At 38.5% G+C, this 81,843-nt stretch carries 70 protein-coding genes; 31 read left to right on the forward strand and 39 right to left on the reverse strand.

Annotated elements, in window-relative coordinates; genetic code table 11:
* The first annotated feature begins 52 nt into the window (after window positions 1-52).
* A complete protein-coding gene (locus EGI31_RS05635) occupies window positions 53-364 on the forward strand; it encodes a transposase (RefSeq protein WP_255036201.1) in 312 nt (103 codons plus the stop codon).
* A gap of 113 nt (window positions 365-477) precedes the next feature.
* A complete protein-coding gene (locus tag EGI31_RS05640; protein WP_255036203.1) occupies window positions 478-1,458 on the forward strand; it encodes an integrase core domain-containing protein in 981 nt (326 codons plus the stop codon).
* 47 nt (window positions 1,459-1,505) lie between these two features.
* Here EGI31_RS05640 and EGI31_RS05645 read toward each other — a convergent pair whose 3' ends face one another.
* The 6 genes from EGI31_RS05645 to EGI31_RS05670 form a co-directional block, all read right to left on the reverse strand.
* Entirely contained in the window at window positions 1,506-2,024 is a 519-nt protein-coding gene (locus tag EGI31_RS05645) for a DinB family protein (RefSeq protein ID WP_255036204.1), read from the reverse strand.
* A gap of 251 nt (window positions 2,025-2,275) precedes the next feature.
* Window positions 2,276-3,283 carry a hypothetical protein gene (locus tag EGI31_RS05650; protein WP_255036205.1) on the reverse strand — a complete coding sequence of 336 codons (1,008 nt, stop codon included), beginning with the start codon at window positions 3,281-3,283 and terminating at the stop codon, window positions 2,276-2,278.
* A 279-nt stretch (window positions 3,284-3,562) separates the two neighbouring features.
* Complete coding sequence (locus tag EGI31_RS05655) at window positions 3,563-4,015, reverse strand: hypothetical protein (protein WP_255036206.1); 453 nt, start codon at window positions 4,013-4,015, stop codon at window positions 3,563-3,565.
* Between the two features lie 184 nt (window positions 4,016-4,199).
* Complete coding sequence (locus tag EGI31_RS05660) at window positions 4,200-4,805, reverse strand: DUF6915 family protein (protein ID WP_255036208.1); 606 nt, start codon at window positions 4,803-4,805, stop codon at window positions 4,200-4,202.
* Between the two features lie 5 nt (window positions 4,806-4,810).
* The gene (locus tag EGI31_RS05665; RefSeq protein ID WP_255036209.1) at window positions 4,811-5,287 is read right to left on the reverse strand and encodes a hypothetical protein; all 477 of its coding nucleotides are present in this window, start codon (window positions 5,285-5,287) and stop codon (window positions 4,811-4,813) included.
* Window positions 5,288-5,635: 348 nt separating this feature from the next.
* Complete coding sequence (locus EGI31_RS05670; protein WP_255036210.1) at window positions 5,636-5,992, reverse strand: DUF1801 domain-containing protein; 357 nt, start codon at window positions 5,990-5,992, stop codon at window positions 5,636-5,638.
* 211 nt (window positions 5,993-6,203) lie between these two features.
* Between EGI31_RS05670 and EGI31_RS05675 the strand changes: the two genes are divergently transcribed.
* The 3 genes from EGI31_RS05675 to EGI31_RS05685 all read left to right on the forward strand — a co-directional run bounded on the left by EGI31_RS05675 (window position 6,204) and on the right by EGI31_RS05685 (window position 13,240).
* Entirely contained in the window at window positions 6,204-9,605 is a 3,402-nt protein-coding gene (locus EGI31_RS05675) for a transglutaminase family protein (protein ID WP_255036211.1), read from the forward strand.
* 217 nt (window positions 9,606-9,822) lie between these two features.
* On the forward strand, window positions 9,823-12,384 hold the full coding sequence (locus EGI31_RS05680; protein ID WP_255036212.1) for a circularly permuted type 2 ATP-grasp protein: 2,562 nt from the start codon (window positions 9,823-9,825) through the stop codon (window positions 12,382-12,384).
* A complete protein-coding gene (locus EGI31_RS05685; RefSeq protein WP_255036213.1) occupies window positions 12,374-13,240 on the forward strand; it encodes a transglutaminase family protein in 867 nt (288 codons plus the stop codon). Before EGI31_RS05680 ends, EGI31_RS05685 begins: the two co-directional genes overlap by 11 nt.
* A 120-nt stretch (window positions 13,241-13,360) precedes the next feature.
* On the opposite strand, the gene EGI31_RS05690 is transcribed toward EGI31_RS05685, so the two are convergent.
* From EGI31_RS05690 to EGI31_RS05735, 10 genes are all read right to left on the reverse strand, one after another.
* A complete protein-coding gene (locus tag EGI31_RS05690) occupies window positions 13,361-14,191 on the reverse strand; it encodes a helix-turn-helix domain-containing protein (RefSeq protein ID WP_310586171.1) in 831 nt (276 codons plus the stop codon).
* A gap of 195 nt (window positions 14,192-14,386) precedes the next feature.
* Window positions 14,387-14,935 (reverse strand): cupin domain-containing protein, encoded by a 549-nt coding sequence (locus EGI31_RS05695; protein ID WP_255036216.1) that lies wholly within the window; start codon window positions 14,933-14,935, stop codon window positions 14,387-14,389.
* A 297-nt stretch (window positions 14,936-15,232) separates the two neighbouring features.
* Window positions 15,233-16,759 (reverse strand): tail fiber domain-containing protein, encoded by a 1,527-nt coding sequence (locus EGI31_RS05700; protein WP_255036217.1) that lies wholly within the window; start codon window positions 16,757-16,759, stop codon window positions 15,233-15,235.
* A gap of 83 nt (window positions 16,760-16,842) precedes the next feature.
* On the reverse strand, window positions 16,843-18,333 hold the full coding sequence (locus tag EGI31_RS05705; protein WP_255036218.1) for an FMN-binding glutamate synthase family protein: 1,491 nt from the start codon (window positions 18,331-18,333) through the stop codon (window positions 16,843-16,845).
* Window positions 18,330-19,454 carry a glycoside hydrolase family 130 protein gene (locus EGI31_RS05710; protein WP_255036219.1) on the reverse strand — a complete coding sequence of 375 codons (1,125 nt, stop codon included), beginning with the start codon at window positions 19,452-19,454 and terminating at the stop codon, window positions 18,330-18,332. The genes EGI31_RS05705 and EGI31_RS05710 overlap by 4 nt, the downstream gene beginning before the upstream one ends.
* A gap of 80 nt (window positions 19,455-19,534) precedes the next feature.
* Window positions 19,535-22,474, reverse strand: coding sequence for a protein translocase subunit SecDF (gene secDF, locus EGI31_RS05715; protein ID WP_255036220.1), 2,940 nt, complete (start codon window positions 22,472-22,474; stop codon window positions 19,535-19,537).
* Window positions 22,475-22,588: 114 nt separating this feature from the next.
* Window positions 22,589-22,930 carry a hypothetical protein gene (locus EGI31_RS05720; protein ID WP_255036221.1) on the reverse strand — a complete coding sequence of 114 codons (342 nt, stop codon included), beginning with the start codon at window positions 22,928-22,930 and terminating at the stop codon, window positions 22,589-22,591.
* A gap of 76 nt (window positions 22,931-23,006) precedes the next feature.
* Complete coding sequence (locus EGI31_RS05725) at window positions 23,007-23,492, reverse strand: hypothetical protein (RefSeq protein ID WP_255036222.1); 486 nt, start codon at window positions 23,490-23,492, stop codon at window positions 23,007-23,009.
* 4 nt (window positions 23,493-23,496) lie between these two features.
* Window positions 23,497-24,693 (reverse strand): S-adenosylmethionine:tRNA ribosyltransferase-isomerase, encoded by a 1,197-nt coding sequence (locus tag EGI31_RS05730; protein WP_255036223.1) that lies wholly within the window; start codon window positions 24,691-24,693, stop codon window positions 23,497-23,499.
* Window positions 24,693-25,193 carry a hypothetical protein gene (locus tag EGI31_RS05735; protein ID WP_255036224.1) on the reverse strand — a complete coding sequence of 167 codons (501 nt, stop codon included), beginning with the start codon at window positions 25,191-25,193 and terminating at the stop codon, window positions 24,693-24,695. The genes EGI31_RS05730 and EGI31_RS05735 overlap by 1 nt, the downstream gene beginning before the upstream one ends.
* Window positions 25,194-25,313: 120 nt before the next feature.
* On the opposite strand from EGI31_RS05735, the gene EGI31_RS05740 reads away from it, so the two are divergent.
* Complete coding sequence (locus tag EGI31_RS05740) at window positions 25,314-25,862, forward strand: cob(I)yrinic acid a,c-diamide adenosyltransferase (protein WP_255036225.1); 549 nt, start codon at window positions 25,314-25,316, stop codon at window positions 25,860-25,862.
* Window positions 25,863-26,059: 197 nt separating this feature from the next.
* Here EGI31_RS05740 and EGI31_RS05745 read toward each other — a convergent pair whose 3' ends face one another.
* From EGI31_RS05745 to EGI31_RS05755, 3 genes are all read right to left on the reverse strand, one after another.
* Window positions 26,060-26,695 carry a carbohydrate-binding family 9-like protein gene (locus EGI31_RS05745; protein WP_255036226.1) on the reverse strand — a complete coding sequence of 212 codons (636 nt, stop codon included), beginning with the start codon at window positions 26,693-26,695 and terminating at the stop codon, window positions 26,060-26,062.
* Between the two features lie 97 nt (window positions 26,696-26,792).
* On the reverse strand, window positions 26,793-26,945 hold the full coding sequence (locus EGI31_RS05750) for a hypothetical protein (RefSeq protein WP_255036227.1): 153 nt from the start codon (window positions 26,943-26,945) through the stop codon (window positions 26,793-26,795).
* A gap of 75 nt (window positions 26,946-27,020) precedes the next feature.
* The gene (locus EGI31_RS05755; RefSeq protein ID WP_255036228.1) at window positions 27,021-27,653 is read right to left on the reverse strand and encodes a hypothetical protein; all 633 of its coding nucleotides are present in this window, start codon (window positions 27,651-27,653) and stop codon (window positions 27,021-27,023) included.
* A 254-nt stretch (window positions 27,654-27,907) separates the two neighbouring features.
* Between EGI31_RS05755 and EGI31_RS05760 the strand changes: the two genes are divergently transcribed.
* The 4 genes from EGI31_RS05760 (at window position 27,908) to tyrS (ending at window position 31,977) form a co-directional block, all read left to right on the forward strand.
* Complete coding sequence (locus tag EGI31_RS05760; protein ID WP_255036229.1) at window positions 27,908-28,486, forward strand: RNA polymerase sigma factor; 579 nt, start codon at window positions 27,908-27,910, stop codon at window positions 28,484-28,486.
* Complete coding sequence (locus tag EGI31_RS05765; RefSeq protein WP_255036230.1) at window positions 28,479-29,873, forward strand: hypothetical protein; 1,395 nt, start codon at window positions 28,479-28,481, stop codon at window positions 29,871-29,873. The genes EGI31_RS05760 and EGI31_RS05765 overlap by 8 nt, the downstream gene beginning before the upstream one ends.
* A gap of 145 nt (window positions 29,874-30,018) precedes the next feature.
* Complete coding sequence (locus EGI31_RS05770; RefSeq protein WP_255036231.1) at window positions 30,019-30,657, forward strand: porin family protein; 639 nt, start codon at window positions 30,019-30,021, stop codon at window positions 30,655-30,657.
* A gap of 6 nt (window positions 30,658-30,663) precedes the next feature.
* Complete coding sequence (gene tyrS / locus EGI31_RS05775; protein WP_255036232.1) at window positions 30,664-31,977, forward strand: tyrosine--tRNA ligase; 1,314 nt, start codon at window positions 30,664-30,666, stop codon at window positions 31,975-31,977.
* Between the two features lie 97 nt (window positions 31,978-32,074).
* On the opposite strand, the gene EGI31_RS05780 is transcribed toward tyrS, so the two are convergent.
* From EGI31_RS05780 to EGI31_RS05810, 7 genes are all read right to left on the reverse strand, one after another.
* Window positions 32,075-32,872 (reverse strand): AAA family ATPase, encoded by a 798-nt coding sequence (locus EGI31_RS05780; RefSeq protein ID WP_255036233.1) that lies wholly within the window; start codon window positions 32,870-32,872, stop codon window positions 32,075-32,077.
* Window positions 32,869-34,797: a 1-deoxy-D-xylulose-5-phosphate synthase gene (gene dxs / locus EGI31_RS05785; RefSeq protein WP_255036234.1), complete on the reverse strand. Its 1,929-nt coding sequence runs from the start codon at window positions 34,795-34,797 to the stop codon at window positions 32,869-32,871. Before dxs ends, EGI31_RS05780 begins: the two co-directional genes overlap by 4 nt.
* A 63-nt stretch (window positions 34,798-34,860) precedes the next feature.
* Window positions 34,861-35,760: a rhomboid family intramembrane serine protease gene (locus EGI31_RS05790; RefSeq protein ID WP_255036235.1), complete on the reverse strand. Its 900-nt coding sequence runs from the start codon at window positions 35,758-35,760 to the stop codon at window positions 34,861-34,863.
* A 33-nt stretch (window positions 35,761-35,793) separates the two neighbouring features.
* A complete protein-coding gene (locus tag EGI31_RS05795; RefSeq protein WP_255036236.1) occupies window positions 35,794-36,453 on the reverse strand; it encodes a rhomboid family intramembrane serine protease in 660 nt (219 codons plus the stop codon).
* A 54-nt stretch (window positions 36,454-36,507) separates the two neighbouring features.
* Window positions 36,508-38,364 carry a DNA mismatch repair endonuclease MutL gene (gene mutL / locus EGI31_RS05800; RefSeq protein WP_255036237.1) on the reverse strand — a complete coding sequence of 619 codons (1,857 nt, stop codon included), beginning with the start codon at window positions 38,362-38,364 and terminating at the stop codon, window positions 36,508-36,510.
* A gap of 105 nt (window positions 38,365-38,469) precedes the next feature.
* Window positions 38,470-38,934 carry a hypothetical protein gene (locus EGI31_RS05805; protein WP_255036238.1) on the reverse strand — a complete coding sequence of 155 codons (465 nt, stop codon included), beginning with the start codon at window positions 38,932-38,934 and terminating at the stop codon, window positions 38,470-38,472.
* 79 nt (window positions 38,935-39,013) lie between these two features.
* On the reverse strand, window positions 39,014-40,405 hold the full coding sequence (locus tag EGI31_RS05810) for a POTRA domain-containing protein (protein WP_255036239.1): 1,392 nt from the start codon (window positions 40,403-40,405) through the stop codon (window positions 39,014-39,016).
* 134 nt (window positions 40,406-40,539) lie between these two features.
* Here EGI31_RS05810 and EGI31_RS05815 point away from each other — a divergent pair, with 134 nt between their 5' ends.
* The 6 genes from EGI31_RS05815 to EGI31_RS05840 all read left to right on the forward strand — a co-directional run bounded on the left by EGI31_RS05815 (window position 40,540) and on the right by EGI31_RS05840 (window position 45,454).
* The gene (locus tag EGI31_RS05815) at window positions 40,540-41,874 is read left to right on the forward strand and encodes an MFS transporter (RefSeq protein ID WP_255036240.1); all 1,335 of its coding nucleotides are present in this window, start codon (window positions 40,540-40,542) and stop codon (window positions 41,872-41,874) included.
* Between the two features lie 153 nt (window positions 41,875-42,027).
* Complete coding sequence (locus tag EGI31_RS05820; protein WP_255036241.1) at window positions 42,028-42,852, forward strand: phosphosulfolactate synthase; 825 nt, start codon at window positions 42,028-42,030, stop codon at window positions 42,850-42,852.
* Between the two features lie 3 nt (window positions 42,853-42,855).
* Entirely contained in the window at window positions 42,856-43,503 is a 648-nt protein-coding gene (locus EGI31_RS05825; protein ID WP_255036242.1) for a VTT domain-containing protein, read from the forward strand.
* Window positions 43,500-44,237: a shikimate dehydrogenase family protein gene (locus EGI31_RS05830; protein ID WP_255036243.1), complete on the forward strand. Its 738-nt coding sequence runs from the start codon at window positions 43,500-43,502 to the stop codon at window positions 44,235-44,237. Before EGI31_RS05825 ends, EGI31_RS05830 begins: the two co-directional genes overlap by 4 nt.
* 149 nt (window positions 44,238-44,386) lie before the next feature.
* Window positions 44,387-44,689: a (2Fe-2S) ferredoxin domain-containing protein gene (locus EGI31_RS05835; RefSeq protein ID WP_255036244.1), complete on the forward strand. Its 303-nt coding sequence runs from the start codon at window positions 44,387-44,389 to the stop codon at window positions 44,687-44,689.
* A 75-nt stretch (window positions 44,690-44,764) separates the two neighbouring features.
* A complete protein-coding gene (locus EGI31_RS05840; protein ID WP_255036245.1) occupies window positions 44,765-45,454 on the forward strand; it encodes a YjjG family noncanonical pyrimidine nucleotidase in 690 nt (229 codons plus the stop codon).
* 7 nt (window positions 45,455-45,461) lie between these two features.
* Here the strand turns inward: EGI31_RS05840 and EGI31_RS05845 are convergent, their stop codons facing one another.
* Both EGI31_RS05845 and EGI31_RS05850 read right to left on the reverse strand, forming a co-directional pair.
* Complete coding sequence (locus tag EGI31_RS05845) at window positions 45,462-46,157, reverse strand: acetolactate decarboxylase (RefSeq protein ID WP_255036246.1); 696 nt, start codon at window positions 46,155-46,157, stop codon at window positions 45,462-45,464.
* Between the two features lie 4 nt (window positions 46,158-46,161).
* Window positions 46,162-46,620 carry a DinB family protein gene (locus tag EGI31_RS05850; RefSeq protein ID WP_255036247.1) on the reverse strand — a complete coding sequence of 153 codons (459 nt, stop codon included), beginning with the start codon at window positions 46,618-46,620 and terminating at the stop codon, window positions 46,162-46,164.
* Between the two features lie 270 nt (window positions 46,621-46,890).
* Between EGI31_RS05850 and EGI31_RS05855 the strand changes: the two genes are divergently transcribed.
* From EGI31_RS05855 to arsB, 4 genes are read left to right on the forward strand one after another with little or no spacing between them, the layout of a single operon-like run.
* The gene (locus EGI31_RS05855) at window positions 46,891-47,538 is read left to right on the forward strand and encodes a low molecular weight phosphatase family protein (protein ID WP_255036248.1); all 648 of its coding nucleotides are present in this window, start codon (window positions 46,891-46,893) and stop codon (window positions 47,536-47,538) included.
* Window positions 47,538-47,870: an ArsR/SmtB family transcription factor gene (locus EGI31_RS05860; RefSeq protein WP_255036249.1), complete on the forward strand. Its 333-nt coding sequence runs from the start codon at window positions 47,538-47,540 to the stop codon at window positions 47,868-47,870. Before EGI31_RS05855 ends, EGI31_RS05860 begins: the two co-directional genes overlap by 1 nt.
* An 18-nt stretch (window positions 47,871-47,888) precedes the next feature.
* The gene (locus EGI31_RS05865) at window positions 47,889-48,362 is read left to right on the forward strand and encodes a DUF6428 family protein (protein WP_255036250.1); all 474 of its coding nucleotides are present in this window, start codon (window positions 47,889-47,891) and stop codon (window positions 48,360-48,362) included.
* A 16-nt stretch (window positions 48,363-48,378) separates the two neighbouring features.
* A complete protein-coding gene (gene arsB, locus EGI31_RS05870) occupies window positions 48,379-49,440 on the forward strand; it encodes an ACR3 family arsenite efflux transporter (protein WP_255036251.1) in 1,062 nt (353 codons plus the stop codon).
* A gap of 3 nt (window positions 49,441-49,443) precedes the next feature.
* Here arsB and EGI31_RS05875 read toward each other — a convergent pair whose 3' ends face one another.
* The 5 genes from EGI31_RS05875 to EGI31_RS05895 all read right to left on the reverse strand — a co-directional run bounded on the left by EGI31_RS05875 (window position 49,444) and on the right by EGI31_RS05895 (window position 59,532).
* A complete protein-coding gene (locus EGI31_RS05875) occupies window positions 49,444-52,419 on the reverse strand; it encodes a PVC-type heme-binding CxxCH protein (protein ID WP_255036252.1) in 2,976 nt (991 codons plus the stop codon).
* A 107-nt stretch (window positions 52,420-52,526) separates the two neighbouring features.
* Entirely contained in the window at window positions 52,527-53,588 is a 1,062-nt protein-coding gene (locus EGI31_RS05880; RefSeq protein WP_255036253.1) for a phosphotransferase enzyme family protein, read from the reverse strand.
* A gap of 44 nt (window positions 53,589-53,632) precedes the next feature.
* Window positions 53,633-55,741, reverse strand: coding sequence for an FN3 associated domain-containing protein (locus tag EGI31_RS05885; RefSeq protein ID WP_255036254.1), 2,109 nt, complete (start codon window positions 55,739-55,741; stop codon window positions 53,633-53,635).
* A gap of 8 nt (window positions 55,742-55,749) precedes the next feature.
* Window positions 55,750-57,201: a DUF1501 domain-containing protein gene (locus tag EGI31_RS05890; protein WP_255036255.1), complete on the reverse strand. Its 1,452-nt coding sequence runs from the start codon at window positions 57,199-57,201 to the stop codon at window positions 55,750-55,752.
* A 3-nt stretch (window positions 57,202-57,204) separates the two neighbouring features.
* Complete coding sequence (locus tag EGI31_RS05895; protein WP_255036256.1) at window positions 57,205-59,532, reverse strand: PSD1 and planctomycete cytochrome C domain-containing protein; 2,328 nt, start codon at window positions 59,530-59,532, stop codon at window positions 57,205-57,207.
* A 381-nt stretch (window positions 59,533-59,913) separates the two neighbouring features.
* Here EGI31_RS05895 and EGI31_RS05900 point away from each other — a divergent pair, with 381 nt between their 5' ends.
* From EGI31_RS05900 to EGI31_RS05930, 7 genes are all read left to right on the forward strand, one after another.
* Window positions 59,914-60,393 carry a biotin/lipoyl-containing protein gene (locus EGI31_RS05900; protein ID WP_255036257.1) on the forward strand — a complete coding sequence of 160 codons (480 nt, stop codon included), beginning with the start codon at window positions 59,914-59,916 and terminating at the stop codon, window positions 60,391-60,393.
* Window position 60,394: 1 nt separating this feature from the next.
* Window positions 60,395-61,399 carry a methylmalonyl-CoA mutase family protein gene (locus tag EGI31_RS05905; protein WP_255036258.1) on the forward strand — a complete coding sequence of 335 codons (1,005 nt, stop codon included), beginning with the start codon at window positions 60,395-60,397 and terminating at the stop codon, window positions 61,397-61,399.
* Window positions 61,396-62,862 carry an acetyl-CoA carboxylase biotin carboxylase subunit gene (gene accC, locus EGI31_RS05910; RefSeq protein WP_255036259.1) on the forward strand — a complete coding sequence of 489 codons (1,467 nt, stop codon included), beginning with the start codon at window positions 61,396-61,398 and terminating at the stop codon, window positions 62,860-62,862. Before EGI31_RS05905 ends, accC begins: the two co-directional genes overlap by 4 nt.
* Window positions 62,859-64,976, forward strand: coding sequence for a methylmalonyl-CoA mutase (gene scpA, locus EGI31_RS05915; protein WP_255036260.1), 2,118 nt, complete (start codon window positions 62,859-62,861; stop codon window positions 64,974-64,976). The genes accC and scpA overlap by 4 nt, the downstream gene beginning before the upstream one ends.
* A 113-nt stretch (window positions 64,977-65,089) precedes the next feature.
* A complete protein-coding gene (locus tag EGI31_RS05920; RefSeq protein WP_255036262.1) occupies window positions 65,090-66,631 on the forward strand; it encodes an acyl-CoA carboxylase subunit beta in 1,542 nt (513 codons plus the stop codon).
* A gap of 669 nt (window positions 66,632-67,300) precedes the next feature.
* Entirely contained in the window at window positions 67,301-70,441 is a 3,141-nt protein-coding gene (locus EGI31_RS05925; RefSeq protein WP_255036263.1) for a SusC/RagA family TonB-linked outer membrane protein, read from the forward strand.
* Window positions 70,442-70,461: 20 nt separating this feature from the next.
* Window positions 70,462-71,946 carry a RagB/SusD family nutrient uptake outer membrane protein gene (locus tag EGI31_RS05930; RefSeq protein ID WP_255036264.1) on the forward strand — a complete coding sequence of 495 codons (1,485 nt, stop codon included), beginning with the start codon at window positions 70,462-70,464 and terminating at the stop codon, window positions 71,944-71,946.
* 228 nt (window positions 71,947-72,174) lie between these two features.
* Here the strand turns inward: EGI31_RS05930 and EGI31_RS05935 are convergent, their stop codons facing one another.
* Window positions 72,175-73,416, reverse strand: coding sequence for an MFS transporter (locus EGI31_RS05935; protein WP_255036265.1), 1,242 nt, complete (start codon window positions 73,414-73,416; stop codon window positions 72,175-72,177).
* Window positions 73,417-73,501: 85 nt separating this feature from the next.
* Window positions 73,502-74,653, reverse strand: a complete 1,152-nt coding sequence (locus EGI31_RS05940) for an FAD-dependent oxidoreductase (protein ID WP_255036266.1) — start codon at window positions 74,651-74,653, stop codon at window positions 73,502-73,504.
* 139 nt (window positions 74,654-74,792) lie between these two features.
* Between EGI31_RS05940 and EGI31_RS05945 the strand changes: the two genes are divergently transcribed.
* Complete coding sequence (locus EGI31_RS05945) at window positions 74,793-75,287, forward strand: RidA family protein (protein ID WP_255036268.1); 495 nt, start codon at window positions 74,793-74,795, stop codon at window positions 75,285-75,287.
* A 9-nt stretch (window positions 75,288-75,296) separates the two neighbouring features.
* Here the strand turns inward: EGI31_RS05945 and EGI31_RS05950 are convergent, their stop codons facing one another.
* From EGI31_RS05950 to EGI31_RS05965, 4 genes are all read right to left on the reverse strand, one after another.
* On the reverse strand, window positions 75,297-76,382 hold the full coding sequence (locus tag EGI31_RS05950) for an SO2930 family diheme c-type cytochrome (RefSeq protein WP_255036269.1): 1,086 nt from the start codon (window positions 76,380-76,382) through the stop codon (window positions 75,297-75,299).
* A gap of 5 nt (window positions 76,383-76,387) precedes the next feature.
* On the reverse strand, window positions 76,388-77,659 hold the full coding sequence (locus EGI31_RS05955; RefSeq protein ID WP_255036270.1) for a parallel beta-helix domain-containing protein: 1,272 nt from the start codon (window positions 77,657-77,659) through the stop codon (window positions 76,388-76,390).
* A 74-nt stretch (window positions 77,660-77,733) separates the two neighbouring features.
* Window positions 77,734-78,315 carry a Crp/Fnr family transcriptional regulator gene (locus tag EGI31_RS05960; protein ID WP_310586174.1) on the reverse strand — a complete coding sequence of 194 codons (582 nt, stop codon included), beginning with the start codon at window positions 78,313-78,315 and terminating at the stop codon, window positions 77,734-77,736.
* 57 nt (window positions 78,316-78,372) lie between these two features.
* Complete coding sequence (locus EGI31_RS05965; protein WP_255036271.1) at window positions 78,373-79,392, reverse strand: patatin-like phospholipase family protein; 1,020 nt, start codon at window positions 79,390-79,392, stop codon at window positions 78,373-78,375.
* A 124-nt stretch (window positions 79,393-79,516) separates the two neighbouring features.
* Between EGI31_RS05965 and EGI31_RS05970 the strand changes: the two genes are divergently transcribed.
* The 3 genes from EGI31_RS05970 to EGI31_RS05980 all read left to right on the forward strand — a co-directional run.
* Window positions 79,517-80,266 carry a glycosyltransferase family 2 protein gene (locus tag EGI31_RS05970; RefSeq protein WP_255036272.1) on the forward strand — a complete coding sequence of 250 codons (750 nt, stop codon included), beginning with the start codon at window positions 79,517-79,519 and terminating at the stop codon, window positions 80,264-80,266.
* 39 nt (window positions 80,267-80,305) lie between these two features.
* Complete coding sequence (locus EGI31_RS05975) at window positions 80,306-81,070, forward strand: methionyl-tRNA formyltransferase (RefSeq protein ID WP_255036273.1); 765 nt, start codon at window positions 80,306-80,308, stop codon at window positions 81,068-81,070.
* Window positions 81,071-81,161: 91 nt separating this feature from the next.
* Window positions 81,162-81,843 (forward strand): transposase (locus EGI31_RS05980; protein ID WP_255036274.1); only part of this gene is annotated, 682 nt, incomplete at its 3' end.

Consider the following 81,843-nt stretch of genomic DNA (forward strand, 5'->3'; position numbering starts at 1 on the left):
TGTAACGCACCCCAAATAACTCGGACATAAATTCAAAAATAATTTTGTAATTATGTCTATGAAAAAGAAGAATTATTCTCAGCAAGAGAAGCTAAAGATCCTGAAGGAATGCGAAGAAAAGGGTATGAAACCAATTTTGGAAAAGTATGGTATTTATCCAACGACCTATTATTACTGGAAGCGTAAGTATTATGTGTCAGGGGAATCTGGGTTAAGCCATGGCAATAACAAAGCATCTCAGGGTCGGATTAAAGAACTTGAAAAAGAGCTCAGGGTATACAAGGAAATGTTGGCCGAGCGAGAGTTGGAAATACGATTAAAGGATGAACTGCTAAAAAAGAAGTATCCCCAGACGAAAAAATAGATTTGGCCAGGAAGTACATTGGTCTGGGGTTAAGCAAATGTCTGGTATTTAGCTTATTAAGAATCACCAAGCATCAGTATTATTATAAGTCAAAGTTAACTGATAACCGAGGTTTGAAACCAACAGAAACTACCCTCAGGATAGATTCAAAGGGTAAGTTACAGCCTATTTCGAATCAAATTGTAGTAGAAATGATGATTAACACCTTATTCTTGCCAGAGACCAGCTATGGTTACAGAGCTATGACTGCCAGCCTGCAACATGATGGCCTTATCATCAATCATAAGAAAGTTTATCGACTTATGCGGGAGTACCAAATACTTAATGACCGCAACCAAAGACCTGCCAAAAACTATGTCAAGTATCGAAGAGTGTATCCCAATCAACCTCTGGAGGTATTAGAGATGGATATTAAGTTTCAGTGGGTGAGTGAACAGGCACGTTATGCATTCATTTTGACGGTTATCGACTGTTTTACCAGAAAAGTGCTGTATTGGGAGGTTGCGTTTTCAATTAAGTCAGCCCAAGTAAAAAAGGCTTGGGAAGAGATAATTCTCAACTATCTGCAACCCTATCAAATGCTTAAAAATGATATCACCGTCGAAATAAGAAATGATAATGACACCCGATTTGCTGCCAAAGAGATTCAGACGTTTTTTAAGGAAAACTACCTTAATCAGGTATTTACTCACCCCTACACTCCACAAGAAAACGGACATATCGAAAGCTTCCATTCCATACTGGCAAGGTCGTTAAATGCCAAAGCTTTCAAAACATTAAACGAGCTAGAAAAACACCTGATGAATTTTTATAAAATATACAATAACAGCAGATTACATGGAAGCCTCGATCACCTCTCGCCAGTAATTTTCTGGAAATTGTGGAATCAAAACTTAATAGAAATGATAGAAGAACAGAACAAGCCAAAAAGATTTAATCTAAAAATTCCCCACTACCTGCTATCGGGGAATGGAAGCCTGAGGGAAGTTTCTCCCGAGCTCGAAAAGCTCACTATCAAAATGCACGGGCCCGATACACTTGATCTACTTTCGGTGCAAAGGTCACCGTCGGTCGTTTCTCCATCACAAAATTAGTATATTGCAGTACACATTAAATTAACATTTAAAAAATAGTCCGAATTTCAGGGGGCTAAACCACTAGTTTTTATCACATTAATGTGGTGCAAAATATGTCCCATCATAATTAAACCCAAAGCCCTCGCACTGAAATTGTGCGTTACGCCATTGCCTAAAAATTTACTTTGTTCTTCTGTTACGTTTTGAAATAGTAGACTTGAATTATTTCTCACCGCCTTAAATTCACCTATCAGACTTTCCATAGTTCGGTGCGTAACATCAACGTTTGATGCATACAACATGTCATCCATACTTTGCAGTGGCGTTATGTTGTCGCCTCTTAAACAAACGAGCGTGCGGTAAGCAAAAACCCGTTCTGTATCAATGATATGCATCAATACTTCTTTAATCGTCCACTTATCTATTCCATATTTGTAATCATGTTTGTCGGCTGGAATATTCTCAAAAAATTCAATTGTGTTTTCAGTATTCTTTAGAAATGTTTGTTGAAAATCTCCAAGAGGTACTAAGTCTATATAGTCTTGAAAATACGGATTATACTCTATTTTTTCTGGTTTGTCCATTTTTTGTTTTTTTGGATTTTCTTTGGGGTTTATTTTTTTATTCCTCGTCGGTCAGTTCGTTTAGTTGTTTTTCTTGCATGATTTCTCTGTGATTTATTCGAAACCAAATTAGGGATTATTTGGGAAAATTGGAAGTTTTTTGTTTAAGCAGAGTCTCCGCAGGGACTCTGTACGTTGCTTATACATTGTGCGTTTGGCTTTTCGGTGTAGTTCAGTGTTCCCTAAATGGAAGCTCTGACCTGACAAATGAGTTATTCTTTAAGCATGAGTTCGCTATTTGATGTCCATAAACTGAAATATGGATTTTTAGCATCAGTTCGTTTTAATATTAGCAAAAATGGTTTATCAAATTTCATTACTTTAGGTTTTGGCCTTTCTTCACCTCCCAATGCTGCAGCAGCAGCTTCAAATTCCGCCTCAGTTTCAATCCTTGATCCATATTCATCCAGATGAAACGCAATTCTTTGCCATGCTTTTTCAATATAAAAAGGTTCTTTGTTTGCGATGATAGTTTTACCAGTAATTGTTTTGAAGTCGTGTTCAATATTGAAGTCGAATTTTGGAATGACAATTAAATCTTCATCACTTATTGCATATTTCCATTTTTGCTTTTCATCTTTTTCTTCTTCCATGCCCAATTTTGTAAGCCTTATTAATTCATAATACATTTCAGACATAGTATTATAGTTATTACTAGACTTAAAAAGTAAAATTTCGTGTTCCTTATTTTTAGGTTGTAATTTCACTATGAAGTTGTCATCGTTCTTATAGTAACTTATGTTGATAACCTTCCACAACATATAATCAAGTCCTTTTGTTCCAAAAGAAGCTACCTTTGTATTTTCAAAAACAAGGCTGTCTTTGAAACTATTTAATTCGTGTTCAAAATTTAAGTTATTCTTAAATTCAGCTTGTACTTTAATTTTATCACCGTCAACTTGCCCGCTTGAGGAGTACTCATTTTGTTTTAATACTCCAATAAAGGATTTAGAATTATTAAGTAATGTCAAATCATCAAATTCATTTTTTACAATAATAGGTTCGTTTATAATCTTTCTTATTTCGTTCCAAGCATTCAATAATGAGACGCAATAGATTGCATTTTTATCCTTGCTGATTTTATTCTCGAGTGTTGGAATAAAGTCTGTTTTTTTATATGCAGACAAATCTTTACTACTTGAAAAATTTTTCTCAGGTAGAGAACAACTTTGTATTATTATTAAAATGCTTGCAAAAAATGCAATGTTAAGTTTATTCATAATTATCGTCATCGGAACGTTATTTGCGATGTGGCTGGTTTTGAAACTGTTCTGTCCGTAAAAAATGTTCAATAAATGTACCAAAGGTGAAGTTAAACTGCTTTGTTTAATTGATTTCAGCAGAATCTCTGCAGGGACTCTGTACGTTGCTTATTGCTAATGCCTTGTTTTTCCAGTCAAGTTCAGAGTCCCCTGATGGGAGACTCTGAAGGGACGGGAAACTTTGAAGCAACCATCTAATCCTCCAATATTTTATATATTATATTGTGCACAGGTTTTCTATTTTATTTCAATTTCAGAGATGATATTATCTTTCCATGTAAATAAAATATAGCTATTATCATTAGGATTTGTCGATTCATATTCAACTTCAAAACTACTTTCTCCTATGTCAATTGGTGTAATCGCTGATAAATAGAAATCTTTTGTCCAATCTCCGCAAAACTTGGTTTTATCTAAATTCAAACTTTTTGATTCCAGATGAATTCGTTCTGCTATTTCTTTTATATTATCAACAATTATATAGGCGGAATCAAATTGTTCTCTAAAAGGTCCGTACGAATTTCCTTCTAAAATTATTACAGTTTCCTGTAATTGTCCCGAAAGTCTAATTTCACTTGCCCAAACATAACTAATTGATGGATGTGTTTTTCTAATTCTGGATTTTAGATAACCTAATTTCGTATCCGCTATAGTTTTTTCCTTTCCGAACAAAAAGTCTTTAAATCCCATATTTGCAGATTGTAAATCTATGTTTATTTTTTCTAAACTTGTGCATAACGTTCAGGGCTTTTGGCAGGTGGGGAAATGGAATTCCTTCTGCTCAGTCTTGGTACAAATGTAGAATAAAGCTCCTAATGTACAATTAATTCCGCCGGCTCCACTTGCCACATGGACATGATTGGTGGCAGTTTGTTTATCCGACTACCTTTCCTACTGTCAATTTGCAACTCTCTGGATATGAACTTCCATTGTCCATCCAAAGTCTAAAATTCATATTATCGAATATGTCGCTCGGAATAATTTCAAAGTCTCTAATTTCAACTTCTCGTTTTAAAATACGTGGTACAATTTCGTTAATGAACCAAGAATTATGAGTTATAATTAATGATGTTTTACGACCTGTATTAGCTAATGGTGACAAAAGCAAATCGTATAACTCTTTATCATGTTTATATGACTCTGAAAAACTGTCAAAATCTAAATTATTAACCACTGAATTATCTAATGCACTTACAAAATCTCCAAGTGTGGGAATAAATTTATTTTGATAATCAGGAAGAATATGGTCTTGTTCACAAAGGTCTTTAACATTAACCGTTTTGTTGTCACCGTTTATTATTGAGTGTCCAAATATTGGAACAATCACCCTTCTAATTCCCCACATTGTATGAAGAAGTCGGTGTCGATTATCACTACAAAGTTCTTTTGTACTATCAATGAAATCATGAATTGGCAAATAGTCTTCTATTTTACCGCCTCTTCGTCTAACCGAAATTTGAGAATGGAGAATGGAATTCATAGGTATTAAAACTCTTGCAATTCGTCTTCTTCATAATCTCTTTCATCTTCTACTGATGACATTTCAGCATCATCTTGATTTTTTGGAGAAGGGGCTTCTTCATCACAATATTCTACGATGTCGTGAAAAGAAAATCCAAGAATATTCAAAAATACTTTAGCTTGTTCAGAATTAATTTCATTTGGAAAATTAAAAGAATTTTTTTTTGTAATCGTCAAATCAAATTCGGTTTTATAATAATTTTCCATTTGCTCAAACTTCTCATCATAATTTTTTGTATCAAAATTATTATCATAAAAAAAGAAATCTCTTGCATCCCAACCCTTCAAGTTTTGCATAGAAATAATATCTTGATTTATTTTTTCGGCTTTGGCTTCTTCTAATGTGTTAAAAATACTAACTACTGTACCGTTTGCATTTACATCTTCCCATGATTCATCTGTGTAGAAAAAACCTTTTTTGTGAATTACGAATTTTGCCATTTTGTTATAATTAAATTGTTCTTTTACAAATCTTGAATAGTTGATACTCAAATTGGCACCAACGAATATATTTAAGCAATACTTTTTTTGAATTCCGTAGATTTCTCAATTGACTTTGAATGAATTATTTGAATAATAGAAAAGTTCTTGCATTTAAATGGGAAGCTGCGTAAATATTTTTTTCATTATAGAGGTGTTTTTTATTTTCGCCTTTTCAAAGGTAATTTATTTTCTGTTTTTGTCAAATTATTATTTCAGTTATCACAATCCTTAATCGGACTCTTCTTTTGGTCAAATCCTTTGGTGTTTATTTGGGTGTAAATTTCAACGGTTTTTGCAGACCAATTCCTAATTTCCTTTTTTATCCAATCGCAAAGCTTCTTGCAAAACCTCCAAAATAGTACCCATAGGCAAATCCAAATTAGGATTAACTCTGAGTATCTTCATTTTGGCTCGATCGCCTTGTTCCAGTTCGGGGTGGTGGAGGCGGTTTCCTTCTACCATCAGTATATAGGGTTCTTGGGTCTTTTTGTCTACCCAAACATAACAGAATCTTTTTCCTTTGTACAAAAAGCAGGGCATTCCGTACTTAATGGTTTCAGTAATTTCGGTATTTTGAGCCAAAATAATACTCCTTAAAGCCAAAAGACAGCTTTTGTTAGGTTCATTTTGCCCCAAATAATATTTTTGTAAATCTTCAATCATAGTTTTCTAATTGAACCAATAACCACTTTGACTCTGCACAGTGTACCAACAACCAGTAACAAATAAACCAATCAACCCCCTTTATTGCACTTAACAAGTCAAAAATAATATTATTCTAGGTTTTTAAATGGATTTTCTAACCCATTTTGTTGCCTATTGAGTTTTTTGGGCTTAAATTACATTTGTTGATTAATAAGCCAAAGAATAGTACATGTCCATTAAAGTAGCCATTTCGCATAAAACTGCGTATAAGTTTGACAGGAGCGTAAAGCTGTCGCCCCATATTTTTAGATTGAGACCCGCCGCTCACTCTCGCACGCAGATTGAAGGCTATTCGTTTAAGATTTTTCCTGAGAATCATTTTATCAACTGGCAACAGGATCCGTTTGGCAATTATCAAGCCCGTGTGGTTTTTCCTGAGCCTTCCACCGAGTTACGCATTGAGGTAGAGGTGATTGCCAAGCTGCAAGTCATCAATCCCTTCGATTTTTTTGTAGAGGAATACGCCGCAAAGTTTCCTTTCAATTACGAAACCATTTTACAAAAAGAACTGACGCCTTACTTAGAAACCAAAGACGTAGGAGAGCTTACTAAGCATTTTATAGAGCAGATGTCGGTTAAAAAAGACATCAATACAGTGGATTTTTTGGTATATGCCAACCAGCAAGTTTACAATGCCCTCAAGTACAATATTCGTCTCGAAACAGGTGTTCAGACCTGTGAAGAAACACTGACGATAGGTAGCGGTTCTTGTCGTGACTTTGCCTGGCTTTTGGTGCAGGTATTGCGTAGTTTCGGACTCGCAACTCGCTTTGTGTCAGGTTATTTGGTACAGTTGACTTCAGATGTAAAATCACTCGATGGCCCATCTGGTCCAGAAGCCGACTTTACAGATTTACACGCTTGGGTAGAGGCTTATGTGCCAGGTGCAGGTTGGATTGGTTTAGATCCTACGTCTGGACTTTTCGCCAGCGAAGGCCATATTCCGCTTTGCTGCACACCCGATTATGCCAGTGCATCGCCTATAACAGGTGCGACTGATGTTTGCAATGTGTCGTTTGAGTTTGACAACAGCGTTTTCAGGATTCACGAAGACCCACGTGTAACCAAGCCTTACACCGAAGCCCAGTGGAACAAAGTGATGGAAGTGGGAGAGGTGGTAGAAAAAGACCTTATAGCAGGCGACGTAAGACTGACCATGGGCGGCGAGCCTACTTTCGTGTCGATTGACGATTTTGAATCTGCCGAATGGAATACCACTGCCGATGGCCCATTGAAACGCAAATTGGCCTATGACCTTTCTTTAAGACTAAAAAAACGCTTCGCCCATGGCGGATTGCTGCATTTTGGGCAGGGGAAATGGTATCCAGGGGAGTTGTTTCCACGTTGGCAGTATGCACTTTACTGGAGAAAAGACGGTCAGCCGATTTGGAAAAACGACGATTTGGTAGCCAAAGAGGGCGAAACCAAGTTTACGTTTCATGACGCCGAGCGGTTTGCGATAGAACTCACTAAACATTTGGGCATAGACCCCAAAAATATTTCACCTACTTACGAAGATCCCATTTATTGGGCGTTGGAAGAGGGCAAACTACCCGTGAATCTGGATCCAATGGCTGTGAATTTGAAGGATTCTGTGCAAAGGCACACACTGGCAAAACTTCTCGAAAAAGGCCTAAACAACCCATCAGGCTTTGTTTTGCCTTTGAAATGGGTACATGAAACAGGCAATTGGACGAGCTGTGTTTGGGAATTTCGACGTCAACAATGCTTTTTGATTCCCGGGAATTCACCCATTGGTTTACGTTTGCCCTTAGAATCTTTGCCCAAAAGCTCGAAAAACAAACGTGAGCAACCTGTAGAGAGGAGTCCGTTTGAGGAATTGCCTCCATTGGGTGATTTTCATACTTCACTTGCTGAAAGGTACGGCCTGGTATCACCGCCCTACAAAGCTCCCGAAACGAAAGTAAAAGACGAAGAAGAGGACGAAAAGGAGAATCTATTGTTTGAGGTAGACACCTTTACCACGGCTTTGTGTGTGGAAGAACGAGAAGGCATTATTTACGTATTTTTGCCACCGACAGACTATCTGGAGACCTATCTGGACTTGATAGCTTCGGTAGAAAATACGGCAGAAAAATTACAAATTCCTGTTAGAATAGAAGGTTACCAGCCTAAGTCTGACTACAGAATAGAGAAACTCATGGTAACGCCTGACCCAGGTGTGATAGAGGTCAATGTGCATCCGGCCAAGTCGTGGCAGGAGATTGTGGACAATACCACGGCACTTTATGAGGAGGCGTTTTTTGCTCGCTTAGGAACAGACAAATTTATGGTAGACGGCCGCCATACAGGCACGGGTGGAGGAAATCACGTGACCCTAGGAGCCTCAAAACCAGAGGATAGTCCTCTTCTGAGAAGGCCCGATTTGTTGCGGAGTTTGATAACCTACTGGCAACACCATCCGGCTTTAAGTTATCTTTTTGCTGGGCCGTTTATTGGCCCCACCAGCCAGGCTCCAAGGATTGACGAAGGCCGTGACGACCGTCTATATGAAATGGAGATAGCTTTTGAACAAATTCCTGAAGACAAAGAGGTGCCGTTTTGGATGGTAGACAGGATTTTTAGGAATCTACTGACCGACATTACAGGAAACACCCACCGCTCGGAGTTTTGTATTGATAAATTATATTCGCCAGATTCTTCAACTGGCCGATTGGGTATTTTGGAATTGCGGGCCTTTGATATGCCGCCACATAAACACATGAACTTGGTGCAAACCTTGTTGGTGCGTGCTTTGGTGGCTAAATTCTGGAAAAATCCGTATAAGAAAAAGCTGATTCGTTGGGGAACCGAACTGCATGATAGGTTCTTATTGCCGCACTTTGCCTATCTGGATATGATTGACGTGGTAAACGACCTCAAAGATGCGGGTTATGACTTCGATATATCGTGGTTTAATCCGTTTTTTGAGTTCAGGTTTCCGCACCATGGCAGCATAACGGTGGACAATATTCAGCTCGAAATCAGACTTGGAATAGAACCTTGGCACGTTTTGGGAGAAGAACTTTCGAATGCTGGAACATCAAGATTTGTGGATTCTTCGCTCGAAAGATTACAAGTGAAAGTATCTGGAATTGTGCCAGAACGCCATATTTTGCTCTGTAAAGGCTGTAGAATTCCTTTGAGAAGCACCGGCACAAAAGGCGAATATGTGGCAGGAATACGCTACAAAGCGTGGAGTCCGCCGTCTGCCTTACATCCAAATATTGGCGAAGATGTCCCTTTAGTTTTTGACATTGTAGATACCTGGAATAACCGCGTTTTAGGTGGTTGCACCTATTTTGTGACACACCCTGGCGGAAGGAGTTTTGACACTTATCCAGTAAATAGTTTTGAGGCAGAATCGAGAAAAATTAGTCGTTTCTGGGACTTTGGACATACGCCGTCGAGCACGGTAGAACAAACGGCTCCGGTGATCAATACGGCCACGGTTTCGAGATTTGTAGCTCAAAACAAAACCGATCTTTTACCCGATACGCCTATAGAATTGATCAACCCAGAGTATCCAAGTACACTGGATTTGAGGCATTATTGGAAGGCTAAGGTGTAGTTTTTTTCACCGCAAGGTCGCAAAGAAGATGAAGAAATAGAAACTTTGTGAAACTCTTTTGAGACAAAGAATTTAAACTTTGTGTCCTTCAGTGGTAAAAATGAAAACAGGCATACTAAAAATTGCAAAGCAATCCCTTTTTCAGGCTTTAAACCCGAATTTATTGGTTTTTAAACTAAAAAGGCATTAATTTGTAGAAGAACACCTATCCGATTAAATGATAAAAGATTTGTCTTTGAGCCTGCTCAATTCTTATAAAAGTGCCATAAACTCTTATGATGAGGTACTTGACCCCAAAGGTCAGGTAAAACCTTATTGGAAGAGTCTCTTTGATACATTAGAAACTGTTGGATTGGATGGTTTGGAGCTTCGAAATAAAGAAATTATTGAAAAACTTAAGGAAAACGGTGTTACCTATAATGTTTATAACTCCGAAAATGGTGCCAATAGAGCCTGGAAACTCGATCCGATTCCTTTTTTAATCCATGAAACTGAATGGAAAACGATAGAAAAAGGCATCAAACAAAGAGCTCAATTACTCGATTTGATTCTAAAAGATATTTATGGTCCTCAGAATCTAATCAAAAATGCCATTATACCAGCAGAGCTGGTTTTTGACAATACGGGCTTCATGCTGCCTTGCTTTGATTTGAAGCAAAAGTTTCAAAATCAGCTTATTATGTATGCATGCGACATGGCTCGTGGGCCGGATGGCAAGATGTGGTTGCTCGATAACCGCACACAATCGCCTTCGGGCTCGGGTTACGCTCTTGAGAACCGCACAGTGATGGCCAAGGTTTTTCCTGAGCTCAATAAAAATATTTACAGAAACAGACTCTCGCCTTATTTTAATCACCTCCAGCAAACGGTGGCTACCTTAGGCAATATTTCAAACGAAAACCCCAATGTAGTTTTTCTGACCCCCGGCCCAGGAAATGAAACCTATTTTGAGCATGTGTATTTGTCCTCTTATTTGGGATATACGCTTGTACAAGGCAGTGACCTCTTGGTTAGAGACGGATTTGTTTGGCTGAAATCGCTAGAAGGACTGGAACGCGTGGATGTAATCATTCGCCGTGTGGATGACGAATGGTGCGATCCTTTAGAACTGAGACAAAACTCACTTTTGGGAGTTCCTGGATTACTTCAAGTGATGCGAATGGGCAATGTGGCCGTTATAAATCCTCCAGGTGCCAGTGTGGTAGAAAATTACGGTTTGATGGCTTTCATGGAAAATGCCTGTAGGTTCTTGATGAATGAATCTCTCTTGATGAATTCTGTGGCAACTTGGTGGTGCGGACAACCCAAAGAATTGAACTTCGTTTTGAGCAATTTGCCGAGGTTAATCATAAAAAAAGCCAATAGAAAACAAGGTTTCAGAACTCGATATTGTCGTTTGCTTAGCAGTGCTGAATTGGAGGAGCTTCGTCAAATGATTATTCAAAATCCGAAGGAATTTGTTGCCCAAGAAGAAGTAAGCCTTTCTACAACGCCATCATTTATTGACGGTAAGTTGGAGCCGCGTTTTGCAGCTATTCGTGCATTTATGGTGTCTGATGGCTCAGACTATAAGGTTCTGCAGGGCGGGTTAACTAGAAGTTCGTCGGTAAAAGATAAGTTTGTGATTTCGAATCAACTGGGTGGGATTTCAAAAGACACTTGGATTGTAACCGACAACCCAACAGAGCATTACGAAAGGTTTGTGGTTAAGAAAAGTACCAATAGCCATCAGAACAATTCGTTGACGAGTCGCAATGCGGAGAACTTGTTTTGGGTAGGGCGTTTGTATGAGCGAACCATGTCATTGACGAGTTTTTTGAAAATAGTCTTGGACCGTCTCAACGAAAACGTAAATGACAAGGGTCAAAAACAACAGGCCTATTTGGTGGTTTTACTGAAGTCTCTAACGCATTTGACCCAAACTTATCCGGGTTTTGCTGAAGAAAATGATGATGCTATATTTGAAAATCCTGAACCTGAATTATTTAGTCTAATAAATGATACAAAGAAAGCAGGCTCAATTGCTTACAACATACAGTCGCTTCTCAATACTGCTAATCAAGTCAGCGAAAGGTGGACATCCGACACACGAAGAATCTTAAATTTGTTGGAAGATAGCCTACAGTCATTAAAAAACACGCACAGTATCAATCAGTTGAGTCACCGACTTGATAAATTATATACCAGGCTTTTTGGTTTTTATGGCAATGTTTTCGAGACCTTACCCCGCGACAATGGCTTTTATTTGTTTGAAGCAGGTAAAAATATTGAGCGGATTCTTTCCTTGATTTCCGTGCTGAGGTCTTCTTTTAGCTTTAAAAACAACGAAGAAGTAGAGTCCGTGATATTGGAAGCCGTTTTAGAAAATCACCATTTGCTTACCCAATATCGCCACATTTACAAGTCGCAGTGGAGTTTGGTGGCTGGTTTGGATATGGTTTTGTTGGAGAAAAACCTTCCTTATACCCTTTCTTCTCTCTTAGATAGGTTGAGTGATTGTCTTTCTCATTTGCCGAAATCTACGAATGCAAACAGATTAGGAATAGACGAAAAAATAGTTTTGGAGGCCAGTACCATCATAAAATTAATAGATGCTGAAAACCTAGTAAAAGTAGATAATGAAACCCAATATAGGACCGAGTTAGACAAAACATTGGAACAAGTCTATGACTTGATTTCGAAAGTAACAGGCAGTCTATCAAGTCTTTACTTTAGTCACTCTGTACTTCAGCATTCGCTATTAGATACAATAGAAAAAATAAATTCTGATGAGATATAAGCTAAGACATAAAACGGTCTATACTTATGAAGAACCTGTAGACAATTATCAAAGCGTGTTGTGTTTGCAGCCTCGTACCAAAGATTCCCAGATTTGTCACAGTTTCAACTTAGAAGTTTCGCCGAGTCCTGCAAAAATTCATACACGGACAGATTTTTTTGGAAACTCCCTAGCTTATTTTTCTTTGCACGAGCCACATCTTGAATTAAAGGTGATTTCCAATAGCGATGTAGAGGTTTTGCCGAAAATCATGCCTATAATTAGTCCTCTAACTTGTGCGGAGGTAAGACAAATGTTTGTAAATAATCGTCCGCTCAAAGTGGAGCTTTTGCAATATCAACTGCCGTCTAATTTTATTAAATGGGACGATGACATCAAAGCGTTTGGTGCCTCATGTTTACAGCCTGAAAATCAGTACTATGAAGGTGTTAGGCTACTTTGCGAAAAGATTTTTAAGGAATTTCAGTTTAAATCAGGGTTTACAACTGTCAATACTCCACTCAAAATAGTTTTGAAAGAGCGAAAGGGTGTCTGCCAAGATTTCTCGCATTTGGCCATTGCATGTTTGAGAAGTTTGGGTTTTGCAGCAAGATATGTGAGCGGATATTTGGAAACCTTGCCACCCAAAGGCAGGCCCAAACTGCAAGGGTCAGACGCATCGCATGCTTGGATTTCTGTCTATGTGCCTGACATGGGTTGGTGTGAGTTTGATCCCACCAATAACATTATTCCGGGTGAAAGACATATCGTAACCGCCTACGGAAGAGATTATGCTGACGTGGCTCCAATGAAAGGCATTGTCTTCAGTTCAGGAAGCCATAAAGTGAAGGTGGAGGTAGATGTGATTCCGGTGTGATTTAAACACATAGGCATATAGATTGCAAAGATTTTTTTTGACTTTACTTTTTGAGTGTCAGTACTTGCTTATTTTTTTACCACGGAGGGTACGGAGTTTTTCACGGAGTTTTTTTTTCTTTCAAACTTCCACTATTCCAAACTTTCGCTCTGGCGATTGGGTGTCTTGTAGGTAGAAATTTGCTGGTGTCATTCCAGTGAATTCTTTGTAATCTCTCACCAAGTGTTGGTAGTCGTAATAGCCGCATTCGAGGGCAATGCTCAGCCAATCTTTATTTGGGAAAGCATTTTTCATTCTAAATGCCTTGTCGAAGCGTATTATTCGAGCAAAATATTTTGGGTTGATGCCAATTCGTTCATTGAAATTTCTTTCAAATTGTTTTGAACTCAAACAAGATTCCTTGGCCAGCCAATCTAGTGAATAATGGCTTTTACTTTCAAGCATGGCTATGCCAACTTTATCTATGGGTCGGATGTCATAAGAAGATTTCCTGACCATATTCATCAGGAAATCTTCTACCAACGGAATCATTTTGGGATAATCCTCTATATTACTCAGCCTTTGATTAAGGTTTCTTACTTCATTGCCTAAAACCGCCTCTGCATCGAAATATTGATTGTTCAAATCAATAGTTGGAATGCCCGTCAAGCGATACAAGCCACCTGGTTGAAATACAACTTGGACCATCAAAAACTCTTTGCCAACCAATCTATGACTGACCACATTTTGTTGACCAATGAGGGCAGAACGCACAGATGATGGCTGTCTACCATCTTCGTAGCTGACTTTTTCGGAGTCTCTCGGATAAAAGCTCAGCGTAACTTCGGGCCGAGGAGGATAGGCTTTAGCCGGAGGCAAAGTACTGTCAGTGAACAGTAAATGCATAAACCTATATAGCCTAACATATGGTTTCAAAGCTAAACTTGGCTGTAAATCATAAAAAAATGGCATAAGCTATATTTTTTTGATAGTCAAATTTAACCCAAAAAGCTCAGTTTAGAATCTGGCGAAATAATATTTGGTAAAATAGCTATGACGAGCCTCGAAAAACCTATCGTGATAAGTTTGCAGAGGCTCGGAAATAGATATAAAACCAAATTTTATTGTAGCCGATTTTCAAATGAGTTTTTTGGGTTTATAGTTTTTTTATATAGAAATGGGTGGGCCGACCACTTTCATTCCATGGGCATGATGAATTTCTTGAATGAGGGCTTCGGTTGGCGGTCCTTTTAGTTCATTCATTTTCTTGAAAAATTCTTCCATTTGACCCGAAGGTTGTAGGAAATACACCAATTTGCCTTTGTCTGAAGTTTGAACCCAGGTATGCGGTACTGCCCTAGGGAGAAAAATAGTATCTCCAGCTTTAAGGGTCATTCTTTCGGTGTCTAATTGAAAAATGTATTCTCCTTCAACTACATAGAATATTTCGTCTTGCTCATAATGTACGTGAAGCGGCGGGCCAATTTTCTCAAAACCCACATATTCCAAAACTGTCAGTTGTCCGTCGGTATCTTTGGAGGAGATTTTTACGTCGTTGGGATTTACACCTCGGTATTTTATTGGCTGGTTAAATCTATCCTTCCCAGCTTCTACTTTAAAACCCTTTTTGTTTCGAATTTTGGCGTTTACCTTACTGGCTGCCAGCACTATGGGCAAGGAAACCAAAGTGTTTTGAATAAAATTTCTGCGTTTCATGTCTTTGTAAATTAAATTGGTTTAAATAATTCTTCTTTACAAAGTTTGGATTTTGGCGGATATGTTTAGTGGTAAAAAATGGACATGTTTTGGGTGGGGTTGTTTTTTTCTGAAACACATAGGCACATAAATATATAGAGTATTTGCGGATTGATGAGGCTTTTTAAGATAATCCCGTATAGAGATTATGATTAATAATTACACACGCATATTTTAGTAAAGCTTTTTTTACAATCTGTGCCAATGTTAAATTTTTTAAAATTAGAACTCGCAATCTAATTTTTTCTCAAATAAAACCTAAAATTCCTTATTAAGGCTACTTATTAGAAGTTTTTTTAAGTCTAATAACTCTTCTTTTATCAAGGAAAGATCATTTTTTAATTGTACATTCTCTTTTGATAGTATGTTCGTTTTTTCTTCTAAAGCCTTTAATGCGGCGAAAGTTACGCCATCAAAATCAGCAGAAGCTATTAGTGTATCACATCCTATAAAACCATATTTATCTTGACCAAAATACTTGTAAAAGTCTTGAGCCATAATTCCCCAATGACGATTATTTTTTCTTTCATTGTCTCCTTTATAATTCCATGTCCCTACTTTTATTTTCCGAACACTTTCAAGAATATGTTCACCATTAGAAGCTAGAAAAAGTTCTTTTTTTGTACTATCAGATATGGTACTCCAAGAATTTGATTTATTAGATAGAAACACGCCGTACTTCACAGGGTCTGATAAATTATTGTCAGTTAATAAATAATACCCGTTTTCAAACCGAGCTAGAAATCTGTTGCTAGTATCAGCTAAAAGCATGTTACTATTTGGATTTTCTGGGTTATCTCCAACTAAAAAACTACCATTTTTTTGGTTGCTATTTAAGTGATTTCCCAAAGTAAATGATCGAACACCTGAAGCTCTATTTTCATTTCCAATTGCAAAAGAAGCAATTCCAGTGGCTTGATTTTTATAGCCTAAAGATAATGAGAAATAATTTGACGAAATATTTTCAGAACCTATAGCAAACGAATAATCATTTTCTACAAGATTATTAAAACCAATGGATAAAGAAGAATTCCCTGATGAGAAATTTCTAAAGCCGATACTAGTTGAGGATTCTCCTTTTGATTCATTTTGATACCCCATGGCAATAGAATAATTTCCTTTGGCAATATTTCCGAAACCCATAGCCATGGAAATTCTGCCGTTAGCAACTGAATTAGACCCGGTAACAAATGAATTGTCTCCAATTGCCTTGCTTGCTTCGCCAAATGCATAAGAACCAAACCCTTTTGCTAATGAATTATACCCAAAAGATACCGAATACGGGCCAATAGCTTTCGTGTTATAGCCTGAAGAAAATGAGAATTTACCAATACTATCTGCATCCCAAGCTCTAGAGTTATTAAACACTGACCCAACTCTAAATGCAGCTCTAGATGGAATCCACATTAGTCTTGTGCCATTTCCCGATATCGGTGCAGTTGGAGGATTATTTGAATCATTTGTAGTAATTTCAGAACTTTTAGACCAGAATCCGTTGTTTGTCGTATTTCTGATTTCATCTCCTATAATCCCATCTTTCAACCATAAAGTTTCAGCTTGGCTAATATTTGTTGTAATTTCATTCCATTGGTTATTTTTCCAAATCCAGATACTTTGAGTATCATTGTCGAAAACCATTTCACCTTCAGATAGAGTTGTAAGAGAAAGTCTTTGAGATGTACTCATTTTTAACCTGACGGTACCAGGTTTAATTTCAATGCTTTGAGAAAAGCAATTAAAACTAAAAACGAATATAATTAATATTAGTAAATTTACTTTTTTCATTTTTCTATGGAATTTATGTTTGAAATGTAACTAATAATGTCCTCTATGTTCCCTATGCCTCTATGTGTTTTAAATAACTACCCTCAAAATCCCCCAAAAACCACCTCCGTTTTCTGATACCCATAAGCTTGGCTAAGCGGAATAGTTCGGTTATTGTCGCCCATCGATATTTCAATGTCTTCCATCGTAAACTGTGAGGGGTGCTCGTATCCACAGGCGTGCGAGAGTTCTAGTATTTCTTTGTTGATGGTCTTGAGGTAATTATAAAAACGCACACTTTTCAGTTCGGGATTTAGGCCTGACTCCAGCCATTTGTTGTTGGTGGCAATACCCACTGGGCAAGTATTCGTATGGCATTTTTGTGCTTGAATACAGCCTATACTCATCATGGCTTCTCTGGCCACATTAATCATATCAACACCCATCGCAAAGGCCATGATGGCTTTTTCTGGCAGTCCGAGTTTGCCCGAGCCTATGAAAACTATCTTTTTTTCTAAGCCGTATTTCTGAAAAATCTTATAAATACTTGAAAAGGCATACACCCATGGCAAGGAAACATGGTCTGCAAATGCCCTCGGAGCAGCTCCTGTGCCACCTTCGCCACCGTCTATGGTTATGAAATCTGGGCCTTTGCCTGTTTCTTTCATTTTTTGAGCGAGTGTTTCCCACATATCTAGTTTTCCTACAGCTGACTTCAATCCAACTGGCAAGCCAGTTGCATTCGCCATGGTTTCTATGAAATCTATCATTTGTGGAATATCCACAAAAGCGGTGTGATAAGCTGGTGAAACAACATCTTTACCCACGGCCACCCCTCTAATATCAGCTATTTCTTGGGTCACTTTTTTGCCGGGCAACATGCCGCCTTTGCCAGGTTTTGCACCTTGCGAAAGCTTTAGTTCCAGCATTTTTATGCACGGATTTTTACTTGTGAGTGTCTTTAGCTTTTCAAGGCTGAAATTCCCATTTTCATCTCTTACCCCAAAATAACCTGTGCCTATATTCAACACTACATCACCGCCTTTGGCATGATACGACGAGAATCCACCTTCGCCTGTATTGTGGTAGCAGCCGGCCATTTGTGCTCCTAAATTGAGTGAAGTGATGGCTGCACCTGACAATGAACCATAGCTCATGGCACTGATGTTGACCACCGACTGTGGATGATAGGGCTTTTGTCTGTGCGGACCCACTATTTTGGCAGATGGGCAATAGGATGTCTTTTTGAAAGACGGATGCTTTTCGTCCAGCCTAAATGGCATCATGGCGGGTTTGATAAAAACATATCCTGGCTCATGAATATCTTGGTCAGTACCAAAGCCTTGCATGTTGTTTTCGGTCTTGGAAGAAGCATAAATCCAAGTGCGTTGCTGGCGATTAAAAGGTAATTCTTCTCGGTTGTTGGCTACTATGTACTGTCGCAATTCCGGGCCAAAACTCTCCAAAAAGTATCGAATATGCCCTACCAGAGGGAAATTATGTTGTATTGTGTGTTTTTTTTGAAAAATATCTCGAAGGAAAATCAAGAATAAAACTACCAAAACATAGCCCCACCAAGGAAAATCGAAATTCATTGTTTTTTGTTTTTTTGTGATGAAATAGCCAAACCTACGAAGGAATCAGCTGTGCCGTAATAAAGATACCACTTGTTTTTATAGAAAACCAAACCCTCGGCAAAAGTAGTTCCCGCTTTGTATTGTCCTGTAACCTCATGGGGCAAACTAGGGACTAAAAACGGTTTATCTGATCGTTTGAGTACGGTTTTTAAGTCTTTTGGGTCAAAAACAACTCTCCCAACGGTATAAGTTCCGAGTGGAAATTCAGACGATGCATTTTCTGCAAAATCACTATTTTTTCCATTGTAAATCAATACCACACCCTCGTCGGTTATCATGGCTGGCGGACCGCATTCAGTCAGATTACTGTCAAAAAAGCCTTTTCTTGTTTGAATTACAAAGCTCAATTTCCCAGAATTATCTAATTCAGGGTACCAATCATAAAGATTTTCCGACCACGCCAGGTTTACACCATGTTCTCCCCAATACATCCAATATTTACCGTTTATTTTGGCTGCTACATAATTTTTACCTTCTAATTTGGTTAAAATAGAACCTGATTTAGAAGCCATGTTTTTGAATTTTCCTTCATAAGCTTTTGCAAATGCAGGCCCTTTTTTCTCCCAAGTGATTAAATCTTTGGAGAAGGCAATCGAAAGTCTTGGGGTGTCATAATTCCAAGCGGTGTAGGCCATTACATATGATCCATCGGTGGTTTGTACTACTCGTGGGTCTTCACAACCACCTGGCGAATCGTAAATAGAAAAATCGTCGTTTGCAGGATATAGAACAGGTTTTGGATATTTTTTGAAATTTATGCCATCACTACTTTCGGCTAAGCCAATTCTTGACGTTCTGCCACCCAAATGTGCCTTTGGATTATCTTCAGCTCTATAGAGAAGCATTACTTTACCATCTTTCACAACCGCTGCTGGGTTAAAAACATCGGCTCTCTGCCATTTTACGGTTGTTTTTTTCATCGGGCAATCAAATACGAAAGTAGAATCGGCTTTTAATATTGGATTAATTTCTGTTTTTTTGAAAGCATCAAAATCAATTTGCGAAATGCCCGTTTGCGAAGTCTTGCATGACCAAGTTGTGAAAAACAAGGCCAAAAGCACGAAGTTTTTGAGTTTCATAAGGTTGTTATTTGAAACCTCTAAAAAACAAAAAAAGCTCGGCATAACCGAGCTTTTCCTGAAAAAACAAAATATTATTCTTATTTCTTAACTTCTACAGCTGGAACTACTTTCATAGCATCACCGTCTTTTTCAAGACGTCTTTGCATAGCATCAACAACTATCGGAGCAGCAATAAATAATGATGAGTAAGTACCTACAATTACACCAATAAACATGGCGAATATAAAGCCTCTGATGGTTTCACCACCGAAAATCAATAATATCAACAATACCAACAAGGTAGCCACACCCGTTACGGCTGTTCTACTCAAAGTACTGTTCAAGGCGTTATTGATAGTGGTTTCGATTGGCTCTTTGCTCGATCCTTTCTCTCTGAGGTATTCACGAATACGGTCAAAAATTACGACAGTATCACTCATTGAGTAACCCATCAAGGTCAATACCGCACCCACAAATGCTTGGTCAATGTCTAAAGAGAATGGCAAAATACCGTTAAGGATAGAGAAGATACCCAAGATAACCAATACGTCATGGAATAAGGCCACAACCGCACCAAAACCAAAGGCTACGCTTCTAAATCTGATATAGATGTAAATAAATGTCAATATCAAAGCATAAAGAATCGCTTTCAATGATGACCAGATCGTATCGTTAGCGATGGTTGCACCTACTTTAGAGAAGGACATCACTTTACCTTTGTTGCCATTTACCGAAGCCACTGCTTTACCTAATTCTGCTGTGATTTGTTTCTCTACTTCTGGCTCAGTGTTATCTATTTTGTAGGCTGAGGTTACCATTACTTGGTCAAATCCGCCGTAAGTTTTCACCTCCGCGTTTGAGCCAGGAAACACACCTTCAACTACAGTTCTTACTTCTTCAGTGTTTACGGTTTTTTCAAACTTCACCACGAAAGTTCTACCACCTTTAAAGTCAACACCCAATCCAAATCCTCTAATACCAATAGAAATAGCTCCAGCTAAAATGATGGCAGAAGATATGATGTAGAACAATTTTCTTTTCTTGATAAAATCAATGTTAGAATCTTTGAAAAGTTTCTCTGTCCAAGCAGTTTTGAAGTTGATTGTCTTTCCTTTTTTGATATTATAATCAAACAACAATCTCGACACAAAAACCGCACAGAACAACGAAGTAAATATACCTATCAATAAAGTAGTCGCAAATCCTTTTACAAGACCAGTTCCGAAAATCATCAAAATAACGGCTGTTATTAAGTTGGTTACGTTAGAGTCAATAATAGAAGGCATAGCGTTTTTAAAACCATCACCCACAGCGGTAATGAAGCTTTTACCTGCAGTTAGTTCTTCTTTGATACGCTCATAAATTAGTACGTTGGCATCCACCGACATACCCACCGAAAGTACCAAACCAGCAATACCTGGCAAAGTCATGGTTGCACCAAAAGATGCCATAACTCCAAGAAGCAATACCAAGTTGACCAGTAAGGCAGCATTAGCAATCCATCCAGCTTTGCTATAGTACACCATCACGAAAATCAATACCGCAACAAGACCCAAAATTGATGACAAAACACCCGCACTTACTGCTTTAGCACCTACAGAGGCACCTACGGTAGCTTCTTCTATGATGTTGGTCGGAGCTGGTAATTTACCGGCTTTCAATACGTTGGCTAAATCTTGAGCTTGTTCTACACTAAATCCACCAGAAATACTTGAGCTACCGCCGCTGATTTCTTGGTTCACATTTGGAGCAGAATATACATAATTGTCCAAAATAATGGCAATGCTATTTCCAACATTAGCACCTGTCATCGTTTTCCATTTTCTGGCACCTAGGGCGTTCATTTGCATGGTTACGTCTGGTTTTCCAGTCATTGGGTCATAATCTTGTTTAGCGTTTGTGATAACGTCTCCCTCAATTGGAGCATTTCCGTGGTCCTTAACAGCGTAAACAGGTACAACTTCTTCTTTTGTTACTGGATTTTCTACTGGACTAACATCATACAGGAAAGTCAAGTTAGCAGGGAAAATTCCTTGAGCATCTGGGCGTTTCAATACGGCGTTTAGTCTTGAAGTATCTTTTGATCTCACAGCCAAACCACCTGTTGGTGATGCTACGAAAATGTTAGACAATGAGTTAGCGTTAGCCAATGAATCAGTTCCAGTAGAATCGGTTTTGGTTTTCAAAGCCGAAGCCAAACTACTTTTCGAAGTATCTTTCGCAGCTATTTTGTTTTCAGCAGTCTTAATTTTTGACTCAAGGTCTATTTTGGTCAACAAAGCTGAAAATGCCTCCATAGAAGGATTGATTTCTTGTAGGCTATACACCTCACAAAACTCCAATTTTGCAGCCCCTGATAATAATTTTCTTACCCTTTCTGGGTTATCAATACCTGGCAATTCAACTTGAATACGGTTAGTACCTGGTATTTTAGAAAGGTTAGGGTTGGCTACACCAAATTTATCTACCCTTGTTTGAATAACTTTATATGAACGGTCAAAAGCCCCATCAACTTCCGCCTTTACATATCTAATAACCTCTGCATCAGATGAGTTGAGGTTTAGAACGTCTCTGTTTGAAGTATTAGAGAAAATTGAGGCCAATTTAGTGTCTTTGGCTAATTTTCTATACTCAGCAACGAACAAATCCACGAAGTTTGTGCTGCTGGTAACGGCTGCTTTTTTGGCTGCCTCTACTGCAATCGCTACTCTTGGGTCACGTGAGCCTTTGGCCAATGTTTTTATGATTTCGGTTGGAGAAACTTCCAATATCACGTGCATACCTCCTTGAAGGTCAAGTCCAAGTCCAAGTTCTTGCTTGCTTAGTTCTTCTAGAGTTGATCCCAAGAACACATCCTGTTTCCACAAGGAGTCTAAATATCTTTGTTTTTTGCTGGCATCTATCTTGCCATCTTTGCCTGTCGCGTAAGCTGCGGCTTCTTTTCTGATGTCGTTTACTTTCCATGTTCTTACCAAGTAATAAACACTGATCAGAGAGAAAACAACAAATAGTACTAATATACCTAATCTGTTTTTCATAAATAATGATTGTATCCTTTTCCCAAAAGAGGATGTTTAATTGAAAATATAGCACATAGGGACATTGTGCTTTTTATGGTTTAAAAGCTAAGAATTACGAAGAATGATGAAGTATCAGGGTGCGTTTATGGCAATATGATGCTCAAAAAGCTTGTCGAAATAAGAATTTCTAAAAAAATCGAAGAATGGCTTTACAAACGGAGCATTTTGTTCGTAGCCAAATATAAAGTTTTGGTCAAATACCAGCTGGAATTCTTCGAAAGAGAAATCATAAGAAGGAACTACGGATTCGTGGCTGATTTGCTGAACTACAGGAGTTTCTTTCTCTTTTTTGTCCTTTTCGGAAGATTCGGATTGTGGTTGAGGAACATAACTAGCCGAAGCCACGTGTGCTGAAAACACGCTTACGAGCATTAATAGCCCGATAATCTTCGATATGATGTTGTTTTTTCTCATTTTGGAAGCACAAAAGTACAAAACCTTCAAAGAAAAAGTCAAGAAATGTGCCAAAAATTAATATTTCCCGGAATTCTTACTTTTTTACGGACTTCACCAATGCCTTTTTGGACATCATAATGAAACCTAAATCTTTCTTGCAGTTTTTATAAACCAGTGAATTTGTGTTGATAGGAAAACTGTATAAATAAAGTGTATCGTTGACTTTCTGGATATTATCACCGATTAACTGTTTTTGCTCCTTACTGAATTTGTATGCCTCAAGTATTTCGCCGATTTTTCCATTTTTCAAGGCTTCTGCTGTTACCAAACTCAAATCTATCAATTCAACTTCAGTGCCTTCCAAAGTGATTTTGTCAGCACATTCAATGTTGAGGTTACCATTGAATTTCTCAGAAATCGATTTTCCCAAGCTATTGGCCACGTCAACGATTTCCTCCTGGTTGACTTTTTTTATTTTATAGTCCGACATCAGCTGTTTCACCTCGGCAGTATCTACACGTTTTACTTGTCCGCAAGATATTAGGCCAAAAATCAATAATACGGTGATTGTATTTTTCATAAAACTATGGTATTAAAAGACTTGAGTCCCCAAAACTTAGGAATCTGTAATCGTTATTTAGTGCTTCTGAATATATTTTTTTCCAGTTGTGTTCTCCCACAAAGGCTGCTACCAACATCAAGAGGGTAGAAGATGGTTGATGGAAGTTGGTAATCAATCCTTTACAAATCTTGAATTTATAGCTCGGGAAAATCATGATTTCGGTTTGACCAATTATTTCTTTCAATTGATTTCTTTCGAAATATGAAAGTACGGCTTTTAAAGCGTCTAATGTCGATATTTCGGTTCTTTCTTCATAAGGAAATAGTTTTTCGATAAAGAAATGACTCATTGGGTTTTCAATCAATTTTACTCCAAACCAATATAAGCTCTCCAACGACCGCATGGAAGTTGTACCGACCGGAACCACGAACGAATGGTTTTCTAATAAAGCCTCTACAAATTCTCTCGAAAACACCAATTGCTCATTATGCATAGGGTGCTCTATGGCGTTTTCGGCTTTTACAGGCATGAATGTTCCCGCTCCCACATGCAAGGTTAGAAAACTTTTTTGTATGCCTTTATTACTAATTTTTTCAAAAACAGCATCTGTAAAATGCAAACCAGCCGTAGGAGCCGCCACTGCACCTTTGTTTTTGGAATATACGGTTTGGTAGTTTTCTATATCGGTTTCTTCTGACTCTCTATTCAGGTAGGGCGGCAGTGGAATTTTGCCAAAAGCCTCCACCAAGTCACTAAAGTTATCTTCCGAATTCCAGCTAATTTTGACTTCGTTTTGCTCTCGGTCTGCAAATGATGCATTTATTTGCACGTTCCGATGGTTTATTTCTACTTCGGCACTGAGAACCTCTTCAGTTTTCCACTTTTTTTTGTTGCCAATCACACATTCCCAAATAATCTCATACTTGGCCTCCATTGCCAGCGAAATTACGTTACTAGGGCTTATTGGATTTAGCAGAAATACCTCAATAACGGCCCCAGTTTCTCTTTTGAAGAACATCCGAGCAGGTATTACTTTGGTATTATTTAGCACCAAATGGGTGTTTTCGGGTAATAAATCTACAATGTCCGTGAAACGTTGATGTGAGATTTCTTCATGATAGTAAAACAAAAGCTTGGAACTATCCCGTGGTTCTACAGGATATTTGGCTATACGTTCGTTGTCTAGTACGTAATTATAATCTGAGATTTTGATCTGCATCAATCCTCTGGAGTTGGGTTAGAAAAAAGTAATCTAAATGGAACGAAAAATAACAGAATCATCAATACAAACACCCCAAAAATCAGTAGCCAGTTGTAATTGAAGTCTAACATTTGGCCTTTTTTTGAATTGATGTTGTTAAGACCCAGAATGACAAAGACCAAATAGGTATTTAGAAAGGCTAAAAATGCTGAAAACCAACCTGTTAATAAGGATTTCAAGGCTGTTGGCTGATTGGCCCAAACACTATTTGAGTTTAGACCTTTGAAATTTATATTGAGCAATAAGTTTTTGAGTAAATCCATAAGAATATTTATGCTAAATACTACACCAACTGTCCAATAGAAAAACTGTTGTTTGTTGATGAATCTGTTTGGATAACCTTGGTCATCGTGGCCTATGGCGATTGAATCAGGTAAGTTGGCGTAGCAAAAAAGAATAACAGCAGTGACGATAACCACAGAGGCAACCCTCCAAAACTTAAAAAATATATTTGTCATATTGAGACTTTCGAATAAATGTATCTAATTTTATTCTTTTATAATTAAACTTTTGTCTTGTCGAAATGTTTCACAAAGGTAGGGGAGAAGGCCTTGCATATTTATTAAATTGAAGAAAAAATGTCAAAAATTTATACAAAAACAGGCGATAAAGGTACTACTTCACTCATTGGCGGAACGAGATTACCCAAAGACGATATAAAAATAGAAGCTTACGGAAGTGTAGACGAACTCAATGCTTGGATTGGTGTTTTGGCAGATGCTCCTGAAAACAAAGAGCGTAATGCTTTTCTGAAAGAGATTCAGGATAGATTGTTTACTATCGGTGCTGAATTGGCCTCAGAGCCAGAGCAAAATAAGAAGAAACTCCCTGAACTTTTTGAGAGCGACATAGAAGTTCTAGAGAAAGAAATGGATGCCTACAACGAAGTTATTCCAACTCTACGAGCTTTTGTTCTACCGGGCGGACATCCTTTGGTTTCTTTTGCACATGTGGCACGAACCGTTTGCCGAAGGTCAGAACGTCAGGTGATAAGGTTGTCTCACAATGAAGAAGTGAATGTGTTGATTATTAAATACTTAAATAGATTGTCTGATTATTTGTTTGTGCTTTCTAGGAAAATCACACAAGAACAAAATGCTCCTGAGATTGCTTGGAAACCGAGGTAAGTTTGGATGGTCAATTGAACACGGATTTTATGGATGAGACACGGATTTTTTTCATTTATATTGTTTCAATCCATTAAGGTGAATTTAACTAAGTCTTACTTTAAGGCTGTTGAGTATAACTAGTCCATGATTTTAAAGTATATTCTGTGCGGCCTCTGCTGCGGTCTAATACGTGTTCTGCCGTGTGCCCAAAAAATTCAATCTACAGTCAGGAATCCAAATCTTTTTGGTCTATGAAATGCAGGCGATTCGCCTGAAAGTGTAGAACTCCAACAAATGAAGTCGCAAGTTTCGGCATCGCATGTCCAGTTGGCTTCTGGGTGTGACTGTTTAGAGCGGATTCTGTAAAAATTTATTCTGTATTGTCCTTTTGGATCTCTGCCAACCAGTTTCCAAGGTATGGACATGCGTCCGTTCCATGAACTTGAAGATTTTACGGCTTCATGTAGGATCCCAGCGTCTTTGTGAGCAATCATTCCTTCTAAAGTCTGGGTTTCTTCTCCCAAAGTAGGATTGTTTATGGTACCTACCCAAAGTGCATTGTTTGGATTGATTTCTATTTCTAGATAATGTTTAGAATCTTCGTTGCCCGGACTAATAAATACCTCAAAAACCTCCTGATTGTACAGGGGATCGTTATGAACTACCATGTTGTTTTGCTCCACGAAATCGTCCTGAAGACATTCGAAAGCAATATGAAGGAATTCGTTATCAGATTTTATGGAAACATTGGTCAGGTAATCAACAGCTTGGCCGTTAGTAGAATGTTTGAAATGTGGGTCTACTTTTACTGACTCTCCGTTGTTTTTAAGGTTTATCTCTCGGTTGGGCATTGTAGTTTTTTCTTTGCTTAAATCAATTTGTAGAAAATTGGTCTGCAAAACTATAAAAAAAATTAGGGAATGACTAAAAGCCATAAAATTCAATTCTCTAAAGGATGATTGACAGGTTTTTGTTGCCAAACTGCAGTTTCAGTACATTTCCTTTACTTATCTGAAGTTTGGTCAACTCAAATTTACCATTATTGTCAACCAATTCCCGCAAGTTTTCCTTAGTATTTTTTTCTTTAATGATTATTTTCATGAGTGGTCCGTGTTTTACTATTAGGAAAAAATAACTTCTGGAAATTTTACTTTCCAGAAGTCATAATTTTTACGCTCATTTGCCTTTACCCTTTCCTTTTCCTTTGCCACCTTTGTCTTTCATGGTGAGCTCGTTGAGGAAAACTCCCGCAGCGTCAAAACCTAACATTACCTTGGTTCCATCTGCTTTGGTTACTAATACACCATACTTTCCATCACTTGATTTTCTCGCACTGTTCACGGTAGAACCTGCATAAGTGGTAGTTATATAAGTAGTTATGCTCGCTGGAAGGGTGGCAACATCAATTTTCTCACCTCCGCGGCCTTTACCAGATACTTCCTTAATAAATACGCCAGCTGCGTCAAATAACAAACCTTTGTGGGTGCTATCTGTCAATACGATATGTACTGCATATTTGCCAGAGTCTGACTTGGCGGCACGTTTGATAGTAGAACCGACATAATTGGTTGAAATGTACGAAGTCACGTTTGCTGGTAATGCCGAAGTTTCTATTTCGGTCAAATTGTGCTTTTTGCCATGACCATGTTTGCCACCTGTACCTGAACTATCCGCCGTGGCCATAAACATGAAGTCGGCGTAAGCAGCGTCATCTGTAGTTTCTGAAGGAGATAATCCAAGGTTTTCACAAGAGGTTAAACCTGCTACAGCACAAAAAAGAGCCAGAATTAATACTTTTAAATTTTTCATAAGAAATAGATAATAATTTGATTTAAACAATGTAAGAACTTCCTACAAGTAAATTTTTTCCATGGAATACTTGTTTGATTTAAAAAAAGGCAAAAGGTTTAATGGCCTTTCTGAAATACTATACGAAACGCTTTTTTTTTATGTTGCCTTGGTTCTAAAAAATATTTTAATTGCCTTAGGCAACGATTTCTATTTACAATTACGTATACTTTTGTATAAATAAGAATTCCAGTATAATATAAAAGAAAGCCTTTGTGATATTTAAAAGAAACAAATCTTTTGACTTGGTAAAAGTGTTGGAAGGATGTAGGGCAGACAGCGGCTCAGCTCAAAAACATCTTTTCGAACATTACTACGGCTTGGCCAAAAGGATATGTTTGCGATACGCCGGGTCGAGCGACGAAGTCGACGAAATGGTGAACGATGGTTTCTTAAAGGTTTTTGCTAAAATTAAAATGTACGATGCCAATCAGTCTTTTGAGGCTTGGTTTCGGACGGTTTTGGTGAGGACTTGTATAGATTATTATCGGCGTAACAGTCCAAAAGTAAGTTTGATAGACATCCAAAATGCTCCCCAAATCGAAAGTAATGACAACTTGGTGGAGAGGATGTCGGCGGAAGATATATTGGAATTGGTCCAAAAACTTCCTCCTTCTTATCGAATGGTTTTTTCGCTCTACGTGGTTGAAGGGTACTCTCATGCCGAAATAGCCGAGATGCTCAACATCAATGAAGGTACGTCAAGGTCAAATCTTGTAAAAGCTAGACACAAAATGCAAGAATGGGTAACGCTATATTTAGATGAAAATATAAATCAAAATAATCATGTCTGAGAATAATTTTGATGATGACATAAGAAAAAAGCTCGAATCTATACGGCCAGAGTATAGTGAGGCTGCTTGGCAGAAGCTCAAACGCTCTCTGCCTATACCATGGTATATGAGTTTTCTGCGAGATTATGGCAGCTGGGTGTTTGGAGGCCTAGCAACTGTGGCTTTTTTAGGTTCACAATACAATAATCAAACCATTAGAAAAGAAAACAAATTACTGAATGATAAAATCTCTACTATAACCAGTTCGCCAGAAACAAAAATCATTACCGATACCATATATGTTCGGCAGAGTGATACTGTATTTACCACTCGGTATGTCACCCGATATGTGCGAGTAGCCGATGAGTACGTAGAAGACGAAGACTTGACTTCAAGCAACAAAAACCAAGTTTTGGCTGAAAAAACAAAAGCAAAAGTTAAAGAACAGGGAAGTGCCGAGAGTAAGGCAGTGTTGGATTCTAAATCTAAAACGGTCAAAAACAAATCTAAGAATTCAGAAACTGATCTGGCAGATAAACTAACTGCAAGTAAGGATATTATTGATAAGGAGGCGGTTTCGGATAAAGATTTGGCTCAAACTAACTTGGCTTTTCAGCCCAACCAACAAGTAGATAAGGTTGTAGCGGGGGTTTCGGATGAAAAACTGAAAGCAGCTAAGGTAGAAGATACCTCTGGGAAGGTAGACGAAGAACCTAAGAAGGAGCAAAAACAAGTTGAAGAATTAATTATTCCAGAAAATAAAGCAACACTTCCAACGGATCAAAAAAAGGCTAAGAAAATAGACCTAAGCCGAATAAATGCCAGATTTGGAATAACTGGTGACTATATGGGCAGGAATTTTAATAGCCTTGGGCCGGCTGTCGAAGTATTTCTGGGTGAAAGATTTGCTCTTAATACTGGTCTTCTGATTACAGGTAAAAAGGAGTTTGAATATAAACTTTTGAGGGATTTTAACATGAATACCGGTAAAAAGTTTGAGGATAGATATAAGCCGTATATTCCTATTAAACCTGAGAAAATTCAAGATATCGAGATAGAAACCTCGAGTATAAAGTTGCCAATATTCTTTAGCTATTATGTTCCGGTGCGTAACAATTTGGCTTTTATGCTCAGTACGGGTACTAAACTTGACCTTTCGGTAATAGAAACGGTCAAATTTAAAGGACAGAACTTCGATGGTTCATTAGACTACAATAAATTCGAAAATCAGTATAAGCCGAAGATTTTCAGTAATTTATTCTACGGCATGGGTATGCAATACCAATATAAGCGTTTTGTCGGACAGATGAATCCATATTTTGAGTTTCCGTTTAGACAGGCTTCCTATTTAGTACCTCCAAAGAAATTCGGAATAAATGCCTCATTGAAGTTTTCTTTGAAAAAATAATACCTATCAGAAACCTTAAAATCCTGCTTTTCGAATTTCAAAAAGCAGGATTTTTTTATTCTAAACTCAAATACCGCCTTAAAATTTAGTAGATTTGCAGACTTTTTGGCGTTGTTGAGACGTTTCAAACATAAACAAAACAAAAATGCACTCCATTCGTATACTTATTCTTTCTTTTTTGTGTCTTCCGGTTTTAGGGCAAATCAAACCTCGTTTGTTTGAGTTCGGCCCCAAGGCAGGTTTATTGGTGAACGGTATAGCCACTTTGGACACCGTAACATTCAAAAAGAAATTATCGGTAGGTTATCAAGGAGGTATCTTTACGAGATTTAACTTTGGTCGATTGAGTTTTCAACCTGAGTTGGTATATCAGGTTAAAGGAGGTAGCACAACTGCTCCTACACAGGCCAAATATTCTTATAAATACATTTCTACACCTCTTATTGTAGGTTTTACACCTATAAAAGGCATTTATTTTGAGGGTGGTTATGAGCCAAGCTGGGCTTTAAACAAAGGCTACAAAAAAGATGGACTGACTATTTACGGTCCAGACGTAGCCACCGACAAAAGCTTGATAGTAGGTACAAGAATCAACATGTTAGACATGTTTTCCTTGTTCAGTTTAAACATTCGTTATACCCACGGTCTTCAAAATGTGAGTACCTCTAATTATCTCAAAACTCCGCTCGACTTTAGAAACAGGAGTGTTCAGGTGTCTGCAACTTATACGTTTTCAGAGTATTACCTCTGGAAAAAGAAATACGGCGTAAAGAAAAAGAATTAATAAGTAATGAGTTTTATAGAAGAATTACAGTGGCGTGGCATGCTTCATCAGATGATGCCCGGCACTGCGGAGCAATTAGACAAAGAAATGACCTCGGCCTACATAGGTTTCGATCCTACGGCTAAATCTCTCCATATCGGCAACTTGGCCACCATCATGCTTTTGGTGCATTTACAAAGAGCCGGGCATAAACCTTATGCATTGGTGGGTGGAGCCACGGGTATGGTGGGTGATCCTTCGGGCAAATCTGCCGAAAGACAATTCTTAGATGAAAATATCCTTAGAGAGAACCAAGAGGGCATAAGAAAGCAATTGGAAAAATTCTTAGATTTCAACTCTGGAGCCAACAGTGCCGAAATGGTCAACAACTATGACTGGTTCAAAGATTTTGGCTTTTTGCAGTTTTTGAGAGAAGTAGGTAAGTATTTGACAGTCAATTATATGTCAAGTAAAGATTCTGTGAAAAATAGAATCACTACGGGTATTTCTTACACCGAATTTACCTACCAATTGCTACAAGGTTACGATTTTTACCATTTGTACAAACACAAAAATGTGAGGATACAAATGGGCGGGTCGGATCAGTGGGGAAACATCACGACCGGTACAGAACTTATACGCAGAAAAGAAAACAACGACGGCTCAGATGCAGACGGCGAGGTGGAATACTCGGCTTATGCCCTGACGACTCCGTTGGTGACTAAGGCCGACGGTACGAAATTCGGTAAGTCAGAAGGTGGAAATGTTTGGTTAGATCCAAACATGACCAGCCCTTACGAATTTTACCAGTTTTGGATAAATCAGGCAGATGAAGATTGTAAGAGACTCATCAGAGTTTTTACACTTTTGAGCAAAGAAGAAATAGAGAAACTGGAAGCTGAACATGCTGAAGCTCCACATTTGAGATTGGTGCAAAAGGCTATAGCAGAAGACGTAACCACGCGTGTACATGGCAAAGAGCAATATGAATTGGCTGTTAAAGCCTCTGAAGTATTGTACGGAAAGGCAACCCTAGAAACTCTACAAAGTTTGGACGAGAATACTTTCAAAAAGATATTCGACGGCGTACCACAAACAACTATCTCTAAGGCCGATTTTGATGCATGTCACTCCTTGTTGGATTTGATTTCGGTAACCACCAACGGAGAAATATATGCCTCAAAAGGTGAAGCAAAGCGAGCCTTACAAGGAAATGCTGTAAGCATTAACAAAGTAAAAACTCAGGACGAAAAAATGGCTGTTTCCGAAATTAGTCTACTCTCGGGCAAATATATTTTGATAGGAAAAGGGAAAAAGAATCATATTGTGGAGTTGGGGTGAAATACCTTTGAACGTCTTTAATAAATGAAGCCATTCTGTTTTGAGTGGCTTTTTTGTAGGGAAGAACTTGAGAATTTGCAATTTGCAAATCGCGAATTCACCCCTCTAATTCCCTCAAATACCTTTCAGGATTATCCATAAATGCTTTGGTAAGTTGATAATGAGGAGTTTCGGTGTAACTGATTTCGTTGATAGCGTTATTTTCGAAATGTAGAATTTGGGCTTCTTGCATGGCCATGATAATGGGCGAATGTGTGGCGATGATAAACTGAGAACCTTTGTTTTTTACAGCTTCTTGAATCAAAACAATCAAACTCAACTGTCGGGCAGGGGAGAGGGCGGCCTCGGGTTCGTCTATGAGGTAGAGGCCTTTGCCCGTAATACGTGTATTGAAAAACTTCAGAAAACCTTCGCCATGGCTCATGGCGTCCAAGTTTTCGGTATATCGGTCGGTTATTTCTTTTCTTTCACTCAGCAATGGACTTTGGGCCAGATTGATGTCTCCTCCCGTCCAAGTTTCTTTTATTTCCTTGATTTCTGAGTCGAGTTCTGCAATACTTCGTAAGATATTTTTCACAAAACCTATAAAATCTTCAGCTCTCGCAAAAAATCCACGGTTGGTTTTTTCGATAAATCTCAAAGAGAGCATTTTGCCCAAAGCTCGTGCAGGTTCCATCAGCGGGTCGTCGGTGATGCTAATCCCACCAGCTGTAGGTACGCCCGAGGCATACGCAATGGCCTCCAGAAGTGTTGATTTTCCAGAGCCGTTTTCGCCTATGAAAAACGTAACGGGCTTTTTAAGTGATATATAAGGAAGGTTTTTTACGAGTTCGAGATTAAAAGGGAATTCCTCCGTTTCAGGCAGATTTCTTAATCCAAAACTCTGTAAAATCATGCCAGATGACCTTGAATTTGTAAAGAACGGACGGTTTCAACTATGCCTTTGGCATCGTAGCCACATTCTGCATATAGCTGATATTGTTCACCGTGTTCAACCAATCTGTCTGGTATACCGAGGCGTTTTACTTTAGAAGAATAGCCATGATCTACCATAAACTCCAAAATAGCCGAGCCAATTCCACCTTGTAGGCAACCGTCTTCTACTGTAATGACATGGGTGAATTTCTCAAAAACCTCATGTAAGAGTGCTTCGTCCAAGGGTTTGGCAAAACGCATATCGTAATGTGCTACACTGAACTCCGGTTCAAGTGTTTCAATCGCCTTGATGACTTCATTCCCAGTTGGTCCAAAACTCAAAATTGCCAAGTCTTCACCTTCTTTTAGTTTTCGGCCTTCGCCAACTTTTATTTCAGAGAAGGGCTTTCTCCAATCTGGCATGACACCTTCGCCACGAGGATATCTGAGCGTTATGGCTTCGCCACCAGCTTGAAAACTATCTGATTGAGCTAGGAACATGAGGTTTCTTAACTCTTCTTCGTTCATAGGGGACGCTACCACCATATTAGGTATGCAACGCATAAACGCTATGTCATAAGCACCGTGGTGTGTGGGTCCGTCTGCACCTGCAAATCCAGCCCTATCCAAGCAAAATATGACAGGTAAATTTTGGATGCAAACATCGTGAATCACTTGGTCATAAGCCCTTTGCATGAACGACGAATAGATGTTGCAGTATACGGCCAAACCTCTAGTGGCCATTCCGGCAGAAAGTGTAACCGCATGTTGCTCTGCTATACCGACATCAAAAGCCCTATCTGGCATGGCTTTCATCATTATATTCAACGATGAACCCGATGGCATGGCTGGTGTGATACCTACAATTTTTGGGTTTTTCTCGGCTAACTCTACAATCGTATGCCCAAAAACATCCTGATATTTGGGTGCGGTAGGATGAGTAATGATTTTTTTCTTGATTTCGCCCGTTACTTTGTCAAAAAGTCCCGGTGCGTGCCATTTGGTTTGGTCGAGTTCGGCCGGTGCATATCCTTTGCCTTTTACTGTAAGTACATGCAAAATTTTTGGCCCAGGGATATTTTTCATATCGTTCAGAACCGCAACCAAATGGTCTATGTCATGGCCATCAATCGGCCCGAAATATCTTAAATTCAGTGCCTCAAAGAAGTTGCTTTGGCTTAGCAAGGCACCTTTCATGGCATTTTCTACTTTCGCAACAATATCTCTGGCACTTTTGCCAAACTTGCTCATCTTGCCCAGCAAATTCCAAACCTCGTCTTTTACTTTGTTATAAGTTTTAGAAGTCGTTATATCTGTCAAATATTCTTTTAAGGCACCTACATTTGGATCTATGGCCATGCAGTTGTCGTTCAGAATAATCAACAAGTTGGCGTCGTTGATAGACCCAGCATGGTTCATGCCCTCAAATGCTAAACCTGCAGTAAGTGCTCCATCTCCAATAACAGCCACGTGCTGGCGGTGTTTTTCGCCGTTGTGCAGTGAACCCATGGCCATACCTAAGGCTGCAGAGATAGAAGTGGATGAGTGTCCTACACCGAATGAATCATATTCGCTTTCTTTTCTTTTTGGAAACCCAGAAATGCCTCCATATATACGATTAGTATAGAATTTATCTTTTCGGCCTGTTAAGATTTTATGGCCGTATGCCTGATGACCCACATCCCAGATGAGCTGATCATCAGGAGTGTTTAACACATAATGCAGGGCTACTGTCAATTCTACTACCCCTAGACTGGCTCCAAAATGCCCACCATGAACCGACACCATGTCTATAATGTACTGTCTTAATTCTTGGCAAACCTGATGCATCTGGTCTGGCCTTAGTTTTTTTAAATCTTCTGGCAAATTTATGTCTTTCAGAAGATCACCCTGGGTAATTAGCATATTGCGTTTAGTTATTTCATCTTAACTTACCGAAAAGCCAAAATGTTTATTTGTTTCCACAGCTTAGTCTTTTCTCTGACTAGCTTTGTACAATCTATTTTTTTCTTCTTTGGTGAGGCTTTCATAGCCCCCACCTTTATTGATTTTATCTAAAAGATAATCCACTTCGTCTTGGTTCGGAATGTTGTTGTCGTCGAAATACTCACCTCTGCTGTATTCTCCAACTGGGCTATATTTTTTCATGACCGTTTTCTTTTTAGGTTGGCCAATTTTCGAGAACCAAACAAAGAAATTTTCAATGGGCTGCGTAATATTCAGGCCGGTTCTCAAAAATTTGATTTGCAGATAACCAAATGTTGCCGCTCCTAAATTCAGAACACCAGCATGCGGGTTAAACAACAACGAAAGTATTAAAAATGAGATAGCAACGATTCGTAATTTGATGAAAAACCTGAAAAACATCAGTTCATATTCAGGCAAAAGTGCTACTGCCGCAAACATGACGGCATAAATACCGGCCGATGCACCATAAAGTTGGGTGGGGTGAGTTTGGTTTTTGTTTAAAACATTCAAAATTGCCCACAGACCCATGTAGAAAAACACCGAAAAAATGGCACCTGTAATGTACACAATCATGGTTTTTCGTCCACCTAGAAAATCCACCAAGATGTTTCCAAACCAGAACAAAGCCAGTCCATTGAATAAGACATCGAGTATACTAGAATTGGTGAAAGGGAAAACAATAAGTGACCAAGGCCGTTGGATTAGCTCAATAAATGAAGAACTTACGTAGAAGTTTTTCTGAACAAAAGCCTGATAGATAGCTGGGTTTGCAAAAAAAGTAAGGCTAAATTTCAGTACAACCAGAAATAAGAATACAAAAATATTTAGCAGGATCAACTGTATGACCTGATTGTTGTTTTTTCTAAAAGCATTCAATATGTCCGAAAATACACTTCTCATCAGCAATGTTATTGAACGAAAACGAACACGAATTTAATAATAATTTCTTTTTGAAAAGCCAAAAAACTTTAATAAAATAAATCCAGTCAGCAATCCACCTAAATGTGCAAAATGTGCGATCCCAGATTGTAGGCCTGCGGTGCCTTGTACCAATTCATAAACGCCGTATAAAGCTACAAAGTACTTCGCCTTCAAAGGAAACGGGAAAAACAGTAGCATCATTTCAACGTTTGGAAAAAGAAATCCAAAAGCCATCAATATGCCGAAAATTGCACCTGAGGCTCCCACCATTGGGATTTGAGCTTGACGAAGATATTCCATACTGTCAACCGACATGTTAGACATTTCGTAAAAGTCTAATGCTGAGTTTAATACCGCAGCACCAACGCCACAAACCAGATAGTAGATTATAAACTTCTTGGAACCCATAAATGTTTCAAGGGCTGAGCCAAAAATAAACAAACCGAACATATTGCTGAATAAGTGACCTATGCCGCCATGTAAAAACTGATAACTAATAAACTGCCAAGGTTTGAAGAGCGGATTGAATAATTCAGGCGAGTTGGGCAAGAGCGGATTAAAAAAAGCAAAATATTGATGTATAAAATTTACGGAGTAAAGCATCGAAAAAATATGCACTCCCACATTAATTATCAAAAGGTTTTTCACCATCGGTGTTATTCTATCAAACATATTTTTTGGTTTTGATATTTAAAGAAATTTCGGGCGGAATTGGTTCAAAATTGTTCAATTCAGCAACAAGTTAGCTATTTTTTCTAAACTTAAGATGCTCATCACTGGTTTGCCATCGGGGCTCACCGAGGGCATTGATGTTTCAAAAAGTTGATTGATAAGGCTCGACATCTCCAATTTTGACAAGGATTTGCTCATTTTGGTAGCATTTCTTTTCGCCAAAGTCTTGGCCAAGGCCTCTTTTTTGTCCACTTTCTGGTTGTTTTCGTTGATTTTGTATTGTTCAATAATGCTCTTGAACAACACGCCCTCGTCCTCGTCCATAAATTGGCTCGGAACACCGTTTATGAGGTAAGTGTTCTGCCCAAACTCTTCCACATTGAAGCCGATGTTTCTGATCATGTCTATGATTTCAAAACTCATGGCATAGTCTATGGCGGTTAAAGTTACCGTTTTTGGAAACAAAAGCTGTTGGGAGGCATTTGGTTGGGTGTTGATTTCTTTGAGGTACTTTTCGTAGAAAATACGTTCGTAAGCATTTTGCTGGTCAATGAGCATAAGGCCGCTCTTCACTTGTGCTATAATGTATTGAAAGTGGACCTGTATCGCATTGATGTCAGTGCCATCTTTCGGTAACTGCACGAGGTCTTCAACCCTATTAGCCTTGCTACTAAATATAACTTGTTGGGTTTCTTCAGCTTCTTGATTTATTCTTGAACCAAAACCCTCAAATAATTTTTCCCAATTGCCACGGTTACTTTTTTGGTTTATTTCACCCAGACTTCTTGGTTCCCTGTCAAAATTTGATATAGCTGTATCGGCATCCGGTCTGATATTTTGCGGTTCCAAACTCGGCGAAGGAGATTTTTGTGTTATAAAGTTTCCGATGTTTATATCTGCTTCAAAATCAATACTTGGCGTAAGATTATACACGCCGATCGCCTGTTTGACAGCCGATCTAAGAATGGCATAAATGGCCTTTTCGTCGTCAAACTTTATCTCCGTTTTGGTTGGGTGAATGTTAATATCAATATGACTGGGGTCTATTTCTATAAAAAGTGCATAAAACGGATGCGAACCTTGCGGAATGGTGGACTCAAATGCCCCCGTAACAGCGTGATGCAAGTAGCTGCTTTTTATAAAACGTTTATTTACAAAGAAATACTGCTCGCCTCGGGCTTTTTTGGCGGTTTGTGGATTGCCCACATAGCCATTTATTTTTATAAAACTGGAGTCTATTTGGCATTGAGCCAGTTGGTCCCTGTAGCTTTTGTCGAGCACGTCCACTATTCGTTTGCTTAGTTTGGCTTCGGGTAAATTATAGATTTCTATATCGTTGTGAAAGAGTGAAAACTGAACTTCGGGATGTGCCAATGCAATTCTTTGAAACTCCTCAATGATGTGTTTCATCTCTACCGGATTGCTTTTTAGGAAGTTTCTCCGAGCCGGTACATTAAAGAATAGATTTTTTATGGCCAGATTGGTCCCTTGTGGACTTTGTACAAACTCTTGCGTTTTGATATCTGAGCCCTCTATTTTTATTAGCGTTGCGAGTTCATCTTCGGCTCTTTTGGTGCGGAGTTCTACTTGTGCTACGGCTGCAATAGAGGCCAAAGCCTCACCTCTGAAGCCCATGGTACGGATATTGAACAAATCTGCAGATTCTTTGATTTTCGAGGTGGCGTGTCTTTCAAAACACATGCGGGCATCGGTTGGAGACATGCCTTGGCCGTTGTCTATAACCTGAATAAGCTGTTTTCCGGATTCTTTGATGATAAGTTGTACAGAACTCGCTTTGGCATCAATGGAGTTCTCCATGAGTTCTTTCACCACCGAAGCAGGTCTTTGCACAACCTCACCTGCGGCTATTTGGTTGGCTATTGAGTCTGAAAGAAGTCTTATTACGTCCATTTACTTTTTGCTGAAAAAAATTAAATGGCAAAGGTCAGGAATTTGGGAGGAAATTCCGAATGGCCTACTGAAGATATTTAAGATTGCTCAAAAAATAAGCCAGCCTTATTTTTCAAAAACCAACTGGACACCTTGGTCCAATTTGTTTTTAACTTTTTTGAGCGATACATTGGGTTCAGATTCGCGGTTCCAACAGAATCCATCTTTGATTGGATTTGGGTAGCCGTTTTTTTCAAAAATCTTGAAGAAGAAAGCGTCAAAAATGTCATCGCTATCTTTTTCGGTGTTCATAAATACCTCTACCTGGATTTTTTCGAGCTTGTTAAAGACACTTCTGAAATACAGAATATCAATGGTTTCCATTTTAGAATTTGTAAAGGAAACACCTACGTATTCTTTTTCTCTTTCAAAAACCTTGAAACGTTCTTTGGCGATAATTTCGTCAAGGTCTTGACCAAAAGAAAAACCTCGGAAAATTCCATCGGCGGAATCAAAGATTTTATTGGTCAACTTATCGATTGGCGAATCAATACTCCTCTTTTTAGGGTAAGTTATGGCTAATGGGTTCAATTTTTACTTAAAGGGTTGGTTAAAAACGATACTAAAGTACTAATAAAAAGCATATTATTAATAATTCGAAAGTGTTTTTTTACATATCTCTCGATATTCCAAAGAAGAATTTCTTTTCTCCCTTTTGGTTTATCGAATAATATATTCTGACGTTGCTATTGTACCATGTGACAATATCCAGTCCCACACCACCACCGTTTAACAATTTGTTGGCTAATCGAGAATTACTGTAAACGGGAATGTAGTTTTTTATGTAGCCACTGTCGAAGTAAATGTTTGGATAGATGGCCAAAGGTAATGTGCTGAACTGGGATAGTTTGATGATATTCTTTAGATTAAACTCTTTTTTTAGGAGCTCATATTTTAAGGTATTTTTCCATAAACCATAATTTTGACCATCAATTACGTACAATTCATAACCCCGAACCAGATTGTTGGAAAACCCTAAACCTGTTATAAGTGGGTAGTACTGTTTTTGAGGAGTTGATAGCTTGGCTCTCAGGCTCGTTTCCCAAAAAAAAGATTTATTGAGTGGTTTGTAGAAAGAAAAGAGCCCAAAAATGTTGGTTTGGTTATAGCCTTTTTTTACATAAAAATTACTTAATTGGGTGTAAAGCAGCTTGCCACTTAGTGGATATTGTCGATTGTCTCGTTGGTCGAAGCGATAATCATAGGTAAAACTAAAAACCTCTTGTTTGGTGGTATTTACACCGAAATAGTTGGGGTTTAATTTGCTAATAGTGTCCGAAATGGTAGTGTTGGTATAACCCAGATTGATAGTATGAAAATGATACAGGGCATTGCGAAGCCTAAGTTCGAAAATAGCCCCTTTGCGTTCTCTCATCCTTTTTTCGCTCACAAAAAAGTCAAGCTTATCGTTCCATGTTCTGTAGGCCATCGTACGTTGGGTGGAGTAAAAAGCTCCTGCCCGAATACCAATTCTTTTACGTTTGTCTATGTAAGGTTTGGCGTAGGATAGCTCAAAATATGGCACAAAGCCACCCATTATTTTAGCTCTTAGTTGGTCATTGTTACCAGATAGATTAAAATGTTTGGCGTTGATACCGTAGGTAAGTCGGGTGAGGTCGCGGTTTCGTTCGTACCACCATTCGTTCAGACTTCTATCGGCTAGCAGCACTTCAGGTAGAACCACCAGATACCACCTTTCTTTCAGAACTATATAAATATCAGTGAATTGGTCGTTCGAATTATAGAGGATGTTAACTGTCAAGAAAAGATTGGTGTTGATGAGATTCTGCTTGCTTCTTTCTATGTATTTTTCTAGATCTACAGATGACAGACTATCCCCGACTTTAAAATTAAGTTCTCTAAGAATAATTCCCTCCTTGGTTTTCGAATTACCCGAAACTTCTATTTTGTTTATTTTTAGAAGGTTTTGGGCATATAAGTTTCCGCCATACCACACAATCAAAACTAAACTTATGACCCTTTTTATGCTCCCAATCTTCATTCTTTAAATCTATTCCGCTACCAGCCAAATCACAATATTACTCAATTATATTTTAATAAATATTCAAAAGAATCAACTAGAATATAATTTTTTTAATTTGTTTTGTAAAAATACTAACACTAAAACCTATGAATATGAATTTTAAACCCAAGCTGACCTTTGCCAATATTATCAACATGAACGTTGGTTTTTTTGGCATTCAGTACAGTTTTGGATTGCAACAAAGTGCTGTGAATCCCATTTATGACATGCTCGGAGCCAGTCCTGACCAAATCCCGATCTTAAACCTTGCAGGACCAATGACCGGCCTTTTGATTCAACCTATCATTGGTGCAATGTCTGACAAAACTTGGTCACCTAAGTTTGGAAGACGTAAACCTTACTTTTTCATTGGAGCTATTATGTGTAGTTTGGCCTTGTTTCTCTATCCATTTAGCAGTTCTCTTTGGATGGCGGCAGGCCTGCTTTGGCTTTTGGATGTAGGCAACAACACTGCAATGGAGCCCTACAGAGCATTTATTGCTGACAAGTTAGATGCTTCACAACAGCCAACGGGTTTTCAGGCACAAAGCTTTTTTACTGGTTTAGGACAAACTTTAGTCAACTTGTCTATTTTTGTTTTTCCCATGTTATTTCTAGGGACAAAAGGATCACTACCTACCTGGGTTTATGCTTCGTTTTTTTTAGGTGCGATTTGTTCGGTGGGATCTGTTTGGTGGAGTATGCGTACAACCGCTGAAATACCGCCAACTGATGACGAATTAGCCGAAATGAAATCTTCTCCCCTTAGTCTTTTGACACCATTCAAAGAAATACCAAAAGCAATTATGCAAATGCCAAAAGTGATGTGGCAGCTGGCTCTTGTGTATCTATTTCAGTGGTATGCCTTGTTTTGTTATTGGCAAAATTCGGCCAAAAGTATCGCACAATCAGTCTGGAAAACCAATGTTTATCAAGATAATCCGATTTACAATGAGGCTGTGAGTTGGTCTGGTTTAGTAAACGGTTGGTATAATATCGTGATGTTTTTGGTGGCCTTTAGTTTGGTTTATTTTGCAAAAAAATATTCTCCAAAAATGGTACATGCTTTCTGCCTGGTTCTGGCCGGAATTGGCTTTTTAGCTTTCCCGTTGATAGAGAATAAATACTTGTTATTTCCGGCCATAACAGGCTTTGGCATAGGTTGGGCAAGTATGATGGGTATTCCGTATTTGATAGTGGTGGGTGCTATTCCGAAGGAAAGATATGGGGTGTACATGGGCATAATCAACATGATGATTGTGATACCGATGCTCATTCAAACGCTTACTTTTGGCTATATTTTGAAGAATTTCCTGAATAATGATCCTGGGAAAGCAATAACCTTTGCAGGTGTCTTACTCTTAATCTCTGCAGTAGCTACTTTACTCATAAAGTCTGACAATAAAGTGGAGATTAGCAATATACCAATGGCGGGTGGTGGACACTAAAATCTAATAATATTATAGGAAAAAACCGTGATTCTATGGTGTAATCGCGGTTTTTGTGTTTAAAAGGTCATTAAATTGTCGTAAGTCATAAATACAACGGTGCATTTTTGTACTTTTGCATTTTATTTTAGAATATAAAAATATACAGAAAAAATGAATTACTCGCTTTCGCAAGTGCCCGAGCGTACGGTTCAACCTCGAAATGAGGGTCTTACCATGGTGATGGATAAAGGCTTGAGCATCAGAGAGACCGAAGACATGCTTAGCATCTCATCCAATTACATTGATATAGTAAAATTAGGCTGGGCTACTTCTTTTGTTACGCCTAACGTACACGAAAAATTAGCCGTTTATAAAGCCGCCAATATACCCGTTTATTTCGGTGGAACACTTTTTGAAGCATTCGTGGTGCGTGGTCAGTTTGAAGACTATATGCGTGTTTTGGATAAGTTTGGTTTGGAACATGCGGAGGTTTCTGACGGCTCTATAACTTTGCCGCACGACGAAAAGTGCTTTTATATCAAAGAGTTAGCTAAAAGAGGCAAGGTGCTTTCTGAGGTAGGTTCAAAAGACGCTGAGAAGATTTTTGCTCCTTACAAATGGATAGAAATGATGAAGGCCGAACTAGAAGCTGGTGCTTGGAAAGTGATAGGTGAAGCTCGTGAAGGCGGAAATATAGGTCTATACAGAAGCTCGGGTGAAGTAAGGCAAGGTTTGGTTGACGAAATAATTCACGCCATTTCTGCCGAAAATATCATTTGGGAAGCTCCGCAAAAATCCCAACAAGTGTATTTTGTGAAATTAGTTGGAACCAATGTAAACCTTGGTAACATTGCACCAAACGAAATCATCCCGTTGGAAACTATTCGTTTAGGCTTGAGAGGAGATACTTTTGCCACTTTCCTGACGGATGACGTAAAACAGAAGTACAAATTAGGCAGATATTACCAAGACGATCGCATCAGACAAGACGACTAATTTATGGAATTGATACATTTTTTGTTGGAGTTTTTAAAAGATCCACTTACTACACTTGAGGGTTTCTTGGCCGAATACGATAAACTGACCTACGCTTTACTATTTTTGGTGATTTTTGTGGAAACAGGTTTTATTGTAATGCCCTTGTTGCCAGGCGATTCATTGCTTTTTGCAGTAGGTTTGTTGGCGGCCACTACTGGCCAGTTGGATGTGGCGATTGTTATTCCCTTATTGATTCTCGCTGCTCTTTTGGGCGACAATGTCAACTATTTTGTTGGTAGACGATTCAGTGATTTTATAAAATCAAGAGACAAAATACTTTTTCTAAAGCGAGAATACATTACGCAAACAGAAGAGTTTTATGTAAAACACGGTCCTAAAGCAGTAATTATTGCCCGCTTCATGCCTATTATTCGTACTATTGCTCCTTTTGTCGCTGGTGCGGCAAGTATGAAATATTCAAGATACATTCTGTTTTGTTTGATTGGTGCGGTACTTTGGGTAATCAGCATTACCATGGTAGGTTATTTATTGGGGAATAATGTTTGGGTGAAGGAAAACTTTGAAAAAGTAGTTTTGGGTATTGTATTCGTGTCCATTATGCCGATGCTTTGGGGAATCATTAAGGTTAAATTTCTAAACAAAGCATGAAAAAATTTGGTCTCGTAGGTTTTCCTCTTTCGCATTCTTTCTCGAAAAAATATTTTAGTGAAAAGTTTCAAGAAATGGGTATTTCGGATACCCATCAGTATGATTTGTACGAAATTGAGGACATAAATGAGCTGAAAAATATCATTAAAAATACTGAGGGTTTGACGGGGCTCAATGTCACCATTCCGCACAAGCTCAATGTAAGGCCCTTCTTAAATGAAATTGATTCTACTGCCGAGCGTATTGGGGCGGTGAATGTGATCAAAGTGTCGGAAAATAAGAATTTGAAAGGTTATAATTCAGACTATTTTGGGTTTCGTAAGTCTTTAGAGGAATTTCTGGGCAATACAAAGGGAATAAAGGCCTTGGTTTTGGGTAATGGTGGTGCCGCTCGAGCGGTTTGTGTGGCTCTGGAAGATGTGGGGATTGAGTACAAACTGGTTTCTCGTAGAGCTTCTGACGATACCATCAATTACAGAAAAGCAAACGAACTTTTAGGCGAGAACAAGTTGATTATAAATTGCACGCCTTTGGGTACTTATCCGAATGTTACTAGTTTTCCAGACTTGGATTATGAAAATATTGGTCAGGGGCATTTCTGTTATGACTTGGTGTATAATCCCTCCGAAACGAAATTTCTTCAAAAAGCTAAAGCCAATGGAGCTCAAACTATCAACGGTTACGACATGTTGGTGTATCAGGCAGAGAAATCGTGGGAGATTTGGAATTCTTGAGGTGGTAATTGGTGAATTAGTTACTTGTTGACTGGTTATTGGTGGACTGGTAACTAATAGACGGGTAAATTGCCACTGAGTGAACCGAGGTGGGTTCGTCGTGAGAATAGTTAAAAAATTAAAACTTCGTTCTATAAAAAGATATAAAGATGAAATATACAAAACACGTATTTGTTTGTACAAACGACAAAGAAGCTCCGAAAAAATGCTGTGGTAGCGAGAGAGGAATGGAGTTGGTGAATGCATTTAAAGAAGGCTTAAAAGCCAAAGGGTTGGATATTGAAATAAGGGCTCAACGTGCCGGGTGTTTAGATACTTGTGGCAAAGGTCCATCAGTTGTAGTTTATCCAGAAGGCGTTTTTTACGGTTTTGTTACGCCCGAAGACGTGAACGAAATCATTGAGAAGCATTTGATAGGTAACGAACCAGTAGAACGCTTGGTGATTGCCTAATTTCGTAGATTTTATTTTGGTGCCTGATTTTTCTATTCTATTTTGCAAATCTTTAAAAATGTAAAATATAATAATTTGGAAATCAGGCATTTGTTTTTTGACCTCGATCACACACTTTGGCATTTTGAGAAAAATTCCGAGATATGCATTAAACAAATTTATGAGCATCACAGAGCTATTTTTCCGAAGGAAATAGGATTTGAGACTTTCTTTCAGAAGTTTTCGACAATCAATTCGGCCATGTGGAATCAACTCGATTTGAGCCTGATTACCCACGAATATCTCCGAACTTTTAGGTTTCAGAAAGTTCTACAAGCCTTGAATATTGAAATTGACGAATCGTTTTCCTTGGAGCTCAATAAGATGCTTTTGGATCTTCTGCCCCACCAACATCACCTGATGGATGATGCATTTGACACTTTGGAAGTTTTGGCTCAAAGAGGTTACAAAATGAATATCATCAGCAATGGCTACCAAGATATTCAGATAAAAAAAATGAAAAGCGGTGGCATTTATCATTTTTTTGACCAAATCATCACCAACGATATTGCTGGAGCCAGAAAACCCGAAAAGGCGATTTTTGATTTTGCACTTTACAAGGCTAATGCAGATGTTACCAGCAGCATAATGATAGGAGATAACCTCATCGCCGACATTGAGGGAGCGAAAAATGCAGGATTACGGACCATTTATTTTAATCCAGAAAATGATGGTAACGACACTGAAAATATTTCAGAATTGAAGTATTTGTTGGAAATACTTTAGGCTTAGGTTACTCCATAGAAAAGCTCATCTCCACTATTCCATTCGATTTTATTTTGTCAATATGTCCCATCGTTTTCTTGTCTTTACTCAAAAAATGGGCATGAATAAAACTATCCTTATGGGTGTATATTCCTTGATGTTTTTGAGAGTAGAAAACCAGAATTTCGCCTTCTATTTGTTCAAAATTATAATCGGCTTGCTTTTTATTTGCTTGATAACCTAGTACATCCGAGGAGCGAGGCATTACAATATGCGTGGTTAGGTGATCAAATTTGCCTTTTATTTTTATCACAAAAGGCTTCTCAGAGTTGTATTCTTTTTCTTTAGCAATGTTCTCAATATTTTTTTGAAGCTCCTGTAGGTTTTGGCAATCTAGATTTACTTTATGTTTTTGCCATTTCGCCACATTGGCATAAACGAAAAACGGAGCCTCTATTTGCCAGTTTTTAGAAACAACACCTTCACCATTGGTATTTACTGCACTGAAATACGGTATGCCATCCCAAACGCTAATTTCACCTTGCATTCTGCCATAAGGTCCCAAGCCAAAAAGATGCTTTTTGTTGGTGACGGTATCCAATCTGATATGTGGTGCAAAATTTTCTTTGCCCATATCGGCCATTGAGCCTATGTTTTTTACGGTTTGGGAGGTGGTTATAAAAGGGGAGAAGAGTATCAAAAGAATAGCAAGAAGGTTTTTCATGATTTTAAATGGTTCCGTATTTATTGATAATGGCCATTTGTCCGGCGTGGTAGGCTGTATGTGACACTATTCTGCCAAAAGCCTCAGCTTTGGTTTTTGTTCCAAATTCTTTGGTGCTTAATTCTGTACTCCAATCTTCATCGGTTTGTTTTTCAATAATATTTTTCAATGTTTCATACGAATATTTTACATAGTCTCTCAATTCCTCAAGATTCGTCCATTCTCCAGTATCATATTTATCAATCACAGTTTTGGCAGTGACTTTTACATCCGCCGCACCAAATACATTTTTGGCAAAAAGCAATTCTACATCACCGATGTGACGAATCAAGAAGCCCACTGAGTTGACCGATGGTTGAAGCTTTTTTGGTAAATCAGTTTCCAAAATTTTTTCCATTTGATTGGTGAATCTAGTTCGAGCTTCCATCCAAAGTTGTGTTAAAATCTGTGTTTGAGTTTTCATAAATTCAAAATTTGTCTTTTTTAATTTCCAAAGTTACGAATGGTACGGAATTGTATTATGACTGCTGTCATAATTGAGTAAAATTACTATAATCGGATTTTATTTTAGAATATGACTTAGTATTCAATTTCTAAATTGTTGTATTTTTTGTTGCAATAAAAAAGAATAAAAAAATTTGCATTTTTCTAAATTCACCGAATCTTTATCGTAATATTGCAATATAAAAATATAATTATGTTTCTTATCTTAAATTTTTTAATGCTCTTTTTTATGAACAACCCTGTACAAAATGCAAATGTTATTGATGAAAAAATACTTTCTTATATAGAAAATAATACGCTGGATTTCAGTGGGATAAGTGAAGAAAGAAAGGGAGATTTGGATAAAATCGCTGATTATGTTTCGATGAAAATTAAAGCAAACGAAACTGCGGAATTGGTGTATATCTGTACACATAATTCGCGAAGAAGTCATTTTGGGCAGATTTGGGGTGCCACAGCAGCGGCTTATTATGGTATAGCAAATATAAAAACTTATTCAGGTGGTACAGAAGCAACGGCTTGTAATGAGCGTTCGGTGGCAGCACTAAAAAGAGTTGGATTTATGATTGAAAAAACTACGGAAACCAGCAATCCAGTTTATCATATACAATACAGTGCTGATGGTCCGAAACAAATAGCTTTCTCAAAAAAGTATGACGATTCGTCAAATCCAAAGCAAGGTTTTTGTGCGATAATGACTTGCTCAAGTGCTGACGAGGCTTGTCCAGTGGTATTTGGAGCTGCCAAAAGAGTTGCAACTCCTTACGAAGACCCAAAGGCTTTTGACGGAACCACCGATGAAGCAAAAATGTACGACGAAAGGTGTAAACAAATAGCCACGGAGACCTTTTATGTGTTTTCTAAAGTGAAAAAATAATGGGAATTACCAAAACCGAAATATTTACAAAGCAACAAAACGAAACTGCGTTATTAATGAAGGCTCTTGGGCATCCGGCTCGTATTGCCATTGTGGAGTACCTTTTGTCTGTAAATGCCTGTATTTGTGGCGATATAGTTAACGAGCTCGCACTGGCCCAACCCACTGTTTCTCAGCATCTAAAAGAGCTGAAAAATGCTGGTATCATCAAAGGGAATATTTCGGGAAATGCTATTTGTTATTGTATTGACGAAACCGCTATAGATACGCTTCGAGTTTATTTCGGTGGAATATCTGATAATTTAGAGAAAAAGAAAAAAATGTGTTGCTAAAAATTTAATAAAAATAATATGAAACTTTCAGAGGTAAAAAAACTGCTTTCAACCGTGGATGCTGTCGATTTTAAATTGCAAAATGGCGGTATGGTACCCGAGCATTTTCATGTGACCGAGGTTGGATTAATCACCAAACACTTTATAGATTGTGGCGGAACCGAGAGAATCGAAAAAGTAGCGAATTTTCAACTTTGGAATGCCAACGATTTCGAACACCGTCTGAAACCGCAAAAATTACTAAACATTATAGAACTCTCTGAGCGTAAGTTGGGTATGGGTGATTTGGAGGTAGAAGTCGAGTATCAATCAGACACTATTGGAAAGTATGGCTTAGATTTCGATGGAAGCACGTTTGTACTAACTACCAAAATGACGGCATGTTTAGCTTCTGATTCATGTGGAATTCCGCCAGAAAAACTAAAAGTTAAACTTTCTGATTTACAAACAGCTGAACAAGCTTGTTGTACGCCTGGTGGTGGATGTTGTTAAGATTAAAACTAAAAATATGTCTGCAAATAATTGTGCTCCGGTTGTGGAGCGAAAGAAGCTTGGTTTTTTAGATAGATTCCTAACGCTTTGGATATTTTTGGCCATGGCGATTGGGGTTGCTGTTGGGAATTTATTTCCACAATCTTCAAATTTCATCAACTCCTTTTCTTCGGGAACTACGAACATTCCATTGGCCATTGGTTTGATATTGATGATGTACCCGCCACTGGCCAAAGTGAAATATGAACAAATGGGCGAGGTCTTTAAAAATACAAAGGTTTTGGGAGCTTCGCTGTTTCTAAACTGGATTGTTGGACCAATTTTTATGTTTCTTTTAGCTATACTTTTCTTGCAAGATTATCCCGAATACATGGTTGGACTTATACTCATTGGAATTGCCCGATGTATTGCTATGGTGGTGGTTTGGAACGATTTGGCTGACGGAAGCAGAGAATATGCTGCTGGTTTGATAGCTCTAAACAGTATTTTTCAGGTGCTTTTGTATAGCGTTTATGCGTATGTTTTCATCACGGTTCTGCCGCCTTATTTTGGTTTTAAAGGCTTAGAAGTTGATATCAGCATTGCTCAAATAGCCGAAAGTGTCGGTATATACCTTGGTATTCCGTTTCTATTGGGCATTCTCAGCAGATATTCACTCATAAAACTCAATGGTGAAGAGTGGTTTAATACCAAATATGTGCCTATTATTTCTCCAATTACTTTAATTGCTCTTCTTTTCACTATTCTGATCATGTTTAGCCTCAAAGGCGAACTCATTGTTCAGATTCCGATGGATGTGGTACGAATTGCAATTCCATTGGTAATCTACTTTTCGGTGATGTTTGTGATAAGTTTCTTCATCGGAAAATACTTTGGGGCCGATTATTCTAAAAGCACCTCCATTGCCTTTACGGCCACGGGAAACAATTTTGAATTGGCCATAGCAGTAGCCATTGGCGTTTTTGGCATCAATAGTGGCCAAGCTTTTGCGGGTGTTATTGGGCCGTTGGTAGAAGTTCCGGCATTGATAGCCTTGGTGAATTTGGCATTTTGGTTTAGGAAGAAATATTTTGTTTAATATTTACTTTAACCCCTCCAAATAGCCAATCAAATCCAAATACTCGGTTTCTTTCAACGGGAATGCCGGCATAAGTGAGGTTTCCATTTTGGTTGCCGACTTCACTTGAGACTTTTTGTAAGCCACAATTTGAGATTGGCCGGGAAGTTTAACCAGATATTCGTCATTGGTTTTGCTGGTGATAATTCCTTGAAATGCAGAACCGTCTGTAAGTGTAATATTGTAGCCTTCATAGCCAAAACTTATACCCTGACTTGGGTTTATAATGGCATTATAAAGACTCTCTTTGGTAAGCTTTTTGCCAATTTGACTCAAAGCTGGGCCAAAATCCATCCCATTTCCATTTACCACATGGCAGGTGGCACAATACATCCCGAACAATTCTTTACCTTTTGAAGCATTACCTTTTTTATCCAAGAAATTTGCCTTTAAAGCTATTTGGGGTTCCTGAGGTTTGCCAAATTTTTGCTCAAATTGCACCTTTAGGTCACTGTGGAAGGTTTTGGTAAAAACTACTTTGGCTGCAGGAATGAGTTCTTTTGGTACTTTATTAATTTTCACCAAATTCCAAAGTTTGACATCGCTTTGATAACCTTCCATGGCCAGCACAGCCGCCTCTCTTATTTTGAAAGGATATTTTTTGTTTGAAAATATCAAAATCAATTGCTTGGTGATGGCTTCATTGTCCACTAAACCAATTCTCTGTATGGCTTTGATTACTTTTGCCTCAACGAGTGGTTTGGCCGTAATGGCTTCTTTGAGCGGCACTACACCAAAAAGCTGTGATAGAACCAACGCTGCTTTTTCATAAACTTCTGGATTTGAACTTTCAAAGACAATGTTTTCTAGCCTAGTTCTTTGATTTTGGAGGCCATATTTCTTAACGATGTCGATAAAATCAACGTCATTTTTGATATTCTCAAGAACTCTGGGAAGAATAGCATTGAATTCAGAGTCTTTTACGATAGATTCTGCATCAAAATGTTTGAAAATTAAAAGACTTATTTCCTCCGATTTAGAGTTTTTCAAAAGGCTCAAAAGAGCCTTGTTTTTAGTATTTTTTTCCTGAAAATCAAATGCTCTGAAATATCGGTAACTGTCCTTTAAATCGGAAGAACGGATAATTTCTGCAAGATATTCAGGCGTATTTTTTGCTCTACTTCTCCAAATAATATCTTTGGCGGCCTCATCATTTCTCCAATTTTTATCTTTTAAATATGCTGCTAGATAATTATCCCAATTCCCATCTGCACCAATTCCAATAGCTTCAAGAAACCATTTATCGCCTGTTTTATAGCTATTTGCCAAGTTAAGCCAAGCTTGTTCATTTTCAGTTTTGTAGATAGCGGAGCCCACTGCTTGCTTAACTTGGAATGAATTGTTACTGGCCATGCTGGCTAGAAAAGTGCTGTTATTCTCTCTTTTCGCCATTCTTACCGATGCAGCTCTTACTTGTTCGTTGGCGTTTTTACTGGCTTCTAAAACATACTTTTCATCTATTTTTGAAAGAAGCCAATATGCCCTTGCTTGAAAAACAGGATTGTCTGATTTGCTAAGTTTTACTAACTCAGACTCTGCATCTTTGCCCATTTTTGCCAAAGCAGTATAGGCCAAATATCTCACAGAATTAGAAGGGTTTTCCAAAGCTGCAATACATGAACTGGCCGATTTATAATCATAAGTCGGTATTTTATAATTGGGCTTATTGCTGCTTAATCTGTATATTCTGCCTTTTTCTAAGTCGCCTATGAAATGTCCACCCACACCGGAATCGTACCAGTCCGCCACGAAAACGGAGCCATCGGGAGCTGTACAAATATCAGACGGTCGAAACCACATGTCTTTTTGTGTGGCATCTAAAATTAGGTTTTGTTTTATGGTATAACCAGCTCCATCATTTATTCTTTCGTAGCTCGAAATATCGTTGGTGCCAGCATCGGCAAGAAATAATGTGTTTCGGTATTTTTCAGGAAGGAGTGAACCCTCGTAAATAAAGATTCCTGTGGGTGAGCCGTATCCGGTTACTTTAAGGTTTGGGATCACTCCAGGGTCGTTTTGATGCCAATGTTGGTTGTAAACTGAATCCTCCAGATTAGTACGGTTTACTCGCCAATCGGCTCCAGTCATTTCGTCTTTGTATCCGTAGTTTCCACCTGGCATTACATAATTGATTCGGTTGGCTTTTTTGCCGTCGTCATCATTATCTGATTGCCAAATTCTGCCGTAAGAATCTATGCAAAGTTCGTAGTTATTTCTAAAGTTCCAAGCCAATACCTCGAAGTTTTTTCCATCTACATCACATCGGAGGGCCATCCCATCTTGAAAAGGGGCTTTCGTTTGGCCAATTACCCTTCCGTAAATGTCTTTGATGGGTTGGTTGTTTTTATCCAAAAGACCTTCTCCAAAGTTTCCGAAATTGAAGTATAATTTGCCATCAGGTCCAAAAACGCAAGAATGTACGCCATGGTCACTTTGTAATCCCGCTACTGTTTTGAATAAGATTTCTTTTTTATCAGGAATATCGTCACCGTTTTCGTCTGTAAAAACAAAAACATTTGGGCTACAAGAAACGATGGTTTTATTTCCCAAAACTGTAATTCCAAGAGCAGAATTAATATCTTCACCTTGATAGAAAACCTTGGTTTTGTCTGATTTTCCATCACTATTGGTATCTTCTAAAATCAGAATTTTGTCACCTTTTTTGTTGTATGGAACATTGTTTACATCGTTTCGATAATTGTAGGCCTCACAAATCCAGATTCTACCTTTATGGTCAATGTCCATATTGGTGGGATTGAAAAGGTCTGGCTCTGAGGCAAATAAGGTGAGTTGGAGCTCAGGGTCTTTAAGTTGTATGCCGTCAACAGTGATGAATTTCTTATTTTTCCCTTCTGGAAATCTATCAAAAGTACTTTTCTCGCTTTTCTGACAAGCCAAAAGGGATAGATATAAAAAAGGCAAAAGAAGTTTTTTGAACATAAGCAATGAACCGTTTCAAAAGAAACTAAGATTTTTATGGAAAGTTTATACAAATGTAGTTCTGTTAGTACATTAAAGCAATTTTGGTGAATTAGATTTAAAACTAATTAATTGAAAATAGTATCAATCACTTCTTTTAATTCCTTTTCTTTTCTGAAGATATCTTCCAGAAGTAACCTCTGGTTTTTGGCTCTATTGAGGTTGTGTTCAGGGTATTTTATAGGATAGTAGACGTCGTCGTTGAGATAGTCTGTCAAAAATCTAAGGCCCTGCATGTAAATCATAAATGGCCCAGCAAAGAATAAACTTTCCTTTTCTGCGGGTGTAATGAGGGCTTTCATTTGACTCAAATAACCAGCCATGAGAGCCTCGAAGTATTCCGGTCTAACTTTTATATTTTCAAAATTCGTACTCTCTTCGGATTCTTCACAAGTGAAGGTCCGCACCATATCACCCAGATCAGAGATTATTTTCCCGGGCATCAAAGTGTCTAAATCACAGACACACAGGCTTTTGTTGGTGTTTTGGTCAAACAATACATTATTGATTTTGGTATCGTGGTGAATCATCCTTGTGGGATAGTCGATATTCAAAATAATCTCTTGATAGGTATCGACTAGGTATTTTTGGTTATTAACAAAGTCAATTTCCTCGGTTACGGATTTTATTCTCCCTTGGTTGCCGTTTTTTAAGGCATCTTCAAACTGTTGGAATCTCCACCCTAGGTCATGAAAACCCTGAATACTCGGCTGCAAGCCGTCCAAAGGCATAGAATGCAGATTTTTGGTGAGTTGGCCAAAGGCTTTGGCCGCTTCAAAAGCCATTTTGGGGTCTGAAACGGTATTAATGGAGTAGGAGTTAGAAACAAATGGGCTTAATCTCCAATACTCTTGTTCTACGACAGCCAAATCTTGTTCATCTTTGGTCCTGATTTGATGTATGAAAAGATATTCGGGATGATTTTGCGAGAGAAATTCGGATGTATTGCCAATATTTTGGGCAATTACCCATGGTTTTGGAAATACGTGGGTATTAATTTTTTGTAAAACGAATTTCCGGTCGGTTCTTAACGATTCTAATAAAAAGGTGGAATTGATATGGCCCGAACCAAAAGGTTTGTAATTATAATCGTTTAGATTTAATCCAAAGGCTTCTAATATTTGCTCCAAGACGAAGTTTTTTTAGTCAAAGGTAATGTTTTTTGAATTGCTTCTCAATAGAAAAACACCTCATCCACGAAAAACCAACCTTTATCGCCTTTTCCAGGGTGCCATGCAGGTAGTTTTGTCAATGGTTGAACTATTAATTTTATCCGCTCAATATTGGTTTTATTTAATGGAATATCTACTCCTTTTGTGCCGTTTAAAGTCATTTTGGTCAGTTGTGGCACATTTACTTTCTTAAAATGACTTAGTGGTTTTCCAACTTCCTTGATATATACATCAACAAAAACCGGAGGCATAATGTATTGGCCAGTATTTTCTGCATAACTGATGGTGAGGCCGTTCAGCTTACTAGGTTTTTCTAAATCAAAAATGCCTTCCATTGGATTTTCTCTAAAACCCAACCAATTTTTGTCTTTAAAATTAACGGCATCGCCTTGCTTTCTGTCTATCAATGTAAGTTCTCCATTACCAGGGTATTGCGGGTTAGGCTTAGTCAAAAGTTTCAAGCTTTTGGCTTTGAAATTTGATTTGAAGAAATAGAATTCTTTCACGTCAGATGCCAGCCAGCCATTTTTGGTGGCGATGGTTTTTATGGCTCCGTAATTTTTTAAAAGTAAAGGTGTCTTATAAATTGGTGAATTTACTGAATCAGGAATAGAACCATCAAAGGTGTATCTAATATCGACATTTTGCAGTGTATGTTTGAGAGAAATGGTGGTGTTGCCCTCCAATATTTGATTTTCATTCACCAAAATGGGAGGATTAAGTTTTAAGGTTTCAGATTCGTCAGGCACGTATCCCAGTTCAATTCTCTTTTTCGACTTCTTCAGTTGTTCATGTTGTTCTTTGGTAAACTTGGTTTCCCACAGATAGACTTCTTTCAGTGAAGGCATATCCATGATTTTAAGCAAATTATCGAAGCCAATCTTGGTGTTGGCAACAGCTAAAACTTCCAATTTTTTGCAATTTTTGAGCTTTTCTATTCCTTTTCCAGTGATGTTGGTTTGGTTAAGATTTATATATTCAAGGTTCTGGAATTTCGATATTTCTCCAAAGCTTTCGTCGGTCACAGGCATTTTAGAAAGATTCAAACTCACAATTTGCTCTCCGATTTTCGAAAGTGAACTCAGGGTTTTTGGTTCAAATTTTGAACTTACATAAAAGTTTACTTTTACTGCTGGAGAATTATTTGCGATAGGTTTTATGGTGCAAAATGGTGTGCTCAGTTCATTAATGGTGCTCTCTAATGCCGCTGAGAAATTATAAACCTTAGCCTCAACTTTTACTTCTTGGTTGCTTGCCAAAGTGTAAAAAAACGAGGAAGGTTTTAAGTCCGAGAGTTTCTGGTCATATTTGGCACCTTCTTGAATCCATTTTTTTAGAATTAGCAGTTCTTGAGTAGTCAACTGCGGCTTTCCTTTTGGCGGCATATGCTTTTTGTCCTCCAAATCTAGATAAGCTCTTTTAAGGATATGGCTGTTCAAGGTGTCATTTCCTACCCAAAGTTGCCCATTCTTGCCGCCCTTTTTAATTTTTTCGATGGTACTCATGTTGAGTTGGCCTTTGGTTTTTTGGTCGTTGTGGCAGCTTTTGCATTTTTGGTCCAGAATCGGATAAACAAACTTGTCAAAAGTAGTTTCTGGAGTTTTGGCTTCTTTTTCGCCCAATAAAAAATCTTCTCCATGGGTGATGTTTCCGCCCAAATGACCAACTATAGACACCACAATGATGGTAAGTATCAAGGTAATATTTGTGAAAACCTTCGAGGTGAAAATTCTTTCTTGAAACTCATAAATTAGATAAACCAGTAAACTTAATCCAATACCTGTGTACTTATGGTTTTTGATGGTTTCGGCCTCATAGCCATTTTCAAAAGACAACACCAAGCCCGCAAATGCACTTAGTACACTCGTAAATGCCAAAATAAGAAGGAGAAAATCTAATGTTAGATCGAAAGACTGCTCCTCGACTTTGGGTTTTAAACTATTGAATAAAAGCAACGCTACGGTAAGTCCAATAGGAATATGCAATAACATTGGATGCACACGTCCGATAAATGAAAACCAGCCGGGGATTTGAACTTGATTTTCAAATAAAGCTACAAATAGTAAGATTACATTTAAACCTAAACAAGCGTAGGAAAGGATTCTTTTCATAAATGGTATCAAGCCAAAAGTCCAGGGATTACTTTTCCTGCAATATCGGTGAGTCTATATCTTCTTCCAAGATGTTTATAATTTAGTTGCTCATGATTAAGCCCCATGGTGTGCATCACCGTAGCATGGAAATCATGAATATGTACGGGGTCTTTGATGATATTATAGCCCAATTCGTCTGTTTCACCATAAACTGTGCCACCTTTTATGCCGCCACCAGCCATCCAAATGCTGTATGCTCTTGGGTGATGGTCTCTTCCATAATTGTCCACTCCAAACTTGCCCTGAGAATAGTTGGTTCTTCCAAACTCTCCACCCCAAATCACCAAAGTTTCATCTAGTAAACCTCTTTGTTTTAAGTCAGTTACGAGAGCGGCTGAGGCTCTATCTACATCTTGAGCTTGTAATGGCATTTCGCCTGTTAGGTTGCCGTGCTGGTCCCATCCTTGGTGATAAAGTTGCACAAATCTTACTCCTGATTCCGAGAGTTTTCTTGCCAAAAGGGCGTTTGCTGCATAAGTTCTAGGTACCAAACAATCTGGGCCATACATTTTTATGATATGGTCAGGCTCTTTGGAAAGATCAGTAAGCTCAGGTACAGCCGTTTGCATTCTGTAGGCCATTTCGTATTGCTTTATTTTGGCTTCAACCTCTGGGTCGCGGTTTTCTTCAAAACCCAAATGATTCAGTTCTGCCAATTTATCCAACATCCTTCTTCTAGAGGTTTTGTCAGTCCCTTCGGGGTTGTTCAAATACAAAATGGGGTCTTCTCCACTCGAAAATACAACTCCCTGGTGGGTTGAGTCAAGGAAACCATTGGTCCAAAGTTTGGAATAAACACCTTGTCCGTTACCTCTTCCTCTTGATAGAAGCACACAGAATGCTGGTAAGTTTTGGTTTTCACTTCCTAAACCATAACTCAGCCATGCACCCATACTTGGCCTGTTGCCCACTTGTGCTCCAGTTTGAAGAAAAGTGAGAGCTGGATCGTGGTTGATGGCTTCGGTATTCATCGTTTTTACGATACAAATATCATCGGCTATTTTGGCTATATTCGGAAAAAGCTCAGAAATCCATGCTCCAGATTTGCCATGTTGTGCAAATTTGAAATAAGACCCCACCATCGGAAAATTAGTCTGACTGGCTGTCATTCCAGTGAGTCGCTGCCCGTTTCTGATAGACTCTGGCAGATCCTGACCGGCAAGTTTATTGAGCATCGGTTTGTAGTCGAAACTTTCTAATTGCGAAGGTGCTCCATTTTGAAAAAGGTAAATCACCCTTTTTGCTTTCGGTGCAAAGTGGGGCAATCCCAGTGGCAATCCAGCTTCTGATGATTCTCCCTTAAACAAATTTGGCATAAGTAGTGAACCCAAACCGAGGCTTCCAAGGCCTACAGCAGCTTTGCCTAGAAAATGTCTGCGGTTGACGTTAAGTCTATTTTTTAAAAACTCATTTTCCATTTTCTATATTCTGATAAGGGTTTCTTCCATGTTAAACATCATCTGAAAAGTCTGTAAAAGTGCAGCCAAGGCCACACCGTCTTTTACGGGTTTATGTTCGTATTCTCCAATCTGCTGTAGAGACTTGATTTTTTGAGGTTGTTTTTTGAAAAACACCAATTCTTCTTCATAGTATTTTCTGAGAATCTCTAATTCTTTTTTTGAAGGTGCCCTGCAAACTATTTTTCTAAAACCAGTTTTAATCGCATCGTCAATGCTTGCCTTTTTTGAAAGCTGTTCCTGAGCCATTACTCTGGCACTTTCTAACACATGCGGGTCGTTAAGCATGGCTAGGGCTTGTAAAGGTGTGTTGGTTCGCGAACGCTGCACTTCGCATTGGTCGCGATTGCTAGCATCAAAAATGAGCATAGCTGGTGGTGGTACCGTACGTTTAATAAATACATACATGCCCCTTCTGTACAAATCCTTGCCATGGTCTTGCACATACGTGGCCAAGCTTCCTCTACCCGAAGTAGCTACTTCCCAGAGTCCTTTGGGTTGGTAAGGCTTAATACTTGGGCCGCCTATTTCTTCATTTAGTAGGCCAGATGTGGCCAAAACATGGTCTCTAACGTTTTCGGCAGGAATTCGAAGTCTCGAACTTCTAGCCAAATATTTATTTTCAGGATCTATTTTTTTGTGTTCATCTTTGACGGTTGATGATTGCATGTAAGTGGCTGAGGTGACAATTTGCTTTACGAGTCTTTTGATATTCCAGCCGTTTTGTTTGAAATCACTTGCTAGCCAATCCAACAATTCGGGATGGGTAGGCAATTCACCTTGCATGCCAAAATCCCCCGTGGTTTTCACTATTCCTCTTCCAAAGAACTGCTCCCAGATTCTATTCACGTAGACACGAGAAGTTATCGGGTTTCGATCGTCAAATAACCATCTCGTAAGTCCATATCTGTTTTTTTCATATCCTTTAAACTCCAGAATGGCCTTCGGCGTGGTAAAATCTACCACTTTACCATGTGCATCGTAGTTTCCTCGCTCTAAAATATAAGTTGGTCTTACTATCGATGAATCTTTCATGACCATCACCTCAAGTTTCGAGGAGTCTTTTTTGTTGATGAAATTAAAAATACTTTTCACGTCTTCATCTTTAATTCTCATGTTTGGAGGATCAGCAAAAGACGCATCAATGGTACCAAATAGGCCTTTTTCAGGTACTTGATTGAAAAAAGCAAAGGTACCATAATACTCTTCATGGCTGATCGGGTCATATTTGTGCGTGTGGCATTTGGCACATTCGAGTGTGAGGGCCAAAACTGACTTTCCAAAAGTATTGGTTCGGTCAGTCACATATTCCACACGATATTCCTCGTCTATCACCCCACCTTCTTGGGTTATTTTGTGGTTTCTGTTAAATCCCGTCGCCAGAAGCATTTCTTTAGCCTTTGGATGCCGCTTCATTTTGTCGGCAAGAATATCTCCAGCCAATTGCCAAGTGATGAATTTTTTATAAGAATAATTAGAATTGAAAGCATGAATAACCCAATCTCGCCAAGGCCACATGGTGCGTAAGCCGTCGTCTTGATAACCATGCGAGTCAGCATATCTAGCCACATCTAGCCAATTGAGTGCCATTTTTTCACCAAAATGCTTGCTCTTGAGAAGTTGATTGACCACTTTTTCATATGCATTCGGGCTTTCGTCTTTCAGGAAAGCATCTTGCATTTCTATGGTTGGAGGCAAACCAGTCAAGTCAAAGCTCACTCTTTTCAATAAAGCTTCTTTTGAGGCTTGTTCTGAAGGACTTAAACCAACAGATTTCATTTTGTCAAAAGTGAAATAGTCAATTTCGTTTTTCACCCAATCTTTGCCAGCTTTCGGTAATTCAGATTTTTGAGGTGGAATATAAGCCCAATGCTTCTTTATTTTAGCTCCTTGATCTATCCATTTTTTTATGATTTTGATTTCATCTTCCGTTATGGTCAGATTTGAGCTTGGAGGAGGCATCTTAATGGAGGTGTCTGTTGCCACAATTCTTTTATAAACCTCGGAGGCCTCTGGGTTTCCTTTTACGATGGCATGGGCTTTTGGATTGTCTTGTAAAGCCGCATAGGCCCCAGCTTCAGTGTCAAGTCGCAGATTGGCCTCACGTTTTTTCTCGTCTGGTCCGTGGCATGCAAAACACCTGTCAGAAAGGATGGGACGTACATGAAAATTATAATCTACCACATCGGGGATTTCCTGACCAACAGATGGAGTACATTCAATGTTGATAATAGCTAAGGCAGCCACACCGATTAAAGCAAAAAAACTTATCCCTATTATCTTCGAATTCATATAGTTAGCATAATGATTACAATATTAATAATTTTTTTTAATAATTATATGAGCATTAATTTTTATATTTATTAATGAAATTATCCAATATGTAAAACCCAAAGTGTCTTTTTGTATTATTTTAATATTGGTTGAGAATTAAAATTTTGTATTTATTTTGGATATATGTTTTCTCTTTGTTTGTCTTAGGCAATAAAAGCTTATTTTTTAGATAGATAAATTCATAATAAAGTCCTGTTTCTAAGGTCTATTCCTTGTATTATTCTAATATCTCGAAAATTTTAATTGTATTTTTCTAATTATTTTCACTCTGTTTAAAAAAATATTAATAGCCCTTAGTTATATTGCATTTCAAAGTTTTTATATGTAGAATTTAATATTATGCCAGATAAAAATATTATTGTGAACGCTGGAGGATACGAGTTTTCTTTCGCTGAAAGTGAAATTGCAGCCTTGGATGTCTTGAACAAAAATGCGGAAGATTTTTCTCTTATTCATCAGCAGAGAATTATCAAAGGAGAGGTGATTTCGGCAAAGGGTAAAAACTATAAAGTGGAAATTGACGGTGAGCGTTTTCAGGTGCAGATTAAGACCCAATTGGATCAAATTTTGGACACCATGGGCCTGAATAAACCGAAAGTATCTAAAATTAAATCAATAAAAGCACCCATGCCCGGTTTGGTGATTGAAATTAATGTGGAGGAAGGTCAAACAGTGTCAGAAAATGATAAAATGCTGATCTTAGAAGCCATGAAGATGGAGAATGTAATCAAAATTCCACACGAAGCGGTAGTTAAGAAAATAAATGTCGTGAAAGGACAGGCAGTGGATAAGGGTCAGGTTTTAATTGAATTGGAATAAAATGAGCGATCTTTTTTCAGAATTTCAAGAAGCTGACCAGCAAGCATGGCTTAAGTTGGTGGGGCAGGAATTGAAAATTCCTCTTGAGCCATATGAATTAACTAAAGGAGTGTTTGCCAATCCATTCGTTGGCAACAAGGTAGATTTACCATTACCCAAAATTAATAAAAGAACGGTGGGCTGGACGATCTTCCAGCATATACAAGGCAGTTCTTCTTTTGAGTTAAATAACAAAATTTTAGAAGCCCTCGAAGGCGGAGCATCAGGAATTAGCCTCTTAATTGACTCCGAGGATTTTGATTTTGAATTAGTTTTTAAGAATGTTTTTTTATCCTTTATTCTAGTTCGGTTTAGTTTTTCAGATGATTTTTTTAGATCAAATACATTTTTTGAGAATTTAGGAAAATTTGTCATTGGTAAAGAGCCTAATTTCATATTTGAAGGTTTGACCAAAGATGAAGCCCAAAAAGCAAGTGGTTTTGGAAAGATTGAACTCTCGTGCAAAAAAGAGGGTATTTTGGTTGAAAACCTTTCAGACATACTAAGAGAGGCTGAGCGTTTGGTTTTTCATGAAAGTTATGATGTGATCATAAGTTTACCAGCTCAAGAAAACTTCTATCTGAATATTGCCCAACACAAAGCCCTAAAAATTATTTGGGGAAAAATTGCGGAGGCCTATGGCCATCCTGAAAAAGAACTTTTGGTTTATTCAAACCTAAAATTCAGCCATTCTGATCCAAATTCTCAGGTGATTGCCGCCACACAACAGACTGCTTCCTCGGTTTTTGGAGGTACTGATGCGGTTTTGATGCAAAACATACCTTTCGATACCGAAAAATATCCCGAAAGCTTTGTTGCCAGAATCACTCGGAATATTCAAAATGTACTATGGAACGAGAGTTTTTTATATCGAGTAAATGATCCTTCGAAGGGCAGTTATTTCATAGACGACCTTTGCCAAAAAATGATAAATGAAGTTTGGACCTTATTTATAAAAGATAAATGAAGAAAATATTAGTCGCCAATAGGGGAGAGATAGCCCTCAGAATTATGCGAACCATCAAAAAGATGGGCATAAAGACAGTGGCAGTGTATTCTGAGCCTGATGTGCAAGCCTTACATGTAAGATTTGCCGACGAGGCGGTTTGTTTGGGCGAAGCAGCATCCAGCAAGTCGTATTTGGATATGGACAAAATCATCCGATTTGCCAAAGAACTTGGTGTGGATGGAATTCACCCAGGCTATGGTTTTTTAAGTGAAAATGCCATTTTTGCTGAAAAAGTGACCAACGCGGGCATCACCTTCATCGGCCCAGAGCCAGATTCCATAACTCTGATGGGTTCTAAATTGGCAGCTAAGGATTGTGTAAAAAAATATGACATTCCGATGGTTCCGGGAACTGATACGGCCATCACGGACATACCCGAAGCACAAAAAATCGCGGCCAGTATTGGTTTTCCGATACTCATAAAAGCCTCGGCGGGCGGTGGTGGAAAAGGAATGCGGGTTGTAGAAAAAGCGGAGGATTTTGTGGAACAAATGGACCGAGCGATATCTGAGGCGAAATCTGCTTTTGGAGATGGTTCGGTTTTTATAGAAAAATATGTAGGGTCTCCGAGGCACATAGAAGTACAGGTTTTGGGAGACAAACACGGCAATATTGTCCATCTTTTTGAGCGTGAATGTAGCATTCAACGTCGCCATCAAAAAGTGATTGAAGAGGCACCCTCTGGTATTTTAACGCCCGAAATAAGACAAAAGATAGGTGAAGCAGCAGTGAAAGTGGCCAAATCTTGTAATTATGTGGGAGCCGGAACGGTGGAATTCCTTTTAGACGAAAATCTGAATTTCTATTTCTTGGAAATGAATACCCGACTACAAGTGGAACATCCTGTTACTGAATATATTACGGGTATAGATTTAGTAGAAGAACAAATAAAAATAGCCCGAGGAGAAAAACTTTCTTTCAGTCAGGAAGACTTGAAAATCAAGGGCCATGCCATGGAATTGCGGGTTTATGCCGAGGATCCATTGAATGACTTTTTACCATCAATCGGGCAAATTACCAAATATGAAAGGCCTGAAGGAGAGGGTATTAGGCTAGACGATGCTTACGAAGAAGGTATGGAGATTCCGATTTATTATGACCCTATGATAGCCAAATTGGTGACTTACGGAAAAGACCGCATAGAGGCTATTGAGAAAATGAAAGAAGCCATAAAGGCCTATAAGATTGAAGGTTTTGCCACCACTTTGCCATTTGGTTTGTTTGTGATGGATCACAAGGCATTCCGCTCTGCTCAATTTGATACGCATTTTGTGAAGAATTATTTCTCGAAAGAACATGCCCAAGATTGGCAAAAAGCCAAGGCAAGAAATGCGGCACTTTTGGCTTTGGCACATTGGAACGCAAACCAGAGCAAACTGAAAGTCTCAGAAATTGAAAATTCCAATTGGAAAAAGAGATGAAAAGGCCAGATTTTTCAAAAATAACCTTCGATTCGGTTTCAGAAATTCCAAATGCTGATTCAAAAGTCTATGCCACAGCAGAGGGTATTGTGGTATTAAGTGATTTTCCTGCGAGGAGACAATCCCACCAAGGTTTTTTGTCTGGCATTGCTCCCTTTTTAGGTGGGCCATACGCCAGTATGTATCTCAACAAACCTTGGACCATCCGACAATATGCTGGTTTTTCGACCGCCCAAGAAAGTAATGCTTTTTACAGAAAAAACTTGGCCCAAGGTCAAAAAGGTCTCTCTGTGGCGTTTGATTTGGCCACCCATCGAGGCTATGATTCTGACCACCCACGTGTAGCTGGAGATGTCGGCATGGCTGGTGTAGCCATTGATTCTGTGGAGGATATGAAAATTCTTTTTGACCAGATTCCGCTGGATCAAATGTCGGTTTCGATGACTATGAACGGTGCGGTTATTCCAGTTTTGGCCTTTTTTATTGTAGCTGCTGAAGAGCAAGGGGTAGCAATGGAAAAGCTCTCAGGAACCATTCAAAATGACATTTTGAAGGAATTTATGGTTCGGAACACTTATATTTATCCTCCTAAACCCTCGATGAGAATCATTGCAGATATTTTTGAATTTACCTCAAAAAATATCCCGAAATTCAATTCCATTAGCATCAGTGGCTATCACATGCATGAGGCCGGGGCTCCTGCACATGTGGAGTTGGCCTATACGCTGGCCGATGGATTAGAGTATCTGAAAATTGGCGTTGAAAAAGGATTAGATATCGACGATTTTGCTCCTAGACTTTCATTTTTCTGGGGTATTGGGATGAATTTCTTCATGGAAATAGCCAAAATGCGAGCAGCGAGGCTGATTTGGGCAAAAATTGTGAAAAGATTTAATCCAAAAAACCAGAAATCGTTAGCCTTACGGACGCATTGTCAAACTTCTGGGTGGAGTTTAACAGCACAAGATCCATTTAATAATATTGCCCGCACTACCATTGAAGCCATGGCGGCGGTTTTTGGGGGAACACAATCTTTACATACCAACTCTTTAGACGAGGCCATTGCACTTCCGACGGATTTTTCAGCCAAAATTGCCAGGGACACCCAAAAATACTTACAGTCCGAGGAGGCAGGCATCACCAAAGCCATAGATCCTTGGGCAGGCTCACACTATGTAGAATATTTGACAGCGGAATTGGTACAAAAAGCGTGGGAATTGATAGAAGAGACAGAAGCTGTCGGTGGAATGGCCAATGCCATAGAAAAGGGAATTCCAAAATTAAAAATAGAAGAAGCTGCAACCAGAAAACAGGCGGCCATTGATAGCGGAACTGAGATAATAGTCGGTGTAAACCAATTTTTGGTAGAAGAAGAAGTGGCACTGAGTACACTAGAGGTAGATAACGAGGCCGTAAGAAATGGGCAAATTGCATGGATAAACAAAATAAAGGCTTCAAGAAATAGCGAAAAAGCCCAAGCCGCTTTGAATGAAATTACCGAAATAGCCAAGACTGGGAAGGGTAATTTATTGGAAAAAGCCATTATCGCTGCAAGAGAAAGGTGTACTTTAGGAGAAATTTCTGACGCCATGGAAGTGGTTTTTGGAAGATATAAAGCTGATATTCAATCTGTAAAAGGGGTGTATTCTAAGGCTATGCAAGACAATAAAGTTTTTGAAGAAGCTCAAAAGTTGAGCGATGAATTTCTGGAATTGGACGGTCGCCGGCCGAGGATTTTGGTGGCGAAATTGGGCCAAGATGGTCATGATCGAGGAGCTAAAGTAATTGCCACAGGTTTTGCGGACATCGGTTTTGACGTAGACATAGGTCCTTTGTTTCAAACGCCACAAGAGGCTGCCAGTCAGGCTATTGAGAATGACGTACACGTGGTTGGAATTAGTTCCTTGGCCGCTGGTCATAAGACTTTGGTTCCAGAAGTTATTAAAGCTTTGAAGGATTTAGGAAGACCAGACATTATGGTAGTTGTAGGTGGTGTTATTCCTCCTCAGGACTATGATTTTTTATATAAAAATGGAGTAGTGGCGGTTTTTGGGCCGGGAACACCCATTGCTAATGCTGGAAAAGAAATTATTGAAATATTGATGAAAGATTGAGTTTTTAAACGCAAAGACGCTAAGTTTTCGCAAAGTACACGAAGTTTTTCTTTTAAAACTTTGCGGAAATCTCTTAGAACTTTGCGTTTAAATGAATTTTAGAAACAAATATTATGACGAATAAAGTAGAAACATTACAGAAAAAATTGGCCGAAGCCGCACTTGGCGGTGGTCAGAATAGGATAGATGCTCAGCACAAAAAAGGCAAACTTTCAGCAAGGGAAAGAGTAGAATTGCTTTTGGATGAAGGTTCTTTTGAAGAAATTGGAGCTTTGGTCACCCACCGAACCAAAGATTTCGACATGGAAAATCAGATTTTCTTGGGTGATGGTGTTGTTACGGGTTATGGAACTGTAAACGGTAGACTGATTTACGTTTTTTCGCAAGATTTTACGGTTTTTGGTGGTTCATTGTCCGAAACTCATGCCGAGAAAATCTGTAAAATAATGGATATGGCCATGAAAACGGGGGCTCCTGTTATAGGTTTGAACGATTCTGGTGGTGCTCGTATTCAGGAAGGTGTACGTTCTTTGGGTGGTTATGCCGATATTTTTTACCGAAATGTACGTGCTTCAGGTGCGATTCCACAAATTTCTGCCATCATGGGACCATGTGCCGGTGGGGCGGTTTATTCGCCCGCCATCACAGATTTTGTGATGATGGTGGAAAATACCAGTTATATGTTTGTTACTGGTCCGAATGTCGTAAAAACCGTTACCAATGAGGAAGTTAGTTCTGAAGAATTGGGAGGAGCCATGACGCACGCTACAAAGTCTGGAGTTACCCATTTGACTTCAGCTAACGATTTTGAATGTATTCAACAAATCAAGCAACTGTTGAGTTACATTCCCCAAAACTGTGAAGAAACACCAGCTAAATTACCTTATGAATTAGGGGATGAAATCAGAGAAGTTTTAGAAACCATTGTTCCCGAAAATGCCAATCAACCTTACGACATGCGAGAGGTGATCTCGGGTATTTGTGATACAGAATCATTCATGGAAATTCATAAAGATTATGCGGAGAATATCGTAGTAGGTTTTGCAAGATTAGCAGGAAGAAGCGTGGGAATTGTGGCGAACCAGCCTATTAGTTTGGCAGGAGTTTTGGATATTGAAAGTTCGAAAAAAGCAGCACGATTTACACGTTTTTGTGATTGTTTCAATATTCCTTTGGTGGTTTTGGTGGACGTGCCAGGCTTCTTACCAGGCACTGATCAAGAATGGAAAGGAATCATCACCAATGGAGCCAAATTGCTTTACGCTCTCAGTGAAGCCACAGTGCCAAGAGTAACCGTAATCACAAGAAAAGCCTACGGCGGTGCTTATGATGTAATGAACTCGAAGCACATAGGGGCAGACATGAACTTCGCATGGCCGGGGGCTGAGATAGCCGTGATGGGAGCGAAAGGGGCCTCTGAAATCATATTTAAAAAAGAAATTTCAGAAGCAGCCGACCCAGCAGCCAAATTGGTAGAGAAGGAAGCCGAGTACGCCAAACTATTTGCAAACCCTTACACAGCAGCTGAGAGAGGATTTATAGACGAAGTGATAGAACCACGTTTCACCCGAAGAAAACTAATAAAGGCTTTCGCCATGCTCGAAAACAAAGTGGATCATTTGCCTAAGAAAAAGCACGGAAATATTCCGTTGTGAGGGTAATATGGTTTACATTTACGCTTGGGTTATTTTTCATTAGTTCTGAGATAATGTAGTCAACGCAACAATTAGTACAAATAATTGTGGATTGAATTTATCATTTCCGATAAACTTCCCTAAGATTTATTAAATTCGACAATTAAAGGAGTCTAATATTTAGTCTTCCTTATTTGTTAAAATAGTTAACTGATTTTTATTTTGCAATCATGTCTACGAGATGTTTTTGAAAGTTTTTTTCTTTCAAAAACGTATCAGCTTGGTTGAACTACCAATTGGTTAAATTACCAAAGACGTACTGCTAAAATACATAAGAAGACAGTGATCTAAACCTAAACTTGAAAACTGTAAAAGCTGCACCTTCGCTTGCTATTTTCATTTTCAAGAAATACTCCTACAATTTAGAGAACTTAACATTTACTTTTCACGCAGCCAATAGTTTTCTATTCAACAAGTTCTAGAATTTATATTAGACGCCGCTTGAAGTTTTGTTTTTTCAAAATTGACTAATTGGTGTAGAAATTTGAATTGTAACAAGTTTTTTTAACAAATCCTATGAACTTAGATTATTTTGTCATTAATTTCGACCAATAAACTTCATCTTTAAACAATTAACCTCTTTTCTTAATCATTTCATTAATTATCTATAACCAATTAATTTTCAATTCTATGTTTAAAAATTTACTAGTATTTTTCATGCTGGTGGGTGTAACTGCGTTTGGACAAGAAGTTCAAATTTCGGGAACTGTCACAGCAAAAGACGACGCTTCTCCTTTGCCGGGCGTAAGTATCTATGCCAAAGGGACAAAAAAAGGGGTTACCTCAGATGCGAATGGCAAGTATAGCCTAAGTGTATCAAAAGGCAGCCAAGTGATTTTTTCTTATGTGGGATTTGAGCCCACTACCGTTACGGTTGGTAGTCAGAGTATTATCAACGTTCAATTAGAAACTGGAGCGAATGTTTTAGAGGAAGTAATAGCTACTGCTTTCGGTACCGCAAAGAAGGCTTCTTTCACTGGCTCGTCTGCAGTAATTAACGCCGATGCCATTGCCACGAGGCCAGTCACGTCTGTACTTCAGGTTTTGGCTGGTGCTGCACCGGGTATTCAATCCAACATGGGTAGTGGTCAGCCAGGAGCTAGCCCGAATATCAGAGTTAGGGGTTTTGGTTCGGTATCTGCATCGAATAATCCACTTTATGTAGTCGATGGTATGCCTTTAGGTGTAAACATTAACAATATAAATCCTAGTGATATTGAGTCAGTTACCGTACTAAAAGATGCTGCTTCTACAGCCTTGTATGGTGCAAGGGCCGCTAATGGTGTTGTTTTGATAACCACCAAAAAGGGTAAAGATGGTAAGAATAATATAGACCTATCTTATACTAAAGGAAATAACTCTAGGGGAATTCCAGAGTATGAAAGGGTAGGGGCAGCAGACTACTACACTTTGATGTGGGAGGCAAATAGAAACAGTTTGGCTTACAGACAAACTAACCCTGTAGCCTTAGCAACAGCCGGAACTACTGCCACTAACGGCTTAGGTGCTTTGGTTGGATACAATGTATTCGATGTTCCTTTTAATCAGCTTGTAAGTCCTGAGGGTGTATTCAATCCAAACGCCAAAATGATTTATGATGCGGAAGAAATGAACTGGGAAAAACCTCTGATTGCTCCAAATTCAAGAGATGAAATGAATCTTAAGTTCTCGGGTGGAGCTAACAAATCTGACTACTTAATATCGCTTGGTTATTTGAGTGATAAGGGCTTTTTGGTAAACTCTGACTTCAAAAGATATACGTTAAGACTTAATGTTAATACGCAGTTGAAACCTTTCTTCAAGACGGGTCTTAACGTAAACGGTGGTCTAACGGATTCTAATTCTGGTCAAGATGGAACAAATACGGCATTTGTTAATCCTTTCTTTTTCTCTAGAAATATGGCCCCTATTTATCCTGTTTATGCTATAAATCCTGCTGCACCGGGTCAGTTTTTGTTAGATGCAGATGGAAAGAGAATATATGATATCGGTAACATGTCTGCATTGGGGCTTCCAAATAGGTCGCAATATGCTGGTAGACACAATGTTTACGAAACACTTTTGAATAAAAACTTCTTCAAAAGAACCAATGTAGGTGCAAGAGCTTATGTGGAGTTTACATTTCTGAAAAACTTTAAGTTTACCTCAAATCTCGGTACAGATATTTCAATCGTGAACTCCAGGTCGTTTGGAAACCCGATTGTGGGTGACGGTGCTCCTGCTGGCTCAGGCAGTAATGAATTTGAGAACTCTACAGTGGTTAACTTTAACCAATTGTTAAATTATAATAACAATTTCGGTAAACATAATGTGGACGTCATCTTAGGTCATGAAAGTTATGATGAAAAAGATAATAGACTTAGAGGTTCAAGAACAGGTCAAGTGTTGGACGGAAACATTGAACTTATAAACTTTACCACCACTACTAACTTGGATTCTCGTGCAAGAGATAGAAGAGTGGAAGGGTATTTCTCAAGAGCTACCTACGATTTTGATGAGAAATATATAGTTACGCTCTCTGCAAGGAGAGATGGCTCGAGTAAGTTTAATCAGGCTGTAAGATGGGGTAATTTCTACTCAATTGGAACCGCTTGGAGAATTGACCAAGAGAAATTTATGGAGAGTTTGCCTTTTATCAGCAATTTGAAATTAAGAGCTAACTTTGGAGAAACTGGAAATGATGAGGATATAAATATTTACGCATGGCAACCCACTTACAGTTTGAGCTTTAATAACGCCACAGAGCCTGGTATTTTACAAGGTAGTCTTGGAAATCTTGACTTAGTGTGGGAAAAAAGTACAGCGGCTGATTTAGGACTTGAGGCCGGATTTTTAGATGATAAAATTAATGCAAGTGTTGAGGTATTCCAACGTACTTCTTCTAATCTACTATTTAACGTTCCTTTGCCAGTATCATCTGGTGTAGCCAGCCAAACTAGAAACATTGGTACCATGTACAACAAAGGTATTGAAATGGCTGCCTCTGCTGTCGTTTATAAGAAAAATGACTTTAGTATAGTTGTATCAGGAAATGCTACATCTTTTATCAACAGGTTTACAAAATTACCAGCAGAAACTCCGGTAATAGTAACAGGAACCAAAAGATATGAAGAAGGTAGAGACATACAAAATTACTGGTTAAGAGAATATATGGGAGTTAATCCAGCAACAGGAGAAGCTTTGTATAGAGCTGCGGCATTGGTACCAGCCAACTCATTTGTTAGAGAAAACGGCGATACAGTTACAACTAATATCAGTAATGCAAGATTCATAAATGCAGGTTCTGCCATACCGAAATTCAACGGAGGTTTTGGCACATCCATCGGTTATAAAGGTTTCGAACTTTCTGGTCAATTTATATACCAAGTAGGTGGTAAAGTTTATGATGGTGCTTATGCTGGAATCATGGGTTCAGGATATCACAATGCAAAGAGTGTTGACATATTGAAAAGATGGCAAAAACCAGGCGATATTACAGATGTGCCACGTATGGATGCCTCAAGGACTTCAGACTTTGACGCCGCCTCAACTCGATGGTTATTAGATGCGACCTATTTTGCTCTTAGAAATGTTAACTTGTCCTACACTGTTCCAACCAAATGGGCCTCTAAAATCAAATCACGGGGAGTTTCATTCTATGTAAGTGGTGAAAACCTTGCGTTCTTTGGTAAACGTAAAGGAACCAATATTCAGCAAGATTTTTCTGGTGTAACTTCTAATACTTACCCAGGTGCAAGATCAATTGTATTTGGTACTAGTTTAGGTTTTTAATTTTAAAATTTACGAAAACAATGAAAAAAAGAATAATAACTATATTGTCGACTATCCTGCTGGTATTCAATTTTACTGCTTGTAGTGATGATTTCCTGAATACCGTACCCACAGAATCTGTTGATGCGGCCTCTGCATATGCTACTACTAAAAATGCCTCAGCGGCTATCAATGGTATTTACCGTTCACTGGTTGTTAGATATTTGGGTTCTCAAGGTCATTTCGGTCATCCTGCCGTGATGCTTATCATGGATCATTTGGGTGAAGATCTAATTCAAGGTGCTGCCTCGGCAAGTTGGCACGTGGCTGAAACACGATGGGTTGCTCATAGAACAGACAATACCGTTGGTGTACGACTTCCTTATGAAATGTACTACAGGGTAATTTCCAATACCAATGTGGCCATTGAGAATATTCCAAATGCGGTAGGAACTCAGGCACAAAAAGATCAAGTTTTAGGAGAAGCCCTTGGTTTAAGAGCATGGTCTTATTTTAACCTTATACAGCTTTATGGAAAGAGATACAATGCTGCAGCTAAGCCAAATAGCTCGCCAGGTGTGCCTCTTGTGTTAAAACCAACTGTAGAAGGATTGCCAAGAGCTACTGTTGAGGAGGTATATGCCCAAATCAATAAGGACCTTGAAGAAGCGGCTAAGATTTTGGGTACAGCACGTACCTATAAGTCGCACATTAATCTCGATGTAATTAAAGGTATTCAGGCTCGCGTTGCCTTAACGCAGCAAAACTGGGAGGCTGCGGCTAAGTTTGCCAATGAGGCACGCAAGTCGTACCCTTTAATGAATGAGGCTACCTATCAAGACGGATTTTCCAATATATCCAACTCAGAGTGGATGTGGGGATTTGACCACTTAGAAGACCAATCGGAGTTTTTTGGTGCTTATCATTCTTATGTTTCTTGTAACTACAACTCCACTGTAATCAGAACATATCCCAAAGTAATCAATAGCAAACTTTATGATCAAATCCCAACTACGGATGTAAGATCAAAAATGTGGATTAAAGCTCCAACTGCGGCAAATGCTGTAACTCCTCCGGGTGGAATTAGACCTCCTTATTTGAATCAAAAATTCAGATTACCGGGTACACCTTCTACTTCTACCATGGGTGATATTCCGTATATGAGGTCTTCTGAAATGGTACTAATAGAGGCCGAGGCTCTTGCCCGTCAAGGAAAAGACGCAGAGGCTGCTAAAGTACTTCAGGAGCTAGTTGTTAAAAGAGACGCTTCGGCGGTATTGAGCACCAATACGGGAGAAAAACTTATTGATCAGATCATGTTTAATCGTAGGATAGAACTTTGGGGTGAAGGATTCAGATTCTTAGACCTTAAGAGAACCAATTCACCATTGAACCGTAATGGAGCTAATCATATTGCAGCTATCACAACCATATATGATGTTCCTGCTGAGGATAAAATGTGGGAGTGGTTGATTCCAAGAGCTGAATTGGATGCTAACAAGGCAGTGGTTCAAAACCCGCTTTAATTGCTTAATAATTTTATTTTTCAAAAAAGAGGTTGCCTGGGCGACCTCTTTTTTTTGATGTTGAGTTCTTATTTTTTAACCCAAAAATCTCATTAGAAATTCTGGCGAAATAAAATTATGTCAAGTATTTACCGAATTTATTTGCTATTATTCTCGGCACAATTGAAATGAATTCAATATGATTAGATTTTAAAGATATAGACCGTTGGAGTTAAACTAAATGTTGCCTCAACCCTCCACAATCTCCTTAGTAGGGTCAATAAAGAACCAAAGTGCCGAGGCTACAATCAGACAGCCCGCAATCAGAAAAAGTGGATAATTGAAATTCCCGGTTTGTTGAACAATGGTACCGAAAATAATGGTGATGAAAAATCCGCCCATTTGTCCTGCGAAGTTCATGGCTCCAGTCACTGTTCCGGCGTTTCTTTTGCCGATATCTACACAAACCGCAAATGCAACTGGTAGTGTTAGATCTTTCAGAAACACACAAAGTGCTAGTAAATAGCCTGCCAGTTGATTGTCAGTGGTCACGCCAGCACCCAAAAAACAAATGCTTGAAAGTCCAAGGCCTGCTACCCCAACAATTCTTCTTCCTAATTTTAAACCCAACTTTTTACTCAAAAAATCACTTGCAAATCCACCTACTATGCAGCCAATGGCTCCTAGAAAATAAGAGAGCGAAATGAAGTTTTTGGTTTGATCCTCTGTCATCATTCGGCCTTCTTGGAAATACGTCGACGACCAATTGGTAAAGAAATAGGAAGCGTAAAAAAACAAATGACACATAATCATCAATAGCCAAATGTTTGGATTCTTGATGATGGTTTTCCAGTGAATTTTATGAGAAATCGGGGCGTTTTTTCTGGCAGTTTCTATTTCTTCTATTTCTTTTTCCGTAATGCCTTTGTGCTCAGATGGATTATCTCTGAACCAATAATACCAGGCTGCTGCCCAAATACTCCCTACAACTCCAAGAATGAAAAAAGCCATCCTCCAACCCACCAAATGAACAAGAGGAATTACCAAAAGTGGGGTCAGAGCCCCACCAATTCGTCCTGCAGCCCATATTACCGACTGTGCACGGCCAACTTCTACAGCCGGGAACCAGCGAGCGATGGCTATGGAGGCGTTTGGGTAGGCTCCAGCTTCGCCCATTCCAAATAAAAACCTGACAATGAGTAAGTAAACAAAGCCAAAAGCCGTACCAGTTAAAGCCGTAAAACCTGACCACCAAAGTACTACTCTTGTTAGTACTTTTCTAGGGCCTATTCTATCACCGAGAATACCTGTTGGTAGTTCAAACAATGCATAAGCCAACGAAAATGCCCCAAGAATATACCCAAAAGATTGATTGTCAAGGTCAAGGTCTTCTTTTACATACTTACTCACAACGTTCATACAAACTCTATCCAAAAACGTGATGATAGATAGTAAGAACAAGAAAAAGAGGACTTTGTGGCGTATTTTCATGGTTTTAGGGCATAAGGTTTTCCAAATTTAAAAAGCTTTTCTCCAAAACCATTACAAAATATTTGAACCAGTTAAAATTTTGATTTTAACCCTTCATTTCTTTCATCAAATCCATGAGCACATCTATCCATTTTTCGGTGAGTTCTCGTTTTGGGTTGGTGTCCCAACTTCCGTCTATGCCGTTGCCTCCCAAATAGATGCCGTCTTTTCTGGTAATAAAATATGCACCCTTTGTCGCTAATTTATAATTGACCTCATTTTGTGGAATCAAACAAGCCAGTTGACCCGAAATGGGCATTAATTCTTCGTCATTAAAAACACTTTTGGCACCCAGCCCCATGCAGTTTACCACTACCTTTTCGGGTAAAGCGTCTATATCTTCCAAAGTTTTGATGTCATGTATTTTCAACTTGCCTCCTCTAAGCAGGAAGTTGTTCAGGTGAAAATTGAGATAACTCGGAATATTAAAAATCATGTTGCTCCTTTTTCTTACATAATCGGCCTTAAAGGGATGGTTTTTCTTGTCCATTAACACCCATTCAGGTGCCAAGCCTTCTAAATGAAAGATTTCTCCGCCTCCATTTCCGTCTGTGGTGTTGGGTATCGATTTATGCACTACGTAGTCGTCGCACCAACTCACTATATCTTCCATACCCAATAGCATCTGTAATCTACGAAATGAAAATCTGGTGGCTTCTTCCCATTTTTTTTCGAATTCTGGTGTAGATTTAGACTTATCACAAACCCTCGATGCGGGCGACCAAGTTCCGGTGGCGAGATTTGAAGTAATGTTGGGCGGTACGTCTTTGGTATAGATGGTTACCTCGTATCCACTTTCTTGGAGTAAAGTTGCGGTGGCTATTCCCACCGTTCCGGCTCCCAAAAGGGCGATTTTTTTGTCGGGTTGTTCCATTACCAGTTTTCTGGCTAGGTGTCCAGTTCCCCATGACAAGGACCAGCCGCTTCCACCGTGGCCATAATTGTGCACGATGGTTTTATTGCCCAATATCTGTTTTTCAATTCTTGGTCCAGACGCTCTGAATGGTCGCAAACCCACGGTTTCTTTTATGATTCGGTCTTTTGAGAGCTTGAGTTTCGGTATAAATTGGTAACCTCTGTTAATATTGTAATTTTTGTCTCCATAAAGTATGGGACCTGTTGCACAAGAGGTGAGTAATTGGCTCGAAATGGCTGCACTGCCCAATGCAGCATTGATAAAAAAGTCTCTTCTTTTCATAATTTATTCTTTGGTTAGTTTGAATGTATTTCAAATTAGTGTGAAAATTCTTGTTTTCGAAATTTTAAAATACTATTTTAATCTTCTGATTATAAACTATTTATAATTTATTTGAAAAGAAAAACTAAATATCAATATAATGCAAAAAGACAAAGTGTTTAATCTGTTTCTGTCAGTGATTTTACTAATTTTGACAAAAGAAATTTCTGCCCAAAAGGTAGAGTTAATTGGGCCAGAGAGCAGTATCATCTCCAATGCAGCTATAATTCCTGAGGGGAAGAAACTTTATTTTTCGAGTGGGCTGACGGCCTCTGCCCTAAATGCCAGTTTGCCAGAGGGGGATTATGCCAAATATGGAGACACCAAAGCCCAGGCCTTGTCAATTTTAGAAAAATTTAAAACTTCCTTGGCTGAAAAAGGACTAAAAATGGCAGATGTATTTTCTATGAGGGTTTATCTCACACCAGATGTGAAGACGGGTGCTTATGATTTTGATGGATGGAATGCGGCCTATAAACAGTATTTTGGTACAACGGAAAATCCTAATAAACCAGTCAGAGCGACCTTGGGTGTTTCGGCTCTGGTGAACAGATTTAAGTTTATAGAGATAGAAATAGTGGCTGCTTATCCTTGATAATCAGCATTATTTTTCTGCCGGTAAAGAATCTATCCAGTCAGAAATGAGTTTGACGCCCTCTTTGTGAACACTCACACGGCCAATTTCGGGCATCATAATGCCAGGATGCGTGCTGTTCATGCGGTAAGTAAGGATAGATTCTGAGCTTTTTCCTGAATAAATATCGTATTTGAACGTTCCAGCCCCGATTCCCGCAGCCACTGGTGATTTTTTTACTCCCCAGTGATAAGGGTCGGTTTCTTCGAAATTGAGCCTTAAACCCGAACTAGCCGCCGGACCGTAGGTACTGTGGCAATGGCCGCAATTAACATCCAGATAAGACCTCGCTTTGGTATCCAGATTGGCTGACGCATCGTTGATAGATTTTAGTCCATTTATTTTGCTTTTATCAGGCAAACTACTCAAATAGCCTACTTCCACCCATTTATCCAGCTGATTTTTCTTTTCTGAGCCATAGCTTATTTCGTGATTGAGCTGTTTGGTTTTTGGGCCAATTGGACTAAAGGTACCGTTTCGGTTATGGCAGCTTTTGCACTGGTTTTTATTCGGCATAGCGTATTTTATACTATGCATTTCTCCTTTTTCGTCTTTCCACGAAACAGGAATCACTCCGCCTATGGACTTGTAGTCAGCATCTTGTTGGTCGTCTGCCCATTTGTAAGGAAAGGCCTCCCATTTGTTGTCCTTTTTAACTAAAAGCCTGGTTTCTAAGATTCTTTTATTTCCTTTTGGCTTAGAAAAGTCTGCGGGGTAATAAAAGTTTTTGACAATAATGGTGTGTTCAGGGAAGTCAAGTGGTTTATCTTGGTCATTGATGTCAAAGTTAGCCCTTGATCCTTTAGGCATCCACACAAAGCGACTTTTATGAGCATAGTCTGTAAATAGTGATGCTGCTGGTTCATACAATAAAACCCCTTCGTTGGCTTCCAAATTGGCTAAATCACCTTTGAAAAAACCATATTCCGAGAGTTTTTTATAGGGCAACTTTTCAAAGTCTATTTCAGAAGGTATTTTACTTTGTTTCATCTTAAAACAGGAAACTCCAATCCAGATGAACAAGGCAAAAATGGTAAGTTTTTTTACAGAATTCATAAATTTCAGATACCTTTTACATCCGTTTTTACTTCAACTTTGCATTTGTTGAAATTTTCCAAATCGCTTACTACTGCTATGTCCATGATACCTCCTTTGTCAGGAATCACGAATCTTGTAAAGCGAAAATCAGTCGATTTTTCGCTTATACAGATATTCATTGGGTTTTTGGTGGGGTCTTTACCTACTTTCTCATCTATGATTCCGTCATATATTAAATCTTGTGGTTTGCGACACTTGGCTGTTATGAGTTTTCCAAAATCTTTGGACATATCAGGAATAGCCATTTTACGTTCGAAAGTGTTGTCATGAAAGTAAATATCACTTGAGTAAGGCGACCAGCCCGGGTGGTTGGGTACTTTGAGTTCGGTGATTTGATAATCCAGAATGGCTACACCGGTGGTTTTGTGGTTAATGATTTGGTTTTCATATACTTCCACATTTTTTCCAGCCATGATAATTACACCGCTTCCAGGAGGAATCATCGTGATGGGATTGCCATTTTCCGAAGCAACACCTTGTGCAAAATTGTCGTGATTGTTATCTTTTATTAGGTTTTTATACACTTTGGTATTTACTCCAAATGCCTTTGGAAGACCTGGAAGATTGAAAACCAGAATCCCTGAAGTGTTGTTAATTGCTCTGTTGTTGTATACCTCGGCATTATCGGAGTTTTCGATTTCTATTCCAGCCACATTCTCAAAAACATAGTTGTTTCTAACGATTATGTTCTCAGATTGTCCTACATATATGCCTGCGTCGCGAGAGTGCGATACCTCACATTCCTCTATCAAAACATTCTTACATTGAACCGGATAAATACCATAGGTTCCACTTTTCGCTAGGTCAGAATGTGTCCAGGTAGTATTTACTCTTCTGAAGGTTAGGCCAGTACACTTTTGTGTTTTTATGTCATCTCCAGGTGCATCCATCACCGTAAAATCTTCCAATGTTATATTATTTCCTGCTATTTTCATGCCCTCACCACCTGTACTGAGGTTTTTGAAAGATATTACCGTTTTATACATTCCAGCACCTTTCACGGTAATATTGTTCAAGCTATCAAGGATAAGTTGCGTGTTCATATCATAAAAACCTTCAGGGATTTCTATGACGTCGCCATCTTTAGCGTCAATGAATTGGGTTAACAAGGTTTCTATATCAGCTTCGGAGGCTTTCTTTAAACTGGTTATGTCAAGTTTCGAGCTGGTCTTTTCACTCGAATTACAGGAAACCAAAAGAAAAGAGAAGAGAGCTGCAATAAGTAAATTTTTCATTTTGAGAGGGGTTAAATAGAAATCGCACAAATCTATTTCAAAAATTACTTATTTAATATTGACATAAGTCAAAATTAGGACTTTTTGGCTCTGATTCGGCTTAAAGTTTCGTTTGAAACGCCCAAATAGCTGGCAATGTAGTGAAGTGGAACCCTGTTGTAAATCCACATTCTATCCTTCTGAAGTTTTTCAAAACGCTCATTAGCAGTGAGATAGTGAAAGTCATAATGGTATGTTTCGGTGCTCAAGAGATATTTCTCAGTTACTATTCTACCCATTCGCTCTAAGGTATGAAATTTGGCATAAAGCTCATCTAAAGCAGGTTTCTCAATATAAAAACCCTTGGAGTCTTCTAATGCCTGAAGGCCTGTGTGGCTTCCTTTGGAGTAAACTAAACTGGACAAAGAGACAACTATATCTCCTTCGAATCCGAACCAAACCGTGATTTCTTTCTGATCTTTGTCAAGTATAAACTCTCTGATGGCTCCCTGCATCAAAAAATAAATTTTATCGCATACATCACCTTTTTTCAGAAGAAATTCTCTTTTTTTAGCAGTAAATGGGGTTAGGCACGAGGAAATCGCCTCTTCCTCGGTTTTGCCGAAAGGAAAAATGGCTTTGAGATTGTCAATCAGTTGGTTTTTGGCTGTTTCCAGTTATTTGGTCATTTATTTGATTTCAATATAGAAACATTTTTTGAGAAAAATGTAATTTTATCTACCAAAAAACTCAATGACGGCTTGTTGTCCAGCAGTCATCATCATTTGTTTTTCATGGTCAGGTACTTTTCTAACTCGGGCACTCAATCCGTTGTCGTTTATATAGATAGTTCTTTCTAAGTCCCTTACGTTTGGGGCGTTTACATTTCGCATCATGAGACCGCCCAAAGCATCCATGTAGGAATTCAAATCACTTATGTTTTGCGTGGCGGCACCATCTTTTTTTGCCATCAGGTGGTCTATTTGAACACATTTTTCAAGTCTAAGTCCGATGGTTTGTTCATTAAAAATCTCATCTTCACCAGTACTATTGACATATTTTGCTTTATCAAAAATATCAATCGGGTAGTTGAGCATCAGCCCTCCATCAACAAAAAGGCTGCATTTTTTGTTGTTTGATGGCTCTTCATAAACAGTGCCTTCTTCATCAATCCAAATGCTTTTGTAGTAAAGAGGAATAGACATAGAAATTCTTACCGCATCAGCTATTCGCATTTTCGGGTAAGTTTCGTGAGAAAAAACAACCAAGGTTTGGTCAGTGAGGTTAGTTCCAGTCACATATAAATCTCGAAAAGGTGTAGCTTCGGCTAAACGGTGAAGCTCCTCAAATGTCAGATTGGCATTTCCAGTTCTTTGGAATATCACATTTTCCATTGTTTTCAAAAAGCTTTCTCCTTTGAACCAACCGTATTCTTTGAATAGCCTTTTGGTGCCTTTTGCCACAAAACCATCATCATTGAAGGTTTCTATTGGAGTTTGATTTACGATTTCTATGATTTCCTTTGGCGAATAACCCACTGATAATAAGCACGCTTGAATAGCTCCGGCAGAAGTTCCAGCTACTCGAGTAATGTTTTGTAAAATACCTTTTTTCTCAAGTTCTAAAAGTGCTCCACCGTAGGCAATTCCTTTTATTCCACCACCTTCCATCACGAGATTTCGATAGGTGGTTTTTTGGGAAATGGAGGTTTTAAATATTAAAAGTGTTAGAAAAAATGTGATGATTATTTTCATTATAAGTGATCCTGATGATAAAAAAACAACTTCAGGAATTGCTAAATATTGTTTAAATGCCACGGATTAATGCCAAAAAGATCAAATTAGTGGTATTTTTGCATAGGCAAATAAACCGCCAAAAATGAAATTTAGTATCATTACAGTTTGCTATAATAGCATAAATACCATTGAGCACACCATTCAGAGTGTTTTAAATCAGACCTTTACGGATTTTGAATATATTGTGGTTGATGGTGGTTCGAAAGACGGCACTGTGGAGGTTTTGGAGAAATATAAAGATAGAATTAGATATATTTCTGAGAAGGATAAGGGGATTTATGATGCCATGAATAAAGGGCTCAAAATGGCTGAAGGCGAGATCATAGGTATGATTGGTTCGGATGACTTTTACCCTTCAAATGATGTTTTGGAAGCGGTTTCAGCTGGTTTTGATACCTATAAAACTGACGCCATTTATGGAGATAAGCAGTTTGTAAACCCCGACAATATTGATAAAATAGTGCGTTATTGGACGGTTGGTGAATACAAAAAAGAGTACTGGCTCAAAGGCTTTATGCCACCACATCTTTCGTTTTACGTTAAAAAATCATGTTATGAAAAGTTCGGAAATTACCGTACGGACTTTACCTGTTCGGCAGATTATGAGTTGATGTTGAGGATGTTGTACAAAAACAACGTTTCGGCCCATTATATTCCCAAAGTATTGATGACCATGAGAAATGGTGGGACAAGCACTGCCTCTTGGAAACACAGATGGGTGGCCAATCAAGAGGATAGAAAAGCATGGAAAGTGAACGGACTCACACCTAAGTGGTATACACTTTGGTGGAAACCATTGTCTAAGATTGTTCAGCTTTTTAGGGATAAATAATTTTTTAATTTTTTTTAACCAATTTAGAATTTCTAAATAATGAGAATAGTAATACTGACACAAGACGATCCATTTTATCTAGGGAAAAACATTGATTTTTTAGTTAAAAACATGCCAAGCTATGCTCAAATAGTAGGAACTGTACTCTTTGAAGTTTCACCATTTGGCAAAAGGGAGACGTTTTTTGAGAAAATGAAAAAGACTTACGATATATTTGGTCTTAAGTTTTTCGCATATTACAGTTACAAGTTTATCAAATCAAAATTCGATTCAGGTAATTCTGTGGCCAAAGTATTGCGTAAGTACGATATTCCTCTTATTCAGATTGAAGGTGGAATAAACAATAAAGAAAATAGAGAAATTCTTAAAACTTATCAACCCGACTTATTGGTATCTATAGGTGGAAATCAGATTTTTAAAAGACCTTTATTGGACTTGGCAACTTATGGATGTGTAAACCTTCATACTGCCCTTTTACCCAAATACAGAGGTTTGATGCCTTCGTTTTGGGTATTGAAAAACAACGAGAAATACACTGGTGTTTCCGTGTTCTTTGTTGACGAAGGTATAGATTCTGGTCCTATTTTGGTACAGAAAAAAGTAGAAATTGGGGATAGAAGTCAAGAAGAATTGATAAATCATACAAAGCAAATTGGTATGGAATGTATCATAGAGTCCGTGGAATTGATACAGAAGGGCGGTTTTAAATTAATTCCTAATCCAGCAGAGGAAATGACCTATTTCAGTTTTCCGACCAGAAAAGATGTGAACGAGTTTTACAAAGCTGGAAAACGTTTTTTTTAATTAATGACCAAAAAAATAGAATTCAAATAATTATTTAGGTGCTATGTTGAATTAAGTGGGTAAGATAAAATTTGTTTCTGATATTTGTTCAATGAATAGTGAACAAATATTTCAATTGGCTTTAGGTTTAAATGAGCCGTGGTATGTTTCAAAAGTAGAGTTTTTGGATGGGGATTATCAAAAAGAGCTTCATTTAACGATTGACTACAAAGTTGGATTTTTTATTGATAAGACTGGCAAGAGTACTGTACATGATAGAGTAGATAGGAAGTGGCGGCACCAGAATTTTTTTGAGCATAAGTGTTACCTACATTGTAAAATACCACGTGTAAAAACTGTTGAGAATAAGGTTGAACAAGTCTCAGTACCGTGGGCACGGGAAGGTAGTGGTTTTACACTTCTGTTTGAGGCATTTAGTATGTTGTTAATAGAGCAAGAAATGCCAGTCAACAAGGTAGGCAAAGTGATTGGAGTTTACCCCAATCGCATCTGGAATATCTTTAATTATTGGCTTGGAATTGCTTATTGTGGTGCAGATCATAGTGATATTTCAACATTGGGAATAGACGAGACAAGTTCTAAAAAGGGGCATGATTATATAACCGTTGCGGTGGATATGAAAACTTCAAGGGTAGTACATGCAACTGAGGGCAAGGGAGCAGACACCATTACGAAAATAGCTGATTATCTGGAAACTAAAGGTACCCAGAGACAGAATATCAAGCAAGTTTGTATAGACTTATCACCCTCTTTTATCAGTGGTGTGGAGTCAG

It is taken from the genome of Lacihabitans soyangensis (assembly GCF_024343775.1).
GTDB classification, from domain to species: Bacteria; Bacteroidota; Bacteroidia; order Cytophagales; family Spirosomataceae; genus Leadbetterella; species Leadbetterella soyangensis.

Bases quoted from the DNA above. Each gene is read 5' to 3' on its own strand.
- EGI31_RS05895 (WP_255036256.1), bottom strand. From the start codon at position 59,532: ATGAATTCGAAGATAATAGGGATAAGTTTTTTTGCTTTAATCGGTGTG.
- EGI31_RS05755 (WP_255036228.1), bottom strand. From the start codon at position 27,653: ATGAAAAATTTAAAAGTATTAATTCTGGCTCTTTTTTGTGCTGTAGCA.
- EGI31_RS05655 (WP_255036206.1), bottom strand. From the start codon at position 4,015: ATGGGATTTAAAGACTTTTTGTTCGGAAAGGAAAAAACTATAGCGGAT.
- scpA (WP_255036260.1), top strand. From the start codon at position 62,859: ATGAAAAGGCCAGATTTTTCAAAAATAACCTTCGATTCGGTTTCAGAA.
- EGI31_RS05920 (WP_255036262.1), top strand. From the start codon at position 65,090: ATGACGAATAAAGTAGAAACATTACAGAAAAAATTGGCCGAAGCCGCA.
- EGI31_RS05745 (WP_255036226.1), bottom strand. From the start codon at position 26,695: ATGCCCAACCGAGAGATAAACCTTAAAAACAACGGAGAGTCAGTAAAA.
- EGI31_RS05670 (WP_255036210.1), bottom strand. From the start codon at position 5,992: ATGATTGAAGATTTACAAAAATATTATTTGGGGCAAAATGAACCTAAC.
- EGI31_RS05690 (WP_310586171.1), bottom strand. From the start codon at position 14,191: ATGCCATTTTTTTATGATTTACAGCCAAGTTTAGCTTTGAAACCATAT.
- EGI31_RS05795 (WP_255036236.1), bottom strand. From the start codon at position 36,453: ATGTTTGATAGAATAACACCGATGGTGAAAAACCTTTTGATAATTAAT.
- EGI31_RS05735 (WP_255036224.1), bottom strand. From the start codon at position 25,193: ATGACAAATATATTTTTTAAGTTTTGGAGGGTTGCCTCTGTGGTTATC.
- dxs (WP_255036234.1), bottom strand. From the start codon at position 34,797: ATGCTAATTACCCAGGGTGATCTTCTGAAAGACATAAATTTGCCAGAA.
- EGI31_RS05780 (WP_255036233.1), bottom strand. From the start codon at position 32,872: ATGATTTTACAGAGTTTTGGATTAAGAAATCTGCCTGAAACGGAGGAA.
- tyrS (WP_255036232.1), top strand. From the start codon at position 30,664: ATGAGTTTTATAGAAGAATTACAGTGGCGTGGCATGCTTCATCAGATG.
- EGI31_RS05730 (WP_255036223.1), bottom strand. From the start codon at position 24,693: ATGCAGATCAAAATCTCAGATTATAATTACGTACTAGACAACGAACGT.
- mutL (WP_255036237.1), bottom strand. From the start codon at position 38,364: ATGGACGTAATAAGACTTCTTTCAGACTCAATAGCCAACCAAATAGCC.
- EGI31_RS05705 (WP_255036218.1), bottom strand. From the start codon at position 18,333: ATGAATTTCGATTTTCCTTGGTGGGGCTATGTTTTGGTAGTTTTATTC.
- EGI31_RS05665 (WP_255036209.1), bottom strand. From the start codon at position 5,287: ATGGCAAAATTCGTAATTCACAAAAAAGGTTTTTTCTACACAGATGAA.
- EGI31_RS05750 (WP_255036227.1), bottom strand. From the start codon at position 26,945: ATGAAAATAATCATTAAAGAAAAAAATACTAAGGAAAACTTGCGGGAA.
- EGI31_RS05790 (WP_255036235.1), bottom strand. From the start codon at position 35,760: ATGAGAAGTGTATTTTCGGACATATTGAATGCTTTTAGAAAAAACAAC.
- EGI31_RS05725 (WP_255036222.1), bottom strand. From the start codon at position 23,492: ATGAAAAATACAATCACCGTATTATTGATTTTTGGCCTAATATCTTGC.
- EGI31_RS05660 (WP_255036208.1), bottom strand. From the start codon at position 4,805: ATGAATTCCATTCTCCATTCTCAAATTTCGGTTAGACGAAGAGGCGGT.
- EGI31_RS05695 (WP_255036216.1), bottom strand. From the start codon at position 14,935: ATGAAACGCAGAAATTTTATTCAAAACACTTTGGTTTCCTTGCCCATA.
- secDF (WP_255036220.1), bottom strand. From the start codon at position 22,474: ATGAAAAACAGATTAGGTATATTAGTACTATTTGTTGTTTTCTCTCTG.
- EGI31_RS05675 (WP_255036211.1), top strand. From the start codon at position 6,204: ATGTCCATTAAAGTAGCCATTTCGCATAAAACTGCGTATAAGTTTGAC.
- EGI31_RS05875 (WP_255036252.1), bottom strand. From the start codon at position 52,419: ATGTTCAAAAAACTTCTTTTGCCTTTTTTATATCTATCCCTTTTGGCT.
- EGI31_RS05740 (WP_255036225.1), top strand. From the start codon at position 25,314: ATGTCAAAAATTTATACAAAAACAGGCGATAAAGGTACTACTTCACTC.
- EGI31_RS05970 (WP_255036272.1), top strand. From the start codon at position 79,517: ATGAAATTTAGTATCATTACAGTTTGCTATAATAGCATAAATACCATT.
- EGI31_RS05710 (WP_255036219.1), bottom strand. From the start codon at position 19,454: ATGAAACTCAAAAACTTCGTGCTTTTGGCCTTGTTTTTCACAACTTGG.
- EGI31_RS05925 (WP_255036263.1), top strand. From the start codon at position 67,301: ATGTTTAAAAATTTACTAGTATTTTTCATGCTGGTGGGTGTAACTGCG.
- EGI31_RS05830 (WP_255036243.1), top strand. From the start codon at position 43,500: ATGAAAAAATTTGGTCTCGTAGGTTTTCCTCTTTCGCATTCTTTCTCG.
- EGI31_RS05965 (WP_255036271.1), bottom strand. From the start codon at position 79,392: ATGAAAATAATCATCACATTTTTTCTAACACTTTTAATATTTAAAACC.
- EGI31_RS05890 (WP_255036255.1), bottom strand. From the start codon at position 57,201: ATGGAAAATGAGTTTTTAAAAAATAGACTTAACGTCAACCGCAGACAT.
- EGI31_RS05945 (WP_255036268.1), top strand. From the start codon at position 74,793: ATGCAAAAAGACAAAGTGTTTAATCTGTTTCTGTCAGTGATTTTACTA.
- EGI31_RS05860 (WP_255036249.1), top strand. From the start codon at position 47,538: ATGGGAATTACCAAAACCGAAATATTTACAAAGCAACAAAACGAAACT.
- EGI31_RS05850 (WP_255036247.1), bottom strand. From the start codon at position 46,620: ATGAAAACTCAAACACAGATTTTAACACAACTTTGGATGGAAGCTCGA.
- EGI31_RS05770 (WP_255036231.1), top strand. From the start codon at position 30,019: ATGCACTCCATTCGTATACTTATTCTTTCTTTTTTGTGTCTTCCGGTT.
- EGI31_RS05825 (WP_255036242.1), top strand. From the start codon at position 42,856: ATGGAATTGATACATTTTTTGTTGGAGTTTTTAAAAGATCCACTTACT.
- EGI31_RS05635 (WP_255036201.1), top strand. From the start codon at position 53: ATGTCTATGAAAAAGAAGAATTATTCTCAGCAAGAGAAGCTAAAGATC.
- EGI31_RS05765 (WP_255036230.1), top strand. From the start codon at position 28,479: ATGTCTGAGAATAATTTTGATGATGACATAAGAAAAAAGCTCGAATCT.
- EGI31_RS05940 (WP_255036266.1), bottom strand. From the start codon at position 74,653: ATGAAAAGAAGAGACTTTTTTATCAATGCTGCATTGGGCAGTGCAGCC.
- EGI31_RS05885 (WP_255036254.1), bottom strand. From the start codon at position 55,741: ATGAAAAGAATCCTTTCCTACGCTTGTTTAGGTTTAAATGTAATCTTA.
- EGI31_RS05700 (WP_255036217.1), bottom strand. From the start codon at position 16,759: ATGAAAAAAGTAAATTTACTAATATTAATTATATTCGTTTTTAGTTTT.
- EGI31_RS05815 (WP_255036240.1), top strand. From the start codon at position 40,540: ATGAATTTTAAACCCAAGCTGACCTTTGCCAATATTATCAACATGAAC.
- EGI31_RS05950 (WP_255036269.1), bottom strand. From the start codon at position 76,382: ATGAATTCTGTAAAAAAACTTACCATTTTTGCCTTGTTCATCTGGATT.
- EGI31_RS05900 (WP_255036257.1), top strand. From the start codon at position 59,914: ATGCCAGATAAAAATATTATTGTGAACGCTGGAGGATACGAGTTTTCT.
- EGI31_RS05865 (WP_255036250.1), top strand. From the start codon at position 47,889: ATGAAACTTTCAGAGGTAAAAAAACTGCTTTCAACCGTGGATGCTGTC.
- accC (WP_255036259.1), top strand. From the start codon at position 61,396: ATGAAGAAAATATTAGTCGCCAATAGGGGAGAGATAGCCCTCAGAATT.
- EGI31_RS05855 (WP_255036248.1), top strand. From the start codon at position 46,891: ATGAACAACCCTGTACAAAATGCAAATGTTATTGATGAAAAAATACTT.
- EGI31_RS05720 (WP_255036221.1), bottom strand. From the start codon at position 22,930: ATGAGAAAAAACAACATCATATCGAAGATTATCGGGCTATTAATGCTC.
- EGI31_RS05645 (WP_255036204.1), bottom strand. From the start codon at position 2,024: ATGGACAAACCAGAAAAAATAGAGTATAATCCGTATTTTCAAGACTAT.
- EGI31_RS05935 (WP_255036265.1), bottom strand. From the start codon at position 73,416: ATGAAAATACGCCACAAAGTCCTCTTTTTCTTGTTCTTACTATCTATC.
- EGI31_RS05845 (WP_255036246.1), bottom strand. From the start codon at position 46,157: ATGAAAAACCTTCTTGCTATTCTTTTGATACTCTTCTCCCCTTTTATA.
- arsB (WP_255036251.1), top strand. From the start codon at position 48,379: ATGTCTGCAAATAATTGTGCTCCGGTTGTGGAGCGAAAGAAGCTTGGT.
- EGI31_RS05820 (WP_255036241.1), top strand. From the start codon at position 42,028: ATGAATTACTCGCTTTCGCAAGTGCCCGAGCGTACGGTTCAACCTCGA.
- EGI31_RS05835 (WP_255036244.1), top strand. From the start codon at position 44,387: ATGAAATATACAAAACACGTATTTGTTTGTACAAACGACAAAGAAGCT.
- EGI31_RS05930 (WP_255036264.1), top strand. From the start codon at position 70,462: ATGAAAAAAAGAATAATAACTATATTGTCGACTATCCTGCTGGTATTC.
- EGI31_RS05975 (WP_255036273.1), top strand. From the start codon at position 80,306: ATGAGAATAGTAATACTGACACAAGACGATCCATTTTATCTAGGGAAA.
- EGI31_RS05905 (WP_255036258.1), top strand. From the start codon at position 60,395: ATGAGCGATCTTTTTTCAGAATTTCAAGAAGCTGACCAGCAAGCATGG.
- EGI31_RS05685 (WP_255036213.1), top strand. From the start codon at position 12,374: ATGAGATATAAGCTAAGACATAAAACGGTCTATACTTATGAAGAACCT.
- EGI31_RS05650 (WP_255036205.1), bottom strand. From the start codon at position 3,283: ATGAATAAACTTAACATTGCATTTTTTGCAAGCATTTTAATAATAATA.
- EGI31_RS05810 (WP_255036239.1), bottom strand. From the start codon at position 40,405: ATGAAGATTGGGAGCATAAAAAGGGTCATAAGTTTAGTTTTGATTGTG.
- EGI31_RS05680 (WP_255036212.1), top strand. From the start codon at position 9,823: ATGATAAAAGATTTGTCTTTGAGCCTGCTCAATTCTTATAAAAGTGCC.
- EGI31_RS05955 (WP_255036270.1), bottom strand. From the start codon at position 77,659: ATGAAAAATTTACTTATTGCAGCTCTCTTCTCTTTTCTTTTGGTTTCC.